The following is a 115,343-nucleotide window of genomic DNA, read 5'->3' on the forward strand; positions in this document are numbered from 1 at the left end:
ACCCTCGCAATTTAGCAGTAGGTTGTCAAAAGCTCTACGGCTCCAACAAGAAGTGGAAAAAGCGGTATGGCTATCACAAGCGCTCACTATCAGAGACAGCAATGTACCGAGTAAAACAGCTGCTAGGTGGGAAATTAAGCCTAAGAAATTACAATGCTCAGGTTGGCGAGACTTACGCAATGATCAAAGCGCTGAACAAGCTTACAGGACTTGGTATGCCTGAAACTCAGTATATTGCTTAAGAACTGAACAACTTTAGGCTGCCATGTCTTCCCACCGAATTAAGCAACAAAGCCCGCCAAGGAAGAAACTAACTAGGTAACTGGATGCTTATCGCTCGTAACATGGCTATCCCGTACAGAATGTGATGATTTTCACGCTTTCTTAATCAGCAATCGTTTTCTAGGAATTTTTCCTAGTCGATCTAAGCCCTCCTCTCATGTGGTTCAAAAGAGGACTCTCTACAATCGCCGACAGCTAAAAGAAAGCGAGCACGCAAGTGCATCACACTAATACAAGAGAGTTCACGATGTTAAAATTCCTTGAACAAGTCCGGAAGCCTACCCTCGATCTTCCTGTCGAAGTACGTAGAAAAATGTGGTTCAAACCATTTATCCAATCTTACCTAGTGGTGTTTATTGGCTACTTGACCATGTACCTGATCCGTAAAAACTTCAACGTCGCGCAAAACGACATGATTTCAACTTACGGTTTGTCGATGACCGATCTAGGTTTGATTGGTCTGGGTTTCTCGATTACATACGGCATCGGTAAGACCGTAGTTTCCTACTACGCCGATGGCAAAAACACCAAGCAGTTCCTTCCTTTCATGCTTATCCTTTCTGGTCTGGCAATGCTTGGTTTCAGTTTCAGCATGGGCGGTGGCAGCGCGAGCTTGTTCTTGATGGTGGCGTTCTATGCACTAAGTGGTTTCTTCCAAAGTACTGGTGGTCCTTCTAGTTACTCGACCATCACTAAGTGGACACCGCGTAACAAGCGTGGTTCTTACCTAGGTCTTTGGAACATGTCTCACAACGTAGGTGGCGCGGGTGCTGCAGGTGTGGCTCTGTTTGGTGCTAACTACTTGTTTGACGGTCACGTGATCGGCATGTTCGTGTTCCCTTCTATCATTGCGATCATCGTTGGTTTCATCGGTATGCGCTATGGTAACGACTCTCCTGAAGCCTACGGTCTAGGTAAAGTAGAAGAGCTATTTGATGAAGCAGTCAGCGAAGAAGACGAAGCGGCTGAAGGCAATCAAATGACTAAGAAAGAGATCTTTGTTGAGTACGTTCTGAAAAACAAAGTGATCTGGCTACTTTGCTTCGCAAACATCTTCCTTTACATCGTGCGCATCGGTATCGACCAGTGGTCAACGGTTTACGCATACCAAGAACTTGGTCTATCAAAAGAAGCAGCAATCTCTGGCTTTACCCTATTCGAAGTGGGTGCGCTTGTGGGTACTTTGATGTGGGGTTACCTGTCTGACCTTGCAAATGGTCGCCGTGCGCTAGTGGCTTGTGTTTCTTTGGGTTTGATCATCGTATCACTTGAGTTCTACCAACACGCAACCAGTGAGTTCATGTACCTAGCGTCGCTATTTGTTCTTGGCTTCCTAGTATTTGGTCCTCAACTGCTTATCGGTGTTGCCGCGGTTGGCTTTGTTCCTAAGAAGGCAATCAGTGTGGCAGACGGCGTAAAAGGCACATTCGCTTACCTAATTGGTGACAGCTTCGCGAAACTGGGTCTAGGTATGATTGCAGATGGCACACCAATCTTTGGTCTAACGGGTTGGAAAGGTACGTTCGCTGCCCTAGATACCTCAGCAATGATTTGTATTGTTTTGCTTGCTTTCGTTGCTATCGCAGAAGAGAAAAAGATTCGTCAAAACAAGAAGAAGCTTGAGCTCGCAGAAAACCAAGCTTAATCAAACAGCGCGCTTTGCCAGTCAAAGCGCGCTAGATCATTAAATAAACTTGGTCAATTTAGTATCATAGTAGGTTTTTATTGAGCTCTTTGAGAGCTCATTTTCGTTTGTGTATTGCTGAAGTTTGGTATTTAAGATGATTAACGTAGCGCTTGTTGATGACCATGTCATTGTTCGTTCTGGATTTGCTCAATTGTTGAGCCTTGAGACAGACATGAATGTTGTAGGTGAATTTAGCTCGGTAGCAGAAGCTCGAGTGGGATTACCTGCGTGCAAGCCAGATGTGGTTATCCTAGATATCTCGATGGCAGACGAAAGTGGGCTTACCCTACTCTCCGAAATCCCTTCTGGAATTGCTTGTGTCATGCTTAGCGTGCACGACTCTCCCGCAATGGTTGAAAAGTCACTTAAACTGGGCGCAAAAGGTTACCTAAGTAAACGTTGTAGCCCTGACGAGTTAATTCAAGCAGTCAGAACCAGTGCTTCAGGCGGTTGTTACCTAACGCCTGATATTGCATTGAAGCTCGCCACACCAAGTGACAAAGCGGCGACGCTGACTCAATTGACTCGCCGAGAAAACGAAGTCTGCCAATTGCTGGCTCGTGGCTTGGATGTGAAGTCTATCGCCACTGAGCTTGGCTTAAGCCATAAAACCGTTCACGTTCACCGTGCAAACGCCATGGATAAGCTTGGCGTAAAGAACAACGTTGAGCTCGCCAAACTGTTCTCGCAAGAGTCATTTTAATGCGTAGCTACACCATCACCTCTATTTGCGGTTTATTCATGACAGGATGCTCGTGGTTCTGTCTGTGGGTGATCGCTTATTACTTTGTGAATGATGCTGAACTGGCGATCTTGCTGTTTCCCTTCGCGTTGCGTTTGGGTCTAACACTGCACACGCGTACAAAGTATTGGGCAACGATTTATCTCGCTGAATGGGGATTGACCGTGGCTCTTGCTCTACTTCTTGAACAACCACAATGGCTGATGGCGTTGGTGGCTAGCGTATTGAGCATTCCGGTTGTTTACCTTGCTAAACGTTATTACAAAGGCGATCAGAACCAGCACTTAGCGGTGATGGCGGTCGTGTTGCTCGTGACGTCTTGCATTAACGTACTTGCGGTTGGTTATCACGTTCAATCTGTCTACATGGCGTGGTTAGCGAGCATTGCGGGCGGTTTGTTGGTTCTGCCAATGTGCTATTTGCTTTGGAACTATCTCTTCCAAAGCCCTTGGTCGCCGTTGACCTCAAACCTATTGGCGAATGAAGTTCAATTCAAAGTGCGTCATATTCTTTTGTATAGCGTGCTGTTGATTGCCAGCATTTTGGTTCAAACCAGCTTGCCAGACGAGCTAAAACGCTTTGCGCCTTTCTGCATGGCAATCCCAATCATTGTGCTTGCGTTACGCTATGGGTGGCAAGGTGCACTGCTCGCAACCATGTTAAACAGTATTGCCTTGATTGCTGCGCGAAGCGGTGTTTCGAATCTGGAAATCACTGACCTTCTGTTGTCCCTTTCGGCACAAACCTTAACGGGCATCATGCTCGGTTTAGCGGTGCAGAAACAAAAAGATCTTAACCAAAAGCTGCGTGGCGAATTGTCGAGAAACCAAACCTTGTCCCGACAACTCATTCAAGCAGAAGAGTCGGTGCGGCGAGACGTGGCAAGAGAACTGCACGACGAAATTGGTCAGAACATCACGGCGATTCGTACCCAAGCGAGCATCATTAAGCGCGTTGATAACGCAGAAATGAACACACGCTGTGCAGACATGATCGAAAACCTTTCACTCAATGTTTATGACACCACCAAGCACCTGCTGAGTAAACTGCGCCCGAAAATGCTCGATGATTTGGATTTGAAAGATTCCGTTCACCAGTTAACCCGTGAAATGGAGTTCGACAATCATGGCACTCACGTTGTGCTTGATTGGCAAGGTGACTATGAGTCTTTGGGCGACACGCTAAAAGTCACCCTTTTCCGTTTGTGCCAAGAAGCGTTAAACAACGCAGCCAAATATGCGAGTGCGACGTCGATCGTTATCGAGCTGTCTATTGACGAGAACATTTCGTTGAACATCGCAGACAACGGCATTGGTTTCAAAACCGAAGACTGCATGAAAGGCATGGGCGTTCGCGGCATGCAAGAACGTGTGCAAGCACTTGGCGGCAAAATGTATATCTACTCTTTGAACGATCATGTGGATGGCACACAAATCGCCATCACATTACCTAAGGTGTAACGAGCATGTTTGGATTATTTCAGTCTCCGAGCTACAACCAAGCTCCCCTTAGCAAAGACCAAGTGGATGAACGCTATCGCTATTGGCGTCTGCACATCATGCTGGGTATGTATCTTGGTTATGCGGGCTTTTACTTCACTCGTAAAACATTCAACTACGCTGCACCCGCGATGATTGCTGATTTAGGTTTAGATAAAGCCGATATCGGTATGATAGGTACGCTTTTCTACATCACCTATGGTTTATCGAAGTTTATCTCGGGCACCATTTCTGACCGTTCTAACCCTCGCTTTTTCATGGGTGTCGGTTTAATCGCGACGGGTCTTATCAATATCGCATTTGGCTTCTCTAGCTCTTTGGTTGCACTCGCAGCCCTGTGGGTTATGAACGCTTGGTTCCAAGGTTGGGGCTGGCCTTCGTGCTCTAAGTTACTTACCACTTGGTATTCGCGCTCAGAACGTGGCTTTTTGTGGGCAATTTGGAACACCGCTCATAACGTAGGTGGCGCGTTAATTCCCCTACTCGTTGGGTTTCTCACATTCCATTACAGCTGGCGAGAAGGCTTCATTGTACCGGGCGTAATCGGCGTGATTCTAGGTGTGATTGTTTGTTGGCGCTTGCGCGATAAACCGACCACTCAAGGACTGCCAACGGTTGGTCAATGGCGAGATGACAAGTTAGAACTCGCTCAAGAAAATCACGGACAAGGTCTGAGTTATAAAGAAATCCTCAAACAATACGTGTTCAACAACAAGTACATTTGGTTGCTCGCATTCAGCTATGTACTGGTTTATATCGTGCGCACCGCCATTAATGACTGGGGTAACTTGTACCTGACAGAACAACACCACTACAGTCTAATCAATGCTAACGCGGCATTATCGATGTTTGAAATCGGTGGCTTTGTTGGTTCTCTGGTGGCTGGTTGGGGCTCGGATAAACTGTTCGGTGGTAACCGAGGTCCAATGAACCTATTGTTTGCCGCAGGTATATTCCTATCTGTTGCTGCACTGTGGTTGATGCCGTTAACTAACTTTGCGTTCCAAGCTGCGGGGTTATTCTCAATTGGCTTCTTCGTATTTGGTCCACAAATGTTGATTGGCATGGCTGCAGCGGAATGTTCACACAAAGATTCCGCTGGTGCTGCAACGGGCTTTGTTGGTTTGTTTGCTTACATGGGGGCCGCACTTTCTGGCTACCCATTGGCATTGATTCTTGAAGAATACAGCTGGACTGGATTCTTTATCACCATCTCGGTATGCGCAGCCGTTATTGGCTTGCTGTTGTTACCGTTCTTGCAGGCTCAACCTTCAAGAAAGCCGCTCGCTCCCAAGCTTAGGTTGTAGACATCTGATTGTAGAAGCGACTTCTACACCTCTTAGGGTGAGTTAACCACTCACCCGTCCAATCTCCACTATTTTTTGCTTCCGATTCAGTTCGGAGGGTTTTCTACGGGTAAAATTCATGAATTCGAATACTATTTCATCAAAATGCTTCTTCAAAATGGACAATAAGATCCAAAACTACGACTGGGGAAGCCGCACTGCTATCCACGATTTGTTTGGCTTTGCTAACGAAGCTCAACAACCTCAAGCCGAGGTTTGGATGGGCACGCATCCGAATGGTTGCTCTATCGTTAAACAAGGAAGTAATACTGCTTCAAGTACAACTGTTTCGCTATCAGAATTGATCAAACAAGATCCGTCAGCGTTTCTATCGCAAAGCACGGCAGACGCCTTTGGTGACCTACCTTTCCTGTTCAAGATTCTTGCAGCGGATAAAGCCTTGTCTATCCAAGTGCACCCAAATAAGCAAGATGCGGAGATCGGTTATGCAAAAGAACAAGAGTTAGCTGTACCGCTGAGTGCATTCAATCGTAATTACAACGATGCCAACCACAAGCCAGAGCTGGTTTATGCCCTAACGGAATATCAAGCGATGAACGGCTTTCGTCCATTTGATGAAATCATCGCTGAGTTCCGCCTGTGTGACATTCCTGAAATCAACGGCTACCTAGAACAGTTTGAGCGCAATCCTAATCAAGACGGCTTGTGTCAGTTCTTCGTGGAGATTCTTTCTATGGAAGAAGCGCGCAAGATTAACGCCGTGGATCACTTATTAAGTTACGCAGCAGCTAACCAAGCACGCCCTGTATGCGAATTGATTTTAGACCTTGCTGCTCAGTACCCGAATGACGTAGGTTTGTTTGCCCCATTACTGCTGAATGTTATTACGCTTAAACCCGGTGAAGCCATGTTCTTAAGCGCGAGAACGCCTCATGCTTACATCAAAGGCACTGGTCTGGAAATCATGGCGAACTCAGACAACGTACTTCGCGCTGGTTTAACACCAAAACACATGGATGTGGAAGAACTGGTTAAGTGTACCGACTTCATTCCAAAACCGATGAACACGCTGCTAACCCAAGCAGAAATCAAAGGCTGTGAGCATCACTTCCCTGTTCCTGTGCAAGACTTCAAGTTCTCTGTCTTCCAAGAGCCAAAAGATCAACAAGTTGAGATGAGCAGTGCGGAAATCTTAATGCCGATCGATGCAGACGTAACGCTGTTTGCCGAAAGCGGCGAAACATTGGTGCTTGGCAAAGGGCAATCGGCTTTCATCCCTGCTTATGTAGGGAACTACACGCTCAGCTGTGAAGGTCGCGTCGCTCGTGCATTTAATGGCTAAGTTCATTTCCTCTTGAAACAAAAATGGCGGAGACTTTTCCGCTCCGCCATTCAAACCATTCATTTGTTTACTCACTCTGTGCTTGAGCCAAACGAATACTCACCAAACTTGCCACCATGATGGCTAAGTAAAAGCTCCCGACTATCGCTTCAAAGAAAACGAAGAACTGAGCCACTGGAACCGTTGGTGAAATGTCACCATAGCCCACCGTCGTCAACGTGATAAAGCTGAAGTACAAGGCATTAAACAAGTTCGACAGCCAAGGTTTTGCTTCTAATCCTGTGAAAGAGCTCGGGAAGAACTCCAACACCAACAAGTAGATCACCGCCCACGCCAGTCCTAAGAGCAGATAGATACAAATCGAACCGATGATGTGGTTTGTCGTCACCGACTTGGTTAGCACCACCTGCTTTAGCGCCGAGTATATGTGCGAAAACAAGAAAACCAGTAATGCACCTAGTGTCAAAATGGACAGATCTAAATGCTCTAAGAATGACATCCCATAGGAGATGACGGCCACAATCAGTAACACACCATACCATGTACGATTGGATTTGTTCTTCTTGTTGATGCCTGCAATCGAAGCGCCTAGCGTCACCACCAAAAGAGCAAGAACAAATTCCTGCCCATCTGGATAAAACTGATGCATCACGGCACAGCCAAAAAACAACGCAATAAGTGCAAAGAACAAAAAGTAAAAGTTATCTTCCCTGGTCATCGGTTTCATGATGCCACCTCTACTTTGTCTTCCTCCTTCGCTTTTTGGTCCATGTTCAGTGCTTTGTTTTCTTCAGTGTCCTCTTCATCTAACCAGTTCACCATTAATTGATAAGTCAGACTCAGTACCACGGCACCAACAAACAGACCAACGATACCAGACATTGCCATACCGCCCAGAGCACCTAGTAGCGTCACAAGCATTGGAGTGTCAGAACCACGGCTTAGAAGTACTGGTTTCAGTACCGCATCACTCGCGCTCACCAAAATACACCAAACGAGGAAGATGCCAGCAACCAGTGTTGATTCGACACTAAACACGTAAATGATCGCAGGAATCAATGCCAGAATCGGCGGCAACTGAACAATCGCAATCAGAATAACTGCAACCATCCAAAGCGCAGCAGCAGGAACGCCAACCGCGACCATACCAACACCCGCCATGACAGATTGAATCAGCGCAACGCCAATCACACCTTGAACGACACTGCGAACAGTCGACTTTGAAAGATCAATCAACGCTTCGCCTTTCTTGTTGGTGAGGCGATCAGCTAGCTTGGTAAAGCCTTTCTGGCACACTTCAGCATTGCTCATGAACGCACCAGCAATCATGGTAGAAATAATAAACTGAATAAAACCACCACTTACTGAACCAACAATAGATGCCGCTTGAGAAAGGAAACCTTTCACTTGCTCGCCATACTTGACTAAAAAGCCCTCCATGTTGGTCGATGCGTAGTTAATCGCAACGAACAGCTTGTCGCCCACGACAGGGATCTCTTTTAAGCTTTCTTGTGGCTTAGGTACAACTAAAGTGCCATCTTGCAACCCAGTGACGACCTCGGTGCCACTGGTATAAAGGCCAGATGAGAGCGCGATAAGTGGGATTAAAAGTAACAGCACACCGATAGTACTGAGGAGCGCACTCGCCTTACCTTTTGAGATACCTAAGCGATTGTGAAGGGACATCATGACTGGGTACAAAGCGATGGCAATAATGCCGCCCCACACGACCAACATAATGAATGGACTGAGGATAGAGAAACACCACCAGATCAGTAACGCTACGGCTCCGATCTTGATAGCGGCGTCTATCGCCTGTTTAGAGAAATCATTTGAAGCTTTCATAGCGTTACCTTTTCACTGTCTGTTAAGTGTTATGTTTGCAAAAACTTCCATTGTCGGGTTTCCAAAAAGAGTGATGCGAGGATCATGTACGTCCCGACCAACACTAATTGGAAAATTCGGATAAATGTATTGCTGTCGATATCGCCAGAGCTCATTAACGTGCTGCCGATTAAGACAAGCAAGGTACTGAACGCCGTGGCGAATATCGGTGCCTTCTCTGGCACGGTGTAAATCTTCTTCCCTATCAATACCGCCAATAACGCAATAAAGGCGGTGTAAAAGAATATGCTTGGCACAATCGCGAGAATCGAGAAAGCCAAGATGGCAAGTATCCCGCCGATACCGTTACTGATGATTAAGAACGCGCTTAATTTGACTGACTTCTCTGACGTAATCATCAAAGACAGCAACGCGACAAACATCATGGTGAGCAGCGCTTCTGAAATCTGAAAGATAAAGAAGAAGCACACCACAGGAAACGAAATCAACATGGCTCGAAATGACGCATGCCAACGTTGTTCTTTACCAATTGGTGGAGCCGCATAACCAGCGAACTCACTGTCTGGCTCTGGTAGATAAATATGAACCAGAGCAAAAATTGCCACCGATACCGCACCAGAAATTGCCAAGCCACTCGCGAGCACAACAGAAATTGCTGGGTTATTTATTGCCATAAATGGCAACATCAATACCGCAATCAACAAAATGGTCGCGAACAGATTCCATTTGGGGTCAGTAAACAAGTAGTAACCCCATGCCATCATCAAGCCGACAGCAATCAGTAGAACAATTGGGTACTGAGTAATGCCTCCTGAAAGAAGCAACCCCAACCCCATGGTGGCAATCAATGCCAGCAGCAACTCGTAAATCGTTTCTCTATGAAGGTTTGGCTTATCGACCAAGAACTTCGCAGTAAATACTGGCGCGACAAACGCCAGTTGCCAATTAATCCAAGCAGCGAGAAACACCGCCAGACCTACACCAATGGTGAAGCGCAGAATCCGGCGTTGAGTTGCGTTATCAATGCTCAGATTATCGGACATAAGACAGTACGCTCAGTAGACGAATCCAAAGTTTGCCGAGCGTGTTGAACACGAAGTTGTCACCACTGTAGACAATCACGTCTGCTTGACCGCCAACGCGTAGCATTCCCGTTACTTCTTCACGATCAAACTCGATAGCGATCGGTAACATTTGCGTTTGGCGTAACCAGCCTGTTTGTTGGTTGGCTTGCGCTAGCTTACCCGCTTGTTGGTTTTGTCCCCAATCGACACCCCAGTCGATGCTGCTGACTTTGCCTTTGATGACTTTGCCAGGAACAAAATCGAGGGCGATTTCTACTTCGTCACCAATGCTGACGTTGCCTAAACTGTTTTCACGGAAGTACGCTTCAATCCAGATGTCTTCTGTCGACACAAACGTCATGATTGGCTGACCTGCAGAAGCGTAGAAGCCTTCGGTCAAGCTGAAGTTCGAAACACCACCTTGAGTTGGCGCACGAATCACAGTACGTTCTAAGTTCAGTTGAGCTTGCTCAAGAGCCAGCAATGCTGCTTTGACTTGACTGTTTTCTTCACCTTCTGCGCCAAGTTGTTGTTTCGCTTTTTCAAGATCCGCTTCTGCATTCACTACGTTCGCTCTTGCGGTTGCCAGTGACGCTCTCGCTTTGTCTGCATCCGATTTCGACACTACGCCTTTCTCTGCCATGGCAAGAACACGGTTGGCTTGCGCTTCAGTGTTTTGGCGTTCCACAATCGCAGAAGTTAATCTTGCTTGAGCCGAAGCGATGGACGCGGTTTGCGCACCAACGTTCTGCCCAGCAATTTCCAGATTCTCTTCAGCTTGCTTTACTGCGATTTCATAATCTGATTTGTCGAGAACGGCGAGCTCGTCACCCTCTGCAACAAGTTGGTTCGGACGAACCTTAATATCTAAAACGTTGCCAGAAACCTGAGGTTTTATCGGAACGATGTAGCCTTTTACTCGTGCATTGTCAGTCACTGGAATGATGCGGTCTGACACAATGCTGAACCCGAGCATGACGACGATAAACAAAAGCAAATAGTTGGTGACCGTCTTTACTTTGTCTTTTTTATTCGTCTCTTTGTTTTCTGCCACTTCCGTTGGCTGTTTTTGTTTTTCGTTCTCGGACATGTTATCCCCTTGCCATTGAATAGATTGAACATTTTAAGAATATACCGTCCTGCTCAACCTTCAATTAATTGAATAATAAATAGCGAGCTATATCTAAAACCGTGCGTTATGCGCTAAGATAAAACAGTGATAAAGGAGTATCCGCCAAAATGCCAAATCAAACGTTTCATCTACCTGTCATTCAGACTAACTATGCTCGTATTCTGGTTGAAGTCTTTGCTGACTATGGCTTGGACAAGCATAAGCTACTTAGTGACGCTGGCTTACCTGCGGACTTATTCCAAACCGAGAGCGACTACATTCCGTCTGAATCGATAAAACGTTTAATTCATCTCACTTCTTCCCAACTTGGCGTAACGAAATTCACCGACTTATTGGTGTTAGTCTTTCGTCGCCGCGTTATACCCAATGTCTTGCATCAGTTTGTGCCATTTAAAACCATCGGCGATTCAATGCAGCACATTGATGAAATCTTCAGTTTAGACTCGCCTGGCAGTAACGTTTCTTTCGAAACCCATCATGGCCACGCTTGGTTCTGTCGATATTCGGAACAGAAAGACACTCAAATCGCTAACTGGTCTGAAGCATTTGCTGTGATTTACATCATTGAGCTCATTAGCATTTTGACCAAGACCGCTTGGTATCCAAGTAAGGTACGCCTGCAAGGCAGTAACAGCGATATCGTAAAAAGTGTTGTACCTAGCCAGTGTCAGATATTTGTGGGTCAAGAGAAGACCGGCGTTTATATTCCCGCGGACATTCTTAACGTACCAATCCAAATATCGGACTCACAGTTAGGCGCTGAACCGAGTCAGATCCAGTGGCATACAAGTTTTACCGATAGCGTGTTTGAACTCCTGCGCCCTTATGTGCGAGAGCGTAATTTGTCGATAGAAGAAGCGGCTCAGTTGCTGAGCTATTCTGTTCGAACCTTTCAAAGAAAGTTAAAGAATGAAGGCACTTCTTTTCGGCATATTAAAGAGTCATTGATGTTCTCTGTTTCTTGCGAATTGATGGAAGAAGGACACTCTCTCACTTATATATCCAATCAACTTGGCTACACCAGTATTTCGCACTTTTCGCGCGCCTTTAAAAGAGTGTCCGGGTTATCTCCTAAAGTGTATAAACAGTCTATTGCGCTGAACGCATCCAGCACTTCGTGACGTTATACTGCTCAGTCCATTTGAGGCTTGGAACTTGGTAATTGTTTGAGCTTGGCTTGCATCAGTGTTGCGAGGTCTATTTCATCACACAACACTTCTACGTCCTGAACTCGAAAGTAAACAATCATACGTTACCCTCAATTGAAAACGTGGGACTATTATGCCGTGGCGCAAACCAAGTTATTTACCATTTTACGCCACCCGACCACATTCCAATCTCAATATTTGAAGTCTAAAATTAGAGTAGTTCGCCCACTTTGCACAATTTTTACAATAAGAAGAAATTCGGTAGTTTGTACATAGCGTTTTACTTCTCAGTCTCCCTTCCATATTAGCTTTGGTCGAATTTTCAATAACCTACTGTATTGGTTAGCCCAAATATCAGTTTTATCAGCCAATGGATAACGGTCTATCTATTGGTCAAGCCGAATGTTCATCAGTTTGAAGCGGAGCAGCCTTTTGTTGCAAAACGTATACGCGGGATTGTAATCACGTTTTGTATCACTACAATTCCAAACCAAATGAATAAAGAAACGTTTGTATGCCGAAATTAAATTTAGACAGCGCAAGGAATAGCTCTGCACTCTCTGATAATGAAACCTGCGAAAAAGTACAATCGGCATTAGAACCGAAATACCACAAGCCAGAAAAGAAACTTTGCCTCAGTGCGGGTCTGACGGAAAAGCACATTGAACGCCGTTGGAAAGTACTCGAATCGATGACGGACAAAGATCTTCTTCTGGATCCTTTCACACAATCGCATTACGACCAATACGCCAACAACATTGAACACTTTATTGGTACTGTTAACGTCCCTGTCGGTGTTGCTGGGCCTCTACGTATTAACGGCTTGTTCGCGAATGACGACTACCTAGTACCACTCGCAACAACAGAAGCCGCGCTTGTTGCTTCTTATAACCGCGGCGCGAACTTGATTACCGCAGCTGGTGGTGCAAGTACACTTTTGATCAGCGAAGGCGTCAGTCGTACTCCGGTGTTTGGTTTCCAATCACTTGCAGAAGCAGCGCAGTTCGTAAGTTGGGTGGTCACTCAATATGATATCTTCCGTAAAGAAGCGGAATCCACCACCACGCACGGCAAGCTGAAAGACATCAACGTTAACATCGAAGGTAATCATGTTTACTTGGTGTTTGAATACGTGACGGGCGACGCATCTGGCCAGAACATGGTGACCATCGCGACACACAAAGTCTTCCATTACATTCTTGAACACAGTCCAGTCGCACCGATTGATGCTTACCTTGACGGTAACTTGTCTGGTGATAAGAAAGCCAACGCCCACACTTTACGCTCGGTTCGCGGTAAAAAAGTGTCAGCTGAAGTGGCGATTCCTGCAGCTTTGGTCGAGAAATACCTGCACACCACACCAGAGGCGATGGTGAAGTTTGGCAAAATGAATACTGTAGGTGGATTACTAAGCGGCACTATCGGTATCAATGCGCACTACGCCAATGCCCTCACCGCTTTGTACATCGCCTGCGGACAAGATGCAGCGTGCGTTGCAGAATCTGCGGTTGGTATTACTAGAATGGATGTAGATTCTCACGGTAACTTGTATACGTCAGTCACTTTACCAAACATTATGGTTGGTACTGTAGGCGGTGGTACTGGTCTACCAACTCAAAAAGCGTGTTTGGATATACTTGGCTTGCACGGCAATGGCAAAGCAAAAGCGTTAGCAGAAGTCGCTGCTGGCCTATGTTTGGCGGGCGAGCTTTCCATTGTTGGCGCATTCTGTGCCGATCATTTTTCTAGAGCGCATCATAAGCTAGCAAGAAAATAAGCTGTTGAGCCTAATTCGTTAAAACAAAAAGCCGCTCACTCGTGTTAATACAATGGGTGAGCGGCTTTTTAGTTTAAGCTCTTGTGCTTATTTCGTTATTGATGCTGCAAGCAACTTGGCTTTTTTACTCAGGTTGTGGTGGTATGTATAAATCCACAGTATCGACAAAATACGTACTCCACATCTCGTTCATACTTGTATCTGAGTACTCGTCAAAGATAATAACCGCAGCACCATATTCACCTTTGAAGTAAGGCGCAATCAAACGAACAAAATCGTCTCCTTTGCTTAACCTTAAGTATCCTTCTGAAGTGATACTCCAATCCCACCCGAGGTTTTCAGTATTGCCGTCGGCTTTCCAAGTCTCGCGATCGGCCATACCACCTTCATAGATATCCCAGAAACGAACTTCGACTCCGTTTCCTTTGCGTCTCGTCAGTCTTGAATCGACAACGTCATCCTCCGTTAATGGTTGTAAGCCACCACAGTTTGTCAGCTCTGTCGCAAACAACGCAGCATTGACTGATGCCCCAGTCGCATTGACCTCGCAGTAATCGTAACCTTCACTGCGACTCACGCCACGAATAGACTCACCAATCACTCGCAACCATATCGCTTGTTCAGACAACTCTTCTTCGATCCAACCATCGACCAGTTCAACTAAGTCTTCAATATAAGGACCGACGTACTCAGGATAACCGGTGTAATTGTCGTTGATCAGAGTACTGTATTTTTGTCCACCATCATTAAAGGTATAGTCATACCCTTCAATTGCAAAGTGTTGCCATTCAACATGAGTACGAATATCTATCTCTGACCAATAGGTTTTCACTTCGTCCCAACGGTTGAACATCATACCATCGCCATTCTCATCAACTTTCTTGACCGCGTTAGCGTCATCGAGAATATATTTGCCACCGACACTCGTTTCGATTTTCTGACCGTCGTCGTTGACACCCTTGGTATAGGTATATTCTTCCCAATAATTGACTTGGTATTCGAAGCTAACTGAACCATCCCAGTTCCAAACTGGGCCTGCTTTCGTATATGACTCGGAGCCATCGGCATTATTCATACTTGTTGTCGTTTCATTAACTGAACCGTCTGCATCCCAGTCATGCATGATGACTTCTTTGTTACCACCATCCACATAGTCCCATCGTTCACGAACTTGCGCATAGGTGGCCGCTTCTAGAGGAACTGCAGCATCTAGGTCGTACTCTTTAAATTCACGAGATTCGTAATCATAATCTGCCGTTGTTTCTTCTACCTCAACCATGGTTTGAAGTAAGTCCACACCAGACATATCGCCGGCCATGACCGCTTCTGCAAACAAATCCACCGTGCTGTAACTTAACTCGCGTTCTGGATCATTCGTAGTGACGCTGTCACCACCAGAATCGGCAGGGTTGGATTCATCAACGTAACGGGTAAATTCCCACTGACCGCGAGTCTCCCCTTCATCTGCAACACCGACATCATATACGTGGCTGGTGAAATCAAACTCGCCATCGAAGTTCAAGTCTGCTTTAAACGTTATCTTGGCCGTGAAGGTACCGTCATCGAGGTTCTGCACCGCTTCCTCTGTAAACGTACTGAACACCGTTTTTACGCCGGCTCGCTCATAATATTCCGTAGCCGTGGCTTGATAGGTCAATGTGTTCGAGGTTTCATCGACGATCTCCGTTTCACTGCCCTCTACCGTGAAGTCCAATGAGATGTCCATGTTGTCCGGCGTACCGTAGTAACTGTCTGTATACGAGTAATGGGTCACCTTACCATCGGGGTATTCATCTTCTAGCTCTTCGGCAACTCGCTCATCCGATACGCGTTCGTCGACTTTACTTTCAGCTAGTTCGAGAATTTCGCCTGTGTCGCCTTCAGCGATAAAATCCCCCATCAAACGGTCTTTAAGTTCTTCATCGGTCAAGGTGCTATCTTCGAGCTCTTCTTTTAACTCGTCGACTGCATCGTCAATTGCTTGGTTCACTAGGCTTCCAAGTGCAACAAGCAGCGCTCCTATTTCCTCATCACTCAACTCATCGAGGTTTTGATCTTCCAGAACGGCGCTTACTCGAGATGTCAGCTCTTCATGAACTTGGGTAGTAAAAGGGTTGATGACCTGACCATCGAGTTCACCGTCTTCAAGATCATCAAAGTCGGCTTGTGTTAAAGGTGGCATCCCAAGAACAATGGAGTGTCCATTTTCAGCATCTTCAAAGACCTTTTGTGCTTCATTAGCAGCTATTTTCTGCTCTAACTCTTCCATCGTGGTTGGGGGTTCAGTCCCCACATCGACAGAATCGTTCGTTAACTGAGCCAAAATCGGCACACCCACTAAGGCGTCCTTTTGTTGTTCTGAGATTTGAAATGAATATGTACCATCAAGGCCAGTGTTTGCCTGAGGTTCATCGGCGTCTGGCTCACCATCTCTATCGATGTCCATCCAGACTAAGGCGTTATAGATGTACCCATCCACGACGGTACCATTAAGTGTGTACGTTTGACTGGCGCTCTCATCATTGTCATCACTGCCACACGCAGCGACCGTAGATGCAATAACAATAGCGAGCATAGTTTTGCGAGCTTCCATGTGTGCTCTCCTATCCAACATTTATGGTGCAGCTATTACCTCTCCTCTTTACTAGCTGCGGATTGAACCGTGTCGAACTCATCGACCCGGTAAATGTTAGCTATTGATCGCATTTATTTGTGCGATTTATGTACAATCGTGAGCTTATTCACGCTTTATGCAACTTAAATAATAAATCGATCAGTAAAGTAATCACTCTGGCATACTTTTTTAGATCCAATTGTCTTAAAAGCTCAAAACCACCAAACTAACTGTTATATCATTATGAAGTCAGAAGTGATTTCTGACATGTTATCCCGTGCAATATTTCTACTTATTCAAAAAAGTTTCACATTTTATTTGAATTCGATCACAAGAGGTTGGCAGCAATACTATTCAGTCACTTATCTGTTTTTTCTTATCTTAAATTAAGTCCTGACCAGACTATTCTCTGCAATTAATAACTTTGACAGTGATTTTTACCGTCTATAATCCGTCTTGCAGCTGCTTGATTTCACTAAATTTATTAATTAGCTCATTTCGAGCTTCATGACTCCCGTTAAATGGATTTAAGTCGTTCCTTTGGGTAAGCGAGTTAACTATGAGACGTCAGAAACAAAACGAAATTTCTTGTTGGGTGCTAGGTTTTGTTGCCATGCTGTTGTTTTTTGTAGGACCAGTATCGGCGGACGAAGACGACCCAGATCTACCAACTGCACGCTTTCTATATCAAACCACATTTGGTCCCACTCCTGCTTTGATCGACCAAATAAACCAAACCAATTACGAGGATTGGATTACAGAACAAATACTTCTCCCTCCTACTTATCACAGTGATCTTTACTTCACGCCTTTTAGTAAAGGGGCACAAGCAAACCGAGAAAACGCTTGGTATCAAATTGTCCTCACTTCCGAAGATCAACTCAGACAAAGAATGGCCTTTGCTCTTAGCCAAGTTCTCGTTGTATCCCGATATGGCGGCCTACTCGGTAGCAAGCCGGAAAGTCTGGTCAATTATTATGACTTACTGGTCGAAAATGCCTTTGGCAACTATCGTGACTTGCTGCTAAAAACCGCTATGCACCCTGCCATGGGAAACTATTTGTCGATGATGGGAAGCGCAAAAGCAAACCCCGCGACAGGCGCACTTCCGGATGAAAACTTTGCTCGTGAATTGATGCAACTGTTCACCATCGGTTTGTATCAATTGAACTTAGACGGTAGCGTCAAATACGATTTAGAAACTGGGCATGCGCTCGCGACCTACACACAAACAGGCATACAAGAACTCGCTCGCGCGCTGACGGGTTGGAACAAGTCAGACACTGCGTTTGTGAAGCCTATGCGCGTGATTAAAAACCGTCATGACACTGGTGAAAAACACGTACTCGGTAGCAAGATCCCTGCGGGATTGACCGCCGAAGAGGAGTTGGAACGTGTCATTGATATTTTGATGAGTCACGACAATATCGGGCCGTTTGTCTCTAAACTGCTCATCCAACGCTTTGTGACCTCTAATCCAACACCAGAATACATTGCAAGAGTCGCAACCATCTTCAATAACAACGGCAATGATGTGAAGGGCGATTTGAATGCTGTCATCCGAGCGATCTTACTTGATGACGAGGCTCGCGGGAAAACACCCACTCGCCCAACAAAAGTAAAAGAGCCAATCTTGGTGCTCACCAATTTCCATCGTGCGGCGGGCTTTACACTCAACGCTGCACGATACGATGGCGCGGTATCCTTGATGAACATCGCCAATCAAGGACCATTACGGTCACCTTCTGTGTTTAACTTCTATTCGCCCGATTATCAGCCTTCAGCCGACTTTGTGTTTACAGGAATGGTTTCGCCTGAGTACGAACTATTGGATTGGTCGGTATATACAGAGTTGGTTAATTTCATGCTTTACAGCGTGCGTAAAGGTTCTGGTTCGACTTACTCATTGGATATGGCTGAATTGTACGAGTTACTTGATGATCATGAGGCATTAGTTGAGGCCATCGATGTGCGTTTCTTTGCGGGCACGGCTTCTCCGCAGCTAAAGCAAATCATGCATAACGCACTCAACAAATACCAAACCAACTATGTTCCTACCACCAAACTTGCCTTAGTGATTTTTACCGCGATTTCTGGCAGCGAATTCTACATTCAAAATTAGGAGCGAATTATGAAACTTTCACGACGCAATTTTATGAAAAGTACGGCTTCTTTGGGCGCAATGGCTTCCGTGGGTTTACCAGGTTATGCAATGGCTTCACCAACCAATGAGTTTCGTGCGCTTATCTGTGTGTATTTGTCTGGCGGTAATGATGCTATTAATACATTCCTGCCCTTGTCCGGCTTCCATTACGACCAATACGCCAATGTGAGAGGCAAACTCTCTGTTGCCAAAAACAGCATCATACCTATTGGGTTAAATGCCACAGACAACCAAGGCAATACCGTACCCTTGGGTATGCATCCAAAGTTAGCGCGACTGTCTGAAATGTTCGATAACGGTGATGCCACTGTCGTTCTTAACAGTGGTGTCCTTGAGCAACCCATGACGAAACAGATGATTGAATCTGGTGAGGTTGCTTTGCCTGATCAGCTCTTTTCTCACAACTCGCAAAGCAACACCTTAATGCGAGGCGGCATGAACACGTTCACAAACCTAGGCTGGGCAGGAAGAATGCTTGACGTCATGAGCTCACACTCAGAGATTACGCCGCTGTACAGTGTTCATGGTGACTCCTTGTGGCTACGCTCCCTTGAACACCGACAAACCGTGCTTAAGAAAGACCGAGCCGTGCAGCTGAGCGCGATTGGCAACCCACTTTACAAAGAGGTCTATGACCAACTCTTGGCGACTTCTCCTAATAATCCATTCAGTGGCCACTTTAATCTGATGGTTGATGAGTCTATGACCATGAGTGGCGTGTTGGCAGAGCAACTGCACAATGTAGAGGATGCACCGCTGTTTTCCTCTACCACGCTCGGTAAGCAAATGCAGACGGTCTACAAATTGATTGCGAGCCAGAGCCAGTTGAATCAACAGCAGCAAGTGTTCTTCGTTAAACATACTGGTTATGACGTTCATGATTCGCAACTGTCGAAACACCCTGCATTGTTGGGAGACTTAGCGACAAACCTGTTTGCTATGTATCGAGCAATCGATGCACTTGGAATGCGTGACAATGTCACTACATTTACTATGTCTGACTTTGGTCGCCGCATGACAAACAACGGTAACGGTACCGACCATGGTTGGGGCGGACATCAGTTTATTATGGGTGGCGCGGTTAACGGGTCGAAGCCAATTGGAACATGGCCTGACTTGGTATTGGATGGCGAAGATGATTACTCGAAAGGACGTTTGATTCCGAAAATCGGTACTGATCAAGTGGGCGCAACACTCGCACAATGGATGGGCATTACCGATGGCGCAGCGTTGGATTACGTGTTCCCCAACATCCGAAACTTCTCTTCATCAAATCTCGGTTTTATGTCTTAACACCTTTATGTCTTAACACGTGTGAGATAGGCACAAAAAAGGGAGCGTTAGGCTCCCTTTTGCTTGTTAGTTGTTTTGACCAGTTAGCCGCCAGCGCTAGTTATGCGTCTTCACCACGTGGACGTTCATTACAAAGCTTGATAGCACGCTCTAGTAGCTCAAGTGCAGACTTGTCACTCTCAGGTAATGCAGCGTCGCTTTCAGCAATTGGCGTTACGCGGTCACCCCATTTCAACACAGCTGCACCCCATGTTAGGCCAGCACCGAACGCTGCTAATAACATGTTGTCGCCTGGCTTAACACGACCTTGCTCTAGCGCTTCACACAATGCGATTGGCACCGTCGCTGCCGAAGTGTTGCCGTAGTTTTGGATGTTCACAAACGCTTTTTCTTGCGGGATACCAGAAAGGTCACACAGTGTTTGGATGATACGAATGTTTGCTTGGTGCGGGATTACCACGTCGATTTGATCTGTGGTTAGTTCTGAAGCTTTCAGAACCGTTCTCGCCGCTAGACCCATGCCTTTTACGGCGCGTTTGAAGATCTCTTGACCTACAAAGTTGAAGTCCCAGTAACCGTTGTCTTCCGCAAAGCGATCCATGCATGTACCAAACTTAGGTACAGAAAGGATATCGCGCCCTTTTGCATCACAACCAATTTGCGATTGCAGTAGACCAGTTTCTTGCTCCGTACGAGTCAGAACAACGGCCCCAGCACCATCGCCGAACAGTACAGCAGTGTCGCGCATTGCCCAGTCGATGTAGAAAGAAAGACGTTCAGCACCAATAATGATTGCGTTTCGGTAGTTGCCCGATTGAATCAAACGTGTGCCTGTTTCTAGGCCGTACACGAAGCCAGTACATGCCGCGTTTAAATCGAATGCAGCAGCAGAGCGAATACCAAGGTTTTGCTGAACCTTAGAAGCAATGTTTGGAATAAGAGAGTCAGGAGAGCATGTCGCAACAATGATTAGGTCGATGTCACTCGCTTCTACACCTGCACGAGCCATCGCGTGTTGCGCGGCTACCGTTGCCATGTCAGACGTGTTTACGTGGCTGATGCGACGGTTTTCAATACCAGTACGGGTGCGAATCCATTCATCTGAAGTTTCAAGGAAAGTGCTAAGGTCATCGTTAGAGAGCGTGGCTGGTGGAAGACATTTTCCCCAACCGGTAATTTCAGCGTAGTAATTTGTCATCGCAGACCTATTTATTGTTGTATTTTAATGAAATTTCTTAGAACCTGTTCGGGTCCAAATACAGACTTGCCGTCTTATAATTCGGCAGGCTAAAAAATAAGTATACAAATTATGAGGCTGACTGGTAAGTCATGTTTTCATCAAGTTGTCATAAAGGAAGAAGTCATGTCATCGTTTAAAACTCGTTGCCCGTCTTGTGGCGGTTTAAATCGTGTCCCTAATGAGCGAGTTGCAGAAGCTGCAAGTTGCGGTAAATGCAAAAACGCCCTGTTTGATGGTGCACCGATAGAAGGCACTGTCGATAACTTCTCGGCGCTGCTAGAAAGTAACACGCCAGTTGTGGTGGATTTTTGGGCACCGTGGTGCAATCCATGTGTTGGTTTTGCGCCTGTTTTCTCGGATGTGGCACAAGAACAGACCGGAAACGCTCGTTTTGTCAAGATTGATACCGAAGCGCAACAGCAGCTTGCCGCTCAATTTGGTATTCGTAGCATCCCAACCATTATGGTTTTCAAGAATGGCCAGCGCGTGGATATGATCAACGGCGCCCTACCGAAGACTCAATTCGATCAATGGTTAAATCAAGCACTTAGCAAATAAATCCTTCCGCCAGCCTCGCTTACAGGCTGGCGTTTTTATGCAGCATTTCCCCATAGAATTTCGATAAATTTCTTTTGTCGAAACGAATCAAATATATCGTTTTACTTGCCTATTAATTAGCCTCATATTCGCGCCGAATAACCCCGGATTTTTACTTAACTTATAGGCGCAAAACATTGGAAAACACAGCCATTCCTGCAGCATCACCACGAGTCACAGTTCCTGTCGTAGCACTGTCTCTTTATGCAGTGGCGTCAGGCTATTTGATGAGCTTGATCCCTCTTATGCTTGGTGAATACAACATCTCTGCTGATTACGCGAGTTGGTTGGCGAGTGTGTTCTATGGCGGTCTATTGATCGGCGCAATGTTCTTTGAACGTATTGTTCGCAACGTTGGCCACCGTAAAGCGTTTGTAGGTAGCTTAGCTGCATTCTCACTAACGATCATCGTACTGCCTATTATCCCTAACGGCATGGTATGGCTTGTCGCACGTTTTATCGCAGGTATTGCGGTCGCTGGCGTATTTGTCATTGTTGAATCATGGCTAATGTCTGGTGATGAAGCATCACGCGCTAAACGCTTAAGCCTGTACATGCTGTCACTATACGGTGGTTCTGCACTGGGCCAGTTTGGTATCGGTATCCTTGGTGTGAGCGGCGGTGTTCCTTTTATTGCCATCACAACACTGATCTTAATTGCAATGCTAGTGCTACTGTTCATCGATTGTGAACAACCAAACAGCCATGAATCAACTGCACTGTCGTTTAAACAAATTTCTAAACTAAGCCACGCTGCGATCATCGGTTGTGTAGTGTCTGGTCTTACTTTAGGTGCGATTTACGGCTTGATGCCTGTTGAACTTGCAAACCGCAAAATCAGCCACCAAGACATTGGCACTCTAATGGCACTTGTGATCCTTGGCGGCATGCTGGTTCAACCTATGGTGACAACCTTAAACAAGTACATGGCGCGTACAGTGCTAATGGCGTTCTTCTGTATCCTTGGTATTTTCTCTATCGGTCTGACCTTCGTTTCATCGTCAGCGGTAGTATTGGCAGCAGCACTGTTCCTATTGGGCATGGCAACATTCGCACTATACCCAATTGCAATTAACCTGGGTTGTGAAGGTTTGGACGAACGTTTCATCGTGTCTGCAACGCAAGTCATGTTGTTCAGCTACAGCGTAGGCTCGGTAGCAGGCCCGGTGGTCGCTGATAAGTTCATGGGTCAAATGCACGGCTTGTTGGGTTACCTGTTCGCAGCATTGCTTGCAACTTGCATTTACATGTTAATCGCTGCGACCAAGTCAAAGCATCAAATGGCAGCGGGTTTGTAATTCAAGCCTTTCCAAAAAGACAAACAAAAACGAGGGTCAATGCCCTCGTTTTTTTGTTTCTGAATTCTCTACTTTATCGATCATAAAAAATCAAAACGACTCATTGGTTTTGATTCTCCAGTAGCCTCTTGCGATAACGTGTTGGCGAAGTGCCGTAGAACTTTTTAAATCGATGAGTGAAGTTGTAAGGATCGCGATAACCCAATCGGTTGGCAATCATAGCGACTGACCAAGCTGGATACTGCAATAAGTCTGCGGCTTTGTGCATACGAAGCTCAATTAACTTGCTTCTCGGACTCATATTGAAAAGCTGTTTAGATAAACGATTGAACTGCTCTTCACTGATAAAACACTGCTTTGCCATTTCGGCAATGGTCCACGGCAAGTGTAACTGACCTTCAACTTCGTTAAAGAGGGTTTGAACGCGCGATAGCGACGTACTGATTGGGGTTTCAACACTTTTTACCAATCGTTGCACTTCACTGATCAACAACTGACGAAACCCCGTTCGTCCCCCAATTTCGTTATAGAGTAAGGTCATCAATGACCATACCTGCTCAGAGCCCCTAAACGGCACCACGGTTTGCCCCAAGTCAGAAAGATGCTGCCAAGCATCGGTATTTTGTGGCAGAAGCCAAACCATCTTCCAGAGTCCTTTGCTTGGATTCATTTCAAATCGAAAACACGTATCCACGGGCAAAATAGTCAGCGTATAAGGCTCAATTTCTTTAACGAAATCCGGTGTAATCAAAACACCGCCACCTTCAATGGTAAACAGCAAGGTATGAACGCCCACTTTGTCTCGCTCGACATGGTAACCATCGCGCAGTTCAGCAAGCCCCGCCATAAAGATATCTGCTCGTTTCCATTCAGGGATTTCAGTTAGGGTCAGGAATCGTTCTTTACATGCGGGTGCTAAATGTACATCGTCATGCCACTCTGTTTTGATGGCAAATTGTTCGATGACGGATTTGCACAGGTTTTGTGGTTTTTCGCACATGTATTTCTGTCCCTATTGGCTTTATATTCCTCACAAATTTCGAGGAGTAACTATGACGAACAACATTGGTATCAAAAACAGCGACAACTCTTTATCTAGCGGGCTACTGAAGCAGATCATCCGCTTGGGTTTCCCTGTCGCGATCCAGAGTGCGTTGGTGGCGATTCTCGCCTTGGCTGATGTTCTCATGGTTAGTGACTTTGGTAAAGAAGCAACCGCAGCTGTGGGAATTGCATCAAAATGGCATTTTGTCGCGATTATGATCATGGCAGGTTTAGCGTCTGCAAATGGTACGCTTGTAGCTCAATATTGGGGACGTGATGACGCAGTAAGCGCAAAAACCGTTACTGGTATAGCGATTCGATTTGGTTTAAAAGTCTTGATTCCTGTTACCCTGATAATCACAGTCGGTAGCGAACTGATCATGCGTCTACAAACCAACGATACGCAAGTCATCGAACTCGGCTCCACCTATCTTTGGTATGCGTTTCCTGTTCTGTTACTCACTCATATCATTATTGTTTTAGAAGCGAGCATGCGCTCTTCTGGTGACACCGTCACTCCTTTACTTTTGGGCGCAGTGACGATTGTTCTCAATATCGCACTGAACTTCTGGCTCATTAAAGGTGGTTTCGGTGTACCAGCAATGGGTGTTGCGGGTGCGGCTCTAGCAACAACAATTTCTCGCCTGTTCCAAGTGCTGGCTATGGTTGGTTACATGCGTTGGCGTAAGCATTGGTTATTGGAAGTGAAAGAAGGTTCTGAGCGTCCCTCTTTGTGGCTCTCTTACCGCCGCTTGGCGCTGCCAATGACCTTAGGTGCGCTACTATGGGCTATTGGCACCATGGTGTATCAAATGATTTTTGGTCACATGGGCACGACAGAGCTTGCGGTATTCAGCATGTTAGGCCCGTTTGAGTCGCTATGTTATTCCATCTTCTTCGGTATATCGGTCGCGTGTTCAGTGATGATTGGGCAGTCGTTAGGGCGTGATGCTTTTGAACAAGCTCAGCACATGGCAAGCTTCTTCATTAAAGCGGTGTTTGTGTTTGGTATTTCTGTTGGCGCGTTACTGCTACTAAACCGAGAATTAATCATTGCTGCTTTGAACTTAGACAACCCTGAACTTTACCCACTTGCAGCGCCTGCGGTGGTGATTTTATGCAGCGCGATTTGGCTTCGCATGCTTAACATGATCATCATCAACGGTATCATTCGTGCGGGTGGCGATAACGTCTTTTGCTTGCGCATGGACTTTATCGCGATGTGGATGACAGGCCTGCCTTTGTGTGCGGTTGCTGCGTTTGTATTAGGTTGGGAATTCAAATACGTTTACGCGCTCATGATCGCTGAAGAAGTCGTTAAATTGGCGTTGTGTTACCGCAGGTACACGCAAAAGTATTGGATTAAGAGCTTAACGGTCGTAACCACCTCTTAAGTCTTATGTTGGCTAGGATTTCTTAGCTTCGCGCTCTGCACTCATCCGTTTGTGGCGATTCGACGCATTGGCAGCAGGTTTATCAGGTACCTCGCGTTTCTCATGCATCAAGTGTCGAATTGCCAAGATTGGATGCTTAAGCAACATTCTCGGCCCTGAGTAACGCATCACTAAGCGCATTTGTTCTTTCGGCTCCGGCTTGTAACAGTGAATCGGACATTTGTTGCAAGTCGGCTTATCTTCTCCATAAGGGCAACGATCAAGCCGCACTTCCGCGTATTCTAATAGTTCACGACATTCCGCGCACAACTCACCTTTGGTGCCGTGGTGGTCTTTACAGTAAACCTCCACCATCGCTTTAACGGTTTTAAATTCTGTGGCGAGTTTGCCTAGTAAAATGTCGCTCATTCTTTCCTCAATCTAAAGCAGCTTTGGCTCAGAGACCTTGACTATAGGGCACTAACCAAAAAGCTTTAGTTACCTCTTATCGGGTCACAACTTCATGGTATAGAGTTGCAATGTACGGCCATTATCGTAAGTCTGCTCGACACGTTCAAACTGAAAACCCAATTTTTCTAGCAAACTTATACTACGAATATTGTCATTATTGGTGATGGCGACCAAGTTATCTATGTTCATCTCGTCACGAGCAAAATCGACCACGACACTCGCCGCTTCTTTTGCGTAACCTTTGCCATAAGCGCTAGGTAGATAACCGTAACCAATATCAAACGCCGTTAATGTGTCGCGTTTGACCAAACCACAAATGCCAATAGGTCGTTTATCATGATTGGTTTCTACCACCAGCAAACTGACGCCCTTGAGTTCTTGCATCCTTAACATGTTGTCTTGGATGTAACGTTTTGCTTCTTCTAAGGTGCGAATTTGCTTGTCACCGACGAAACGATAAAAGTCAGGCTGATTGTAGAGTTCTAAAATAAACGACGCATCTTCTACACTAACAAGACGAAGTGTCAGGCGTTCTGTAATAAGTGTTTTCATAAGGGATCCATTAGGCTTGTAACTTGGTGGAAAAATCACTATCCTGCCCCGCTAAATTAAAGGACCAACACCATGAACCGCAAGAAGAAAATCAATTCGATCTTAAAAGCGAAGTTGAAAAAACAAAATGCAAAGCTTCATAAGAGCAACAAGCCTCGCTATATCTCAAAAGCAGAGCGCGCGAAGATGGAAGCTGAAGAAAAAGCAGCTGAGCAAACTTCGCAAGTGAGTGAAGAAGCTCAAACAACTGACGAAGCATAAAAGAAAAGCCGCATAACGCGGCTTTTTTATTTTAACTAAGGTTAACTTGGCATTAAGTCACCTGAAAATCTAACGCCTATCGTTTAAATTATCATCTAGGCCAAAAAGCGCTCAAAACCACTGAAAATCCTTGCACCAAAATGGACCGCTGTAACCTTAGCTGACGACGATTCAAACATTCCTTCAACACCCTTTCAAACCACTATTAACACTGACACGGCTCAGCGTGAGTTATTCCCAATTATTGGACATTGCTGTTTCTTATAAAACGGAATGTGAACAAGGCTAAGTATTTTTTCCTTCAATATCGAAACAATAGAAGTCCCTGTTTCTAATAAGGAAATTAAACATGTTGTATCTTGAGTTTCTATTTTTGCTCGTGATGCTGTATATCGGCTCACGGTATGGCGGCATTGGTCTTGGTGTCGTTTCTGGTATTGGTTTGGTCATTGAGGTTTTCATTTTCAAGATGCCTCCAACGTCTCCACCAGTGACCGTAATGCTGATCATCCTAGCGGTGGTGACTTGTGCCTCCATTCTTGAAGCCGCAGGTGGCTTAAAATACATGTTGCAGGTGGCAGAACGCGTATTACGTAAGAATCCTAAACGCGTCACTCTTATTGCGCCGTTCGTGACTTACTTTATGACCTTCCTACTTGGTACTGGTCACGCGGTTTACTCTATCATGCCAATCATTGGCGACGTTGCGCTTAAAAACGGCATTCGTCCTGAGCGTCCAATGGCAGCAGCATCGGTTGCTTCTCAAATCGCCATTACTGCGTCACCAATTTCAGCGGCAGTGGTTTATTACCTTGCACAATTGTCTGATATCCAACACGAGATCACACTACTTTCTATTTTGCTCGTTACCGTGCCAGCAACCTTGTTTGGTACCTTGTTGATGTCTCTATACAGCCTAAAACGCGGTAAAGAGTTGGAAGACGATGAAGAGTACCAAGAGCGCCTAAAAGATCCGGTTTGGCGTGACAAGATCTTAAACACAACCGCGACATCATTGGATGAAGTGCTACCTTCGAGTGCACGTAACTCTGTTCTACTGTTCATCCTATCGATTCTTGTGATTGTCGTTATTGCGATGTGGCCAGAGGTTCGTACCATCGTTGAAGGTGCAAAACCAATCAGTATGGCCGTTGTGATTCAAATGATGATGCTCTGCTTCGGCGGTATCATTTTGCTAGCAACTAAGACCGATCCTCGCGATGTACCAAATGGCGTAGTGTTCAAATCAGGTATGGTGGCGGCGATTGCTATCTTCGGTATTGCATGGATGTCAGATACCTACTTCCAATACGCAATGCCTCAATTTAAATCCGGCATCGTAGAGATGGTAACCAACTACCCTTGGACGTTCGCGCTTGCGCTATTCATCGTATCTGTAGTGGTGAACTCTCAAGCAGCAACAGCGCGTATGATGTTGCCAGTCGGTTTAGGTCTAGGATTGGAGCCAGCACTGCTTATCGGCTTGATGCCAGCGGTTTACGGCTACTTCTTTATTCCAAACTACCCTTCAGATATCGCGACTGTAAACTTCGATACCTCAGGTACAACTAAGATTGGTAAGTGGTACTTCAACCACTCATTCATGTCTGTGGGTTTAATCGGCGTGATTGGTGCGTGTTGTTTGGGTTACTTACTAGGACAAATGATCATTCCTTCGTAAATCATCTAAATCAGAAATAAGGGGCGAGTCATTGTACGTTTGCGTACAGCCTGAAGTGACTCGCCCTTTTCTTTTATCTGTTTCTAGCGCAAGCAAAACTTAAAGAAGAAAGTCGTCATCGACAGCAACAAAATGGTCAGCGCAATCAATCAAGGTTTGGGAAGTTAGCCTTGGCACGCCATAGACGGTAACTTTCTTGTTGAAGCGTTGCTGAATGCGTTCCACCAACAAACTGAAATCACCATCGCCAGATACCAGAATCACTTCATCCACTTCCGGCGCAATCTCAATCGCATCTAGGGTGATACCCACATCCCAGTCACCTTTCGCACTACCGTCACGGCGTTGAATGTAAGGTTTCAACATCACCTCAAATCCGACACCCCGAAGAATATGGTGGAACTGACGCTGCTTAGGGTCGTTACTAGCAATAGCATAAGCTCGTGCGCTCACCACTTCTTTCCCTTGTGTCGCAACATACCAAAACTGGTTGTAATCAAAATTGCTGCCGTACGCTTCACGGCACGTGTAGTAAACGTTTTGTACATCGACCAAGATTGCGATCTTTTGTTTGTTGCTATCCGAATTCATCTTCTTAATACGCTTTATTTGTTTGTCGCATACCCTATGCCACTTTGGCTCAAAGCACAATGAGCTAATTCCACTAAACTTATCGTATAACTTGATATTCGAGTTTCAAGGAGTGAAGCCATGAACAAGACGACCATTGCCCTGTTGCTTTCATGCCTCATATCAAGTGCTGCATTTGGATATCCAGCGCACTCTCAGTATTGGCCGCACCGCAGCGTGCTGTATTTCGCCCCTGCAAATGACGACCACGTTAAGCAGTTTTTGCTTGAGGCACTGATGAATGAATGCGAACTAGAAGACCGTGACGTTATTACGCTCGTTATTGCCGAAGACGGTTACACGCAACCATCATGGCTAAAAGAAGAGTTTGATTTGAAAATGTTAGCCAAACTTTACGAAGTGAAACAAGGCCAACACACGGCGATTCTATTAGGTAAAGATGGTGAAGAGAAACACCGCTGGGGAGCGAAGACCGATTGGCAATTCATCAACAATCTGATTGATGAAATGCCAATGCGTAAAAGAGAGATGCAGCAGAAACGCAGTCCTTGCGCGATCTAATACTTAGGATTAGGTCTTCGGTTAATTGCCGAACCAATCCAATTTGTTGTGCAGCTGAGTAACGCTACCAACCACAATCAATGCTGGGCTCACGGCTTGCTCTGCCATGCTCGATAGCTCGTTCAACTTTCCTTGGAACACGCGCTGCTCTGGGCGCGTACCGTTTTCAATAATGGCGCATGACATCTCAGGATCTAACCCATGAGTGATCAGCTTATCCATAATGTGTCCGCTTTGCTTCAAACCCATGTAGAACACAAGCGTGTTGTTGGATTGCGCCAGTGAATGCCACTCAATCTCACGACCATCTTTTTGTACGTGACCAGTGATGAATTGAACGCTTTGCGCATGGTCGCGGTGTGTTAATGGAATACCAGCATAAGCCGTTGCACCCGCTGCTGCTGTGATACCCGGAACCACTTCGTATTTGATACCAAATTCCGCTAGTTCTTCTAGCTCTTCACCACCACGCCCAAAGATAAATGAGTCACCGCCCTTCAGACGCACAACACGCTTACCTTCTTGCGCTTTCTGCACCAAGATTTGGTTGATTTGATCTTGAGGCACACAGTGAAAGTCCAGTTTTTTGCCTACGTAGATCATCTCTGCTGATGCGTGAGCCAATTCAAGAATGTCTTTCGACACCAATCGGTCGTACACCACAACTTCAGCCGCTTGAATGGCTTTTAAGCCTTTTACTGTAAGCAAATCAGGATCACCTGGACCTGCACCAACAAGAGAAACAAAGCCGCTGTTTAAAGATGAGTGAGCAGTAGTCATATCAACGCCTATCGAAAAATTTAGATATAAAAAGTAACACTCGCGTTATGCACTTAGGGCTAAAACCACTCTAAGGAGTTATTACTTTTTATAGCTAAACCAATAAAATATGTCGCGAAAGTGAAAGTTAAAAATTGAAATCTAGTTAGAGAATAGTCCCGCCCATCCAGAAGCGGGACCATATTAAGCGAATTACCCGTTAATGGTTACTTAGCCATTGCAGGTTGTGCTTTTACTTCTTCTTCAGCATTGATAGAAGGCGCTGTTTTAGCGTGAGTTAGGTACAGTGGAATACAAGTCATTACTAGACCACCAACAATGTTACCTAGGATGGTTGGGATAAGGTTGAAGTTCAACCAAGTCGCGATACCAAAATCCGCACCTAGAATCATACCTAGTGGGAATAGGAACATGTTTACTACTGTGTGCTCAAATACTAGAGCGAAGAAGATGAAGATTGGGAACCACATCATTGCTACACGACCAGATACTGAACGTGCTGTCATGTTGCCGATAACGCCTAGACACACCATTAGGTTACAGAAGATGCCGCGTACGAAACACGTGATCCATCCGTCCATACCCATGTTTTCAAAACCAAGGCTACGCGCGGTAGAAACAGCGACAAACTTCTTCGCTACTGCGTTCAGTTCTAGAGAGAAGTTACCTGTTAGTGAGATAGCCACAAGGTAAGCAACGATTAGAGAACCGATAAGGTTACCCAAGCCTACAAGCCCCCAACAACGGAAGATACGACCCCAAGTGATACCAGGACGGTTTGCAAACTTAGCCAGAGGCGCTAGACCAAAAACACCGGTTACTAGGTCGTAACCCATCACACTTAGGATCACGAAACCAACTGGGAAGACAAGCGCACCCACGATGCCAATACCAGTTTGAACCATAGTGGTAATAGCAACAACAACCGCTAGCGACAGGATAATACCCGCCATAGTACCGCGAAGTAACAAATCGCGAGTGCTAGTGTTGGTTTTCGCTTCACCCACGTTGATCATGGTTTGAACGAATTCTGCAGGCTTATAATCAGTAGACATGAATGTGTCCTTATTCAAAAGTGAAAGTTAAAAATTTAAGATTGAATAGAGAAAGGCTTGCCGCTGAGTAACACCTAGCTTCCCTGTCCCCGCAGATGAACCACGGAAAGCCTTTACCTATTAAATCTAGATTTCGGTTAATTCCCTCCCCCTTAGAGGAGGGAATGGAAACCAAGCTTATGCAGAAATTTCTACTTCGCCGTTGGTTACGCGCGCTTTGTACGCTTTCACGCTAAAACGCTCGTCTTCCATGCACGCACCTGTTGTCAGGTTAAAGCGCTGCTTCTTAAGTGGGCTTGCCACCCAAAGCTCGCCTTGGTGCTCACAAATCAAACCGCGAGAAAGCACGTTTGATTTGAAGAACGGGTCAGTGTTGCTGATCGCCAGCACTTCTTCTGCTTGTGTTGGGCGGAATACCGCTACTTGCTGACCATCAACCAGTGCACAAACACCTGTGCCCGGTACGATGTCGCTGATTTGGCAAATCTTTTCAAATGACATAATCAACCTTCCCTTATGCTTCAGTGATCGCTACGTGTAGGATGTCGCCTTTCGCTTCAGGGTGTTTTTCCGTGAAGGTTGCTGGGCGGTGCTGTTCACGCTCTTGTACAAACACAACGTTGTCATCGCGCTTGTCAGAGTTGATGAAGTGCGCGAAACGAGTCAGTTGTGATTCGTCGTTGATGGTCGCAGTCCACTCACACTCGTACTCGTCTACAAGCTTCGCTACGTCAGCTTCTAGTTGAGCGTTGATGCCAAGCTTGTCGTTAACAATCACTTCGCGTAGGTAGTCAACGCCACCTTCCATGTTTTCCATCCAAACTGATGTGCGTTGTAGTGGCGCAGCAGTACGGATGTAGAACATCATGAAGCGGTCGATGTACTTGATTAGCGTTTCTTTATCTAGATCACTTGCAAGTAGGTCTGCGTGACGAGGTTTCATACCGCCGTTACCACATACGTACATGTTCCAGCCCGCGTCAGTCGCGATGATGCCAAGGTCTTTACCTTGTGCTTCCGCACACTCACGAGTACAGCCAGAAACACCGAACTTCATCTTATGAGGTGTACGAATGCCTTTGTAACGGTTCTCGATGTAAGAACCTAGACCAACAGAATCTTGAACACCGTAACGACACCAAGTTGAGCCCACACATGTCTTCGCCATACGAAGTGCTTTTGCGTATGCTTGACCTGTTTCGAAACCAGCGTCGATAAGCTTGCGCCAGATCTCTGGAAGATCGTCTTTTTGAGCACCAAACAGACCAATACGTTGAGCACCGGTTACTTTGGTGTATAGGTTGTATTCTGCAGCAACGTTCGCTAGCGCACCCAATGCTTGAGGTGTTACTTCACCACCCGCCATACGTGGGATAACAGAGTAAGTACCGTCTTTTTGGATGTTACCTAGGAAGTTATCGTTCGTGTCGTGCAGCTTAACCAGTTGTGGCTTAAGAATGTGCTCACCCCAGCAAGAAGCCAAGATAGAACCAGCCAGTGGTTTACAAACTTCACAGCCGTAACCTTTACCGTATTTCTCTAGAAGCTCATCAAACGTTTTGATCTCTTCAATGCGGATTAGGTGGAACAACTCTTGGCGTGAGTATGCAAAGTGCTCACACACGTCGTTCTTCACTTCGATACCAGATTTAGCAAGCTCAGCATTTAGAACAGACGTCACTAGAGGAATACAACCACCACAGCCTGTACCTGCGCCAGTCACGGCTTTGATGTCGCCCAATGTGTGGTGACCATCAGCAACCGCTTGTGCGATCTTGCCTTTTGTCACGTCGAAACATGAACAAATCACTGCGCTTTCTGGTAGAGCGTCTGCACCTAGTGCTGGTTTCTCAGCGCCTGCGTGTGCAGGAAGGATCAACGCATCTGGGTGCTCTGGTAGGTCGATTTCGTTCAACATAAGTTGAAGCAGGTCGCCGTAGTCAGACGTATCGCCAACCATAACCGCGCCAAGCAGTTTCTTGTTGTCTTCAGAAACGATAAGACGTTTGTAAACTTCTTGCTCTTCGTTTTGGTAAACGTAACTCTTACAGCCTTCAGTACGACCGTTCGCGTCACCTATTGAACCTACTTTCACGCCCAACAGTTTTAGCTTCGCAGACATGTCAGCGCCTTCGAATTTGCTTTCTGTGTTACCTAGTAGGTGATCAACAGCAACTGTCGCCATCTTGTAGCCAGGAGCAACAAGGCCGTAGAACATTTCGTTCCAAGACGCACATTCACCAATCGCGTAGATGTTCTCATCAGAAGTCTGACAATGGTCGTTGATAGCAACACCGCCACGAGGTGCCACTTCAAGCTCCATTTGGCGTGCTAGTTTGTCTTGTGGACGAATACCTGCAGAGAATACGATGAAGTCTGTTTCTAGCTCTGAACCATCAGCAAAACGCATAACGTTGCGTGCGTTTGTGCCTTCTGCCGCAATCTCAAGCGTATTTTTGCTGGTGTGAACGTTCACACCCATACGCTCGATCTTTTGACGAAGTTGGTTACCACCAGCAAGGTCAAGTTGCTCAGCCATTAGCTTTGGCGCGAACTCAACAACGTGTGTTTCTACACCCAGTGCTTTCAATGCGCCTGCTGCTTCAAGACCTAGCAGACCACCACCGACAACAACGCCTGATTTGCTTTTCTTCGCACACGCTTCGATCGCTTTAAGATCTTCGATAGTACGGTAAACAAAACAGTCTTTGCTTTCGTGACCTTTGATAGGTGGAACAAATGGGAATGAGCCAGTAGCAAGAATCAGCTTGTCGTATTGAACTTCGCGACCAGTGCTTGAGTAAACAATACGGTTTTCACGGTTGATGTTAATCGCGCGTTCGCCGATCAGCATGTTAATACCGTGTTTCTCGTAGAAACCTTCTTTCACTAAAGAAAGTTCATCTGCAGTATGGTGAGAAAAGTAAGAGGAAAGGTGCACACGGTCGTATGCGACACGAGGTTCTTCACAGAAAACCGTAATGTCCATATTAGACATATCAGCTTTCTCGACTAAGTCTTCAATGTAACGGTGGCCTACCATGCCGTTACCGATGACTACTAGCTTCAACTTGCTCATTGTACTTCCTAAGGGTTAGGTTCTTATCACTGAGCGCATTGTTAAATGTGAAAGAAAATTAATACATGATGTAAATCAATTACAGAATCAAACTACCCTAAAGGGGTAGGAGCAGTTTTTAACCAGCATTTAAACCTTTGCTTTCGTAATTCAAACAAAATTTCTGTAACCCAACTAATATCAACCCAATATAAATGTCATATTTCTTCATAACAAAGAAAAAGCAAACGACTAAACGCTTGCTTTTTAATCAGATTCAAGTGGGTTTTATAGGGTTGTGTTAAATAATTCCGCGAGATGTCCCTACTCTACGCCCTTCTTCCATTTCCCATTGAATGCCATATTTGTCTATCCAGTAGAAAAACGAGATCGGGAACCCGTCCAATTTTTCTGGGTGATAGTTATCTGAGTCATCAATCATGGTTACGCCCTCTTGCTCTTTCAAGTATCGGAACACCTCACTACAGTTTGAGACTTCGAGGGCAATATGACGTGGGCCACCTATATCGTAGGTTTTTGGTTGAGGTGGTATTTCGGTTGCCCCAACTGGCGTGTGATATTTCATCAATTCAAGATAGACTGATGCGTAAGGATGCTTTACAAATAACACATCAACAACGACATCTTGCCCACCTAACCCTGCATCTTGGTTAAACTCGGCCATACTCACACTGCGGTAATCCATCTTTTGACTTTGAGCATCGACTGCACGCTCAAATCCAAGCACGCGCTGATAGTAATCCGCTGCCAAATCAACATCATCAACAATGACATTGATGTGAGATAAGCCAAGCACGAAAGCACCAATGTCGCGTTCTGCAAGACGCTTGAGCATTTCTGGTTCTGCATCCGGTGACACTTCGACCACATATTCGAGCTCTCGCCCCTGCTCTATCGATTCGTTACAGATCAGATATGCTTTCTCTTCGTGTTTCTCTGTATCACTCTCAGCAAGCTCTACCTTTGATTTCCAATGGCGGGAAATAAACCATTCTGGATTCACAACGTAAGCGGCAGCCACCATATCAAAAGGAATAAAGCCATCTTTCGCACCAAAGATCACCTCCCACTCAGCGCACCATGCAATGGAATGGGACTCTAAGAAATGGCTAAGACTGCTCCCGTGGCTCATTTTATGAAGCTCTTTAAAGTTAATCCAAACTTGCGCGCAAGCTTCAAATGGAACAAGTGTTACTGGGATATCGCTATCGAGCAGTACTTGAAAAGCCGCTTGATCGACTTCAAAGTTTAAATCTCGAAATGGTCTCGGCTGGCGTTTGCTGGCAACAAAGTGCTGCTCTGCACTGCGTCTACCCGCGACACACACTACTTTTTCAATATTCTTAGCTTGTTCTGGGAAGTGACGAATGAGCAAAGCAATGTTGGTCAGTGCGCCAATTGCAAGAATGGTTAATGGCTCTTGTTCTAGTTGAGTGGCGAGATCGTTGACGGCTGGGGGAATATCTTTCGTAGAGTCTAAGTAAGTAGCACTCCCTTGCGACACTTCGAGGTAAGTCGGTCCAAACTTCTTAATGAAAGTGGTCGCAATACTTGTGGTCACTTCAATGTCGTCACAATTGCCTAGTGTCGAGCTTACTCCAACGATATCAACTTCTTGGCTTCTTAGTAGTAAACCTAACGCGTATCCATCATCGACATCACAAAGTTTAAAGCCATCGTGATGTCCGACCGTGATATCTGTGTCGACCCAGACTCGTGTTTGGGGGCGACAGTTATGCTTATCCTCTCCGATGTTATGCATCGAGACTCCTTTCTCTTCTTTGGTCTTAAATGGCCGAACGGCCGAATTAAATGGAATGAAACTAAAAACTACAGGCTGATAGGTTCTGCCATAATGACAACGTTTCGGCCTTTATCTTTTGCTGTGTACAAGTTCTTATCTGCAACTTCAAAGGCTTGCTCTAACGCTTTTTCACAGGCTTCTAAATCAAGGTGTGGCGTTGCTTTTGTAAGTGGAACCGCACCCACTGAAATCGTCACAACTTCAGATGGCAGGTTTTTGATATGTGGGATGGCAAGTGTTTCGACTGCTCGTCTTAAGTGCTCAACTTTGGAGTTCAACACGTCTAAAGTGTTGCCGTAGATAAGCAAAGCAAACTCCTCTCCGCCTAAGCGAAACGAAGGTTGATCTTTACCTAGCTGAGAACGAAAGACTTCAGCGACATCACACAAGGCGTTGTCCCCTTCAGTGTGCCCGTAAGTATCATTAAATTTTTTGAAATTATCGATATCACACAAAACGAAACAGGCGTACTTCATGTTGCTCAAGGTTTCATGAACAAAGACAGGCGCACTGCGCTTGTACAAATAGCGTGAGCCGATTCCGGTCAAGGTATCGGTATCTGTTTGCTGGCGAAGCACTCTTAGTTGGTTCTTAATTTTGGTGATTAAGCTTGAGTATGAACGAGCCAGTTCGCCGATTTCATCCGAGCGTTTGATCTCAGGAATGTGTGATTGATCGATCTTCTCAATGTCTTTTTTCATTGATTGAGAGAGACGTTTAAGCGGACTCACAATCCACATTGTCACCATGTAGATCAAGACCATTGAAATAAGCGCGGCAATCAAGGCTTCGTTGATCAGCTCTTTAATCAAGGTGACCTTAATAGTATCGAGGTCACTTGCATCTAGCACTGCCCAAATGTAACCGCCATTAATATTGCGTAGCGGTAAACAGACGTGAAGTACCGACAGTGTCGAATCGTAGTAAAAATCCGTTTGGCGTAGATAGTCCTTATTCCAAGGCAGTTCAGTATTACGATTGAGTAACTGACTCGCTTGCAACGCCTCTAAATCAACGTTGGTCTTGTTTATCAAATATTGCAGCTTATTACGCTTGATCTCGTCTTTTTCTGGCGTCATGGACAACATTCGAACTAAGTTGCCCTTTTGGTCTTTTAAAACATTCACTTCAAGATCGCTTACATCGATACGCCACACCTGATTGGACTCCGCCAAGTAACGTACAGCAACCGTCTGGGTTTTGTAATCGGAAACGCCGGAAATTTCGATAAAGAGCAGGTCGTCTATCGCACTCAAGTTAGCCTTAGTCGATGGCATCATTAAGTTAGCGTAATTGCGACCTGCTATCGATCCCGAAAGGAAAGTCATTTGAGAAGAGAGATGAGTTTTCGCCATAGTAGCGGCATGCTCAATACCCATGTTCCATTCGCTTTGAAAGCGCGTGAAAGACAGACCTAGAATGATGGACAGAACCAACACCAAATGCGAAACAAATAGCATCTGGTTAATCGTCAACCAGCCGAAAACTCGATTACTCACAATAAACTACTGCTTATCTTTATAAACGCCCAAAACTGGCTCAGCACAGGTACCATTAATACAAATGTCTTGATACGTAGTGTGGCAACTTTGGCAAAATGAAGGCTCTAATGAGGGATGTGTGTGGCTAATATCTTTGCCTTGACGATCGTAACTTCCATAAATCGCCATACCACCGATGTGTTCGGTCACCCAAACAATGCCATCGACCTCGGAAATCGCGACTGCCGTAGGACCATCTGTGTATGGACCATGGGTTTTGTACTGTTCAATCTTTTTTGGATTCACACGGATCGTAAGCGGTGATCCTTGTCCGTTATTAATCCAACTGTAAGCACGAACGGATTCTTGAATAAACAATGAGGTGTCTGGAGGCAGAATCGTGTCTGCAGGTAGGTTTTGTGACTCTTTAACAACTGGCCATTCCTGCCACCCTTCCGGATAGCTAGCCATAGATGCGGCAAAAGCAGTAAATGACGTAGCACCCAACAATAAGGCTACGAATCGCCTGCTTAAATGACATAACACGTGTACTTCTCCCTAAAACAAAATGGGCTCATCCTGAGCTAAAATCTAAATGTTATATATTAACAAAACGTTATATATGATGTTATCAATTAGATTCTAGCAATGCACTCAGTTTATAATTAACAACGTTCTGTTAATAGAGTTGAATGTGCATTTTGGGAACTAACGAGAGTGATGAGAAGTGTAAAATGAGGCTTATGTCGAATTTACGTCGGTAAATAGCGATGAAATGCACTTATTTTCGAAATTTGAAGAAGTTAGTTTTGCTGAAGTTCTTGAATGGTCAGAGGTCTGAATTGAAGCTTCGGGTTTAATTTAGGAACAAAGATGTTTGAGTTACGAGGAAAGATAATGGAGGCGCCTCCCGGAATCGAACCGAGGTCCACGGATTTGCAATCCGCTGCATAGCCACTCTGCCAAGGCGCCTCAACTGGAGCGACACACGAGGTTCGAACTCGTGACCTCAACCTTGGCAAGGTTGCGCTCTACCAACTGAGCTAGTGTCGCATAATTTGAGATAGTGCCCCGAGCCGGAATTGATGGTCCGACACTCGGCCGGTCAACTCGACGGCGGGATATTAAATTCACCCACTCAATTTTCGGATGGTGCCCCGGGCCGGACTTGAACCGGCACAACGCGAACGTCGAGGGATTTTAAATCCCTTGTGTCTACCAATTCCACCACCAGGGCAACGCAATCAATGCGATGGTAACACCACCTGCTCTAACGACCTTCGCCGTGAGAACGAGGCGTACTTTAACGGATTAAGATTCTAGGTCAACAACAAATTTTATCTTTTTTATTCATGCGGTTAAAAAGCAGACTCAGGCGAGCACTCTTCAGTCAATTCGATCAATCCCTAAACACATCAAACCATTCCAACCCTGCTCTTCACCTGCTGTTACTCAATCATCGCTTTTCTTTCTAGTTAATGTCAGAAAGATTAAAAAGAGAAATCTATCAACAACTTTATAAATTACCCCCGCAAGCAATCTCATTTATAGGAATTAAAATTATCATTATTGTACTCCGGTAACACTTCACTGATCGGATGTGTTGATCGTTATTATTCATCCCGTTAATCATACCTTTCGAGCAAAAGTGATTTTGATGTTTGTATTTTGCTTATTACCACTTCGCTATTTTTGGCGAAACTAAACATTCAAAGGTTGATAACATCATGAATAAAATGACAAAACTAGCCGCACTCGCAGTAGCAATGGCTTTACCTACCGCTTCCAATGCAGCTATTGGTGATTACAAAGTGGTCCTCATCCACGGATTCCAAGCCGATCAACTGCAAACTAAACCAGCGCCATCGCAAGTTGAAACAGAAGGTGCGGATTATTGGAAAGAACATTGGATGCAGTATGCCGATGCTCGCATTGATTGGCCCTCTCATGAACGAGTTGAAGGGAAAATAGCCAGTGATTATGTATGGCCGAAACTGCAAGAGCTCTCAAGAAACGGGACTTGTCAGCCGGGTTGCGTGTTGGTCACCCACTCAACCGGCGACCTAGTAGCAAGACATCTACTCGATAACCAAGAAAACTGGTTAACTAACGCAGGGCTCTCTCCACTCAACATTGTCGCGACTTTCGACTTTGCGGGCGCTGGTGGCGGATCAGAGCTAGGCGATATCGTTATTAACATCACTGAAGGTGGTGGCTGGACAAACAGTGCAATGCGTTATGCGATTTCACTCTGGCTTGGCGATATGCCATCAAAAAACAACACCGGTGTTTTAAATGATCTTAAAGTGTCAAACGCTCGCCAAATCGCGATGTTACCAGACCACCGTATCCCTCGAATTCGTTTTGTTGGTAACGGCAGCGACTACCTAAAAGCAACCGCCAGCTTCTTACCCGGAAAAGACGATGGCGTTGTAGCTGCGCATTCATCATGTGGCGCTTCAAGCTCAGGCAGTTTCGATAGCTGTTCTACTAGTCTTGCTATGGACGGAAAAATGGCTTCTCAAAGCAAGGGAGTGGCTAGCTTTATGCCAAACCACTACCCGTTCATCATGGGTAACGGTTATAGCCACAGCGAGGTCATTGGGTCGAAACACAAAGGTAAAGTCACCTCCAGTAATACGTCGATTGCCTTAGCAGATGGGAAATCGGTAAGCGTTGACAGCTACCAAGAAAACGGATGGTTTGGAAACAAATACATTTACGTTCAAGGTTCTCAAAATGACACCATGTCGGAAATCGCTGTCGGCCTGTAAAGCGTCGTAATAAGCAAACCAACGAGCCAAGTGTCATGCTTGGCTCGTCTCACCCAAAGCACGATGCAAGAGATGGATTATGAGTAACAAAAAGCCAATCGCCATTGCGGCTTTCGTTTTGATTGGGGCTACGGCGTTGTTTCTATCGCAACAAAATCAAGACGACGACTCCGCGAAGCAACAACCAGCCCAGCAAAATCAAACGGCTGCTTTACCCAAGCCAACACAGAGCGAAACCATCATTGTGGAGAACTCGTCATTTCCTCCCGAAGAAGAGAGCGTCGATGTGATTGAAGATATGGCTTCTTCCCATGACTTATCTTTGATTGCTGAACGTCACGAAGAGGTCTTACAGTATCCAGCCTACTCTACTCCCATTACAGATAAGAACAGCCCGTATCTCGACTGGAATCATTTTGAAGAGGTCCCTGTTCCAGTGTTGAATGGAGAAGCCAAAGCAGCATTAAGCTTGGACAAATATCGTCATTTTTATCCAGACAAGATTGATGTTCGCTTAAAATCATCGGCAAACCACGTGACCGCGTCACTCGACATTATTGACGTAGAAAGCCAGCAAACCCTCACGACTCTTCCTGTTCAAGAAAATGGTTGGCAAATAACACCAGAAGCAAACTGGCCACAAGAATTAAGATTGGTGGCACGGATTAGCTTTGAGCAAGGTGAAGATGTCATCAGCGCAGATTTACGCCTTTACCAATCTGTAGCCAGCATTATCGATGTAGACCAAGCATCATCGAATAATTCCGATATGGTGATTCCTATTACAGTTCAAGTGGACAGAGCGGGTATCTATCGAGTTCGTGGCAGTTTATATCAATCAAGCGGCTCGGCAGTCGCGTCTTTAGTACAAAAGAAACAACTGGCTGAAGGAGAACAAACCGTGGAGCTAAAAGCGTTCCACAATGTATTACCCAATGGCAGAACTGAGTATGAACTTCGTGACATCATGATAGAACGCATGTCTGGTTTCCCAGGTGAAAAAGCACAGTATGGCCAAAGTAAAGCAGAGTCTTATCCTATTGGGTCATTTGATTCGAATACCCTATCCGATGAACCTTATGAAATGAGCAATAAAGAAAGGCAACAGCTTGAATTTCTTCACCAAGCATCAAACTAACTTTGTCAGCACTTTATGTGTCTGTACTCAAGCGTTAAGCTCGCTTGAGTACAAACAAAGACCTTCACTTCACTTATCAAATTTCACCCTGAATTTTGTCCAGCTCATTTCATCGGTTTTTCATATTTGACGTCTAGAGTTTGAAATTAACTAAGACAAAGAACAACAACGTGAAGCCTCTAAAACGATACCAATACGAACGCTACGCCGTACTCTGCAACCTTGCCTACCCCAGAGTCTTTAAACAGACCCGCTATGGGTTCGATCCTAATGGACAGCGGATCATTAAAAACGAGTTTGGCAAAACCATGATCCGTGTTTTGTGGAGTAAAAAGCGCACAGAAGTCGTTGTTGTCATTAAGGGGTCCCACAGCATTAGCGATTGGCTTTTGAATTTTGCCATGTGGACTCGTAGCTGCAAGCGCCTTGGGCTTAACTATCGCATCCATGCAGGTTTCTACCATTTGTTATTTCAAGAAAGCCAACCTTCTCGAAATGAAGACCGTCTTGGTTTGAGCGTGATTGAGCGACTAGAAGCCACCGTCGTACCGTTGATTCTACAAGGCAAGCGCATCACCATTACTGGGCATTCATCGGGCGGCGCAATTGGTAGCGTGTTTGCCGATTATATCGAACGAAAGTACCCCAAAAGCATTAAGCGAGTTGTAACGTTTGGTCAGCCAGCAATTGGTGATTGGACATTCAAAAAACGATACAAGTTAGGACACAAAACCTATCGAATCTGTTGCGACATCGACATTGTTACCTTTATGCCTCCGGTACCTTTTCTCTACTGGCATGTGGGCAAAATGCTTTGGCTTTATAACGGTAGAATTTACGAAAACACACCAACTTTGATGAGGCTTGGACGCTCTTTGGTGAGCTGGTTGATCCGTCCTTTTTCTTATCACTTGATGAGTAAGTACATTCGAAACAAAGATTTCTTTGATGAGCGGTAATCCATTACTTCCCTTTCTTGTGATTCAGGGACAGATACAAAAAGAGCCAGTATTAAACTGGCTCTTTCTTCTAGGTTCAGAATTACAAAGACGCAATTTCTTTATCAAGTTGGTATTTGTTGTCAGTAACGATACGCTCTAATACTTCGACGCGCTGTTTCAGGTCTTCTATTTGTTTATTAAGACCATCTCGCTCTTCTTTATTCATCTGTTTACGCTCAGAAATTTCGAGCGCTCTCACTTCTTTTCGATGATTGAGAATCAGCTTAACGATACCACCACCAAATATTGCACCGAATACAATCGCAACAATCAAAACGTCAGCCATAGATTCCTTTCCTTAATCTGCCTACTGATAATGCTCAGGTATAAAGTTACGCATATGTTTCATGAATATCAAACAAGACATTGATTAAATGCGCACTATTTTCGAAATTGGTCACACCTGCAATTCTGCGAGCCTGATTATTTAACGCCGACCCAAACAGAAACCGAACCGCCGTTCACTGGGAACTCTGCCCAACCGTTGGCGTCAGTCCAGACTTCTTCGGTGCGAATACCTAACTTATCGACGTAACGCGTACTCGGTGAACCTGTGTACATCCATTTTGTTCCGCCAGGGCCATCACTCATGATAACCGCCATTGAGTTCGGGTGTTCTGCATCCCCTTCTCGTGTCCAACCAATCACATCCCAATGGTCGAGATAAGAATGTTGTTTACCATAAGCATAATCTTTACGCGCTTTCACCAACTGCTCAATGTACGGCACTTTCACCATGTTGATGTTGTGCCCTTTATCGCTGTATTGTGCGCCGTAGTAATCCGCGTAGAACACTGACGGATAACCTTCTTCACGAAGCAAAATGAACGCGTACGCAAGAGGCTTAAACCACCAATCCACAGGAGACTCTAGCGCTTGCAGTGGTTGCGTATCATGGTTCTCGACCAATGTTACCGCTTTCACTGGGTTGTCCTTCATCAAGGTGCCATCCATGATACGGCGCATATCGAAGTTGCCACCCGAGCGTGAAGCGTTATAAAAGTTCATGTGTAGTGGTGCATCAAACAATGACATGCTGCCAGAAGTCTTAGTGATAAAGTTGTGCAGATTGTTCACGTCGTAGTTCCAGTACTCACCCACAGTAAACAGCTCTTTGCCTGTCTTCCAACGCAAGTAATCGATCCACTCTTGTAGATACTGGTATTTGATGTGTTTAACCGCGTCCATTCGGAAACCATCCACACCCGTCATGTTTAGGTACCACTCGCCCCAGTCTTTCAGCTCTTGCTTCACTTCTGGGTGGTCCATGTCTAAATCTGCGTACATGAGGTAGTCGTAGTTGCCTTTTTCAGAGCTGACTTCCCAATCCCATGCTTTGCCGTCACCTTTGAATTTGAAGATCGCTTTTTCTTTACCTGCGTCGTCCCAGTCAACGCCATCAAAGTGATACCACGTCCAATGGAAATCTGAGTATTTGTCGTTACGCCCCGGGAAGCTAAATTCGACCCATGCTTCAATCCATTTGTCGCCGAGCTCAATATTTCGGTTGTTCCAATCGACTCGCTTGGTGTCGACCCACGATTTACCATCCGCACCGCCACGGTGGTTAAACACCACATCACCATAAATTTGAATGTTATTTGCGTGTGCCGCTTTGATAGCATCGAGGTATTGGTCTTTAGTACCGTATTTGGTTCGCACCGATCCTTTTTGATCAAACTCCCCCAAGTCATACATATCGTAAACACCATAACCTACGTCGTTGCTGCCACCAGCACCTTTATAGGCAGGCGGTAGCCATAACGCGGTAAAGCCATTGTCAGATAGTGCTGGCGCGTTGTTTTCAACTTGTGTCCAGAGTGCACCGTCATTTGGCACATACCAATGGAAATACTGCATCATGGTTCCATTTTGAGCCGCCATTACCGGCGAACTGAGCAGCAAAGTTAAAGGTAAAAGTGTGGGTTTAAGGTTGAATGTTTTCATTATTTTTCTCTCACGTTTTAGGACGAAGCCCGAACTTAGAGAGCCGCAAGACAGGTAGAAGAAATCCAACTAACCGTCTGTTGTACAACAAAAAGTTCGGACTACAATCGTGGAGAAATTATCACCAATCACCCTCTACAATTATTGAGATGTGTAACATTTATAAAATCAATAACTAATTGAGTGCAATTATTGAATCCCGATCAAATAATCAGGGAGGAGATAATAAGTAAACAGCAGAAAGAGGTATTAAAGCGCGTGGATTCCATTGCGCTAAAACGAAGAAAGCCCGTCATAATGACGAGCTTTCGAAAAGAATGGAGGCGCCTCCCGGAATCGAACCGAGGTCCACGGATTTGCAATCCGCTGCATAGCCACTCTGCCAAGGCGCCTCAACTGGAGCGACACACGAGGTTCGAACTCGTGACCTCAACCTTGGCAAGGTTGCGCTCTACCAACTGAGCTAGTGTCGCATAATTTGAGAAGGAGCCCCGAGCCGGAATTGATGGTCCGACACTCGGCCGGTCAACTCGACGGCGGGATATTAAATTCACCGACTCAATTTTCGGATGGTGCCCCGGGCCGGACTTGAACCGGCACAACGCGAACGTCGAGGGATTTTAAATCCCTTGTGTCTACCAATTCCACCACCAGGGCAACGCAATTAATGCGATGGTAACACCATCTGTTCTAACGACCTTCGCCGTGAGAACGAGGCGTACTTTAACGGATTAAGATTTCAGGTCAACAATAAATTTATTCTTTTTGATTCAGATGGTTAAAAACACAACTGAACGTATGGGAGTTGAGCGATTCGATTAAAACTCAAACGGCTTATTCCACTATTTCTTGATAAAAAAAGAGCCACTGTTTAAGCGACTCTCCACATCATATCGTTTTAGTGCTTAAGCACAGCAGTTACAGTTGCGCTTGTAGCGATCCATTTTACCTATGCCTGGGTTAAAGGTGTTGGTTGGATCAAGTTGATGGTAGAACTTTTGCAGCGAGTTTTCCGCTTCGTACAGATGCCCTACGTTGTGTTCCGCTGGGTATTTAGCGCCGCGACTGTTGAGGTGTTCCAACATTAGCTTCTTCATCAGCTTGGTGTCGGTACCCTTTTTGAAAACATAGTCTTGGTGGAATACATAACACATAAAGTGACCGTAATAGAGGGATTTAACGAGGTTCTTACTTACTTCCTCAGGTAATGTTTCTAACCACTCCTCATCGTTACGTCGTAACGCAATATCGAGAGCCACAATGTCTTCTACTTCCTTGCGGTGAATGGTTTCGTAACGAATTGCTGCACCTGCCGCCGCAAAACGGTGTAGATACGCTTTCTTACCCTCTTCTGGTGTGCATTCGAAGAAATCACTATCGTGCTCAGCCGCCCACACCTCTTTGAGGTATTTCTGCGCTTCGGCAATACCGCCGTCACTCATTTTAAGTACAAGATGGTGCTCGTACTTATCACGGTATTCCAACATGCGCTTAGGAAGATGCTGCGGGAACAACTTACTTGCGTAGTACAAAATAGTATCTGGCAGATATTTGCTGACCAACGGCACACGCTCTAAGAAGTTTTCAACCTTAGCTTTAAGCGAGAACATTTTAGGCAGATTGTCTGTGCCTAATAAATCGATAGAAAGGAACACGTCTTTACCGTATTTCTCTGCCATGTTAAAGATGTCACGGTGAAGGTACTCACCCATTTCTGGTAAGTTTTCGAATTGAGTAAGGAAATCTTTTCTCAGCTTGGTCAGTTTATCTGGATCGTTAGTACCTAGATAGAACACCTGCTCTTTTTCAGGGATTGGATAGCTATCGACTCGAACAGCGAACACGCCAAGCTTACCAGCACAACCGCTCGCCTCGTACAAACGGCGTTCGTCGGCATTAAAGCGCGATGGGATATCAGAAGTCACATCACGAACACGTTCGTCGTATTCCTTATCCGACGCCATGCGTTCATCATGAATCACTTTGTCTGGGTCGAAGTTACCATCTTGGATATTCTGTAAGATCTCTTCAGGCGTCGAGCCTAATCCTTCAATACCAAGGTGGTTAACAAGATTGAGCTTACCGTCTTTGTCCACCTGTGCGAATATGGCTAACTCTGTGTAAGCCGGACCACGTTTAACCAAAGCACCACCAGAATTGTTTGCAATGCCACCTACAACGGTTGCGCCAAGAGAGGAAGAACCAATCACTGAATGCGGCGCACGATTAACCGCTCGCAGCTCTTTTTCTAACGAATGTAAACTTGCTCCCGGAAGACAAACTGCTTGCTTACCGCCGTCTAACAGATAGATTTGCTTCATCTTGGTAATATTGATCACCACCACATCGCGGTCGTAATCACTACCACTTGGCGCAGAGCCTTCGGTCAGACCCGTCTTAGCCGCCTGCATGATGATGATGCAATTATTGTCGACACATTGTTGGATGACCTTCCACTGCTCTAGTAGTGTCTTGGGAAAAACCACCGCCAATGCCGTGCCGCTTCCTGAGCGAAAACCGCTGCGGTAATACTTGGTTTTGATTTGATCGGTAAGGACATTCTCTTCCCCGACAATGGTGACAAACGCGTCGATGAGCTGCTTCTGTTTCATATCCGTATCTCTAGTTATTATGCCCAGCCAATATAAGTAGTCCGAATCTGAACGTCCATGCCACCAAAGTCCGATAACAACGCCCAGATTAAGTTAACTACATTAATTACCCATATATTCAATTACTTAAAATTCTCAGAACTATAAAATCAACAAAGAAACTTATCGTTTCCAAAAAGAAACAATAACAAAGTACATTGTTAACAAATGTGCACGACATCGAAGAAAAAGAAAGTCGAAAGAGTCAACAAGGCCTTATATACCTGACCTTGAAAGAACATTCAGTCAAAACAAAACCACAACATGTGAACACCATGACGTTATAGCAGCGTTATATGGCTGTGACATTGTCGGTTAATGAAGAAAGTCGATAGATTGGAGAGTTTAAAATTTAGGGCGAATCCCTTCGTTCAAAGGAGAATCACTCCTTTGAGAAAAGTTGAACCGCTAGAATTGATGGTTACGACGTTGAAAACACTGATACAGGTGCTCGATAAAGATCTTAATCTTTTCTGGTTGCTGACGTGTGTATGGGTACACGGCATAAATGCCCAAGCACTTAGCCGTTTCGTCTTTAAACAACTGAATCAGCTTCCCTTGTTGCAAGTCTTCATAAACCAGCACCCGAGGCACATAAATGATACCTTGCCCTAGCAAAGCGACGTTGCGTAACGCAGATGAGTTATTAGTACATAGATTCCCGTCCACCTTAACCTGACACACCTCATCATCACGCTTGAAAGCCCACTCACGAGCCCCTGTCTCTTGATAGGCGTAAACCAAGCAGTTGTGCTTAGTGAGATCGTCCGGTGTTTTGGGTTTGCCATGTTTGACGACGTACTTAGGCGATGCACACACAATCCAGTTTGCATCGACCAGCTTACGCGCAATCAAGCTTGAGTCAGGCAAAACCCCAGTACGAATGGCAAGGTCAAAACCTTCGTTGACGATGTCGGCGAAGCGGTTATCCAGTTCCATATCAATGTTGATATCTGGATAGGCTTGGTTGAACTCAGAAATAACGGTAGGAAGGATAAGTTCACCTGAGATGGTCGGAACGGTAATCTTGATGTTGCCAGATAGGCTCTTACCCAAACCAACAATCGACTCCTCGGCGGTTGCGACGGCTTGATAGACACTACGAGCATGTTCGAAGAAGGATTGCCCTGCTTCTGTCAGTTTAAGCGTGCGTGTGGTTCGATAAAGCAGTTGAACACCTATCTCCTGCTCTAATTTGGCAATGCGCTTACTGACGACCGACTTAGTGAGTTCCATTTGTCTTGCAGCGGCGCTGAATGAACCTTGCTCAACCAAATGATAGAAAATAATGTAGTCGTCGGTATTTCTCATGTGTCTTCACTGCTTCCTTGTCGAAGAAGACATTCTAAAGAGATTTCACATAGATTGCCGCAAGAAAGTTCACACTTGGCTTTTAAAGGCTTCCTCAACGAGAAAGGCGAGCTAATAAGGCTCGCCTTGTTTCTACTTAATTGAGTAACGTTCCTAGACGGTCTGTTTACTTCGTGAAGTGAATATCACTGATTTCAAACTCTACGCCAGCTTGGGTATTTGCCCATGCGGGGAAGATAGTGAAAGTTTTAACGGTTTGAGCCCAGTACTTGTTATCAAACTTCTCGGCGAAGGTGGACATTGGCACGGTCACTTTAATATCCGTATTCAACGTAATATTCTCCCCAGCCAATTCAGTGACAAAAATGTCACCGGTATCCCCATCAGCATTCACCAGCTTCAACACCAATCCGGTTTGATCGTTGTCAGGCTTTTGTGTCCCCAACGTCGATACGTTCACCGTAAACACCAACGAACCCGTTTCAACAAAGTTTTCTAAGTTCTGCGCATCAAAGTTAAAATGCAACAGGCCTTTGTAAGCCTCTGGACTCGCGTTGTTATAAGTAACCGATGCACCATCAGCAGTTTGTGTTGCCGTCATGTGGGTTTCACCGTCAGGGATAGGTCCCCAACCTTCTGTCGTGTATTGGTCTGAGGTATTTATCTGCGCACCAAAGTCGGTAATGATGTTGTACATGTCCCCCGTCAATGGTGGTAGCGCTTCATCAAGCATGTCTTCACAGCTAACTGCATCCTCAGGTAATCCATCTGGGTTCGGAACATAACGAATCTTACCTAAATCAAACTCCACAGCTTCAGTTGAATACATCAAGAAAGACGTGTTCAACATTTGGAAACTCATCCCCGTATCTTTCAAGCATTGAAGCGGTACTTTGATCGTCGTCCAAGTACTATCTGACGGTTCCGGTAACACTTTGGTGATGTTTACCTCACCACGACAAGGATACTCACAGTGTGTCGACAGCACTAAGCTCTCTGGTGCTGTGGTTACCATGCGAATATCAAACTCCAAAGTCGAATCGGCATTCATGTAACTGTTGTAGTCGGAACCCTTTTCATCTGGCGTTTGCATGTAAATTTGCGCGGCTGAATTACCAACGAAGTCGCCAGTTTCTCCAGAGAATTTTACGTTGATTGCTGACTGCTGCATGCCATCGTAGTTAATGCCTTTCGTCGTTACTGAGCCAATTGTGGTGGTGTCTTTGCTGATTTCCACGCCAGCCCAACCATTCGCACTGCCAGACATTCTCGCAACAAACTCGCCTTTTGCGTCTTTACCGAAGATCTCTAACGGGAACTCAGCAATACCGTTGTCTGGCTCGTCCATACCACAACCATAATCACGTGGGTCGAGTGGAATGTCGTTTAAGTCTTCATACAGCGCTGGGACATCGGTATGGTTCGCGTAGTTCAAACCATAACCATATGGGAATAACGGCTTATGTTCGCCTTCAATATCCTGCTCAATCAACTCACCGTTTATGCCATCAATAGGTGTTGTGTAACTAGGGATATTAAGTGCTTTGCGGTTGATTGTGGTCGAACACTTCTTAGCGCCCCACGAGTAAGAGAGTTTGCCTTTGAAATCCGCGCCATCTTTTGCGAACAGCACATCAGTAATACCTAAACCTTCCGTTCCCGGCAGCCAAGCTGCAACGAATGCGTCAGAGTTGTTGATCTCTTCATTTACGTAAAGCGGACGCCCAGAGAAGAATACCGTAACCACTTTGTATCCCTGCTCTTTTAGCGCTTTGATCGCATCAAGATCCGCTTGATAAGAGGCTTTTAGCTTCGAGAATTCAAGCGTTTGTGCTTTGCTGATGTCACCAAACATTTCTGCATAAGGATCTTCACCGATAACCACAAGCGCAATAGCTTCTTCAGGCGTTGTTGCTGAAGCATCAGTAAAGACGTTTTCTTCACCGACTTCTTGCTGCATAGCCATAAGCACCGTTTGTGCGTTCGGGAAGTCTTTCTCTATCGTGTTGCCATCACCTTGCCAAGTAAGCGACCAACCACCAGTTTGTTTGGTGATATCGTTAGCAGCCGAACCCGTTACCAAGAATTTCGCATCTGATTTCAGAGGTAGAATTTGGTCTTGGTTCTTCAAAAGAACTAACGATTCTGAAACTGCTTGGCGCGCAATGGCAACGTGTTCTGGCGCACTAAGCACGGATTGGTCACCCGCTAACGAACGCTCAGATGGTTTAGATTTCTCCCAAAGGTTTGCACGCATTTTTACGCGGAGAATACGAGTTACGGCATCATCAATTCGAGACATTGGGATAATGCCTGCGTTTACTTGGTCAATCACATTTTGGTAGAACGCTTGCCAATCGTTACGCGAGGTCACCATAAACACATCATTACCTGCGATTACAGCTTGCGGGCAGTTTGCTGCTGTACAGCCGTTGATCTCACCTTGTCCGTTCCAGTCTGTGACGACTAAGCCGTCAAAGCCTAATTTGCCCTTCAAGACGTCAGTAATCAGGTATTGTGAGCCGTGAATTTTCTGGTTTTGCATGTAATCGCCACCATCCTCAGCACCGTCGATACCGACCATAGGATCGTAGTTCGCATCGTTCCACCATGAGTTAAACGAAGACATCACCACTTGTGCGCCTGCATTCAAGCCACCGATGTAGCCCATTGCATGAATGTTGCGTAGATACTCTTCTGTGTAACGGTTCTCACCATGGTCAACACCACCCAGCGTACCGCCGTCACCGACCCAGTGCTTCACGTTAGAGATTACGTTGGTATCCCCTTTTAAGCCTTCTTCACCGCCTTGAATGCCTTCCACCATGCGCTTCGCGTATTCATACACGATTTCTGGATCTTCCGAGTAGCCTTCGTATACACGTCCCCAGCGATAATCACGAGGTGTCGCAACGGTCGGTGCGAATGTCCAATCAAGACCGGTCGCAACAACCTCTCTTGCGGTCGCTTTTCCTATTTCTTCAATCAGATCAGGGTTACGAGCTGCACCCAAACCAATGTTATGAGGGAAAACCGTCGCCATAAAAACGTTGTTGTGGCCATGAACCGCATCGGTTGCCCACATAAAAGGAATTCGGAACCCTCTCTCTGCGTAAGCTTCTTCTAGTGCCAGCCAGAACTTATCCGCTTCGTCCGCCCAATCTTGCGCGGTTGAGTATTTATCATCATTCGGGAAGCCGCCTCCGCCGTTTAGAATAGAACCTAACTTATAGGTTTTCGCTTCTTCAGGAGTGACTTCGCGAAGGTCGGGCTGAATCATTTGCCCCACCTTTTCTTCCAGCGTCATTAACGCAAGGATGCGTTGGATTTCCGCTTCCATTGCATCGTCTTTCTTGATGGCACTGTCGACATCCGTCCATTCTGCAAAATAAGGAATTGGACTGGTTGAAATCGTGTCACTGTCTGAGTCATTGCAGCCTGAGATCATCGCCATTGAGACGAGAATACTGACGATTGTTTTCTTTGTTCGTAGCACGTTATTGCTCCTGAAATATCTTGTTATCCAACGGGACCACACGTCAGAAACGTGCTAGTCACGACTAATTTTTCACTACAGGGGTTTTATTTAGACTACTGAAATAAATGATAAATAATTCTGTATTAATCACAGAAATTAACCGATCGGATAACCACGTTAGTTCATGAAACAAATAAACAAATTGCTGGTCTTGATGAGGTGCGCGAAGCTCTATGGCAAAAGGCGCGTGGTACTTTTTAATGAGGTGAACGTTATTTCACAGATTCATAGAAATGTGATTTATTTTCAAATCTTGAAAAAACGCACTAGTGACGGCTCTTCCATATTCAACAAATTAAATTGGCATGAAGTTGCATAACTTTGAAGCATATTCACACAAATGACGTCGATTATTTTTTACTGCGTTTTAAGTTGGTTGCCGAGTTAACATCAAGAGAAATGAGATTGGATGATTGAGCTTACCGAGAGGAATTTGAGGTATAAAAAAAGACGCCATAAAGACGTCTCTTTTTAAGAATTTGGAGGCGCCTCCCGGAGTCGAACCGAGGTCCACGGATTTGCAATCCGCTGCATAGCCACTCTGCCAAGGCGCCAAATTGTTTACGCTTAAAGGCTCTGCCCCGTTGCGTTGGTTGCTACTTTACGGATTCAGGAAATATAGTCAAACAAAAATCCAAAATTTCTGTTTGTTTGCTTTGTTTTAAACCAATCCGATGTTAATTCGACCTAAACCGTCCAGATTTACTCACTTTGGTTAAGACAAATCAAAACAGATAGGCAAAAGAAAAGCGGCAATCAGTGCCGCTTTTGTATCTCTCTATTATCGCGATTAACCGTTGGCAACGCGTTTAAACAAGCGTCCCACTACGTTTGGATGGTAAGACCAAGTGTGGTCAAACATCGACATTAACGCTGGGTTGCCGTACTTCGACAAGCTAATGGCATGGAATCGGTTCTTCTTCGCTTTTAATGCATCGACTTTTGCAAGCAATTCATCCTGCTGTTTTGGCGCAATGAAGTCTGAAATCACAACCATGTCGGCGTTTTTGTATTTGTCGCTGTTCATCAAATCGATGGATTTAATCAACGTTGGCTCCAAATCCGTGCCACCATGGAAGCTGTAAGTTAAAAAGTCGGCAGCTTCACGTAAGCCATCCTGACGAGTTAGCTCGTAAGTAATGTGCTCCGTGGAGAAGATGATCACATAACAATCACGTTGCTCAGCCAGAGCGATTTGCATCAGTGCATAAGCCATAGCCTTAGCACATTGCTCTGGGAAGCCACTCATCGAGCCTGACGCATCAACACAAACGATAAACGGTCCTTTTTCAACGTCCACCGCTTTATGATCGGGTTTGTGCGCTTTCACTTTACGTAGTGTGCGAGACTTACCTTGCGTACGGTAGTTCATCAAGCGTTTATCAACCAAATGCTTGTAGAACACTACCTCAAGCTCTGGGTAAGCCAAAAACATGGTTTCATTTGGTAGCAGTTTGTTGAGATCGTCACTTTCATGAATACCGACGATATCGTCTGTCGCTTCGTCACTCTTTTCCTCAACCATTTGCAGCTCTTCTGCTGGTGCGCGGTTGAGGTCAGGATCATTCACTTGCCCAGCCATGCGACCAAGCTGTTCTGCGATTTCTTGCAAGCCTTTGTGCTTTTTAAGGAACTCTGCGTGGCGCTTCATCACGGTTAAGTCGGTTTTACTCAACTTAGCGGACGCCATATCCCACAAGCGCCCTACGCTTTCTTCATCACCAGACTCCGTCACTTTATCCATGTTACGCATGGTTTCCATACGTTGATAAAGGTCGTTGAGGACTTTTTCTTTGTTCTCTTCAAGCTCAGAGACTTGTGCTTGTTTGATTGCTTCTGCAAGGCTTTGATACCACTGGTCACAGAAGTAATGAGGGAACATTGGGTTATTCACGCCCTTGTTCTTCTCCATCATGCGACGCGCTTGCATGTAAAACGCTGAGTGCCATTCAAGCTTCTTGATCACGTCATCAATGCGCTCAAAGAACTCGTTCTCATCCCAATAAATCACTTCTTGGTAGAGTGCGAGCTCCTGTTGAAAACGTTCTGTCTCACAGACTTTCGTCATGCGCTTTTTCACGTTGCCACGCCATTTAAGCAGATGGTTTTTCACTGAGGATTTCATGCCTCGGTTTTCTGCCATCATCATGACTTGTGAACGCGCCATTAAGTCGTTAACAGCACTATCAATGATGCCTGAATCTGCCACCATGAGCGCTAAGTTGAGTCCGTCTGCACCTAACATGTCGTCTCCTTAAGAGAAAAACTGATGTAAGTTTTTGAAGCGTTGAATGATCTTCTCGCTTTCACCTTGGATAGACTCAAGTCTCTGGCTCACCTGTTGCAGACTCGACTCCATTAGACGTGGTAACTCTGGATCCACGAAACTGTGCGGCAATGCGCCATGGAAGTTGGCTTTAACCTTGCGCATATGATGTTCAGCTTCGCTCAATTGGCTGACTGCTTTTTCGCTTTCTGCCAACCATTTTTGGTAAAGCTCAACGTCTAAACCTTGTTGGGTAACCAAGCTCACCAACACGCCTCGGTTAGCAATGTCACGGATCACTAGGTTGTTGGCAGCATCGACATCAAAACGCAGACGACACATATTGGTGTTTTGGTTCACGTAACCATACACATCGCCATGACCTTCTTTGATCACTCGGTCAAGCTCATCTTTTGGCACGTATACCCAGCGGCTGTCGCCTTTCTCTGATTCAGACACCGACATGTTGCTTTGCAGAATAACCAGCTTAACCAGATTCACCGCCGCGCCTACTTTGTAAGTTTTCGCTTTGGATGTATCGAAGCTCATGGTTTCTTTGCGAAGCAGACCCGTTGCGGCTTCTGCGTTTAGCGTCATGCGATATTTGTCTTCAAGCTCATGCTGTACATCAACCAAAGATTCACGACAGTATTCGATCTCTTGTTCTGCTTCTTGCTGGTCGAAGGCATGCTTAAGAGCGAACTCTTGAATCACACCGCGAACGACATCGCGTGACTCAGGGCTGTTCCATAAACAATCTTGAAGTAGCAGAAGATCAAGTGGATTGATTTCGTCACGCCCATTAAAGAACGCGCTCGCTTTAAGCAGTTTGACCGCTTTCTTCCAACGGCGGTCAGATACGTACATGTCCGTTAATGAGGCGTCGCCAAACTCAGACTCAACTTTGGTTTCCAACATCGTTTTTAGTTGGAAAAGCTTTTCGAATGCGTTGTCGGTCAGAGTGAGTTTGTCGAGTTGCTGCTGCCAGCGGTGGTATTCTTCGTCTGTGATCGCCAAGCCCTCTGGAACTTGCGCTTCTTGAGACGTACCCACTGTCAGCATGGATTTGAAGTTTTGTTTATCCTGAATGCGGTTTACAAACACGCGCACCAACATACGGTCGTAAAGTGCGTCTAAGCCGCTGTCTTCATCTGGCAGCTCGTTTGATGCAGAAACCAAAAGACGCATCGGTACACGTTCGATATCGCTGCCGTTTTTAAATGTCTTTTCGTTCACAACAGTCAATAGCGTGTTCAGAATCGCAGGACCCGCCTTCCAAATCTCATCAAGGAAAACGACTTGCGCCGTTGGTAAGTAACCTTGGGTAAGACGGACATAACGACCGTTGTCTTTTAGCTCTTGAATGCTCAATGGACCAAACACTTCTTCGGGTGTTGAGAAGCGTGTCATGAGGTATTCAAAATAACTGCTATTATCAAAAGCTTGGATAAGTCGTTTTGCGATTAAGCTTTTTGCGATCCCTGGAGGACCAAGAAGGAAGACGCTTTCGCCGGCAAGAGCAGCAAGAAGACAAAGTTTGATGGTGTGTTCGCGTTCGTAAACGCCATCAGTTAACGCTTTCGCTAGCTTGTTGATACGCTCTGAAAGAAGCGCCTTTTCTGCATTAGATGCGAAAGATGGTTGAATCATAGAAGCTCCGGCTGTTGAACTGAGGCTGTATATATAATTTTATACATTTGTTATCACTTTGTTACAAGTGTATTTTTTAGTGAACCTCGTTTATACCAGATGCTCTTCGCGCGCGTGCGCGAGCAACCATAGTTTTCATTTATGAGACATAACTCACTGAATGTGCTGGTTTCGCAAGAGTATGAAACCATTTTCTTCTTTTGTTTCCGGTGGTTTGTGGTTAATGTGCAAAACACGTCAATGCGCGGTTACAGCTAGGATCCACAACTGCATGAGCAATACAATTCATAAATGGAAGCAGATTTCTCTGGTCGAAGAGGAAGTTAAACTACCAACTGGTCGGATGATCACACATACCACTATCCAACACCCCGGTGCTGCCGTTATCTTACCTATTACTTCAGATGGCAACATCGTTCTTGTTAATCAATTCCGTCCCTCTCTTAACAAATGGCTGCTTGAATTGCCTGCTGGCACACGTGAAGGCGATGAAGATCCATTGCACTGTGCTCAAAGAGAGTTGGAAGAAGAAACAGGATACAGCGCCGAAAAGTTCACATCGCTTGGTCAAGTTACCCCTCTTGCTGGTTTCTGTGATGAAATCCAGTACTTGTTTGTTGCCGAACAACTGAACAAAACCAATCGATACGAGTGTGACGACGACGAAGTTATTGAAGTAGTGACATTGTCACGAGAAGAACTCGAACAACAAATTATTCGAGGCATTATTACGGATGCCAAAACTATCGCTTGCCTAAGCAAAGCTCGTCTTTGCGGTTATATTTAGGTCTTTTCGACCGAGGAGAGAATTATGGACTTTCGATCAGATACCGTTACGCAACCTACACAAGCAATGCGTGAAGCAATGTTTACCGCTCCTGTCGGCGATGATGTGTACGGTGATGACCCAACCGTTAACGAGTTAGAGCAATTTGCGGCTGAGCTTGCGGGCTTTGAAGCGGCAATGTTCACGACCTCTGGTACACAAGCAAACTTACTTGGCTTAATGGCGCATTGTGAGCGCGGTGATGAATACCTATGTGGTCAGCAAGCGCATAACTACAAGTACGAAGCTGGCGGCGCGGCGGTACTGGGGTCTATTCAACCTCAACCGATTGAAAACAACCCAGACGGTACTTTGCCATTCGATAAGCTAGAAGCTGCTATCAAGCCAGATGACGCGCACTTTGCACGTACTCGCCTACTTAGCTTAGAGAACACCATCAACGGTAAAGTGATTCCTCTTTCCTACCTTGCAGAGGCTCGTGAGTTTGTGAACAAACATAACTTGCAGATGCACCTAGATGGCGCTCGCGTATTCAACGCAGCTGTAGCGCTTGATGTTCCAGTCAAAGAGATTGGTCAGTACTTTGATTCAATGACGATCTGTTTATCTAAAGGTTTGGCAGCCCCTGTTGGTTCGCTACTGCTTGGTAGCAAAGAGTACATCGCAAAAGCACGCCGCCTAAGAAAAATGGTCGGCGGTGGTATGCGCCAAGCGGGTATTCTTGCTGCAGCCGGTAAACTAGCCCTTACCGAGCAAGTAGAACAGCTAAAACAAGACCACATCAATGCAAAAACCTTGGCGGAAGGTTTAGCGGAATTGCCTGGTTTCTCTGTTAATCCAGAATTTGTTCAAACCAACATCGTCTTTGCCAAGCTTGACCCACAAGTGGATATTGCTGGGATTGCGGAAAAGATGAAGGAGCAAGGCATCACAATTACGCCAGGAAACCCAATCCGCTTTGTGACGCACAAAGATATTTCGGCACAAGACATCGATACCTTCCTATCTAGCCTTAAATCTCTGCTTTAACTTGATTTTGATCATTGAGCTTCCCCTAAGGGGAAGCTTTATTCTATGCGCTTTCAAGAACTACAATGAGTGCATTTCATGCTTAGATACGTGCTTCTAACGTCTCTTCTTCTCTCTTCCTCTGTTGTGGCGAAACCTTTTGGTGACGTTGATAAAGGCAAACTTAAATCGCCTAGCTGTGTTTACTGTCATGGTTCGAACGGCATGACGACAAACGACGCTTACCCCAACCTAGCCGGTCAGAATGCTCAGTACCTGTATGATTCTATGAAAGCCTATCAAGATGGGCTTCGCTTAGGTCCTTTGGCAGAAATGATGGCAGCCCAGTTACGCATGCTGAATGATGAAGATTTGCGCGATGTTGCCGCGTTTTATTCAGAACAAACACCTCATGCAGAAAAGTGAATAATTATGGGACTTGTGAATCACCACAAGTCCTAACTCCGTTTTCATTCGCACAACATATAACCAAAACAATTAACCATTAAATCATTGATAAGCAACTCAACCCTCTTGAGATCAAATTATTGATGAATTTATAGTTCATCAACTCAGTTAATATTGACTTTTTATTCTATTTTATCGATATTTCATGCTTTCTATAATTCGACGTGAAATAGGTTATGTCTCACACACACGCTCAGCCATCGGAATCGGCGGCAACCCCAAAATCATGGCAGATGCCTGATACCCTCATTTTGATCTTCATTGTTGGTATTCTTGCTGCGATTCTTACCTACTTAATTCCTGCTGGTCATTTCGATAGCCAACAGGTGAACTACATGGTCGACGGTGCAGAAAAAACTCGCACAGTTATCGATCCATCTTCTTTCTCTTATGCAACCGACGAAAACGGTGAATTGGTTTACAACATTGCAGGGCTTTTCTTTTTTGGTTTCTTCAACAGCTTCAGCTAAGTTTTGCGTGACAATGTCACCAATAAAACCAAAGCTGCACACGACATAAGAACAAATCCAAGGTTTTGAATCATTCCAGCTAAGCCTAGGCCTGAACCAATCATCAAGTAGTACATTAATCCTAGCAATGCCCCTGCACTGCCCGCTTGCTGCTTGTAATCAACTAAAGCGGTGCTCAGAACATTTGGAATAGCGATACCAAATGCCATCACAATGAATAACATGGGTGCCAAGAACCAAATCGATGTTTGCAGCATAAACACACCGAAGCCTCCGATGATCAAAAATGCTGATGCAATCCAAAGCAAATGCGTTTGTGAGCGACCTTTTGCTAGCAATGACTTGTTCATCAAACTGCCGATTAAGGTACCAACGCCTAAAATCACACCGCTGTATCCGAACTGCTCAGAACTCAGTCCGAGCTGCTCAAAAGTAAATGCGCCTAATTGGTAGTATGCGAATAAAGCAATGTTGTAGAGCGCAACTAACAAGGCAGATTGCCAAATTTGAGCGTCTTTCAACATTCGTCCAAGTAATGAACCTATGTTTAGCGGCTGCTTTTGAGTTTGTGTTTCAGGTAGATTAACCGCGTTGTAGCACAGCAACACAAGCGCCAAAATAAACAACGTAAAGAACACAACCTGATAGCCACCGAGTGCTGTTAACTGACCACCGAATAACATGCCAATCACTGGGCTAATGGAAATACCCATGCCCATAACGCTAAATACTTTGCTTAGCTCATCACCTGAAAAGCTGTCTCTTAGCATGGTTTGTGTCACGACCGACCCAACCGCAATACCAAAAGCACTGAACGCGCGAGCCATCATCATCACATCAAAGCTTTCTGTTTGCATAGCGACCAAAGCAGATACGCCGTAAACAAGCAACCCTGCCAGCATGGTCGGGCGTCTGCCCCACTTATCTGCCAAGATTCCCCAAACCACCACGCCAATAGCAAATGCAGAAAAGTAGATAGATAGGGTTTGCGCTGCTTGTGAATACGTCACAGCAAACGACTGAGCAATATTGCCAAGTGCTGGGCTGTATATGGTCTCCACAATTTGCGGAAACATCAGCATCACCACCATCAATCCAATAGAAGGTTTCGTTTTCATTTTTACCTCTCTGTCCCACTCCTACAGATGTTTAAGTGGGTAACGAACTTAACTTGGCGTGCAGTATAAAAGGCGTTATGCTTTACCCATTAACAACATTAAAACCAAAAACATCAAGATTCGGACAAATGGCAATTATTGAAGATAATACTCGATTTGATGCGGACGCGATTGCCGCGAGTGTGGTTGGCATTGCAGCGGATGTCGGCAAACATGATTCCGGTATGCACGAACACAAGAAAGGACAATTGCTTTATGCGCCACAAGGCTGCATGACGTTCGCACTCGATAACTCTATTTGCACCTTACCTCCAACCAAAGCGGTGTGGATTCCACCGCATACTTCTCACAGAGCCGTCATGACTAACGTTGTAGCTTACCGTTCACTCTATTTCGATTGCAGTAAATACACCTGCCCTGATGAAATAGTGATGATTGAGGTGAACGATCTTTTAAAAGCACTGATCGACAAAATGGCATTATGGGAATGGGAGATTGAAGAAACGAAAACCCAAGCGACGAGCAATTTGTTTTGGGAAGAGTTTTATCAAGCGAAGCAGTTTGAATTCTCTTTACCCTTGCCCTCTGATAGGCGTTTAACAGGGTTTCGTAAGGCAATGACCAAGAGTGATTTTATAGCACCTGAGTTAAACCAACTGTCACAAACCGTTGGCGCGAGCAGTAAAACCATTACGCGCCTATTCAAGGCTGAGACTGGCATGTCTTATCAAGATTGGCGTCAACAATGGCGGCTACTTAAGGCTATTGAGCTCTTATGTGAGGAAAGACAAGTCAGTGATGTTGCCCATTGTTTGGAGTTCTCATCAGACAGCGCATTTATTGCGTTCTTTAAGAAACAAACCGGACAGACACCACTGAGTTTTATGAAGCACAGATCGTTGTTATAAGGCGATCATTTCGTGTGTTATTTGGTTTGGTCTACGAGAATTAGCTCGTCCAACGCAAAGCCTTTCTCTTTTGCTACCTGTTTAAACCGCTCGACTGTTGCTTTATCGACAGTTGGTGTGCGTGACAGTAGCCATAGGTAGTCGTGATTGAAACCAGAGATAAACGCGTAGTCATAGTTCTCACCTAGTTCAAATACGATGTAAGACGAATAAAACGGACCGAAGAAAGACACTTTTAAATGCCCTCTGTTTTCACCATCAACAAAATACGCTTTGCCGTCAGCTTGCGTCCATTCTTTATCTTCTTCTGAATAGCCTCGGTTGATAACCGTTACGCCACCATCCTCACGGAGCTCGTATTCAGCCGTCACATTCGATAAACCACGTTCAAAGGAGTGATCAAGACGGGCAATTTCATACCACTTACCTAGATATGGTTGAAGTTCAAAGTTGTTGACGGGCTCCACGCCGTCCGGTTTAGACGTACAGCCAAACAACGTTGCAAGAGACAAAAGTAAAAGTGTTTTAAGAGATTTCATACAGCAACCTGAAATTAAATTAGTGTCTGATTTTACTATAGAAGATAAAAATTCGATCAGAAATTAATGTATCGAAATTCTCCACAGGACAGCCCTACGTCTTGGAAACCTTGTAGTGCTTCAAACACATTAAAGTGGCTCACGACAACAACCTTTCGATATTGGCGGTAACGATCCAGCACCAACTCAGCCCGTGCTTTTAGCTCATCAACATGTTCGTAGCGATTATCGGTCATTGGAATACCCGCTTTTAACAGCTCTCGGTATTTGAGCCAGCGCCGGTCTCTTTCATTCAATGTAATGTAGCCACCTTCTTTGTCCGCACGCCACTCTCTCAAGTCATGCTCAACAAACAAAGGCAAATCGCGATGACGATTCAGAATTTCTGCAGTTTGAAGGGCTCTTGTATAAGGAGAGCTGATGATGATTTCAGCATCATTGAAGACTGGATGATTGAGTTTTTCTTGCAGCACGAGCAAGTGCTCTCGGCAAAGCGGCGCATAGTCCTTCTCAAGCTGAGTCATCTGCCGCTCATCCGCTAACGTAAAATCTGGCACGCCATGCCTTACAAATACAATGTCCATATTGTGGTGCTCGTCCTTGTTAAATTGCTATTGAGAAATTGGAGTCAGTTTTAGATAGGAGTGCACTTCTCCATTTTTGTATTCAATCGCCGAGTGGATGGAAGGTTCACGGTTTCCCACAACAGAAAGTTCATAAGTGTTTTCACCTTTGTAGATCGTGATATGAAGTACGCCAGCCTCTAGCTCCCAATGCCCTTTGGTATGAAGGCGTCCAAACAAGGTGTATTCATCAAGTGAACCATCTGCATGTAAGTGCACCTCTGTTATGTAGCCACCCGTGCAGCTCTTGATCCAGCAACGATCACTGACTTCTTCGAAGCGTACTTCTCTTTTGCTTGCCTTCCATTTTGAGAAACGTTCCGACTCAGCAAAAGATGCTTCGATATCGGAATGTTCTTTTATGGGCGCCCCTTCAAGCTCGCGTAAGCAAAGCTGAATCCAACTAGTTATTTGCATGGAATGTCCTTAAGGTTTCAATTGCCCTTTTTACACCTAAACGTGGGCTGCTTAATACTGGAATGTCGACATCAACTAATAATGCAGCACCTGACATCGAAGCTTGTGCCAGTACGATTACGTCATAATCACGAGCCTTTTGTTCTATTACCGCTTTTATCTTGTCGTAATAGCCTTGGTTATCTTGGTCGAGAAAACGCTCCCAAGCACCTTCAACCACAAACGTATCTAACTGACGGATACAATTGCCCTCACTTGTCTCAAGTAACGCCAAGCTAGGTTCAATGGTTGTCGATAATGCCGCGAGTAACAACACTCGCTCATGAGTGACAGCTTGGTCACCCATCGCGCGGTCGATACGCTGAACGTTAACGCCCTGCTTTGTAAGCGATTCAGCAAAGCGACCAATTGAGGAGCAGGTACAAACCACCAAGTTTGCTTGTTCAGAAAGCTCGCGTACTTTGTCTTGCACGGATTGCTCCACCTTAAATTCGTCCTCTCCAGCAACCAAACGCTCCAACAAGTCAGCATCGGCAAAGTCTGCGACTTTTAAATCAGGTGCGAGCTCTGTCATCAGTTCGGAGAAAGGTGGAATGTGTACGGGTGAAGTATGAAGAAAATATAGGTCGTATGGCTTCATGCTAAGTTGTCGATTTTTAGTTCAATTTCGACAACTTAGCACAAGGCGATGGGAATTAATGCGATCAGAGTTACTGTTGTGCTTCCCAAAGACCAAGAAAGTACTTGCCGTAAACCACTTCAGTTTGCATATGCATAATCAGTAAAAATGCAATCAAAACTAATATAAAGCGATTGAAATAACGGCTGACTTTGGTACGGATTTTTATATCGAATACACCGATATGGATACCAACATAGGCAAAGGGGTAAACCAACAAAACAGCGAGTAACCAACCTAGGTAACCGGATATCGCCATTTCTTCGTAGCCGATCATAATACCTCCACAATGAATACGACAGGAACATGGTTAGTATTCATCATCTAACGGAGGCTGAATGTCAGGATTTACACAGCTGCGAGCCGTTGCCAAAAAGTTACTTAAATAAGTTACTTATCTATTTATAAAATTTTGAGAACCAAGAAAATCTTGTGCCATTTTTGGCGAAGTGATGTGGATGAACTCGATGGGTGAACCTTTTAAGTCCTCTTTCAGTTTTAGATAACGCTTCCGATTCTTTCGGTAGTTCTTAACCGACCACCAAATAATCGAGTCTGTACTCAAAAACGCTTTTCTAAAGCTTTCTCTATTGCCAGTTCCTTCCCAGAACTCTTCTTTAGTCCATGCCCTTTTGATAGCACGAGTTACGGAGCGATAAGTGGTGATAGAACGTGAATAATCGAGCCAGATGATGGTATCCACCCTTTGCCATTTGTACGGTTGTGTTCGGCTGTAGTTCCCGTCGAGTACCCAAGCGTCTTGTTGAGTTACGTCCACGACTTTATCGAAGAACGTCTCATCATCGAGTTCTTTCCAATCGGGAAGCCAGAACAACCTGTCCATTTCTATGTACGTGACACCTAATTTCATTGCGAGCTGCTTTGAAAACGTCGATTTACCGCTTCCGCTGCTGCCTACTACATTGATCCTTTTCATTAAATCCTCCTAGGTGACCGTACCAAATTGACAAAGAGCGACGCATTCCAACTATAGGTAAGTCTGGAAAATGCGGAGGCGGGATACTAATGATTCCGCTTTAAAGTTCTAGCGTTGATTCAATGAGATGTGAAGTCACGCGCATAAAAAAGCCTCCAATGAAGGAGGCTTGCAATAATTCATGAGCTAATTACAACTTATCCCATGCGTCTGACCAGTAAACGGTTTCACCAGGTGCATAAGAAGGGTTTGAACACCAGCCCGTGTATGGCCACGGTTTGCACTGATACAAGTTGCCATCTGAACCTGTGACAATGTCACCTGCCTCATACGTTTTTCCAGATTCATACGGAGGGTAACTGCTGCCATCAGAAACAATCACAGAGCGCTGAGCTGTCGTAGTCTGATTTGCACTATCCGTTACTCGGTAAACCAAGTCGTAGACACCTAGCACGTTAACATCTACGCTGCCCTCTACACGAACTTGATCAGTCAAATCACCGTCTTCTGCATCCGTCGCTTTTACGCCTGCCATTGGGTCAAATGCGTCACCAAGCTGTATGGTCGCATCCGTTACACCTTCAAACTCAGGCACTAGGCTGTAAACAACAACTGTTCTGCTTTGCTTGGTTTCATTGTTGTCGCTGTCTTTTACACTGTAAACCAAAACATATGTGCCAACGGTGTTCACATCAACTGAACCTTCAACAGTAATGCTGTTAGTTAGGTCTCCATCTTCTTTATCAGACGCGGTAACACCTGCATACGGATCAAATGAACTACCGTGATGAACGCGAACATCACTGATGCCACTGAACACCGGTTCGCCTTCACTCGGCGGTGGTGGAGTCTGGCCATGGATAAACGGACCGTAATCCTTCACGAACTTTTCACCGTACGCCTGACCATTCTTGTCTGTGCCCATATCCCAGTTCACCGACCATGTCATTACGCCACGAAGTGCCTGCCCTTGCGCTTTAAGTTGGTCAAACGCATCGTAAAGATCTTGAGGGTCTTGCACAAAGCCCGTTGCCGCTGCATCAATGTTAGATGGAATACCAAACACCAATTTGTCATGCGGAATTTTGTGGAAACCACGTGTACCGTTCGATAGAGAGTCTGAAATGTAGTAAATGAACTCTTGTTTTAGCGCATCATTGTTTTGTGCAATCCAACCCACACCTTCAACCCAAATACCATCACCGCCTTGGTTGTAAAACTGAGGGTTGATCCAATCATAGTACCCTTCTAACCCAGTAATATAAGGAACGTATTTGCCACCTTCTGTTAAGTATGGAAACTCAGGTGCCATCGTAATTAGGAAGTTTTTACCCTGCTGTTGGTAGTGTTCTTTTACAAGGCGAAGTGCTGCTGGGATTACGGTTTGGTTGTCTGACGCGGTTACTGCAGATTGCTCTAAGTCGATATCCAGACCATCAAAGCCGAACTTATCAGTCAGGCGGATGATCTCTTGTGCGAATGCTTGCTCATCGCCAGTTTTCAGCTCAACGTGTGCATCTGCACCACCAAGCGCAATAAGAACGGCGCGTCCTTGCTGGTTTAGTGCGCCAATTTGATCAATAAATTGTTGTTCTGAAAGACCAATATTTGGATCGAGCTTAAAGGTTGGAATACGGCCTTCACTGGTATTGAACACCTTCATAAAGGAGACGTTAACCACATTGTACATAGGATCAACTTCATCCAGCGTCACACACGGTGCATTTCCGCCCTTGTAACCAGCCCCATCGCACCAGTTATGCCAATAACCGACTACGACACCACCATCCGGATTCACCATCTCATTAGCGGATGCTACGTTTGAAAGACCACTCAAACCCAATGCTACTGCTAGATATAGCGCTTTTTGCTTCATCGTGTTACCTCTCATCCATTTTGCTTCATCACAACAATCATTCAGCACTTTCTATTGGTGCCTAATGAATTTTGATTGGATTATATGGCCGTATTGAGAAAACAGATACACGTGCAAGGTTATGTTTTCCATGTCTATTTTATAATTGTGATCCTAATTCACGACGCGAAATGAATAGAAAATTAGCGTTCGCTCTCAAGCGTGACTTACTATCAAAATCAGGCAAAAAGTTAACCAAAATCTATTTTTTGGAGGTCACTCGCAACGATTTAATCAGGATTTAACCCTGTTCATATAAAAAGTTTGCACAACGTAGACATTGGGCTGGAATGCCAACCTATATAATGCGGGCTTACATAAATAGAGGTTATTTTTATGAAATTAAAAACAGTGTCAGCTTGCGCAATCTTGGTTTTGCTTGTCGGATGTCAGCAAAAAACTCAAGATGAAGCGACACAGCCAACAACCTCGGCAGATGTATGTAGTACACAAGGAAATATGCCAGGTGGGTGGAACGAATTCGATGCTACCCCAGACGCTCAAAAGGCAATGGCCTTTGTCCTAAACAAAATGGAAACTCTCTCTTCGTTTAAACAGATCTTGTCCGTTCATGCACAAATTGTGAGTGGTGTGAACTACGCGATAGAGTTTGAATTGAATGACGGCTCAGTTTGGAACACGGTTGTTTACCGCAACCTTGATGGTGAGTATGCGATTACGCAGTCACCGAAAGAAGGTCGCTTCTGCGAACAGTAAGTGCTTCGAGACAGAGAAACAAAAAGCCCCGCTACTTTACACCGTAATCTAGCGGGGCTTTTGTTTATTTACGTTTGCAGGTATTGATTAAGAATCAAATGCCATCTGAGATTTCACAGAAACTGTAGAACCAAGTCGCGATGGTTCAACATCAATACGCTGTGCCATTTGCTCTTTCAGTTCAGATACGTGAGAAATCACGCCAATCATGCGACCCGTTTGCTGTAAGTCGACCAAGGTTTGAATCGCAAGATCTAAAGATTCCGGATCTAAGCTGCCAAAACCTTCATCAATAAACAGTGTATCTAAACGAATACCACCACTGTAAGACTGCACAACATCAGATAGACCGAGCGCTAATGCCAACGCTGCCATGAAAGATTCACCACCTGATAACGTCGCAACATCGCGCGTTTTCCCTGTGTAGCTGTCCTCTACTACCAAATCCAAGCCTCGTCCTGCCGAACCTTTAAAGCCTTCAGTTTTACGAGCCAAGATATAACGACCTTTACTCATCAGACTTAAACGCTGTGACGCTTGAATCAACACGTCGTCTAATAACACACCAAGGACAAATCGGTGCAGACTGATACGACTACCCGTATTACCGCTAGCAACGTAATACAAGGTACCAAACACTTTGTACTCGTCTTCTAACTTAGTGTTCTTATCATGCAACGTCGCGATGTCATTGCGGACTTTCTCTAAACGTTCAAACAGCGAACGCGTGCTATCAAGCTGATTGCGCGCTTCAACATAACCTTGCTGAATGCTGTTTAACTTAACGTTAAGCTCTGCTAAATCAGGCAACACCAAGTCTTTCAACGTTGAACTCAAATCTGCCAATGTTTGTTCTAGCTTGATTTGAGTCTGTTTGAACGCATCAATTTCTTGCTGCCAAATCTGCATCTCGGCTTCATCAACTTTACATGCTAGGAATTGTGCTTCACCCTCGAATGCGCTCGCCTGCAACGCTTGCTCCCAATCAGCTTTGGCTGTGTTCAAACGATCGAGTGCTTCATTCAACCACTGTTGATTGGTTGTCAGTTGGCTTTCAATGTTTGTCTTCGTCAGCACCGCTTGTTGCAAATGATTTTGTGCAGTCTCTAATGATGTATTCAAATCCATAATCTGCTTTTGAATCGCAACAATGTCTTGCTCAAGAACTTCAAGAGAAGAGTACTTAGCATCTAACGAAGCAGACAGTTTAACCAGTTGCTCTTGGTTCACTTTTATCGTCGATTCATTCGCTGCCATCTGGTTTTGCAGATCATTGATCTTACCTTCCCCAGTGACACAACGTTGGTTTAACTCATTGACGCTTTGTTCCAACTGGACCAAGTTAATCGATGACAATTGCTGTAAACGTTCGTTGAACTGCTGCATAGACACTTGTAACGCGCCAAAATCCATTAAGGCGTTTTGACCAAGCTCAACGGATAGTTGCTCAATCTGCTGCTTGTATTGTCCGATTGCGATATTGTGCTGCTCCAACTGATTGTTCAATTGGTTAAGCGCAACTTGCCCTTCTCGCTCTATATTTCGAGCGTTTTGAACTTGAACCTTAGTGACCTCTTCACCAACAAATTGAGCGGGTTGAGGGTGCTCTACACTACCGCACACCGGACACATTTCACCTGCTTGTAAGCGCTGAGCCAATACTGCGGCTTGAGCATTGTGCCAGCTCAATTCAAGTGTATCTGCTGAGCGTTGAAGTTCTTTGTATCGCGCTTTTGCTTGGTCAACCGAAGCTTGTTTGCTAGGCGTCAATGCATCCAATTTCGCTAGCTCTTGGTTTAAGCCAGTGAGCTTCTGTAGGTCTTGTATCAAACGTTGTTGCTGTTTTATCTCAGCCTCTACGCTGCCAATACTTGCAACATCGACTCGAGCTTGATCCAGTGACTTCTGACCTTGTTGCGCCTCTAGCGTTAGCTTCTCTTTCAGAGCGATATATTTCTTAAGCGTTGCCTCAAACTCGGATTTTTGCGTCAAACCTGCATTAATGGCTTTCTCTAGCTCTGACTTTTCAACCAACTTTCCTTTCATGCCTTCAAGTTGGTATTGCTGTTCTGTCAGTTTTGGCAATTGTGCCGCTTGTTCTTTCGCGGTTTGCAATGCGCCTTCTTTGGATTTTACCGCGTCATTTGTCACAGTAAGATCTTGAGACAGCTTAGCCACCTTTTGCTCAAGTTCTTGCGTTTGCTTTGAGGCGTTTTGTAACGTGACATAAGGCAACTCAACCTTGCTTGCCTTCTTCGCATTGTCTAACTGCAATTGACGTGATGAGACAGCATCGCTCTGTTCCAGGTGTTGCTTCAATGCAATTTCGGCTTGCTCGCGCTTTTTAAACTCATTGCTCAGCGCTTCTGCTTTTTGCAGTTCCGTTTTTACCGCATTTAATTGAACCAGAGATTCTTGCTCTTGCTTTTGTACAGATTCAAATTGAACAGATAACGCTTCGTGCTGCTCTGTTAACTCCACTTCGGAAGAAACACCAGCTACCTGCAGTGCGCCTCGAATTTGGTTATCAAACTCTTCTTTGGCTTTGCTAATGGCACTCGCTTTTTCTTTCAGTGCGTATTCAATCTTCTTGTAGATGTCCGTTTGGAATAGCTGACCAAATATCTCTTCACGCTCTTTGGACGTCGCAAGTAACAACTCTCGGAACTTACCTTGTGGCAGCACCATCACTTGGCGGAACTGAGTTTCGTTCAAGCCAATAATATTGGTCACTTCTGTCTTTACTTGCGTTGTTTTGCTAGTGATGAGCTTTTCTTCGTCCGTACTCTCATACAAAGCTGCGGTATGCTTACGCACCGTCATGCCCTCACCACGCGCCTTTGGTGCTTCTTGTTCTGGTGAGCGAATCACTCGATAAGACTTACCGTGTAAAAAGAACTCTAGCGTCACTTCAGTTAGTAACGTTGGCGCTGCCATATCGCAACGCATTTGAATACCTTGGCGCTCATTACCCGTCGTTTCACCATAAAGAGCAAAACAAATCGCATCGAGGATTGAGGTTTTACCCGAACCAGTAGGACCGTTGATGAGAAACAGAGGGTTAGTACCCAGCTTGTCGAATTCAATCGTTTCTGTTTGAGCAAACGGACCAAAAGCCTGCATTGTCAGTTTAATGGGTTTCATGTTTGGTCCTTACTAAGCCTGCTGGGAAAGTTGTTTGATGATGTCACTGATCGCTTGATCTTGTTCTTGCGATAATTGGCTGTCTTGTGCTTCCGAAAAGAAGTCTCGGAACATGTCTATCTCACTTCTCGCCAATTTCGCTTGCGCCATTTCCTGCTCGACACCAATTAACATGCCCGGTTTTTCTAGGTGTAAAACATTCGGGTAAACAGTACGTAGCTTTTCCATTGGGTTCAAGATTGCGTGCTTATCCATCAAACGCACCAACAAGTAGTCTTCGTTTTTTGGATCAGTTTTGCCCTGTTCTATTACTTGTTCAAGTTCACCTTCAATGATTCGCATCTCATGAGGTGCAGCAAGGTTAACGTGCTCTGCCGAGACAAACCCGTTTTGGTCAATTTCCACCAGCGTGAAACCTTTCTTTTGGTTTTGTTCACCAAAGCTGTATTTCATCAGTGAACCAGAATAACGAATGTATTCTTCGCCTTTTTTCTGTGGCTGATGCAAGTGCCCCAACGCTACATAGTCAAAGTTGAGGAAATGCTCGTGACTGACGCGGTCGGAACCACCAATCGAAAGTGGACGCTCAGATTCAGACCCAATGGCTCCATCGACAAAGCAGTGGCTGACTAACACCTTGCGTTGCTCTGGTTGGAACTGCTCAGTGATTTTCTCGGCAAGTAACTTGTGCGCTTGATCGTGGGTCGAAACGGGTTCTTGGTAGGCAAAACGGACTTGCTCAGGGTCGTTATAAGGCATGCCATAAAAAGCAACTTGCCCTGCGCTTTTGGTTTCAATAACAACAGGGGTAAGCATGTCTTCGAAGTTACTGATAATGTGAAGACCCGCATTTTTCATCTGTTCTGAGCCAAAACCTAGGCGCTCAGCACCGTCATGGTTACCAGAAATCAGAATCATCGGCGTGTTTAGCTCACCACAGATTCGCTTCACTACTTTGTTAAGTAGTTCAATCGCAATGGTTGGTGGGACAGAACGGTCGTAAATATCACCAGCAACAACCACTGCATCAACAGGGTTGTTTTCAATGTATTGGATTAACTGATCAAGAACGGCTTGCTGATCGTCAAGCAAAGAGACGTTATGAAACTGTCGGCCAAGGTGCCAATCTGAGGTATGGATAAACTTCATTCGAATTCACTTTCTGCCATCTACATGGCGCTATCTTATTATCCCCCTAGGATATCGTGAGTTCGTAAGCTTTTCATGTGGTTTGTGTGACCAGCTACTGTAACGAATCAATTTTTCTGTCTAACCACGTGTCTGGCCAATTACTCTTCATTGTTTCATGCCTTGCCAGCCAACAAGACATGAAAACCGCCAAAGTTAGAGTCTTTTTATCTTTTCCAGTAAAGGATCGTTATCTCCGGTAACTTCAACTTTGAAATCAGCATAAGCTTCTTCTAAATCTTTATACTTTCCTAAAGCCCCTTCCAAAAATAAGTAACCACAGGGAACATCACTCCATCGAAGCGGAGATGTTATTTCACCTGACATAGCACTCTCTAATAGTTTCCTTAAGCTACTTTGCGCTTTTGCTGCCGTAGTATCTGACTCAGAATATCGTTTGAGCAGGAACCACAGTCTCTTAGCTTTTCTTCTTAAGAGCAAAAGCTTCATAAAGGTCCCCGAATTAAAGTTGATTCAAATGAGTAGAGAGTTAACAAAAACAAAAGGGTTATTTAAGAAAGAGAGCTCCTACATGCCTTCTCAATTGACTTTCTTCATGTATTGTTTTTAATTCTTACGATAATAACTCTGAATAAATCTATGCTTTGGCCCAAATCCCTCTATACGGAGGATCTGGTCTAACTAACCGCCACATAACACTACTAGTCCCGTTCAAGTACCAATATTCCTCTAAACCCACCGGAGAGTATGGATTTTGAACCTCGACCTGTACGAAATCGTCAGACAGGTCTAAAGCTGATTTTAAAAGGTCAAATTCAACTAAGTCATTAAATACAACCAATTCTGAAGGAATTCTGTTCATTGCAGTACGAGTCTAGATAAATGAAACTCTATCCGGAACGCGTTATCACAAATAGCGTGGAAAGAGCGCTTGGGACTACTCAATAGTACAACGATAATTTCCTGGGGCGGTCCAACTAATCTTTGTGTACGCCCCTTTTAATAGTTCTAATTGTCTCAAATATTCAAATACGTCTGATGGGCACCATTCTCTACCACCAGAAAAAGCTACTCCCAAGTCTCTGAGTTTGCGAAACAACTCAGCCTTGGCGTCATTTCCAGAAGTCAGAAAAGTGTACTCATCGTAGTCATTATCAAAAGAAAACCCAAGTCCAATAAGTTCTTTTTTGAATGAGTCATCCAGCAAACTAACGCGAACCAGTTTACCGTCAGCCTTTGTAACAAATGCCATTATTGAATCACTCATCATTTACAAATACCTCTAATAACGTTTTAACGTTCTCATTATCAACCGTAGGGATAGAATTAATTACCATTTCAGGAGCCCCCCCTGGCAGGTGATTACCTGGACCAAGAAAATACTGATTGCCTTCCAAGGGACTTCTCGTCATTTGTTCAACGATACCATCTACTTGTCTTATCTTAAAACCTTCTTGAAGTGCTCCTTTCTCAAGACCAAACGCTTTCTCTAAATCGAATATCTTTGACTTTTCAATAGCCACACTAGAATGACCAGAGAAATCACCAATGACATCAGTAATACCTTTGCGATCAGAAATGAAAGTGCCGTTTAAGCCTATGCTAGGATACTCATCCCATGATGTAGGGCTTATATTGAAGCCAATGTTGTCTTCTAACATTGAGTGCTGACGTTGTCTGGCCTGTAAAATTTGAGCCGACATACCACCGTCTTGTGTTTCAGGGATTCTTTTAACAGCACCAAATACTTTTCCAATATCCTCTGCATATCTACCGGGTATTACAGAGATGGCTATATTTGTTGCGCCGGCAACCGAAGGATTATTAATAAACGCTTCACCAGCATCTATCATATCTTCTATACCTTCGACCATCATCGACATTGGATCTATATTGACTGGTTTAAGTCCCTGTAATGTCGGATCTGCGATGAGCTCCTCAATCGTAGGTCCAGTAATATTAGTTACTGATCTCTCATACACTGCTCTCTCAGGCGAGTTATCATTGTGTCCAGCAAGAAGTGTCGGCGTATCTTCTTTTGCACACAAACCTAAGGGGTCAACCCAAGAAACTGGATTTGGTGCAAATTGATAGTGGTTTGTTCCGCCAAGCAGCCCTAGGGGATCGGGTTGGATAAATCGACCTATTTGAGGGTCGTAGTAGCGTGCTAAGTTGTAGTGCAGACCAGTCTCAATATCGAAGTACTGCCCCTGTAAGCGAAGGTTGTTTTTAACCGTCTCGATTTCAACGTTCGCAAATCCAAATGTATCGTATGTTGCTTGCCAAATTACCTGCCCATTCGAGTCCACCAAACGTTCTGGAGTTCCGATTTGATTGCATTGGAAGAAATAACACTCGCCGTTTTCAATAAGAGCAAGCGGAACAAAACTGTTGGGTTGATATAAATACCACCGATAACCCGAACGAGAATACTCGCCGACCAAATGACTTCCTTGCCAAATAAATTCGGTGGTTCCGTTTTCGCTGATTTTCTTAGTTCTTCGGCCTAGCGCATCGTATTCAAATTGGCATAAATGCCCTTCGCTTTCGACACCAATCAATTGCCCTTTTGCATCGTAAGTGCAGTACTGCTCTCGTCCATGTCCTTGACTGCTAGTTCTGTTTCCTAGTTCATCGTAGTCGTATCTGATGCCTTGGTATTCAATAAGACGGTCATGTTTTCGCTGCACACTTTCGTCATTAAAGTTGCCAAAACTGTCATAGACGTATGACTCTTCAGAAGTTTCCGTCTTTACTCTTTCTAAGTGGCCGAGATCATCATATTGATAATGTTGAGATCCCTTTTCACTGTCGATGATAAGTGACAGATAATGCTGTGCGTTGAAATGGTATTTACGCTCGAAACCAGTCCATATTTGGTGCTTCAAGCGACCTATTCCATCGAACTCCTTTCGCTCTTTGCCCCCGCTATAGGTGATTATCGATATACGTTGTAATTCATCGTATTCAAACTTAATTGAATCTTCTCTTTCAGAGCCGTTTGAATGAATCGTTAACCCACATACCTTGCCAAATTGGTCATGCTCATATAGCACCTCTGTTCCGTCGTCATAGCGTTGAGAGCGAAGTAAACCGTTATCTTGGTATTGATTGACGAAAGAAAAACGTCCCTGCTCTTCACTTACCAATTTTGTACCTAAATACGTATAGGAGATGTTTGAAAAACGGTTGTGCGCACGGATTAACTTGCCACCTAAGGTGTGTTGGTAATGGTCCTCAACACCGCGATTTTTACCATGGGCTTTCACCCTAGCGATGTAACCAACTTCGTCATACTCAAAAGAGGTGCGACCATTGCAATGCAAGATTTCACTTAATCTTTCAGCGCGGTCATAGGTGAAGTTTATTTGCACTTGATCGAAACTAATTGTCTGACTGATCTGGCCATCTGGAGTGTATGCAAACTTGTATTGGCAACCGTCAGAGCGCTCGATAGATATCAATTTCCTTTCCGCATCGTACGTGAAGGAAAAAGAGCTTTGATCTGATTTAACGATTTGCGTTGGTTGAGCAAAGTTCCCCCAAACAATTTGAGTTGTCCCTCTTGGCGTATGAACCTGTTTAACTCGCCCAACTTCGTCATATTGGTAGCGATGCTCTCGAGACGTGTCATCTTCCGAGCTTTGGAAGTATAGGCGTGTGAGTAAGTTGCTTTCGTTGCGCTCAAATCCACTTATAAGCCCATATGGGTAAGCAACTCCGTTCACTCGATCGCGCTCGTCATAGCTATAGCGAATCAAGCTTTGATCGACTTTTTTTGCTAACAGCTGATGCGACTCATTCCACCACCATTGTGTACGAGATCCATTATCAGCACTCCTTTCTACTTGTCTGCCATATTTATCAAATACGGCGCGTTCTTGAAGCCCGTTACTGTGTTGGTGCCTTACGAGCTGACCAAGTGCATTGAACTCTTTAAACTCGATTTCACCGTCAGGAAATTGATGCTTAATGCATTGACCAAATTCATTGTACTCAAAACCCTCTGTAGCCCCAGACGAGTGTGTCTGTTTCTCGAGCAAACCAAATGGGTTGTAGCTATGATGGGTGTATGTCTGATCTGCATTGATAGTACAAACTAATCTACCGAGTGGGTCGTACTCAAATGCCCTACATCTCGATTCAGGGCTTATACTCTCAAGCAGCTTGCCTTGTTCATTGTGTTTATAGTGCCAACAGTGTCCAAGTGAATTTCGGTATTTGGATTCGCTCCCATCAAACTCAAACGAGTAATCATAAACACTTTCATCCGCCCAATTTTTTATGCATTGCGCATCAGGCCCTCGCCCAGACCATGTAAAGTAGTGAGAAAGTCCGCTAGCTCTCGTTCGTTTAACAATTAAGTTTGTGTCATCGTATTGGTATTGTTCGATTAAACCATTTTCATTTTGAGCAGCGATCAATCGCCCATCAACATCGAAATCATACTTGGCTTGCAAATGTTGAATCTTTGGGTTTCTAATCTCTATTAATTGGCCTTGATGATTGTATTGGAGCTCAAGCTGGTTTTGTCGGTTGACGCATATATGGGTGATACGGTGGTTTCGAGAGTATTCGAGGTTTACCGTTTTCATATGACCTAGACGGATTTCAGTGGCAACCCATTGCTCATTCTTTAAGAAAAACTTGATTTGAGCTTCATTACTTAACGTAACTAATCGATAACCGCTGTGATGATACTGACAACTTGCACCTACATAAGTTTGGTAACTAATTCCGCCTTTGGCGACATTAGGAAATAGGATTGTGTCCCCCATCTCGTCGATGAACAGCCACCCCGTCACATTGGATTTTTCATCCAATACGTCTGTTAGCTCGTATTGAAAAATATGTCTCCAACCAAAGCCAAGAGTGGTAGCAGAATCGCACAACGATGAGCGATACGTTCGTGACCAAACCAATCCGTTAGGCAGTCCGACATCAGACAATGAGAGATTTTCTTCCCCTGTGACCATGGAAACAGGATCGCCTGCTTTTACATGCCTTTTGCTACTTTCTTCTTGAGGAGCACTATTACTTGCGACAGTGTTGGTACCTGAATGAGTAGCTTTCGAGTTATTACGCTCAACCTTCGCCACTTGGTTTATGACTTGGGAAGGTATGTTGGCCGATGGATAAAATGTGCTTGGTGCAGTCTTAGGCAACTCAATAGCAAAAAGGATTTTTTCTTGTAATCCTTGAGCAATAATTTGAAGAAGTTCAGACTTAGTCTTTGTCTGGAATTCATGTGAAAAAGTCGCACTCATGCTTGTCCATGACGCAATTTCACTGAGCTCCTCTAAATCGGAAAAATGAAATTGCTCAATAAACGCTTCTGCACTTCGAGCGGTTGCAAAGCTTTGTTCCGATCCGGTACTAAGTCGCTGCGTGGAAAAGTAAAACGTGATTCCGTTTAAAGATGTGAGTTTGACAATCCTTTGTATATTCATTTTGTAAGTTACTCACTACCCCAGCGGTAAGTAGCGCCGACAGCATACCCACCACGCTCAATATCAAGCTGAATACCTGAATAATTTTTATCGTGTGTTTCTTTCGGTTGCAGGCAAGCACAAATCGCCTTCAATACCCCTCCATTCGCCCCTAAAGGGCCAGTCGTAGTACCTATTAGCCGATAGGAGGTGTCTCTATTAACCCAAGGAGAAAGGAATTGAATTGAGTCCAGCCACACAGGCTCATCGCCTTCGGTTGACAACATTAATTCATCCAACTCCTGTACACACGACTTTCCGAGTTGCTTAACGACATGTGAAACCGCGGTGTTATTACTATCGAGTTGAAGATCAATTGCGATCTTATTGAAGATAAGTCCGTGCTCTTGCTCGAAGCAACGCGCAACAACTAATGAGTCATGCTCCTCTCTAGCCCCTGCGACATGTAAAGCGACAATCCATAATGGTTTAGTTTGTTTTACTGCTCGTTGGATGCGACTCAGCGCGATCAGAAAAGACGCGTTCCCATACGGATATAACGCCAAATGTTGTGGTTCTACTCGTTGAAACACCGAAAGAAGCAGCGTTGTAATACGTTGAAGCTCAACCTTGTCCGATGGCTTTGGTAACAGAAGATAAACTTGCCCTTCGACACCGCATTCAGACAGTGCTTTTGAATAGTGAGTTAATCTGTCATAGGCAGGCAGGACTGAGCTTTCCCTGGCTTGTGGAATCAGTTCGTTTTTTTCTGATGGCCTTAGCGTATTGTTTGCCAATTGCTCTATAGAAAACGCTTGATCGCCCAGCATACAAAGGTGGGATTGAAAAAATAGCGCCATTTACCCACCAATTAATATTGCTGAGTTACCGGCAACAATTTTACCGCCATGCGCAGTGGAGTCTCCCAGCCTAGCCGCAGGTTTTCCGTTGATTTTGACGCTCGAAGACCCGGATGAAATAGTGTCTGGAGGCCCCACACAAGAAAGCTTGTCTCCCTGACGCGCAGCCGGAATACCTGAAATCTTCACGTTTGGAGAACCGACAACGACAGGACCACCTACATGAGGGACTTTGTTTGTTTTTTTGGGGCACACATGGTGACTTCCCAATACCGCGGCTGGTTTACCCATATCTGCTCACCTTTAGTTAAGAGAAATTTGACCAGCTTTAAGTGCTATGGCTGAACCATTAATAGAGATCTTGTTGCCTTTAATGTTGATCTCCCCAGAACTAGACATTTGTATGGACGCCCCTCCTACCTTTATTTCAATGCTCTTACCCGCTTTAACGACAAGAGCTTCACCGATATCAACCCCTTGGTTCTTGCCTACTTTCTGACTCGCGTTATTACCAACCTCTTGCATGAAATCATTGGTAATCCTTTCACTTTTATTGTTCTCTACAGCAATCTCGGCATTGTCTTCCACCACCATTTGAAAGAGTTTCTCAGCATGCAAATACACATGTTCTTCGCCGGGTTTGTCTTCAAAACGTATCTCGTTGAACTTATCGCTACCTTTTTGTACTGAACGGGACTTATAGCCGCTTTGGGAAGCTTGAGCAGGTAATTGATAAGGTGTTAGCTGGGTACCGTTATAAAGAGCCCCAGTTACGATTGGCTGATCTGGGTCTCCATTTACAAAATCGACGATAACTTCTTGTCCGACTCTTGGATGGAATACACTCCCCCAGCCATTGCCAGCACTCGCTTGAGCGACTCGAATCCAACATGAACTGTTCGCATCATATTGACCTTCACGATCCCAGTGGAACTGTACTTTGATTCGGCCAAATTTATCGACGTAGATTTCGCCATCTTTGTTTCCTGTCACAATTGCGGTTTGCAAACCTCTAATCTGCGGTTTAAGCCTTTGAATTTTTGGGCGCAGAATGGTGTTTGAGTCAACGCAATGAAACGAAACTCTCACACCTTGTGACGACGTACCGCCCTGTCCCGTTTGGTTAAATACCGCAGCAGAAAGCGCGACAGAAGAAAGCACATACTCTTTTCCTACTCGAGTCTTATCCTCATGCTTTTTAAATTTAAAAAGTTTGCCGACAGCAAATGTTCTGCAGCTCGATTCACCACTGCATTGATAAACGTCTTGCTGAAGTGATTCGATCGCGTGTGTATTTCGCAACACAAACTCATCGTCAGTTTCTGCTTCAGCTAAGTATTCGTAGTGCTCACTATTTGGCACCGAAAACAGTTGTGCAGATCCACTAGTTAGATTCTGTGGAGGTGATAAAGGCTTGAGCATATTAAAGCCGGACTTGTGTGCGGCTTTTGTCGTCAGTATTTGCGTTTCATTCCAAGAGTAAATGTGGCTTGCTTGACCTGTTCCCGTCGTATGTTCGACAAGAAACTCTGAGCCAGGTATGTAAAAGTTAAGATCATCAAACAATTCCAGTATGTGTGCTGAATTTGTATGTGAGAAGCAGTAAGCAATCCCTTCTTCAGACAGAAGTCGTTCAACAAATGCCAGATCAGATTCTTCATATTGAACTTTATAAATATATTTAGAGTACGACTTGGTAAGCTTTAGGCTAAAGCTTACGTCATGCTCAGATAATACTTCCGACACAATTTCTTTAATGTCTTTGTTTTGAAAAATACGGGAGTGGACTCGATAATCGGCAAAGCGAACTTTAGGCTCAATAAGTAAATCGATATTTCGATAGTTTTCACCTTGATGAGCGGTGGTCACCCGAGAGCCTGTTAACTTAGCTCGTGAGACGACACCATGAAAGTAACGGGGTTGAAAGCTAACACTTGGATCATTGTCCATAGTGATAACAACCTCTTGCCCAATAATATTATTGAGCTCTTCATGTTGCCCGTTGAAATAAGCTTGTGCATGTAATGAAAAAAGATCTGATACTTTTTCCTTATATTCAAATGAATTTAGAATAATGGCATCTGTACCAAATGGTGTAGAAATACGAATAAAGTTATTTTTCTGTGTCGCTTTTTTCATTAGATACTTCTTTATAAAATAGCGGGAAGCGTTGACTTCCCGCAATTCAATTACATTTGTTGACCTTTCACACCGCTGTAGCCATATACTAATGGTGCAGATGTGTTGTTCTTATCGTCAGTTGGTGTCACTGTCATCATCATTTCAGTGTATGAAATAGTGATAGTTTCAATTGGGCGGTCATCTTGAATTGACACTGAGTAGTTTGAAATCATTGCATCTGTAAGCTCGATTTTCATGATTTCTTCCACTTTCTCACCTTGCTTGGTGATGTGGAATACAGCTGGTTTACCTTTACCAATGGTCGCTTCTTTAAAAAGATCCGGTGACGCGCGGTCTTGAAGCTTAGTGATTGTCAGGTCGTATAGACGTGTTGCACTTGCTTCACGGTCCATAGCAGTACCAGTGAATGATGAAATTTCACGACCAACACTCCAATCTACAGATAGTAGTGTAATTAGATCCTTGTACTGCTCAGCAGTTGCTTCACCTTTAATATCTGCATATTTAAGGTACGTGTTAGACTGCATGCTAATCTCCTATAGCATTATTAATGACATATTGCTTAATGTTTTAATTATCTATTCTATTTTGATAATTAATGATTGATGTATCAAAAATTTATTTTAAATACGCTCTTTTATATCTTTAATTACGAATTTAATTAAGCGCTATTTCTGATCAAAAATGTTTATTATGAAGCGACTCTCAAATAATTTTTACTTTAGAAAAACTGTTAAACAAGTGAGACACTCAATGATTTAACTGAACCTTCGATATTAATTATTTTAAATGTCTTACCATTAAGAATAGCGTTCAATATTTCATGAGAAATTTTCGGTAATAACCTATTTTCAATGGTTGTTTGCACGACTCTTGCCCCACTCCCAGACTCGTTACTGCTATCCACTATGTCGGTTACAAGGGCGTCACCGAAATGAAGTTCAGCCGAATAATGTTTTTCAATTCTGTCTGACACCTTTTTCAGCTTGAGGCGTGTAATTTGGGTCAGTACTTCCTTACCCAAAGGCACATACGGAAGCACATTCACTCTTCCCAAAAAGGCGGGCTTAAAGTCGTTTAGTAAGTCATCGTGTAGTGCGTCTTTTAGCGCACTTGGATCAGGGACTAGCTCTGGGTCATCGAACAGTGACATGGTGGTATCCGTCCCTGTATTCGCTGTCATGATGATAATCGTATTTTTGAAATCGATGTCTCTGCCTTCCCCGTCCTTAATTACCCCTTTATCAAAAACTTGGTAGAAAATGTCTTGAACTCCTGGGTGTGCTTTTTCCATTTCATCCAACAGTATTACACTATATGGCTTACGTCTGACGGCTTCAGTTAATACACCACCTTCACCATAACCCACGTACCCCGGAGGGGAGCCTAACAACAATGAGACCTTGTGTTCTTCTTTGAACTCCGACATGTTGATTGTCGTAACGTTGTCCTCACTACCATACACTTTTTCCGCAATCGCTAGCGCAGATTCCGTTTTACCCACACCACTTGGACCAGTTAATAGGAACACACCGTTTGGCTTGGATTCATCAGTCAATTGTGCACTCGCCGTTTTGATCACCTCAGCCATGATTTCTAGCGCGTGGTCTTGGCCAACAACCCTCTCGATTAAACTCTCTTTTAGGTTTAGAACAGCTTTTATTTCATCATCTTGCAGTTTGCCTAGTGGAATCCCAGTCCAGTCTGATATCACTTCAGCAATCAAAGCCTCGCTAACATGGGAAAACACTAAAGGCTGCGCACTCGCGTTTAAGTCGCTTTCGATTTCCATTAATTTTTTCTTATCTTCACTTAATGGTTCTAGAGCAATTTTTTCGCGTAACGCTATCGCTTGTTCAACCCACGCTTGTTCTTTGTTCCATTGCAACTCCAAGTCAGAGACCTGAGTAGATAACTCATCAATATCTCGTCTTATGCGCTGGACTGATTCAGTATTCTCCGAGCCAAATTGAAACTCTTTCTCAAGCTGCTTTAACTCGTCTTGTTTAAGTTGAACAGATTTCCTTTTGCTATCGAGCAACCCCGGAATGGCATTTTGGCTCAAGGCTACGCGGGAACATGCGGTATCTAAAACGGACACGGCTTTGTCTGGCAACTGCCTTCCATTTATGTAACGCGAGGAGAGCTGTACAGCGGCTTCTAAAGCATCGCTGGTGATGTAAACACCATGGTGTTCAGCCATAACACTCAATAGTCCACGTAACATGTTTACGGCAACCGCTGGCGTTGGCTCTTCCACTTTGACGACTTGAAATCGTCTTGTCAGGGCAGCATCTTTCTCGAAGTATTTTTTGTATTCCGCCCAGGTCGTTGCTGCTATCGTTCGCAGCTCACCTCTTGCCAGAGCGGGTTTGAGAATGTTCGCAGCGTCACCTTGACCGGCTTGCCCGCCACCACCAATCAAACCATGCGCTTCATCAATGAAAAGGATGATTGGCGTGGAAGACTCGTTAACTTCTTTGATCACGTTTTTTAATCGATTTTCGAATTCGCCTTTCATGCCAGCTCCAGCTTGAAGCAGAGCCATATCAAGAGACTTAATTGAAACGCCTTCTAACGCTGGAGGGACATCTCCGTCGACGATCTTTTGAGCCAGTCCTTCGACAACCGCTGTTTTACCTACCCCTGCTTCGCCCGTTAGTATTGGGTTGTTTTGACGCCTTCTAAGCAAAATATCAATCATTAGACGGATTTCATTCTCTCGTCCAACGACTGGATCAATCTTCCCTGCCTTTGCTTGTTCAGTAAGATCCACGGTGAACTGATCCAACGCCGCGTTCGACCCTTTAGTTCCAGTAACGCCAGCTTGATGTGGCGAATTCGCCTCTGATAATCCAAGGAGTGCACTTGCCTCTACTTTGTCTAGTTCTGTGCTGACTTGGTTCATCACGTTCGCCAAGCTTTCATCTGACAAATAAGCACTTAGCAGATGGATACAATCAAGATCCGTTGCTTGAAACTCAATCGTCGAGACCATCATGGCGTTTTGCATCACCGAAACGGTATGTGCTGAAAGTCCCGGAACTGACTCACAACCTGTTTTATACTTTTCTAATTGAGATAGTAGCTGTGATTCAACTACCTGCGCGTCGACATTAAATTTATCGAAAACTTCAGCATAGATTTGATTGGGATTTTGGACAATGGTGAGTAACCAATGCGTCATTTCAATACTATGGTGAGTACGCGAACTGGCCATAGCGGCTGCTTGCTCAAGTGTTTCTCGTGCAACAGGTGATAACCTTTCGACCAACGCTGAAAGTGAGAGTAAAGCCATTTTGATTCCCTTAAATGGTAATTGTTATTTTTCGATCTTTGGTTCGTTTATGTTTTGCCAAAACGGTTCCTATCCCTAATTGACCAGAACCTTTAACAAGACGAACTTGAGGTAAATGTTTATGACGTGTCGTGAGCTTCCAATTAATGCGCTTATGCTTACCAACATAGTCCTGCACAACTGACTTTATGGTTGCTAAGCTCGATTTATTTGGCAGTAATTGCTCAACCTGTAATGTGTTCGTCGGAAACAGCTCAATCGTAATTCCTGCATTGATATTCCATGCCTTAGCACCGATAGAAGCTCCTCGCCCTAATTGAGCAAACTGCCCTTCAGGCGATGATCCTCCAGCTAGCTTAGTTTGCTCATCTTGCGATACACTCATCCACTGCCCCTGAAGCTCGTGTAACTTAGCTTCACAGTCTGTGAGGTGCTCAATTAAATCTTTTAGCGCACCTTTACCGCGACCTTTCTGCGCAAACAATCCTGCATAGTAATTGTTCAGCCGCTTTTCATGCCCAGTTACCGCTTCAAGACTGCTCAACAGCGGCGCTCGGTTGCCCTTATTGCGCTCGCGTGCCTGCACCGCAAATTGACTCAACTGCCAACTTCGGTAGTACAGTGACAGCAAGCGATGATTGAAAATGTTATAAAAATCAACCATTGCACCATCACCGGCCTTTTCACGACCGATAGCCAATTCACTGTAGTAACTTGGTAAAACACCTTGCTCACCCGTTAAGCCAAGCAAGTTCGTTTCTAGGAAAACTTTATGCTCAGACAGTGTCGCATTGGCCAGTTGCGCATTCTCATAACCCAATGAGGCATTTACTTTTAACTCAAGCTTCTCTTTCTTGGGTAATTCATCCGAGCCTAGTTGCGTTTGCGAACGAAGCAACGCTTGCTCGATTAAGTGGATAGCTTCGAACAACGGCCGCTTTTTCAACTGAATCAAGAACTCTTCTGGTTTCATAACAAAGCTTTGTTTCCGATCAGTGCTGGCCACCGATGAAATAACTGGCCTGTCGATTTAAGTTTTACTTCTAACTGCGTAAAAATGTTTACTTCCGCAAACTGAGAGAAGTACACCGACAAGACGCAACCTAAAAGGAAGACTTGCTCTTTAGATATCATTTGATCAGAGACGGTCAATATGAGCTTAACACCATGAGCAAATCCAACTTTACCCTTTTCGTTGACCCTTCCCGTTGTTTGCTGATACTCGAAATTTACCAGAGCATCGATCAGCGATTTCGTTTCCGCAGTACCTGTAAACGCATACAAGTTGAGTAATTGCTTGAGCGTAGAGAGTCCGTCCTCATCGGTAAAGTGAGTCAGGGTAAGCAGTTTGGTTAGTTGCCAACGCGTGCTCTCATCCATTTCCGGCCTCACCGTCTCAGACAAAGAAACAAGGCATCGAAGCTTAGCAAAATTGTCATTGACACTCGGTAGCGAGACCTCTGGCAGGCCGCCACCAAAAGGCAGTTTCTGCGGTAAGTTTCGATTGCAACATTCCGCCTGTACGTACATCAGCCAGTTTTCACGACTTTCAGGAGCAAATAGGCGGTGCTTTTTATCCACGAATGAAATGTAGCTTTCTCGGCCCGGTTCATCGAACCCACCTGCCCAATTCTTATCCTCTCGCCTCATGACCCAAAAAATCTCGCTTTTGTTCATGTAATGGGTGTGTTCACCGGCAAAATAACTGGGCAAGTTCTCGTATGTTTTATTCCAATTTCTAAGCGTGACGTTCGAAATAGACACCACTTCGTTGCTCTCTGCTTCTTGGTATTGTGGAGACAGTTGGTATTCGTACTCGGCTGGCTCTAGTCGCTTTGGCTCCATTGTGGTTTTGAACAGATTGATGATGGGAACACAACCTAATAACACACTGTCTTTGTCAACTTGCTTTGGGAGCCAGTCATCATTGCAGTCAAAGTAGAAGTTGAGTTCCAACTCCTCGTTAATACCTAGCTTTTCGAGATTTAAGTCAACGACATCAAAGAACATAAACTTCTCGGGGAAGTGTAAATATTCCACCAACATCCTCGAAGAAGAAAAGCTTCTCTTGCTATAGGGCACGACTTGTTGACTATCGATAAAACCGACAGCTTGGCGGTGACATGGAGTGTACGAAGCCTGCTCACAACCATTCACCGAGACAGAGATCCCGATTAGGCTTTGGAACAATAGCTGATATAACCGTTGAGTAAGCTGTGCTTGGCCATTGAGGTAGAATCTGAGCGTCTCGACTCCCACCTCACTTAATGCAGACTCACCGTCATTAGCATTAATCTTTACCTTAAGTACAGATTTAGACGAACGCTCCCAAGGAGAACCAATCGGCTGTATCGGGGCATTTTCAAAAGTTCCTGCCGATATATCGAAGGGATACATTCTTGTCTCATAACACGTTCTGAATTCACATTCTTTGTAACCCGGCGCGCCAACCATCACCTTTTCCCCCTTAGAAACATCAAAGGGAGCAGAGGTCGACTCATTACATTTCATTTTAATGATCGACATTGAAGGGATTGGCGCATGAAAATCCGGATGCAACTGCCCCATCAAAGATTCCGTAAACTGCGGATAACTGTTATCGAGACTTTGACGTATACGAGCTGTCATGAAAGCGCAACCTTCAAGAAGCCTCTCCACATGAGGGTCATCGACTTGCTCTTCACTGATCCCCAATCGAGAAGCAATTTTGGGGTACTGCTCGCCAAACTCTTGCCCTTTATGGCGCAGGTAAGCTAACTCTCGGTTGTAATACTTAAGGAACTCGTCACTCATTTCATTCTGCTCAACTTCATGCCTAAACTTACGGGTTCTACTTCTGAGTTAAATGTCACTTCGTGTGTGTTATTGCCAATCAGACAAGTCGCGCTGATCTTTAGTCTCAAGGTCCTGTCTACTGCGCTCTTTTCATCTAAAATGCTAACGTTCGGGCTTTCTAGGCGAGGCTCAAACTCTAAAATCGCATCACGAACGATCTCACACAGTTGATCTTGCCCCTGCTTGCTGCTGTATGGCATAGACGAAAACTCAGGTAATCCATAATTTAAAATTGAGGACTTTACTTCTCTGAGATCATCCGAAATTTCCGTCCAACCGATACGGCTGTTCAGCATGGACTCCAAATCTCTTAGAAGATTGTCGACCAATGCTTGCTGACCCAACGGAAAATCCTTGTCTTCTCTAATATGTGGATCGTTATCGATAAGCTTGTCGAGTAAAGAAGCGACCAATGGCATAAAAACCTCTATGCCAATGCCTTGCTTTCTGACAAGGTGCCCAGCTCAAAGATAGGCAGTGCTTTATCACCGACAAGCCAACATTTTTGACCTAGGCCGACAAACAGTTCACTTTCACCTAATTGCCTCCAATCTGTTTCTCGGCCAAGTTTTTGCGCGTCGGTAACAGAATCAATGTAAGTCAGTGGCATATGACCCTCACCTTCACCCAAGCCGTCAATGTCAAACTCAACAGGTCGCCAGACGTGTTCAAGCATCGAGCTCGCTTGTTTTATGTCTAACTGCTTAATGTTTTTGATCGGCACCAGAAAGTAGTTACCTGCCGTCGAGAAAAGTTCGATATATCCGGATAAACGATCGTCAATATCTCTCACATCCTCAAACTCTCGAGTTCCTTGTAGGAAACGCTTTTGCTCTCGCATATTTTCCAGTGACTGAGCGAGTTCATAGCCATGATCAAACTCTTCATTTTTGATGGCTAAATTAAGGTCTACAACAAGCTTATTGCCCTGCTGATCAAATTCAATAAACTGTGCAGTGGCAGCCCCACCAGTAAAGTCTTTTCGTGCTTGTGCCGCTTTCACCATATGGCGTAACTGACTCGCACCAGATAAATATTCAGGGAACAATTTAATCGACTGTATGAGCTGATCGTCAGCACGTTCAAAATCCCCGTCAATACACAACAGTTCAATAAAAGAACTGCGTAACCCTGCATCTTTTGGTGAAGCTTTAATGTCTTCGATAATCAGTATTATAGCCTGTTGTAAGTTGCCCTCAGAAAGCGCATTTTTCCATGTTTTCATTGTCTTCCCTTACACCACTTGTTCTGGTGATAATTCCGTAATAAGTTTGACTGCCGATACCATCTGGTCGAGTTGAAAATGAGGCCGTAGATGAACCACCGAATAATAGTGTCCGGGGGAGTCACGTTTTTCTTTAACGCTGATGTTTGCCTCATTTAAAGGGTATTTTGCCCTCAGTTCATCCGAAGCTTCGTCAGAGGCTGTTGTGTATTGATGAAGCCACTTTTGGAAGTCTCGTTGGATTGAATGTGCATCTTGATAACCACCGATTTTGTCTCGTCCCATGACCTTTATGTAATGGGCGATTCGTGAAACACAAAGCGTGTATTGCAGCATCGAGGTCAGCTTGGCGTTCATAGTGATATGCTGCTCTTCGAACTGTCTTGGCTTATAAATGGACACGCTGGAAGTCATCCCCACCATGTAGGTTTCTGCAACTGGTGACATGGTGATAAATCCACAATCCGATATTTCTTTTTCCTTGCGCTCTGAAACCTTTAAGTTCAAAGGACTTCTATCGCGGGTATTTTTGCTAGTGAAATGCACTGAACTTCGCGTGGGCGCTAAAATTGTTCCTTGTGTGTAATCGCCTTGCTTAACGCCCCTCATGTGAGTAAACCAGCCATGTTCTTGATACGTTCGAATTGCAATCGCAGCGAAACAAAACGCGGCACTTCCCCACTGCAATTCGCTCTCAGAATTATTGATAGCTTCTTCGAAATCAAACCCTTCTATACGAGAACCGTCTCTGGTATAAGGCAAGCGAAACAACACGTTTGGTGCAGCAATACCGATGAATTTCGCATCTTCCGATTCTCGTAACTTTTGCCATTTTATGTACTCAACTTGTTCAAACTGAGCGCCGATATCTGTGGTCGATGACAACTCTGAAAATCGATTAACACCGAACACACTTGGCTGTGCAGACAGAATGAATGGACTGAATGCCGCTGCCGCAGTTTGCGCAACCTTACTTAACACCGTTAAATCTCGATCAAAGTGATTTTTCGCTGGATCATGTCTTAGTTCATAATCACCGATCACCACCCCAAAAGGCTCACCACCCGGCATGCCATATTCATTCTGATACAACAATTTAAACAGTGCAGATTGATCAAACTCGATGGCTTTCAGTGCATCTTTGCTGACCTCATCCCATGTTGCCGAAAGCACTTTTATCTTCACAGGCTCACTGGATTGGCTAGCAGTTTGCTCACATAGATAGCGAACACCTAACCATGATTTTTCCAATGCCTGAAATGCTTGATGATGAATAATCTCATTCAATTGCTCTTCCAATATTTGGTCAATCTGATCGATGGCCATCAACACGCTATATCGAAAATCATCAACAGTTGAACTTTTTGTTCCTTCTAGCCAAATTTTTGCCGAATGTATTGAATCTACTGACTCGCCAAACTGAGTAATCCAGTGGCTATCAAGTTCCGCACACCCAAGTGGACTGAACTCATGTTTCAGTTCACTTGGGTCTAAGAAATTCAATGTCATATCGTTAGCCATTCCAAATCGTCATTTTTAATACTCAATCTCTATTCCAAAGTGTGGAAGGAGTGGTTGACCCAAAGGCCAACCACCTATTATTTAACCACCCGATTGAGGGATCTTTGCGACCAAGCGTAGTGACGTGGTCAACTCTTCCATTTGCAGCCAAGGCTTCAACCATGCCACAGCATTGTAGGAACCTGGCGCACCCGGAATTTCTTTCACCTGAACACGAGCATCGGCAAGTGGGTATTTCGCACGGATTTCTTGACCACCACCTTCTGAGGCATTCACGTAGCTTAAGATCCAGCGGTTTAGCCACGACTCCACGTCTTCCGCTTCCATAAAGCTACCAATCTTATCGCGCGCCATGACCTTCAAGTAATGAGCAAAACGTGACGTTGCCATCATGTAAGGTAAGCGTGCTGAAATGGCCGCATTTGCAGTCGCATCAGGAGAATCGTGATTGGCTGGTTTTTGACAGGTTTGTGCACCAAAGAAAACCGCGTAGTTGGTGTTCTTATAGTGGCACAAAGGAAGGAAACCAAGTTTACCTAGTTCCGCTTCACGTCGGTCTGTAATGCCAATTTCTGTCGGGCATTTCATATCTGGGTCGCCGTCATCGCTCATGAAGAAGTGCGTCGGTAGGTTATCTACTCGGCCACCGCCTTCTGCGCCACGAATAGCGGTACAGAAGCCATATTTCGAGAATGCATCGGTAAGCTTAGCGCCCAGCACATAAGAAGAGTTCATCCAACAGTAATCATTATGTTCAGCATTCGTTGCAATACCCGACACTGAGTCAACGTCAAATTCTTCAAAGCCAAACTCTTCCACCGGCGAAGTTGCTTGCCCATAAGGCAAACGCGCCAGTACTTTAGGCATGGTCAAGCTTACAAAACGAGAATCTGCGCTTTCACGGAAAGAACGCCATTGAGCATATTCCAGTGATTCGAAAACTTTGTCCAAATCGCGAGGTTTAGAAAGCTCTGTCCACTCATCAAAACCAAACAATGCAGGTGAAGCCGCAGATAAGAATGGAGAGAAACCAGACGCGGCCACATTCGACATTAAGCGAAGTGATTCAATGTCTTCTGGGTGGTTGGTAAATTCGTAATCACCAATCAGTGCACCATAGGGCTCACCACCAGCACTGCCAAATTCCGACTCATATACTTTCTTGAAGATCTGACTTTGGTCAAACTCCACCGCTTTGCTCAAATCTTTATGAAGCTCTTTCTTCGTCATGCTGATCATGCGAATTTTCAGTGTCGAACTGGTATCTGAGTTCATGACTAAGTAGTTCAAACCACGCCAAGATCCTTCAAGCTTTTGCAGTTCTGGGTGGTGCATGACTTCAGACAATTGTTCAGAAATCTGGCGATCGAGTAAGTTGATCGCTTCACGGAAAGTCACGGTTAGGTTCTTATTCCATGAGACCGTGCCTTTCATTGCTTCTTCAGTTAACGTCTTAATCAGCTCTTCAGCACGTGAAGCTTCTGTTTGCTTTGTTGCGCCAATCGCTTGCTCTAGAAAAGAGGAAGTCTGCTCACCAACGGTAGGATCAAGCTGCTTTTCAATTTGCGTTGTCATCACTTCAGCCCCTCTGGATTGTCCGTCGGGTGAGCGTCACCTAGTTTCAGCTCGCCTGCTAGCTTGGTTAAGTTATCCGTGTTGTTTAAGACATCTTCTAGAATATTTTCCAACTCTTCTGAACGATCCACCTTTGTCATTAGGTCACGTAGCTTATTGCGTGTTTCCATTAACTGGCGCAGTGGGTCTACTTGATTCACGATCGCTGCTGGCTCAAAGTCCTGCATCGATTTGAAGCTCAGATCAACTTCAAATTGTGAGTCATCTTTCGCGAGTTTGTTGGCAACCTTAAACTTCACTGACGGGTTCATTTTCTTAAGAACGTCATCGAAGTTATCTCTGTCGATCTGAATAAAGCGACGGTCTTTGAGTGGCTTCAGCGCTTCCGTATTTTGTCCTGCGAAATCGCCCATTACACCAACAACAAAAGGAAGCTCTTTTTTCAGCGTTGTTCCTTCAGTTTCAACATCATAGGTAATGTGAACACGAGGCTTCCTTACTCGTGACAGTTTCGAGTGGATACTCGTCATACCGTTCTCCCTTTCTTAATTTTCATTTTGTTCTGCTATGCCAACTAAACGGAAATAGCTTCTCTTTGCATCTCCGTCGGAGATCAATTCCGCCAGTAATTCCGGCAGAGGCATTCCACACCAACGAATGATTTGTTCGATGGAGTAAGAAACTGGTGAATGAGGCTCACTTTCTCTAAAGAAGTCTGCCACCTTTTGTAACTGCTCAATCGCTTGCTCACGCGATTGCATGTTTGTCATCAATAAAGCGCCGTTTTGCTCCTGTACCGTTGGTGCTTCCTGCTCCTCAGTCGGATCAAGCTGAATAACTTCATTTACCTCTGATGGAGTTTGAAAACGAACGCCCAATAGATGCTTTAATGCCGAATGTATTGAATCTAGTTTTTTGGAAATGTATGAGCTTGGGGTAACATCCCCAACCGCATCATCAAGCTTTTGGCTAAATTGGCCAAACGCAGCCATCGCAAACTCAAGGTCAGAGATAAGTTCACGATAAAACTCGTCAGATGTAGATTTCACCGTGTCGTTAATCTTGGACATTTCAACAGCACCCTGCTCAACCTTGTAGCGGCGCTTGTCTTCATCAAGTCTCTCTAACTCAATCGCTTGCTGATATTCCCAAAAGACGTACGATTGCTCTACCCCCATGTCAGTCAGGGGAATGGATGCTAAAGGAAAAATTAACGTACCCTCACTATCGATGCCATTTAGGCCAATAATGGAAGAGATACGCGTCTCCATCCCGTCTTCATCAGGCATTGGATACAGTTGTTCCCAAAAATTGTCGATGAAGTTTGAGGCAATTTCATAGCCAACCCCCATGCCACGAAATCCATAAAGACGCGTGAGGGCTTCAATTAACCATGCAACAAATTCTAAGTCTTTTGATTGGCGAGAAAGAATATCCGGAACTTCGTCAATAAAGACACGCCATAAATTAATGTGCGTTAGTATGCTCTCTTCTTCGATAATCGCATTGCGCTCAGCATTGCGTGCCGCCATTCGACTGTCTTTTAAACGGTAGTATGCCGACTGAGGTGACACGTCTTCACGCGGGTCTACACCTGTTGGGCGCTCTTCTGATACTGGCAATAGAACCGGTGCCAACCAATCGAATACCCTGCTAGAGTCAGAGACACTTTTTGAATCAACCATTCGCCTTGCTCCTCAAGAATACTGGGATAGTGGCATCGTCTTGTGTTCGTCCGTCTAGCTCGCTTCTCTCACAGCAAGCTTTGATCAAAGCACACGTGACATTGTCACTCGCACCTCTCACTAATGCAGAATGCATCAAAGCTAAGCCCGCCTGATTAACCGAGTCTGCATAAAGTGTCTTGTGCATCTCATCGTTGGTTAGTTCTTTTGATAGTCCATCACTGCACAAAAGAAATTGGTCACCGTCTGCAAGCTGGCCTGATACTTGGTCTATCGTGACTATTTCGTCCACACCAATCGCTCGAGTAATGACATTAGCCAATGGATGTGACTCTGCATCCTCAAAAGCCAATAGACCTTGCTCAACCAAATCCATGACTTGGCTGTGATCTCTAGTTTTTTGGGAGAAGCGACCTTCTCTGAGTTGATAGATGCGGCTGTCTCCTACCCATAAACAATGGAAGTAGCCATCTTGCATAAACAATAAAACGAGAGTGGTTCCCATGGTTTTGCCCTCTAAGTGGGCTTGTGCGTAATCAAAAATCTCTTTGTTTGCTTGCCGGACAACCGTTCTTAGTTCATCGATATTCGTCGTTTTATTGTCTTTGATATGACGAGCGATACGAGCCACTAACATCTGACTCGCAATATCCCCCGCACTGTGTCCACCCATTCCATCCGCTACAACCCAAAGCCCAGTTTCAGACATATCAAGTAAGGCGTCTTCGTTATAAGGTCGTACTTTTCCTGGGTGCGTCTTAGCAAAAGTAAAGTAATTCCAATTCATTCTTCGCTTCCTACCAATTCCACTTTTGCCAATTGCCGTCTAGCATTGCGGAATATTGTCCTATCGATGGCAAGCCAGATGTCACCAACATGCACGGTTCGATGTTGCCCGAGCCGTCTGTCCACCAAAAGCAAGGCGTTTTGTAAGCCTTACCAATCATTCGATTCAAAAGGCTATTCACTGATAGCTGCGACGAACGCTGATAAATGACGGACAGTTCACTTTCATAAGCTATCGTTGGAACTTGGCTTACGCCCGCTTCTTCGCTTGGTAGATTGTTAGAGTCTGTCAGACCTTGTGCCCATGCATCGAAAACAAATTCATCACTCAATACGGCAACTGCAAGGTTTTGGCTATGCTGTGTCCAGTCACTCTGTTGCCAGTAGTTCACCGCAGGTCCCTGTACTGCGCGCGCCACCGTAAAAAAGAAATAACGACCCGACGAATCCACGCTCGGAATGACACTGCCGATATAAGTGGCGTCTTCCATGTAAGAAACATCAAGCGCAAAATGCCAGATAGGAGCAGTCAAAAAATACTCGCTCCAATTTTCCCCCAGTTGCTCACGGCTAACGGCGATCACTGCTTGCTGCCAGTCGTGCCAACGACCAGTAAATTCTTGGGACAAACCGTCTTTAACAAAATCCCCTTTAGCCGGCATTTTCCCTATGTAACCCCAAGAAGAAGTTAAAGCGTTTGTGGACATCGAAACCTCTCCATTTCATTTGACCAGAATGGGTTTACTGTGCTCGAAGGGATCAGCTCCAGTTGAACTTTATTACCATTGAGATCAATCATCACGATGTTGTCTTTTCGTGACTCCGGACGCGCTTTAAGCGATTGGTCTAGCAATCTAAAGATGCCCCATTCACCTTCATATGTATGGGCAATTTCGCGCTTTGATTCCGGCGGCGTAAATACGATTCGGGTTTGATCTTGACCTGCTGGCCAACTCAACGATTTAGCACGTGCTGGACCATGTTTATAAACGAGGTCTTGTTCACCTAGCTCCAATACAAAACGAGTGATATGTTGGTCTAGATAGACTGGCTTCATTCCAAACTCGACTCTCAGCGAGTTATCAGATTCAAAGAAGGTTTGCCTAATGCGCTTTGCTTGTTGAAACACCGCTAATGTTTCAGGCCTCACACCGATTTCTTTCTCAAGTTTCCAGCGTCTAGAGGAGGTGTCCACAAATGGTTCGAGATACTCTTTAAAGAAAGAGTCCATTGTTCCGCCATAGCCGAAGAAACGTTTAAAATCTTTAAGTCGCACTTCCTTGGACGCATTTGAAACAAAGGGATAACGTCCCGCGATAGAACGACGATACGGTTTTACTACTTGCGTTTGCCACAGCTGGTTTAGGTGATCTTTAGAACCACTCTCAGCAAATTTCACTGACTCTTGAGACAACTCACCTAACCATTGATTAAATGGCTTTGGTAGCAACTCTCGCGCCCGCTCAAAAGAGGCAGCTACATCTTGGGTAACCGTTCCATCTAGAATGCTCTTGTAAGCAATTTTTTGATTGTTCCCTGAGCTTGATAGATCAGACAAGTAAGAACGCAGATTAACCATTGCTTGCTGAATGTCGTCAAAATCTTGCTCATCCAAACGTAGAATTTCAGTAAAGTGTTGCTCCACTTCGTTCCCGGGCAAGGCTACGTTAAACGCATTTTCCTCAGGTAAATACAGATCGAGCTTGTCAGCCGTATTTGAAAACTTCACCTTCGCGACATTTCCCGCAACTTCAGAGGCGGCTTTTTGGTTTTCTGACAAAACCACTTTCGTTAAGCCCACTTCTTTTTGAATCGCACGCAGTAGTGATTCAATTGGCCTTTCGACACCAGAGAGCACCCTCGCCTGAGCGGAAGCCAACTCTAAACTTGGCGCCTGTTTAAGCTGGATGTCTTCAATCAGGTTTTTCCACTCATTGATATAATCTTGGTAATAACGCTCTTTTACACCTCGAGTAGCGCTTGCATGGTCAATTTCATGCGCTTTTAAATCGTCCCCATAGACCCAGTTTTCCTCCATCAAACTTTTTACCGTGCGGTTAATTTGAATTTGAAAAATGCTATGGAATCCGTTGTAAGTGTAAAAACCGGAAATACCTTGCGATAGTGGCTTACCACTGTTTCGTTCGAACTGATCTAAACCTTTCGGTCCTAGAACGTCAGTCAACCTAAATGAAGGCACATGGCTTTTCGCAAACTGCAACTTCATACGTTGGTAAGCACGTTCCGGCAAAGACATTTGTGTTAAAACTTCTCGAGCCTCCGCTACCGATGATTCGTCGTAAGAAAGCCCTCGCTCGTTGCTGTCCAGCAAGTTTCGAGTGTGCGTCATTAAGCGCTCTCTTAGCACCTCATTAAGTACACCTGGGTAATGACGTTCATAGTAGAAACCAAACCAACTCAGAACTTCCTCTTGCTTATATTTATTTGGGTTAAACAGCATCAAATAAGTTTTGAGTGTTTCGTATAGATATTGACGATGCTCTTGGTTTCCTTCCATTTCTGAGACAAGACTCTGAAGCACCATTGGGGCAAAGTGCTTATTTAACGCAGAGGTATAAGCACTGTTCGCCGCTTGAGAGACCTTATCCCCTTGATACAGGCCAAACTTTTTGATCGCCGTTTCGTCTTCATGATCGCTTTGTTTACCGAGCGGTAACATCATGATGCGATCAAGCGTTTCTATTGCACTGATAATATCTGAATCAAAGTCCAAACTATCCGCGCCTATCATTGCGTTGATATGGTCAGTCTGCTTATTGGTTTGATTAATAAGGTTCACGTTCCACTGGTAACTGGTGAACCAAACGCCCGTAGCACCGGCCAGTGCTACTGCACATCCGATATAAACGCCTCGATGAAGCCAACTAGACTGTTTTTGATAATGACGATTCACCGTACCAAGCAATTGCTCTTTGAAAATCACTCGATCAAATAGGTTTTTGACAAAGTAACTATCAGAACTTCGACTGTTCATTGATAGCCCAAGCTTGCCAAGCCCCAATCCACTTGTGGCTTCATTCATTAAACGGCTAACAGGGGTTCCTTCTTGAACTGAACTCACCATAAACACACCACGGATGAGAGTCGCTTCTTCAAAGCTGTTTTGAGCAAAAATATCGGTTAGAAACTCGTCTAAGTTTGCCTGTAGTACACGCAGCTGTTTTGGAAACTCGAAGATTAGCGCACGCTTATCAAGATCATCTTCAGTTTCAAGGATCCTCAACATTCGAGCATCAAGACATTCTAATAGGTGATGAAACTCTTTATTAAAAAGAGAAATAACGCCTTTCTCATCCTCACAATCTTGAGGGAACATAAAACCAAAGAGATCGTCTCGCTCTTCTTTACTCAAGTCAGAAAAAAATTCATTAAACCCCGCGACGAGATCCATCTTAGTAAGCAGTACGTAGATTGGAAATTGCATACCCAATTGATTTTTCAACTCTTGTAAACGTGCCTTAATTGCTCTTGCGTGCAAGCTGCGCTCAGTGCGAGTCTGCGACATCATGCTGGCCAAACTCACCGTCACGATAGCGCCATTGATTGGTCTCTGGGTTCGGTATTTTTTAAGTAGCCCAAGGAACCCATGCCAAGCCTTTGAGTCGACCTTTTCCTGACTGTCTTGCGTGGTGTAACGCCCTGCAGTATCAATTAACACCGCTTTGTTGGCGAACCACCAATCGCAATGTCGAGTACCACCAACCCCAGCGACCGAACCTGTACCCATTGACTCAGCCAAAGGAAATTCCAAACCAGACTGCTTGAGAACCGTTGTTTTACCCGTACCAGGAGGGCCAATCAAAACGTACCAAGGCAATTCATAAAGGCTGCGTTTTCCTTTATGTGTTTTAGTCACGACTTTAATTGCCTGTTCAATCCTATCTTGCAAGACATTGATTTCAGAAGCGGCTTCTTTATCCGATTGAGAGTCAACTTCTAACAAAGTCTGAATACTCTCGTCTTCTTTTACTTTTTGCTTGTGTTGTTTCGTAAGATTGAAGATCCCCCAAACGAAAACCAACACCAAAATACTGACGAGACGTTGAAAATCCGTCTTTAAAGGTTCATAACCTGCAACGGTAATTAGTGGCCCAACAGCCCATATAAAGATTGAACAAGCTGCGACACCAACTAAGCCGATAAACCAGCGTTGAGTAAAGATTTTGCCTACTTCTCGGATACTCATTTATCTCACTTTCCTTAGTTCGCAACCATTAGATCAATTTCGATTCGGCGATTAAGCGCTCGGTTCTCGTCGCTAGTGTTCTCGACCAACGGCCTCGCATCTCCTAACCCCTCAGGCAACACACGTCCCTTTAAAGCACTATTCGCGATTAACTGCTCAGACATCGCGGTAGCTCTTGCCAGAGACAGGTGCCAGTTGGAAGGATATTTGCTGGTAAAAATTGGTTTGTCGTCGGTATGCCCTGCGACCAAGATTTTCCCTTCTGTAGCTTCTAAGGTTCGAGCCAATTTGGATATCACGGGTTGAATGTACTCAACAACCTCGGCACTTCCAGACTCAAAGAGATCTTGAGCTTTGATGGAGATTCGAACTCGGTCAGGAAGCACGTCGACCGTGACTAAACCTTTACTGATTTCTGTTGCGAGATACATAGAAATGCGTCCAGCGATATCGGTCACTTGAGAATCAGTTTGAACTGTTGATTCAACTTGTACCGGAGCGATCAAGTTGATCAAGTTGGTAAAGGTTTGGTTGGAGGCTTTGTTAAGGTCATAACTAAAGTACATAAAAATACACACCAACAAAGCAAGTGTGACCGAGCAAACAACCCACAAAGGCGCTCGTTCAGAGATTTGCGCACCATTAAGAAGACGGGCTTCAACATTATCATTCAAGCCTTGTTGCAGACCTCGGCCATGATTCTTGAGCGTCGCCATCACCTGCTTTCGCACACGACGATGTGCTTCGAGTCCATTCTTCTGTAGTCGATATTGACCGACAAAGCCCAGGGACAAGCAAACATACATTAATTCAAGAAGATCTAAATGAAACTCAGGAGAAGACATACACTTCTCAAGGTGTTGATAAAATGCCTCACCACCTTGGCTGCTCGAATAAAACGACGTTAATAATGAATCATGGCTCCAAGCAGATTGGCTACCCCAATTTGTATTCAATACCGCTTCATCAATTGCACAACACAAACAGTAACGTGCCGTATCTATCGTTTCTAAGTTAATATTTTTCTGACGTAGTCGATTCTCGTAATCTCTTAATTTCTGAGCCAATGCTTCTTTTAAAAAGAACACATCAGAGTGCGTGGCCGTTGCTCTTATCTGGCCAATGATAGAAAGGATGCCATTGGCTTCCGCCAGTATTGGGTTAGTGCCAAATGCGACTACCGTGTCATTGTTCACAACCTCAGTGCTTTTTGAAATCACCACTGTACTGTCTGCCGATTGTGGCTGAGATACTTTGGCGCTTACTGGCCTTCCACCTGGTGTTGGCTTAATAATTGTCTGTTCCATAGTGACGTCACCCGTTATTGGTTAATGCTCCAAAGCTCAATATCCGCATTTGGAAATTGGCCAGATAACTGTAGAGCGATGCCACCACTCTCTTTTAGCCGGTTCCAGAAAGGTCCTTTTTTGATTACTTCAAAATAGACGTACCCGGTTTGATAAGGAATCTGCCTCGGGACGACATTGAGTGGCGCAACATTGATGCCATTGATCTGGTTGTTAATGAGGTCACGAATTTGTTCTGCTGGCCCAAACTTAAGTTGCGCTGGTACCAATCGTCTAATCTCTTCGGTGCTCGTATCAGCTTTAACAGCCAATACGAACTGACTGGAATCAAGTAGTCGCTTGTCTGGTAATGGTGTGACGTGTATACCGAGTTGGCGAGCTTCTAGCGGTAACTTGTTGGCAGTCTGGTCGAGTACAACGCTTAAATATTGGCTTAACACTTGGTTAAGTTCCTGAACAACAGGAGTCAGGTTTATATGATCATAATCAGACAACGCAGGGATACGTTTCGTCTTGCTAGAAAATGTCGAGAGTTCGCCGGCGTAGCCCTTCAATAAAGTAATAAGCTCGAGCGGATGAATCTGCTCTAATTTACCTAGGTGCTTAAGAATCGTCTCGTATCGGTTTAGCATTTGTAGCATGATGAAATCCACCGCTGATGCAGAAGCCATCTTTCCTTGAAGCAGACGTTGAGAGACAACATCAGCACGAATCTTAGTCATTGCGGAGACGTTTTTTAGACAGCTCATCATGGCTTGATCATTAAGCGCATTTAGGTTCGGTGGCGTGAATTCATCATCCAAGATAACGACGCCTTCATTTGTTACCTCTTTAATTTTTAGAATTGGCAATTCAACAAAACCAGAAAGCTTTTCATTGTTCGCTTTCAACGCCATGTTCAAGGATGCGACTTGAATACACTCTTCGTCTTGACCTGTCTGAACATCAATAACATCAATATCTTTCAACAAATATCGCGACACCAAGCCTTCGCTAACATCAGCGACCATTTTCTCTTTCAAACTCTTCGCTGGCACGGTTAGCTTAACAAGCGTGTCTTGCGTACCTTTTTCAATGCTCAAAGGGCTGAGCTCATCGCTCGCATTCTGTAGTTGGACGGCCGTCATATCAGGCAGAATTGCGTCTATACTCTCAACTTCTACCAGCCCTTCTTTAAGGCTGTTTGAGTTAACACGGACTTTGTAAACGCCCCAATTATAGGGTTGTTGAAAGCGATTTAGCCCCTTGAATTCTTGTTCAATCGCACGTTCGCTTTGCTGAAAATGTTGAGGACGTAAAAACATCCCCTCACACCATGCTGTGCGGGAGTAATGTGTCATGGTTTTATCGCCAATCAAGATTAGTTAACAAACAAAGACAAATCGTCTAATTGAATTTGGTAGGTGTTGTACCCGGTTTGATCAACCTTAATCACCTGTCGCCAATTGGAGTTTTCTATATCTCGAAAAGCCGCAACCAAGCCGAGATATTTCGTCTTAGCAGACATACTTGCGTGATAAACCTCTTCTTGGCCAGGTGTTAGCGATATCTCATACTTGTTCACTAAATCTGGCCCCAAAACCGTGTCGTAGTTTTCATATATTGAAAAGAAATCTTGGCTTTCAAACACCGTCGAAGAAGTGAGTTCAAACACATAAATCACGACTGGGGAAGGTCTGCCATTTGAATCAGGGTTGATGTTGTGTTTTGCAGCTAGCTCTAAATCAGCGTAAGGGGCAACCACAAGGTTTGCAGCGGAGCAGCCCGTAAGCAGTGCGGCAAAAAATAGAACTAGAGTTTTCATTATCGCTTTCATCATCATCCCTTAAATTTTAGTTTTTAACGCGCTTTCATAATGCTTTGCAAAATCTTCTAAATAAAATGGTGATTCTTTATTTATAACTTCATCGGTCAATTGATGATGAATACCTTCAAATCTTTTCCAACTGCACGCATATTTTCTTGCCGGAATTAATTTATTTAAGACACTATCATTGGACATCGAATCAGAATAAATCGTTGCTGGCTCTACTAATGACATAACACTTGATACAGTACCTTCGACACCTTTCATTAAGGCACGCTCATGATTTTCAATATCAAAGAACGCCTCTTTTATCGCAATATCAACCCGCATAAAGCTTGCCGATTGACGATTATATAAATTATGAATTGCGTCTTCTAAATTAGCAGAGAACTTTAACGGGTTATTTTCAGATTTTCTAAACGCCGTATGATTCAAACGATTATTTTGTTTAAACTCGGCACGATTGTGTAATGTTTCCATTAAGCCTAATAGCATCAGGGAAAACGATTGACCTAACTGCTCAAACCATTGCTCACTGCCTTCATCTGGGACCATATTAGGATTGATACCCAAACCTCTAATAAAAGCCTGTGCATTTTTCTCATCGAGCTCATGTGAGATTGGAGTATGAGAAGGCAGCTTTTCTTCTTCTCGGTCATTTTGAGAGTGAGATGTAGGAGCATCTAAAAAGTCATCCATGAGACCGATATCTAGTTGAAACTCGGAAGAAACGTTCTCTTTTAATAGATCCGAGGCATTCAAACCAAAGTTGTCATGAGCCAAGTTCCCAAGAGCAACTTTATCACCTAAATTATTGACTTTAATGAACTTATTTAAAGGTTCATCTATAGAGCGCTCTTCAAGATTGACTTGAATTTGATAGTCGCCGAGGGTCACTACATCACCATTATTCAGTGCTAATTCATTTCCTTGACCGACAGGGCTGACTGCGTTGTTTACAAAAGTCCCATTAGTAGAGAGGTCTTTAATCAAGTATTTGTCACCAAACTTGATCAACTCTCCATGCTTACCTGAAATAACTCTTTCAGGATCTGGCAACGTCCAATCGCACTGTTCTGAGCGACCAAAACTGACTTTCTCATGCTCGCCTGTCGCGTCAAAAACAAATTCATTGTCTATCTCTGGTGTGAACTTATGAAAGCTCGTAATGGTTAAAACCAAAGTCATGTAAACCTCGCCAAAGGAACTGCTTAATATATAAATTTAGTTCTTAATAGTTAGGTGACACCTTATTAACGCCAAGGTTAATAATGCCTAATCAAATAATAATTAGATTTCACGAACGGAATAATGAATTAAATTTTCAGCAAAGCAATCGAGGATTATTACTCAGAACAAAATATACAACGAGGTTCAAATTTTTTACGCCAATTTTTTCATTCGTCAAAAAACCGATGTTAGCTTTACCGAGAAATCAACATTTAACTATTTTTCATTAGTTGATCAGTTATATATTCACACCATCATTTTATATGGAGTCTCGTGATGGAAGACCAAAGTAAAAATAATTATATAAATAAAGATTCGAATGGCGATAAAACAAAAGTTGTAAATACTCAAAAAAGAGAAAATACAAACGACAAGATGGGCAATATAAATAATGAAGGCTCCGCCCAAAATAACAATGAGACAAATACAAAAGTGTCTCATAATCAAAACATCATCCTGCCAGCGGGTAATCCCGACTCTGACTTCGAGAATAACACTCACAAAAAGCGTTCTGACTCTTTACTCGGAGAGACAATCAAAAATCGGTATGAAATCGAGTCTTTAATTGGTCATGGTGGTTTGTGTGACGTCTTTTTGGCGAAAGACAAGATCCTTGAAGCATCCGGTTCCGATACTCCATATGTCGCACTTAAAGTTCTCCAGAATGAGTATGCATCGCAGCCTGAGACCGCACGCATGCTGATTCGCGAAGCACAACAAACTCAGAAGTTAAGCCACCCGAATATTATCCGCGTTTACGACTTCGGTGTTGATGGCGACATTTATTTCCTTGTTATGGAGTACGTTAATGGTGAAACATTAGAAAGCTTAATTCAACGATCTCGACCGGACGGGTTAAGATACAACGCCGCCCTATCGATTCTTAATCAAACCTTGGACGCATTGTCGTATGCGCATTCACTCGGCGTCGTTCATGCCGATTTAAAACCTGCCAACGTCATTCTAACGTCAGAGGGAAAGGTGAAACTGTTAGATTTTGGTGTATCGAAAACTCAGCAATTAAAGCATGACCAATACACCGCTAAGCGCAAGTCCCAAGATACCGATACACTTGGCTATACGCCAAATTATGCGTCACTAGACATTTTGTTAGGCAAAGAGCCTAAATTCAGTGACGACCTTTTTGCCTTCTTCTGTATCACTTTTGAACTTTTAAGCTGCAAACATCCTTATGGCCGTACCCCTGTCGACGAAGCGTTAAAGAAAGGTATTAAAGTGAGGAAGCCAACTAATTTACCTTTCTCAATGTGGGGGCTATTCGCTAATGCGTTTGCGACAGGAACCTTACCTCAAGGCTTGAACTGTGTTGACATAAAAGCGCGACTCAATAAAAACCGTTGGCCTTTGTACTCTGGTATTGCTGCTAGTGTCGCTTTATTGGCAGCACTTGGCATATTCTATCAACAGCAACAAGGTACAATCTCCAAACTAAACCTAGCACTGGCAGAGAAAGAGCAAACGATCGAGTTGGCCGAACAGTTACTCAATACATTGCCAGAAGACACAAAAGCGTTAATAGATGACAAACAAGGGCTACACCCTGTGATTGAAGCGGGTTTTTTACGTTTGTATAAGCCTCATCTATTGGGCGAGTTTGAATCGAAAATCGATGATGTACTGAATTCCGATGTCACCACTTACCCAAATTACGATCAAATTGAATCCATCTTGCAACAGGCAAAAGTTTACTACCCGGACTCACATAAGATTGAAGTGTTGGCACTGGATATTCAATCAAGTAAGCATTCAACGCTTCTTTCAATTGCACGGCAGATAAATAGCCACTTAGAAAAGTCCGTTTATGCTCAGGTTGAAGGTGAGAAATCGATCTATGATCTCAAGAAAGAGCTGCAAGAGATCCACCAAGAATACCCTTTCACACCTAGCTCTCTAGCAAGTGAAGTCTTTGGGCAGCATTTGAATGACGCACTTCAACTAAGAGATGCAGCCGCTTTGGTTACCTTGATTAAGGTTGGAAATACGTTCTTTTCTGAATCTGAAGAACACCAAGAAAACTTGGCTTTCAGCAATGCGATGAAAGATGCTGTACTCCAAATGAAGCTGTATGAAACAACAAAAGACAGCGCTAGCCCACTTGCTTTCCCATCGGATGCAGCAAGGCTTCTCTATCAACAAGAGTTTGAAGGCTTACATTATCGATTGAAACAAGCTCGCACAACGGTAAATCTAGATAAGCTGGTAAAAGACATCGACACGCTCGCGAAAAGCTTTCCACCTGGCTTTCAAGATATCAATGACCTCCGGTTTCAAACTGCAGATAAATACCTTCAGTTTTCCGATATTTTGTTAAATAAAAGAAAATCTAAGAGTGCGAGACGCGCAATAAAAAAGGCCAACGAACTATTAAAACGATTAGAAAATGGTTTAGAGCAAAGTTAATAACTATAAAAATTAATATAGAGCGTATCATCTATTGTTTGTCAAAAAACACTTGCCATTATGCAAGCAGGTGACTAGCCTTATTTTAGAGTGTACTAATTAGAGTAAATGGGTAGAAGCTTGACCATAGGGAAAATTGAAGTCGACAGCATCAACATTTTAGTCATTGACGACTGCACCACATCTGCTACGTTGATCAAGCACCAATTGGTTTCTCTCGGTGCAAAATTGTCGAATATCACTTGTGTAAATAGTGCTCAAGAAGCATTAGATGCAGTAAAGACTCGATTTTACTTATTTATCGTAATGGATTATCACCTATCGGCCAAATTTACTGGGCTTGATTTGATCAATTTAATGGGACGGGCTAAGTTAATCTCAGATACAACAGCAGTTTTGATGATATCTGGTGACGCAACACAGGAGACCGTATTAACTGCTCTTTCTGGTAGAGTGAGACACCTTCTTACTAAGCCACTTCAAACCAAAGCGTTGAAAAGCAAGATGCTTACCGCGCTAGAGCAGCAATATAACCTTGCTGAAGTACGTCGATTACTTGAAAAGTGTGAAACTATCACTCTTACTGATGTCATGCATTTACATAAAAAGTATGCGACGAGCGTTTGTGTCGAGTCACTATTGATTGACACGTTAGTCGAAACCCAACAATTTGATGTACTCGAAAAATTCCTTCCTTTCTGTAGTAACAAAGAACACGCCAGCCTTATATGCGCAGAAGCTTTCTTACTCCATAGGCAAGGACAAATTAAGGAAGCGCTAGATGTACTTGCAAACTATGTCACGCATAATCCGCTGTGCTTAAGAGCCATTGATAATCTCATCGGTTTATATGAAACTCTTGGTCAATATAATAATGCGTCCATTTTAGCTAATCGTGCATTCAAGCTCACACCAAGCAATAGTGCACGCATGATGACTGTTTCTCGGATATTATCCAAACTTGGTCAAATAGATAAATTGTATGACGTGGGTTACTTGTACACATCGAACTTATCTTCAACCGATACAGTTTGGCTATCGACAATGAATTCATATGTTGATTTGATTAGCGAGCATTTCAAGATGCTTCCTGATGCCAATGAGAAAAAGAAAGTATTTATAAAACTGAACCAACTTTGCTTGATCGCCGAAAAGCAATTAAGCCGAAGCCAACAAGTCGATCTAGCGGCCTTCAAGCAAATGATGCAATGCAAGTTACTGCTAGAAGCACGACCTGAATACGCACATAGAAAGCTTATGAAAGCTCTCAGCTATTACTATGCAGCACCAAACAAGACACCACTCCCACTGTTAAAGCAGGCTATTCCACTAATGGACTATTTTGGGGAGTTCGCAATTAAACATTCTTTGTTGGCACTGCTAACTGTACAGCCTGGTATGTCAATTGAGGAAAACTTCCAGATAAATAATGCTGATCAAGAGTTAAGAGATAAATACCCTTTTTCAATTGAGATATGTCTGAAACAACTCTCTGATAATACAACTAAAATAACAAGTATTGCCATGAATGAGAATATCGACTTTCTTTCTCGTCGACCTTTGCCACCCAATTGGTCTAATTGGTTTCAAAACTACCTTTCAGGCTCCTACTCGTCCTCTTTACCAAAACCCTTTAACCTGCAAGCCACATTGTGGAGATGAGCAATGATAAATTTCGAAGTACTTAATACTTACATGGACAACGATGTCGATATTATCTTTGCTGTTTTCTCAACCTATATGGAAGACTACGAAGATGGATTGAACCGTATTAATCAGCTTAACCAAGACCAAAATTGGCCTGAGTTGTTCCTACTGTCACACAGTTTAAAAGGCATCCTTTCAAGCTTTGGAGAGGAGTCGGCAGTATCAGCACTTAACAATATGGAGGAGCACACAAGAGATAATATCGCACCAAATAGCGGGGATCTGGCTATAGTTAATAAAGAGTTGGTTGCAATAAACCAGCAGATAACAGATTACTTATCCAACATGGATTAGTGACAAAACAATAAAAAATATTACGTTAATTGGAAATGCTAGGCTATGAACAACACAAATTTTAAAGAGTTGATAGATTCGCTTAAGGATCTGACGCCAACTCAAAAAAAATACTTAATAAGCCAGACGCGGCTTTCTTTAGAAGAAAGTGAAGTCCTGAAAAACAAAGACTTACTGACACCTGAAGAGCTCGAATTATTGCTTGCTGTAACAAACGCAAAATGAAAGACCGATAGAGGGAGCTAGACGCAACCATTACGGTTTTTCAAATTCTGAATCAGAGGGGTTAGCTGTGCTGACCCCTTTTTCATAGCAACTGCGTTAGAGTTCGATGATTGCCAACATATCTTCACCATCCTCATCCATACCAACTTCTTCAAAATCAAACTGACTGTAGAAAGGCTTGGCGACTGGATTAGTCGGGTTGTAACAGATCTCTATTTGTTTGAGGTTGGGCGCTTGTTTGATTTCTTCTATTGCCAGTTTTAATGCAACGCGCCCTATTCCTTTGTTTTGGTGTTTGGCATCAACCATAAAACGCCAAATAGAAACTTTATCACTTGTTTCATGAACCCACATGAAAAAACCAACGGCTTCCTCGTCTAGATAGATTGAACGAACTACATGGCCTTCGTTGTAGAAAGACTCCACCAGTGACCACATGTTGCATGCTACAAATTCTTCTTGTGGTTTCGTTACGTCCAAGTCACAGACGAGTTCATAGTTTTGTTTCGTAATCTCTCTCAAAGAGACATTCATGGCATCCTTTCCTTAATCATGTCTAATTCGATATTTTCTATGATGGTTAGTACATATACCCCAACCAATCGAGTGCACCCTTTGTCACTATCTGACCACGCAATGGTTTCACATAAAGGTCATTGAGCCTTTCTTCTGCGGCGCCATAATTTCTGTGTTCGTGCACTCTCATCCAAGTCGCCTCTACCTCTAAACACTGAAATCCGTTTTTTAGATAAAGCGAAGGATCGTCAGCCACAAGAATGATGAAATCAACGTCTTTGTCTTGGGCATACTCTGTAACACGAGTAAGCATTGTTGAAGCGACCCCTTTCCCTTGGAAATCAGTATCAACGCATAAATCGATGATCCCCAAGACTTTGATTGGCTCTTCATTCAAGTTCATAACTCGATAGTCCAGCCCCATATAACCAATCAGCTTTGTACCTTGAAACTCAAGAGCACGATAATGAGGTAACTGCTTGTAATAAGATCGGTCTGACTGATGCTCGGGAAATGCGGCATTTCGCAAATGCTTGATGGCTAGATGCTCGGCTGGACTTAAATCTAGCTCTGGAACGATGTTCATTGGTACGTTCGACCGTTATGTTTCAACCAACCACCTTCGTGGCGTCCTTGTGGATCGTGGTGCGTCCAGTGCAAGACACCACCTTTTGAATTCCACTCATATTCACCATTAAATTCAATACGGTCGCCAACGTTCAGATTCGCAACTCTTGGAGCCAAGTCAATATTGTGAGCAACCAAAAGCGTTTGGCGAGATTCTAGCTTAAGGATGAATTTTTGATGTCTCGAACCAACGTTGTCATCTCGTAACACACGAATGACCGCACCTGAACCTCGAACTTGTACATCACTTTGCTGCGACTGATAAGCTTGCTTCAATACTTGGTCATTCGCCATTGATACACTCGGTATTACAGCCAAACTGCCGAGTATTAATGCCAATAGAAACTTACTTTTCTTCATAGTTTGTTGCCTTGTATTTCTCTAAATTCTGGTTTGAGTCATTGATTGAGCACTATCCGCTTGTTGGATTTCTTCTAGCTCTTTGATATCGATTTGATCGACTTCTCGATTGAGGATTCGTTTATACTCAACAAGAGAGCTTGCATTGATGACCGGCAAAGTTAGCCCATGAAAATCGCGCTGTACGGATTCGGCCAAATTAATATCAAGCAATACCCATTGTTGGTTTGAGGTGCTGAAAATCTTCGTCCCCGGAGTCAATCCAATTTCGATTTTCTGGTTTTCATAAATCAGCTGAAGGTATTCTAAGTCCCACCCTTCTTCACAATAGTGTTTAAGCGGTTTACTTACAAAAGGTTGAAAAAAAGGTAGAAGCGTATGTACATCCTCTTTTTCAATATAGAGGTCAATGTCAGCAATAGGCCGAGAACCACCATGAAGGTGGGCGGCGAACCCCCCGACAATCTGGTAACGAATATCTTGCTTATCCAGTATTCCTTTCAGCCAAGACATTGCACGATACACTGATTCATTCATCCGCTGTCCTTTTGTTTCCATGAGTACACATTCAACCCAACAATCAATTACTGTAAGTAATTTATATTAAAAATAAAAGGTTAAAGTGCCTCGCGCTTTTACTTCGATTAATGAGCCACCAAAATGATCAAATACCCCACGATTTTGATAACAGAATATTATACAAACAATAATCAATGATAATTTCATGTTTGCATGCAATGCCTTTATCTTTAGCTTCAACAACGTTGCTTGTTGAAATGCCTTTGTCACTCCGACATCGCCTCACAAGCCGAGATAAGAAGGTTAAATATGAAATTTCTTCACACTATGATCCGCGTGGCTGACCTAGAGAAGTCCATCGAGTTTTACACCAAAGTTCTTGGTATGAGCGAGCTAGATCGCTTCGAAAACACAGAATACCGCTACACACTCGTGTTTGTCGGTAACGCAGACCAACCAGGCAGCGCGACGATTGAACTGACTTACAACTGGGACACAGACAGCTATGACCTAGGTAATGCGTTCGGTCACATGGCATTGGGTTGTGAAGATATTTACGCTGCATGCGACAAAATCAAAGCACTTGGTGGCAATGTCACTCGTGAACCTGGTCCAATGAAAGGCGGTGAAACGCATATCGCATTCATCAAAGACCCTGACGGTTACCAAATCGAATTGATTCAAACAAGCAAATAACGAGGTTAGTCATGAAAGATACATTATTTCAACCTGTACAACTTGGTTCTCTAACGCTTCAGAACCGTATCGTTATGCCACCAATGACTCGCTCTCGTGCAAGCCAGCCTGGCAACGTCGCAAACGACATGATGGCTGAGTATTACGCACAGCGCGCATCTGCGGGTTTGATTGTTGCAGAAGGCACACAGATTTCACCTATGGGGCAAGGTTACGCTTGGACTCCGGGTATTTACAGCCAAGAACAAATCGTAGGCTGGAAAAAAGTCACTGACGCTGTACACGCAAAAGGCGGTGCGATCTTCGCTCAGCTTTGGCACGTAGGCCGTGTAACTCACCCTGACAACATCGGTGGTGAGCAGCCAATTTCTTCTTCTGCACTAAAAGCAGAAAACGTGAAAGTGTTTATCGATAACGGCACAGATGAGCCTGGTTTCGTTGACGTAGTAGAACCACGTGAGATGACTACAGAAGACATCAAAGTGGTTATCGAAGAGTACCGTCAAGCGGCATTGAATGCGATTGAAGCGGGCTTTGATGGCATCGAACTACACGCAGCAAACGGCTACCTTGTTAACCAGTTCATCGATTCTGAAGCAAACAACCGTACAGATGAATACGGTGGTTCAGTTGAAAACCGTCTACGCTTCTTGGGTGAAGTGGTTGAAGCGATGACTCAAGCGATTGGTGCTGATCGCGTTGGTGTTCGTCTTGCTCCGTTTACGTCACTAAACGGTACTGTAGATAAAACACCAGTAGAAACTTACACAGCTGCTGCGGCACTGCTTGATAAGCTAAACGTTGTTTACATGCACATTGCAGAAGTAGACTGGGATGACGCACCAGATACGCCAGCTGAGTTCAAAACAGCCGTTCGTGAAGCTTACAAAGGCACCATCATTTATGCTGGTCGCTACAACACAGAGAAAGCGGCTGAAGCTCTAGAAAGTGGCTTGGCAGATATGGTTGGCTTTGGTCGTCCGTTCATCGCGAACCCTGACCTACCGAACCGTATCAAGAACGATTACCCGCTAACAGCTCACGATCCTGCGACGCTGTTTGGTGGTAACGAAAAAGGTCTGTTGGATTACCCGACTTACCAAGCAAACTAAACCGTTGAGCTTGCCTAGTTCAGCCGACTTATTTGAATAGGCAAGTTGAATAGACAAAACCCCGCAGATGAGTTTGAATGCATCTGCGGGGTTTCTCTTTTTTTGCGCCCAGTGTTGTCTGACATTATGGCTTGGGTATTGAAATTGGTTCTAACGACGCTGACAAGAAGTGCAACCACGACAAGCCGAGCGTGTGGTTTTATCCAACAAACTTCGCTGCACTTTGCAGTATGCGTTCTTTAATGCACGGCGAGCCGCAAACCAATCTTCAGGCTTAGTCAGAATCAAATAGCCATTGAAGCGCTTTACTAACTCCACTCTGTGTTTATCAATAAAGCGGCTGTCAAAACCAATATCGAAGTAATCCAAAGCTTCTTCGATACAAGTAAAGCTGGCAATCTTGGCTTGAATATCGTTTTGGCTCATAGCCTCGTTTCTGAGTTTGTTCACTTAGCTCCGAGTATAAAAACTCCCGTTCAACCGTTCTTTGATTTACATCCGTAGCACGTCATTTTGCTAGAAACCGCTGAGTTTTAAATTTTCAAAATGAAAATCAATATAAGAAGTCATCCTGCAAAACTCTTCTCATCTTCAGAATGCTTTTTAACTCACTGATTTTATGAGCCTAATTTTTGGTGCGCATTTTGCGTTAGTGAGTTTGTTGACTAGGGAGAGATGATGATGACTTACCGAGCAGAAATAGATGGATTAAGAGCGATTGCCGTCATATTGGTGATCTTCTTCCACGCAGACATCGAAGCGTTCGCTGGTGGCTTTATTGGCGTAGACGTGTTCTTCGTGATCAGTGGCTATTTAATTACCACAATTGTGATAAACGATTTGGATAAGAACCAATTCAGCCTTGCTGATTTCTACGAGCGCCGTATTCGTAGGATTCTGCCCTTACTGCTGCTGGTTATTGCAGTATGTTACCTACTCTCTTGGTGGTTGTTCCTTCCACATGCACACAAAGAGGTGGGCGAGTTTTCTGTGTCTTCCATTCTGTCCGCTTCTAATGTTTTGCTTTACCTCAAAGGGCACAATTATTTTGGGCTGGAAGAACAAGCCAATCCGCTCTTTCATACTTGGAGCTTAGGTGTGGAGGAACAATACTACATTGTCATCCCTCTTCTGCTCATGCTTCTGGCACGAGGCAAGCTCATGTCTTATCTCACCTTCTTCATTGCGGTGTTTGCATTAAGCCTGATGACTATTTGGTACGCCAGTGGTGATCCTGATTTCGCCTTTTACATGATTTTCTCTCGTGCGTGGGAACTGGCGGCGGGCTCTCTGATTGCTCTAGTGATGCGCAAAACCGTCATCAAACCCAACAACACCCTTGCCATGATTGGCTTAACACTGGTGCTTGCCTCCGCCTTGTTGTTCGATAAATCAAAAGATGGCGCCGGGCTCATGCTGTTAATCCCTGTGATTGGCACCGCGCTTATTATCTTGTTCTCATCCAAAGACAACACGCTGGGTAAAGCTTTAAGTCTCAAATCGGTGGTTTTTGTTGGGTTGATCAGCTACAGCCTTTATTTGTGGCACATTCCTTTGTTGGTTTTTTATCGCTACGTACTTACTGCCGGACAAGAATTCAGCCTCGCGTTTTATCTAGTGGCTCTATTTGCCTTTTCTTACCTTACTTGGCGCTTTGTTGAAAAGCCTTTCCGTAGCCGCAAGAAAATCGGCATTAGCACACTGGCTGCTTCACTTGTGTTAGTCACCCTGCCGCTGCTTGCTTTTGGTGTCGTCGGTCATAAAAATGGAGGCTTTCCAGACCGTAGCGCATTTTTTGAAGCTATGCGCGTAAACAATGGCTACGGAATTGCATGTAATGGTAATACAACCATCAACGACACTTGTTCATCATCTTCAGAGCCTACTGTCGCAGTATTGGGTAACAGCCACAGCATGGTCTTTGTTCAGCAGCTCGCCAATGACACACCTACGGGAGTTGTCCAACTTACGCAAGATTCTTGTGCGGTGGGTTATGTAGATATGATTACAGGAGTCAATAATCTATCGTGTCGAAGCTTCTTCACCGATGCAGTCGAAACTATTCGGGATACGCCTTCGATTCGACGTGTGGTGATTTCTTCTAACTTCAATAAAGAGTTCTCTAAGCAAGATTACCAAGCGTCGCTCACCCATCTATTGAACGAGTTAGAAGACAGAGAGATCGTTGTCTTTGGTCCAACACCTTCTGCACCGCATGCTATTGGCGAATGCTTATGGAAAGCGCAATTGTTTGGTGATAACACAGGCAATGAATGTGACTTTTCGCCGAAGCAGTCACACCCGCATCATGTAGCGACGCTGGTAGCGTACTTTGAACAATTTGAACATGTGGAGTTTGTCGACCTTACTAACTACATCTGCCAACAGGGCAAATGCGCAATGAAAGTGGGCAGCAACAATGCCATGTACACCGATGCAAGCCACCTCTCTTACAAAGGCGCAGAAATTGTATTGAGTAGCTATCAAAAGGAGTTGAGTGACAATCAACAACTCACTGCTCAACATTAACCCAATGACAAAAGGAAGAGAGCTCAGCGCTAACCCAAACGCAGAGCTTTTTTATTTAAAGATTCTTGGGTCGAAAGCAAAATCAAGCTTCTCTGCTTTCTTCAGGATGTCTTTCATCTTGGGGTGATTTGGATTGACGACGTAGTTGTTATCACGAGGAGAAATTGTCGAAGGCACTTGCAGTGCAGCAAATTCAGGATGTGGATCGTTGAGAAATTGGTCACCGATGTATTGTGTGGATTCACTAGCAGGAATAGAGCGCCAAGTGACCGGCAAGTCTTCTTCATCCAGTGCGGCAATTAAGTATTCCGGCATCTCGATACGATACAAATCGTAAAGCTTGGTGATAGCAGGATCGTTGTTTACATGCACGAAAACTTCTAACGAGCAGAGAGATTCGGATTGAGAAAAGTACAGTGCTTCGGTTCCTTTCGAGTTCCATCGCCCGCCGTACAGCTTGGCACCGATTGGGCTAAATGGAGACTCGGAGAACTTCTTTTGAGTCAGTCGATAGAGCTTCATATTACGAGAATACCCCGTGCTCTAGTCGTCCAATCAAATCTTTGACGATTTCAAAATCAACCGTGGTAGAAACCATGTCTAGTGGGCGTTTTCCACCCAAACCATAAACATTCTCTCTCATCCAACCTAGTGCGCGTTCTTCATCATCAAACAGTTCTGTTGCTAGCTTAAGTAGCATCGCTAAACGATAGATGGCATCACTCTCTTGCGTGTTGAAGCGCTCTTCGTTTTTGAGTCGACGTTTGATGGTGCTCACCGGGATCAATGTGACGTGTTGGAATTCGCTTTGAGAAAGCTTCACACGCTCGACGATATTACGGTATACCTTTGGCTCAAAGCCTTTATGAACCGCATCGGTACGACCGGTTTCGGCATCTTCAATGCCCAGCATAAACCAGAAGTTTGCCTTATGAGGCTGCTTGGGTTTAAAGCTTTTTAATGTTGCCGTTGCCATACTGAGCTCCTATAGACCAAATGGTCTTAATATTATGGTCCATATGAGCCCAATTATCAATCGTACAAATTGCAGCCACAGTAAAACAGGCGCTAATCAGAGCAAGAGAAACGTTAAGGCTTGTCTACGCCTGCGTATTTCACCCCAGAAAGCAACGCCATATCGCGATTCCAAGTGGCGAGGTCGCGTTGATTAAACTTGCTGAGATCATCGTGGCCACACGCCCTTGCCATCACTTGCATCAACTCAACCGAGGCTTCAAAGAAGTTCTTCAATTGAACCGAGGCTTTATCCACATTCAACCGCTGTCTTAAGTCGGCTTTTTGCGTTGCAATGCCTGCTGGACAATTGTTGGTATTGCACATTCTCGCGGCTACACAACCTATCGACTGCATCGCACTGTTAGAAATCGCAACGCCATCTGCACCGAGCGCCATCGCTTTTACAAAGTCCATTGGAACACGCAGTCCACCCGTAACAATTAACGTGACACGGTCACTCACACCTTGTGCATCCAGATAGCGTCTTGCTCTAGCGAGAGCGGGAATAGTTGGTACGCTGATGTGATCACGAAACATCGCAGGCGCTGCGCCCGTGCCTCCTCCACGACCATCCAAAATGATGTAGTCCGCACTGGCATCAAGTGCGAACTGAATATCTTCTTCGATATGGTTTGCACTGAGCTTGAAGCCTATCGGGATACCACCTGTCACTTCCCGTACCCGATCTGCAAACTTTTTAAAATCTTCTGGGGTATGCAGATCTTTAAACGTCGGTGGTGAAATCGCAGATTGCCCTTCGGGAATGCCACGTACTTGCGATATTTTACCCACATTTTTATTGGCTGGAAGATGACCACCAGTCCCTGTTTTTGCTCCCTGCCCACCTTTAAAGTGGAAGGCTTGAACATTGAGCAACTTAGATTCGTCGTAACCAAATTGCGCACTCGCCAGTTCATAGAAATAACGCGAGTTCGCCGCTTGTTCTTCTGGCAACATGCCACCTTCTCCGGAGCAGATTCCGGTTCCGGCTAACTCCGCACCTTTCGCGAGTGAGATTTTGGCTTCTTCTGATAACGCGCCAAAGCTCATGTCAGAGACAAACAACGGGATTTTGAGCACTAACGGCTTCTTCGCTTTTGGACCAATTACCAATTCGGTTTTGACTGGCACATCCTCCATCAGAGGTTTGGTTGCCATTTGTGCGACCATCATTTGCAGTTCATCCCAATGTGGCAATTGGTCTCTCGGCACTCCCATCGCCGTCATCGGTCCATGATGCCCTAACTTTGATAGCCCTTCTCTTGCCAATTGGTGAATAAACTCAACTGTGGGTTCTTCTTGCGTCGCCACTGCAGTTGGGATCTCGTTATGTCCTGCTTGGATTCCCGGACCTTCTTGCCCTACTTGCTCAGAGGTAAACTGCTTATGCGTCCCATCGCAGAAAGGCGCGTTTGCGGTGTGCTTACACTGACACAGATACGCATCTTCATCCTTTTCAGCGACAAAGCTCATGGGTTTAAAATCGGTTCCGGCGTGGGAGCCATCACAATAAGGTTGGTTCTTAGATCGCCCGCATCGACAAAAGTAATATTCTTGCCCTTGCACAAGCTCAACTTTGATCGGTTTGTTATCCGCTATTACTGGTTTGCTCATTTTGCTTCCCTTTTTCAATGCCATACTCTGTGGTTGGCTTTCAGTAAGCGTAGAACAGCTCAAGTAAAGCGTCAGGGGAATAGAGATTTACCTATACTTTATGTGGGTCTCAACACTCAGGAGGCTAACATGACCATGTCAACCCGGCTCGACCACTATTTGACTGAGCACCATATTCACTTTCAAACCGTGAATCACAGTCATAGTAATAGTTCGCTGCAAAGCGGTGTTGCAGCGGGTATCCCTCTCAATAACTTGGCAAAAGGCGTGATTTTGGAAGATCACCAAGGTCGTCATATGATGGCTGTCTTGCCTGCGAATAATAAAATCAGCTTGTCTCGATTGAATGACGAGCTCAACGCCTCTTTCCGTTTAATCAAAGAAAGAGAAGTCTATCGTTTGTTTACCGATTGCGATAACGGCGCGATACCTCCGGTGGGTAGCGCTTATCACATGGCAACCATTTGCGATGAAATGCTCGCCAATTTAGAGCATGTATATTTGGAAGCAGGCGATCACGAAACCTTGATTAAGTTGGATAAAGAAGCGTTCCGTGAACTGATGGGAGAAAGTCGTTTTCTACGCTTTAGTAGTCAGGTATTTCATTAGTCTTAAGCTGCAATGAATGCGGTATCTAGAACATATTGGCTCTTGTTGTGACGATTTCATTTTGAATTGCTTTCGCGACAAGAGCCTTTATTCGTCCTTATCCTTGGTGTCTTTAATCTCCTCAACCAAACCCGACCTGTCAATTCGATAATGTGCGAGATCGTGAGCAAGAAAGAGATGACCAGAGTAAGCGGTTTGAGCTTCTTGCCGAATCTGCTCGATCGACACATCCGCTTCAGGGCTGAATTGATAGCGAGGACTAAAGTGAGTG

97 protein-coding genes, 7 tRNA genes and 2 pseudogenes (1 of these 106 running past the window's edge) are annotated in these 115,343 nt (G+C 44.5%); 33 read left to right on the forward strand and 73 right to left on the reverse strand.

Annotation, left to right across the window (positions count from 1 at the left end; translation table 11 throughout):
• From ATB78_RS21920 to manA, 6 genes and pseudogenes are all read left to right on the forward strand, one after another.
• Positions 1-242: pseudogene (locus ATB78_RS21920) on the forward strand (IS5/IS1182 family transposase); the annotation flags it as partial.
• A 287-nt stretch (positions 243-529) separates the two neighbouring features.
• Positions 530-1,927, forward strand: a complete 1,398-nt coding sequence (uhpT, locus tag ATB78_RS21925) for a hexose-6-phosphate:phosphate antiporter (RefSeq protein ID WP_032802392.1) — start codon at positions 530-532, stop codon at positions 1,925-1,927.
• A 136-nt stretch (positions 1,928-2,063) separates the two neighbouring features.
• Positions 2,064-2,672 carry a transcriptional regulator UhpA gene (gene uhpA / locus ATB78_RS21930; protein WP_045367819.1) on the forward strand — a complete coding sequence of 203 codons (609 nt, stop codon included), beginning with the start codon at positions 2,064-2,066 and terminating at the stop codon, positions 2,670-2,672.
• Positions 2,672-4,171 carry a signal transduction histidine-protein kinase/phosphatase UhpB gene (uhpB, locus tag ATB78_RS21935; protein WP_061010494.1) on the forward strand — a complete coding sequence of 500 codons (1,500 nt, stop codon included), beginning with the start codon at positions 2,672-2,674 and terminating at the stop codon, positions 4,169-4,171. The genes uhpA and uhpB overlap by 1 nt, the downstream gene beginning before the upstream one ends.
• A 5-nt stretch (positions 4,172-4,176) precedes the next feature.
• A complete protein-coding gene (locus ATB78_RS21940) occupies positions 4,177-5,517 on the forward strand; it encodes an MFS transporter (protein ID WP_005435249.1) in 1,341 nt (446 codons plus the stop codon).
• 118 nt (positions 5,518-5,635) lie between these two features.
• A complete protein-coding gene (gene manA, locus ATB78_RS21945; RefSeq protein WP_061010495.1) occupies positions 5,636-6,859 on the forward strand; it encodes a mannose-6-phosphate isomerase, class I in 1,224 nt (407 codons plus the stop codon).
• Between the two features lie 67 nt (positions 6,860-6,926).
• On the opposite strand, the gene ATB78_RS21950 is transcribed toward manA, so the two are convergent.
• Genes ATB78_RS21950 through ATB78_RS21965 form a run of 4 tightly spaced genes read right to left on the reverse strand, consistent with a single transcriptional unit; the run spans position 6,927 to position 10,858 of the window.
• Positions 6,927-7,586, reverse strand: coding sequence for an ion channel (locus tag ATB78_RS21950; RefSeq protein ID WP_045401733.1), 660 nt, complete (start codon positions 7,584-7,586; stop codon positions 6,927-6,929).
• Positions 7,583-8,704 (reverse strand): AI-2E family transporter, encoded by a 1,122-nt coding sequence (locus ATB78_RS21955; protein WP_061010496.1) that lies wholly within the window; start codon positions 8,702-8,704, stop codon positions 7,583-7,585. Before ATB78_RS21955 ends, ATB78_RS21950 begins: the two co-directional genes overlap by 4 nt.
• A 29-nt stretch (positions 8,705-8,733) precedes the next feature.
• Positions 8,734-9,747: a DUF2955 domain-containing protein gene (locus ATB78_RS21960; protein ID WP_061010497.1), complete on the reverse strand. Its 1,014-nt coding sequence runs from the start codon at positions 9,745-9,747 to the stop codon at positions 8,734-8,736.
• Positions 9,737-10,858 carry an HlyD family secretion protein gene (locus ATB78_RS21965; RefSeq protein ID WP_045414194.1) on the reverse strand — a complete coding sequence of 374 codons (1,122 nt, stop codon included), beginning with the start codon at positions 10,856-10,858 and terminating at the stop codon, positions 9,737-9,739. The genes ATB78_RS21960 and ATB78_RS21965 overlap by 11 nt, the downstream gene beginning before the upstream one ends.
• A 149-nt stretch (positions 10,859-11,007) precedes the next feature.
• Between ATB78_RS21965 and ATB78_RS21970 the strand changes: the two genes are divergently transcribed.
• Together ATB78_RS21970 and ATB78_RS21975 are read left to right on the forward strand one after the other, a co-directional pair.
• Positions 11,008-12,021: an AraC family transcriptional regulator gene (locus ATB78_RS21970; protein ID WP_020196855.1), complete on the forward strand. Its 1,014-nt coding sequence runs from the start codon at positions 11,008-11,010 to the stop codon at positions 12,019-12,021.
• A 541-nt stretch (positions 12,022-12,562) separates the two neighbouring features.
• Positions 12,563-13,825 carry a hydroxymethylglutaryl-CoA reductase gene (locus tag ATB78_RS21975; protein ID WP_061010498.1) on the forward strand — a complete coding sequence of 421 codons (1,263 nt, stop codon included), beginning with the start codon at positions 12,563-12,565 and terminating at the stop codon, positions 13,823-13,825.
• Between the two features lie 124 nt (positions 13,826-13,949).
• On the opposite strand, the gene ATB78_RS21980 is transcribed toward ATB78_RS21975, so the two are convergent.
• Positions 13,950-16,418, reverse strand: a complete 2,469-nt coding sequence (locus ATB78_RS21980; protein WP_061010499.1) for a hypothetical protein — start codon at positions 16,416-16,418, stop codon at positions 13,950-13,952.
• A 580-nt stretch (positions 16,419-16,998) separates the two neighbouring features.
• Between ATB78_RS21980 and ATB78_RS21985 the strand changes: the two genes are divergently transcribed.
• Together ATB78_RS21985 and ATB78_RS21990 are read left to right on the forward strand one after the other, a co-directional pair.
• Positions 16,999-18,561, forward strand: a complete 1,563-nt coding sequence (locus ATB78_RS21985) for a DUF1800 domain-containing protein (RefSeq protein WP_061010501.1) — start codon at positions 16,999-17,001, stop codon at positions 18,559-18,561.
• Between the two features lie 9 nt (positions 18,562-18,570).
• A complete protein-coding gene (locus ATB78_RS21990; protein WP_061010502.1) occupies positions 18,571-19,896 on the forward strand; it encodes a DUF1501 domain-containing protein in 1,326 nt (441 codons plus the stop codon).
• Between the two features lie 100 nt (positions 19,897-19,996).
• On the opposite strand, the gene ATB78_RS21995 is transcribed toward ATB78_RS21990, so the two are convergent.
• Positions 19,997-21,094, reverse strand: coding sequence for a ketoacyl-ACP synthase III (locus ATB78_RS21995; protein WP_061010503.1), 1,098 nt, complete (start codon positions 21,092-21,094; stop codon positions 19,997-19,999).
• A 165-nt stretch (positions 21,095-21,259) separates the two neighbouring features.
• Between ATB78_RS21995 and trxC the strand changes: the two genes are divergently transcribed.
• Both trxC and ATB78_RS22005 read left to right on the forward strand, forming a co-directional pair.
• Entirely contained in the window at positions 21,260-21,694 is a 435-nt protein-coding gene (trxC, locus tag ATB78_RS22000; RefSeq protein WP_005443913.1) for a thioredoxin TrxC, read from the forward strand.
• A gap of 176 nt (positions 21,695-21,870) precedes the next feature.
• Positions 21,871-23,031, forward strand: coding sequence for an MFS transporter (locus tag ATB78_RS22005; RefSeq protein ID WP_061010505.1), 1,161 nt, complete (start codon positions 21,871-21,873; stop codon positions 23,029-23,031).
• A 100-nt stretch (positions 23,032-23,131) separates the two neighbouring features.
• Here the strand turns inward: ATB78_RS22005 and ATB78_RS22010 are convergent, their stop codons facing one another.
• Positions 23,132-24,031 carry an AraC family transcriptional regulator gene (locus tag ATB78_RS22010; protein ID WP_061010507.1) on the reverse strand — a complete coding sequence of 300 codons (900 nt, stop codon included), beginning with the start codon at positions 24,029-24,031 and terminating at the stop codon, positions 23,132-23,134.
• Between the two features lie 52 nt (positions 24,032-24,083).
• Here ATB78_RS22010 and ATB78_RS22015 point away from each other — a divergent pair, with 52 nt between their 5' ends.
• Entirely contained in the window at positions 24,084-25,469 is a 1,386-nt protein-coding gene (locus ATB78_RS22015) for an MATE family efflux transporter (protein ID WP_061010509.1), read from the forward strand.
• Positions 25,470-25,481: 12 nt separating this feature from the next.
• Here ATB78_RS22015 and ATB78_RS22020 read toward each other — a convergent pair whose 3' ends face one another.
• Positions 25,482-25,877, reverse strand: a complete 396-nt coding sequence (locus ATB78_RS22020; RefSeq protein WP_045478125.1) for a nitrous oxide-stimulated promoter family protein — start codon at positions 25,875-25,877, stop codon at positions 25,482-25,484.
• An 84-nt stretch (positions 25,878-25,961) separates the two neighbouring features.
• Positions 25,962-26,471: a GNAT family N-acetyltransferase gene (locus ATB78_RS22025; protein ID WP_061010511.1), complete on the reverse strand. Its 510-nt coding sequence runs from the start codon at positions 26,469-26,471 to the stop codon at positions 25,962-25,964.
• Between the two features lie 72 nt (positions 26,472-26,543).
• Here ATB78_RS22025 and ATB78_RS22030 point away from each other — a divergent pair, with 72 nt between their 5' ends.
• The gene (locus ATB78_RS22030; RefSeq protein WP_020196844.1) at positions 26,544-26,732 is read left to right on the forward strand and encodes a DUF2986 domain-containing protein; all 189 of its coding nucleotides are present in this window, start codon (positions 26,544-26,546) and stop codon (positions 26,730-26,732) included.
• Between the two features lie 349 nt (positions 26,733-27,081).
• Positions 27,082-28,413: an anaerobic C4-dicarboxylate transporter gene (locus ATB78_RS22035; RefSeq protein ID WP_009705346.1), complete on the forward strand. Its 1,332-nt coding sequence runs from the start codon at positions 27,082-27,084 to the stop codon at positions 28,411-28,413.
• Between the two features lie 99 nt (positions 28,414-28,512).
• On the opposite strand, the gene ATB78_RS22040 is transcribed toward ATB78_RS22035, so the two are convergent.
• Complete coding sequence (locus ATB78_RS22040; RefSeq protein ID WP_061010513.1) at positions 28,513-29,004, reverse strand: NYN domain-containing protein; 492 nt, start codon at positions 29,002-29,004, stop codon at positions 28,513-28,515.
• Positions 29,005-29,124: 120 nt separating this feature from the next.
• Between ATB78_RS22040 and ATB78_RS22045 the strand changes: the two genes are divergently transcribed.
• On the forward strand, positions 29,125-29,565 hold the full coding sequence (locus ATB78_RS22045) for a DUF4174 domain-containing protein (RefSeq protein WP_005440978.1): 441 nt from the start codon (positions 29,125-29,127) through the stop codon (positions 29,563-29,565).
• 21 nt (positions 29,566-29,586) lie between these two features.
• Here the strand turns inward: ATB78_RS22045 and cobA are convergent, their stop codons facing one another.
• From cobA to ATB78_RS22095, 10 genes are all read right to left on the reverse strand, one after another.
• Positions 29,587-30,345 carry a uroporphyrinogen-III C-methyltransferase gene (gene cobA / locus ATB78_RS22050; protein ID WP_061010514.1) on the reverse strand — a complete coding sequence of 253 codons (759 nt, stop codon included), beginning with the start codon at positions 30,343-30,345 and terminating at the stop codon, positions 29,587-29,589.
• Between the two features lie 206 nt (positions 30,346-30,551).
• Positions 30,552-31,400, reverse strand: a complete 849-nt coding sequence (locus ATB78_RS22055; protein ID WP_005427050.1) for a formate/nitrite transporter family protein — start codon at positions 31,398-31,400, stop codon at positions 30,552-30,554.
• A gap of 177 nt (positions 31,401-31,577) precedes the next feature.
• Entirely contained in the window at positions 31,578-31,901 is a 324-nt protein-coding gene (nirD, locus tag ATB78_RS22060; RefSeq protein ID WP_061010517.1) for a nitrite reductase small subunit NirD, read from the reverse strand.
• Between the two features lie 13 nt (positions 31,902-31,914).
• The gene (gene nirB, locus ATB78_RS22065; RefSeq protein WP_009705342.1) at positions 31,915-34,479 is read right to left on the reverse strand and encodes a nitrite reductase large subunit NirB; all 2,565 of its coding nucleotides are present in this window, start codon (positions 34,477-34,479) and stop codon (positions 31,915-31,917) included.
• 280 nt (positions 34,480-34,759) lie between these two features.
• On the reverse strand, positions 34,760-36,241 hold the full coding sequence (locus tag ATB78_RS22070) for a nucleoside hydrolase (RefSeq protein ID WP_061010519.1): 1,482 nt from the start codon (positions 36,239-36,241) through the stop codon (positions 34,760-34,762).
• Positions 36,242-36,309: 68 nt separating this feature from the next.
• Complete coding sequence (locus tag ATB78_RS22075) at positions 36,310-37,662, reverse strand: sensor domain-containing diguanylate cyclase (protein ID WP_061010620.1); 1,353 nt, start codon at positions 37,660-37,662, stop codon at positions 36,310-36,312.
• Positions 37,663-37,788: 126 nt separating this feature from the next.
• Positions 37,789-38,310 carry a hypothetical protein gene (locus ATB78_RS22080; protein ID WP_027726757.1) on the reverse strand — a complete coding sequence of 174 codons (522 nt, stop codon included), beginning with the start codon at positions 38,308-38,310 and terminating at the stop codon, positions 37,789-37,791.
• A 352-nt stretch (positions 38,311-38,662) separates the two neighbouring features.
• Positions 38,663-38,736 (reverse strand) — tRNA-Cys (locus ATB78_RS22085).
• A gap of 5 nt (positions 38,737-38,741) precedes the next feature.
• A tRNA-Gly gene (locus ATB78_RS22090) sits at positions 38,742-38,817 on the reverse strand.
• Positions 38,818-38,914: 97 nt separating this feature from the next.
• Positions 38,915-39,001: transfer RNA gene (locus ATB78_RS22095), tRNA-Leu, on the reverse strand.
• A gap of 490 nt (positions 39,002-39,491) precedes the next feature.
• Here ATB78_RS22095 and ATB78_RS22100 point away from each other — a divergent pair.
• From ATB78_RS22100 to ATB78_RS22110, 3 genes are all read left to right on the forward strand, one after another.
• Positions 39,492-40,538 (forward strand): hypothetical protein, encoded by a 1,047-nt coding sequence (locus ATB78_RS22100; RefSeq protein WP_061010520.1) that lies wholly within the window; start codon positions 39,492-39,494, stop codon positions 40,536-40,538.
• A 79-nt stretch (positions 40,539-40,617) separates the two neighbouring features.
• Entirely contained in the window at positions 40,618-41,676 is a 1,059-nt protein-coding gene (locus ATB78_RS22105; RefSeq protein WP_061010522.1) for a hypothetical protein, read from the forward strand.
• 170 nt (positions 41,677-41,846) lie between these two features.
• Positions 41,847-42,635, forward strand: a complete 789-nt coding sequence (locus tag ATB78_RS22110) for a lipase (protein ID WP_005440995.1) — start codon at positions 41,847-41,849, stop codon at positions 42,633-42,635.
• Positions 42,636-42,717: 82 nt separating this feature from the next.
• Here the strand turns inward: ATB78_RS22110 and ATB78_RS22115 are convergent, their stop codons facing one another.
• From ATB78_RS22115 to ATB78_RS22165, 11 genes are all read right to left on the reverse strand, one after another.
• A complete protein-coding gene (locus ATB78_RS22115; RefSeq protein ID WP_005440998.1) occupies positions 42,718-42,963 on the reverse strand; it encodes a hypothetical protein in 246 nt (81 codons plus the stop codon).
• A gap of 137 nt (positions 42,964-43,100) precedes the next feature.
• Positions 43,101-44,624, reverse strand: coding sequence for an alpha-amylase (gene amyS / locus ATB78_RS22120; RefSeq protein ID WP_061010524.1), 1,524 nt, complete (start codon positions 44,622-44,624; stop codon positions 43,101-43,103).
• A 318-nt stretch (positions 44,625-44,942) separates the two neighbouring features.
• Positions 44,943-45,016: transfer RNA gene (locus tag ATB78_RS22125), tRNA-Cys, on the reverse strand.
• A gap of 5 nt (positions 45,017-45,021) precedes the next feature.
• Positions 45,022-45,097 (reverse strand) — tRNA-Gly (locus ATB78_RS22130).
• A gap of 97 nt (positions 45,098-45,194) precedes the next feature.
• A tRNA-Leu gene (locus ATB78_RS22135) sits at positions 45,195-45,281 on the reverse strand.
• Between the two features lie 248 nt (positions 45,282-45,529).
• On the reverse strand, positions 45,530-47,236 hold the full coding sequence (dld, locus tag ATB78_RS22140) for a D-lactate dehydrogenase (RefSeq protein WP_061010526.1): 1,707 nt from the start codon (positions 47,234-47,236) through the stop codon (positions 45,530-45,532).
• A gap of 447 nt (positions 47,237-47,683) precedes the next feature.
• Positions 47,684-48,586 (reverse strand): LysR family transcriptional regulator, encoded by a 903-nt coding sequence (locus tag ATB78_RS22145; RefSeq protein ID WP_061010528.1) that lies wholly within the window; start codon positions 48,584-48,586, stop codon positions 47,684-47,686.
• Positions 48,587-48,752: 166 nt separating this feature from the next.
• Positions 48,753-52,040: a glycoside hydrolase family 3 protein gene (locus tag ATB78_RS22150; protein ID WP_061010530.1), complete on the reverse strand. Its 3,288-nt coding sequence runs from the start codon at positions 52,038-52,040 to the stop codon at positions 48,753-48,755.
• Between the two features lie 564 nt (positions 52,041-52,604).
• Positions 52,605-52,678, reverse strand: a tRNA-Cys gene (locus ATB78_RS22155).
• A gap of 236 nt (positions 52,679-52,914) precedes the next feature.
• On the reverse strand, positions 52,915-54,369 hold the full coding sequence (gene viaA / locus ATB78_RS22160) for an ATPase RavA stimulator ViaA (RefSeq protein WP_005443815.1): 1,455 nt from the start codon (positions 54,367-54,369) through the stop codon (positions 52,915-52,917).
• A 9-nt stretch (positions 54,370-54,378) separates the two neighbouring features.
• On the reverse strand, positions 54,379-56,040 hold the full coding sequence (locus ATB78_RS22165; RefSeq protein ID WP_009696114.1) for an ATPase RavA domain-containing protein: 1,662 nt from the start codon (positions 56,038-56,040) through the stop codon (positions 54,379-54,381).
• A gap of 271 nt (positions 56,041-56,311) precedes the next feature.
• On the opposite strand from ATB78_RS22165, the gene ATB78_RS22170 reads away from it, so the two are divergent.
• The 4 genes and pseudogenes from ATB78_RS22170 to ATB78_RS22185 form a co-directional block, all read left to right on the forward strand.
• Positions 56,312-56,827, forward strand: a complete 516-nt coding sequence (locus ATB78_RS22170; protein ID WP_033007037.1) for an NUDIX hydrolase — start codon at positions 56,312-56,314, stop codon at positions 56,825-56,827.
• A gap of 24 nt (positions 56,828-56,851) precedes the next feature.
• Positions 56,852-57,856, forward strand: a complete 1,005-nt coding sequence (gene ltaE / locus ATB78_RS22175) for a low-specificity L-threonine aldolase (protein ID WP_009696116.1) — start codon at positions 56,852-56,854, stop codon at positions 57,854-57,856.
• Positions 57,857-57,934: 78 nt separating this feature from the next.
• Positions 57,935-58,261 (forward strand): cytochrome c, encoded by a 327-nt coding sequence (locus tag ATB78_RS22180; protein WP_017190809.1) that lies wholly within the window; start codon positions 57,935-57,937, stop codon positions 58,259-58,261.
• Positions 58,262-58,479: 218 nt separating this feature from the next.
• Positions 58,480-58,728 (forward strand): annotated as a pseudogene (locus ATB78_RS22185) (hypothetical protein); the annotation flags it as partial.
• Positions 58,729-58,769: 41 nt separating this feature from the next.
• On the opposite strand, the gene ATB78_RS22190 reads toward ATB78_RS22185, so the two are convergent.
• Positions 58,770-59,891: a multidrug effflux MFS transporter gene (locus ATB78_RS22190; RefSeq protein ID WP_061010532.1), complete on the reverse strand. Its 1,122-nt coding sequence runs from the start codon at positions 59,889-59,891 to the stop codon at positions 58,770-58,772.
• Between the two features lie 128 nt (positions 59,892-60,019).
• On the opposite strand from ATB78_RS22190, the gene ATB78_RS22195 reads away from it, so the two are divergent.
• A complete protein-coding gene (locus tag ATB78_RS22195) occupies positions 60,020-60,799 on the forward strand; it encodes a helix-turn-helix transcriptional regulator (protein WP_061010534.1) in 780 nt (259 codons plus the stop codon).
• 17 nt (positions 60,800-60,816) lie between these two features.
• On the opposite strand, the gene ATB78_RS22200 is transcribed toward ATB78_RS22195, so the two are convergent.
• The 7 genes from ATB78_RS22200 to ATB78_RS22230 form a co-directional block, all read right to left on the reverse strand.
• Positions 60,817-61,338: a lipocalin family protein gene (locus ATB78_RS22200; RefSeq protein WP_061010536.1), complete on the reverse strand. Its 522-nt coding sequence runs from the start codon at positions 61,336-61,338 to the stop codon at positions 60,817-60,819.
• A 56-nt stretch (positions 61,339-61,394) separates the two neighbouring features.
• The gene (locus ATB78_RS22205) at positions 61,395-61,922 is read right to left on the reverse strand and encodes a histidine phosphatase family protein (RefSeq protein ID WP_061010538.1); all 528 of its coding nucleotides are present in this window, start codon (positions 61,920-61,922) and stop codon (positions 61,395-61,397) included.
• 27 nt (positions 61,923-61,949) lie between these two features.
• The gene (locus ATB78_RS22210) at positions 61,950-62,378 is read right to left on the reverse strand and encodes a hypothetical protein (protein ID WP_042606073.1); all 429 of its coding nucleotides are present in this window, start codon (positions 62,376-62,378) and stop codon (positions 61,950-61,952) included.
• Positions 62,365-63,018: a hypothetical protein gene (locus tag ATB78_RS22215; protein ID WP_061010540.1), complete on the reverse strand. Its 654-nt coding sequence runs from the start codon at positions 63,016-63,018 to the stop codon at positions 62,365-62,367. Before ATB78_RS22215 ends, ATB78_RS22210 begins: the two co-directional genes overlap by 14 nt.
• Before the next feature lie 70 nt (positions 63,019-63,088).
• Complete coding sequence (locus ATB78_RS22220) at positions 63,089-63,334, reverse strand: hypothetical protein (protein WP_061010542.1); 246 nt, start codon at positions 63,332-63,334, stop codon at positions 63,089-63,091.
• Positions 63,335-63,451: 117 nt separating this feature from the next.
• Complete coding sequence (locus ATB78_RS22225; protein ID WP_039976585.1) at positions 63,452-63,994, reverse strand: (d)CMP kinase; 543 nt, start codon at positions 63,992-63,994, stop codon at positions 63,452-63,454.
• 190 nt (positions 63,995-64,184) lie between these two features.
• The gene (locus tag ATB78_RS22230) at positions 64,185-65,870 is read right to left on the reverse strand and encodes an immunoglobulin-like domain-containing protein (RefSeq protein WP_061010624.1); all 1,686 of its coding nucleotides are present in this window, start codon (positions 65,868-65,870) and stop codon (positions 64,185-64,187) included.
• Between the two features lie 375 nt (positions 65,871-66,245).
• On the opposite strand from ATB78_RS22230, the gene ATB78_RS22235 reads away from it, so the two are divergent.
• Positions 66,246-66,626, forward strand: coding sequence for a cystatin domain-containing protein (locus ATB78_RS22235; RefSeq protein ID WP_032802381.1), 381 nt, complete (start codon positions 66,246-66,248; stop codon positions 66,624-66,626).
• A gap of 87 nt (positions 66,627-66,713) precedes the next feature.
• Here ATB78_RS22235 and ATB78_RS22240 read toward each other — a convergent pair whose 3' ends face one another.
• The 25 genes from ATB78_RS22240 to tagH form a co-directional block, all read right to left on the reverse strand.
• Positions 66,714-69,770: an SMC family ATPase gene (locus ATB78_RS22240; protein WP_061010544.1), complete on the reverse strand. Its 3,057-nt coding sequence runs from the start codon at positions 69,768-69,770 to the stop codon at positions 66,714-66,716.
• Positions 69,771-69,782: 12 nt separating this feature from the next.
• Positions 69,783-70,919, reverse strand: a complete 1,137-nt coding sequence (locus ATB78_RS22245; RefSeq protein ID WP_061010546.1) for an exonuclease SbcCD subunit D — start codon at positions 70,917-70,919, stop codon at positions 69,783-69,785.
• 195 nt (positions 70,920-71,114) lie between these two features.
• Positions 71,115-71,408, reverse strand: coding sequence for a hypothetical protein (locus ATB78_RS22250; protein WP_061010548.1), 294 nt, complete (start codon positions 71,406-71,408; stop codon positions 71,115-71,117).
• 448 nt (positions 71,409-71,856) lie between these two features.
• Positions 71,857-72,189 carry a hypothetical protein gene (locus tag ATB78_RS22260; protein ID WP_061010552.1) on the reverse strand — a complete coding sequence of 111 codons (333 nt, stop codon included), beginning with the start codon at positions 72,187-72,189 and terminating at the stop codon, positions 71,857-71,859.
• Complete coding sequence (locus ATB78_RS22265; protein ID WP_061010554.1) at positions 72,179-76,369, reverse strand: RHS repeat-associated core domain-containing protein; 4,191 nt, start codon at positions 76,367-76,369, stop codon at positions 72,179-72,181. The genes ATB78_RS22260 and ATB78_RS22265 overlap by 11 nt, the downstream gene beginning before the upstream one ends.
• An 8-nt stretch (positions 76,370-76,377) precedes the next feature.
• On the reverse strand, positions 76,378-77,208 hold the full coding sequence (locus tag ATB78_RS22270; RefSeq protein ID WP_061010556.1) for a hypothetical protein: 831 nt from the start codon (positions 77,206-77,208) through the stop codon (positions 76,378-76,380).
• Positions 77,209-77,499: a PAAR domain-containing protein gene (locus ATB78_RS22275; protein ID WP_020196276.1), complete on the reverse strand. Its 291-nt coding sequence runs from the start codon at positions 77,497-77,499 to the stop codon at positions 77,209-77,211.
• Between the two features lie 12 nt (positions 77,500-77,511).
• A complete protein-coding gene (gene tssI, locus ATB78_RS22280; protein WP_061010558.1) occupies positions 77,512-79,347 on the reverse strand; it encodes a type VI secretion system tip protein TssI/VgrG in 1,836 nt (611 codons plus the stop codon).
• A gap of 50 nt (positions 79,348-79,397) precedes the next feature.
• A complete protein-coding gene (locus ATB78_RS22285) occupies positions 79,398-79,877 on the reverse strand; it encodes a type VI secretion system tube protein Hcp (protein ID WP_005426862.1) in 480 nt (159 codons plus the stop codon).
• 206 nt (positions 79,878-80,083) lie between these two features.
• Entirely contained in the window at positions 80,084-82,648 is a 2,565-nt protein-coding gene (gene tssH / locus ATB78_RS22290; protein WP_061010560.1) for a type VI secretion system ATPase TssH, read from the reverse strand.
• A 10-nt stretch (positions 82,649-82,658) separates the two neighbouring features.
• Entirely contained in the window at positions 82,659-83,621 is a 963-nt protein-coding gene (gene tssG, locus ATB78_RS22295) for a type VI secretion system baseplate subunit TssG (RefSeq protein ID WP_061010563.1), read from the reverse strand.
• Complete coding sequence (gene tssF, locus ATB78_RS22300; RefSeq protein ID WP_061010565.1) at positions 83,618-85,441, reverse strand: type VI secretion system baseplate subunit TssF; 1,824 nt, start codon at positions 85,439-85,441, stop codon at positions 83,618-83,620. Before tssF ends, tssG begins: the two co-directional genes overlap by 4 nt.
• Entirely contained in the window at positions 85,438-85,902 is a 465-nt protein-coding gene (tssE, locus tag ATB78_RS22305; RefSeq protein ID WP_061010567.1) for a type VI secretion system baseplate subunit TssE, read from the reverse strand. The genes tssF and tssE overlap by 4 nt, the downstream gene beginning before the upstream one ends.
• 8 nt (positions 85,903-85,910) lie before the next feature.
• Positions 85,911-86,708: a type VI secretion system accessory protein TagJ gene (locus ATB78_RS22310; RefSeq protein WP_061010569.1), complete on the reverse strand. Its 798-nt coding sequence runs from the start codon at positions 86,706-86,708 to the stop codon at positions 85,911-85,913.
• A 9-nt stretch (positions 86,709-86,717) separates the two neighbouring features.
• Positions 86,718-88,229 (reverse strand): type VI secretion system contractile sheath large subunit, encoded by a 1,512-nt coding sequence (gene tssC / locus ATB78_RS22315; RefSeq protein ID WP_061010571.1) that lies wholly within the window; start codon positions 88,227-88,229, stop codon positions 86,718-86,720.
• A gap of 81 nt (positions 88,230-88,310) precedes the next feature.
• Positions 88,311-89,804, reverse strand: coding sequence for a type VI secretion system contractile sheath large subunit (gene tssC, locus ATB78_RS22320; RefSeq protein ID WP_005426776.1), 1,494 nt, complete (start codon positions 89,802-89,804; stop codon positions 88,311-88,313).
• A complete protein-coding gene (gene tssB / locus ATB78_RS22325; RefSeq protein ID WP_061010573.1) occupies positions 89,804-90,334 on the reverse strand; it encodes a type VI secretion system contractile sheath small subunit in 531 nt (176 codons plus the stop codon). The genes tssC (ATB78_RS22320) and tssB overlap by 1 nt, the downstream gene beginning before the upstream one ends.
• 15 nt (positions 90,335-90,349) lie before the next feature.
• Positions 90,350-91,489: a type VI secretion system protein TssA gene (gene tssA, locus ATB78_RS22330; protein ID WP_061010575.1), complete on the reverse strand. Its 1,140-nt coding sequence runs from the start codon at positions 91,487-91,489 to the stop codon at positions 90,350-90,352.
• Positions 91,482-92,276 carry a protein phosphatase 2C domain-containing protein gene (locus ATB78_RS22335; protein ID WP_061010577.1) on the reverse strand — a complete coding sequence of 265 codons (795 nt, stop codon included), beginning with the start codon at positions 92,274-92,276 and terminating at the stop codon, positions 91,482-91,484. The genes tssA and ATB78_RS22335 overlap by 8 nt, the downstream gene beginning before the upstream one ends.
• Before the next feature lie 10 nt (positions 92,277-92,286).
• Positions 92,287-92,982 (reverse strand): type VI secretion system-associated protein TagF, encoded by a 696-nt coding sequence (gene tagF, locus ATB78_RS22340; RefSeq protein ID WP_061010579.1) that lies wholly within the window; start codon positions 92,980-92,982, stop codon positions 92,287-92,289.
• Entirely contained in the window at positions 92,964-96,482 is a 3,519-nt protein-coding gene (gene tssM, locus ATB78_RS22345) for a type VI secretion system membrane subunit TssM (RefSeq protein WP_061010581.1), read from the reverse strand. The genes tagF and tssM overlap by 19 nt, the downstream gene beginning before the upstream one ends.
• Positions 96,483-96,496: 14 nt before the next feature.
• Positions 96,497-97,789, reverse strand: a complete 1,293-nt coding sequence (tssL, locus tag ATB78_RS22350) for a type VI secretion system protein TssL, long form (protein ID WP_061010585.1) — start codon at positions 97,787-97,789, stop codon at positions 96,497-96,499.
• Between the two features lie 14 nt (positions 97,790-97,803).
• Complete coding sequence (gene tssK, locus ATB78_RS22355; RefSeq protein ID WP_081096648.1) at positions 97,804-99,129, reverse strand: type VI secretion system baseplate subunit TssK; 1,326 nt, start codon at positions 99,127-99,129, stop codon at positions 97,804-97,806.
• 20 nt (positions 99,130-99,149) lie between these two features.
• Positions 99,150-99,605 (reverse strand): type VI secretion system lipoprotein TssJ, encoded by a 456-nt coding sequence (gene tssJ, locus ATB78_RS22360; protein WP_045458958.1) that lies wholly within the window; start codon positions 99,603-99,605, stop codon positions 99,150-99,152.
• Positions 99,606-99,614: 9 nt separating this feature from the next.
• The gene (gene tagH / locus ATB78_RS22365) at positions 99,615-100,784 is read right to left on the reverse strand and encodes a type VI secretion system-associated FHA domain protein TagH (protein ID WP_061010590.1); all 1,170 of its coding nucleotides are present in this window, start codon (positions 100,782-100,784) and stop codon (positions 99,615-99,617) included.
• Between the two features lie 318 nt (positions 100,785-101,102).
• On the opposite strand from tagH, the gene ATB78_RS22370 reads away from it, so the two are divergent.
• The 4 genes from ATB78_RS22370 (at position 101,103) to ATB78_RS22385 (ending at position 105,473) form a co-directional block, all read left to right on the forward strand.
• On the forward strand, positions 101,103-103,247 hold the full coding sequence (locus ATB78_RS22370) for a serine/threonine-protein kinase (RefSeq protein WP_061010591.1): 2,145 nt from the start codon (positions 101,103-101,105) through the stop codon (positions 103,245-103,247).
• A gap of 120 nt (positions 103,248-103,367) precedes the next feature.
• On the forward strand, positions 103,368-104,909 hold the full coding sequence (locus ATB78_RS22375; protein ID WP_061010630.1) for a response regulator: 1,542 nt from the start codon (positions 103,368-103,370) through the stop codon (positions 104,907-104,909).
• Positions 104,910-104,912: 3 nt separating this feature from the next.
• Positions 104,913-105,248 (forward strand): Hpt domain-containing protein, encoded by a 336-nt coding sequence (locus ATB78_RS22380; RefSeq protein WP_061010594.1) that lies wholly within the window; start codon positions 104,913-104,915, stop codon positions 105,246-105,248.
• Between the two features lie 45 nt (positions 105,249-105,293).
• Entirely contained in the window at positions 105,294-105,473 is a 180-nt protein-coding gene (locus tag ATB78_RS22385; protein WP_009705290.1) for a hypothetical protein, read from the forward strand.
• A gap of 96 nt (positions 105,474-105,569) precedes the next feature.
• Here ATB78_RS22385 and ATB78_RS22390 read toward each other — a convergent pair whose 3' ends face one another.
• The 4 genes from ATB78_RS22390 to ATB78_RS22405 all read right to left on the reverse strand — a co-directional run bounded on the left by ATB78_RS22390 (position 105,570) and on the right by ATB78_RS22405 (position 107,513).
• Positions 105,570-106,007, reverse strand: a complete 438-nt coding sequence (locus ATB78_RS22390) for a GNAT family N-acetyltransferase (RefSeq protein ID WP_061010596.1) — start codon at positions 106,005-106,007, stop codon at positions 105,570-105,572.
• Between the two features lie 46 nt (positions 106,008-106,053).
• Positions 106,054-106,575 (reverse strand): GNAT family N-acetyltransferase, encoded by a 522-nt coding sequence (locus tag ATB78_RS22395; protein WP_061010598.1) that lies wholly within the window; start codon positions 106,573-106,575, stop codon positions 106,054-106,056.
• Positions 106,572-106,910, reverse strand: coding sequence for a DUF3465 domain-containing protein (locus tag ATB78_RS22400; protein ID WP_155647857.1), 339 nt, complete (start codon positions 106,908-106,910; stop codon positions 106,572-106,574). Before ATB78_RS22400 ends, ATB78_RS22395 begins: the two co-directional genes overlap by 4 nt.
• Positions 106,911-106,997: 87 nt before the next feature.
• A complete protein-coding gene (locus ATB78_RS22405) occupies positions 106,998-107,513 on the reverse strand; it encodes a hypothetical protein (RefSeq protein WP_061010632.1) in 516 nt (171 codons plus the stop codon).
• Positions 107,514-107,804: 291 nt separating this feature from the next.
• Between ATB78_RS22405 and gloA the strand changes: the two genes are divergently transcribed.
• On the forward strand, positions 107,805-108,191 hold the full coding sequence (gloA, locus tag ATB78_RS22410) for a lactoylglutathione lyase (protein ID WP_017818768.1): 387 nt from the start codon (positions 107,805-107,807) through the stop codon (positions 108,189-108,191).
• An 11-nt stretch (positions 108,192-108,202) separates the two neighbouring features.
• Entirely contained in the window at positions 108,203-109,303 is a 1,101-nt protein-coding gene (locus tag ATB78_RS22415) for an alkene reductase (RefSeq protein ID WP_061010602.1), read from the forward strand.
• A 150-nt stretch (positions 109,304-109,453) separates the two neighbouring features.
• Here the strand turns inward: ATB78_RS22415 and ATB78_RS22420 are convergent, their stop codons facing one another.
• Complete coding sequence (locus ATB78_RS22420) at positions 109,454-109,729, reverse strand: nitrogenase-stabilizing/protective protein NifW (RefSeq protein WP_005441361.1); 276 nt, start codon at positions 109,727-109,729, stop codon at positions 109,454-109,456.
• Positions 109,730-109,984: 255 nt separating this feature from the next.
• On the opposite strand from ATB78_RS22420, the gene ATB78_RS22425 reads away from it, so the two are divergent.
• The gene (locus ATB78_RS22425) at positions 109,985-111,832 is read left to right on the forward strand and encodes an acyltransferase family protein (protein ID WP_061010634.1); all 1,848 of its coding nucleotides are present in this window, start codon (positions 109,985-109,987) and stop codon (positions 111,830-111,832) included.
• 51 nt (positions 111,833-111,883) lie between these two features.
• Here ATB78_RS22425 and ATB78_RS22430 read toward each other — a convergent pair whose 3' ends face one another.
• The 3 genes from ATB78_RS22430 to ATB78_RS22440 all read right to left on the reverse strand — a co-directional run bounded on the left by ATB78_RS22430 (position 111,884) and on the right by ATB78_RS22440 (position 114,463).
• Positions 111,884-112,354, reverse strand: coding sequence for an RES family NAD+ phosphorylase (locus tag ATB78_RS22430; protein ID WP_005447071.1), 471 nt, complete (start codon positions 112,352-112,354; stop codon positions 111,884-111,886).
• 1 nt (position 112,355) lies between these two features.
• Positions 112,356-112,808, reverse strand: a complete 453-nt coding sequence (locus ATB78_RS22435) for an antitoxin Xre/MbcA/ParS toxin-binding domain-containing protein (RefSeq protein WP_061010604.1) — start codon at positions 112,806-112,808, stop codon at positions 112,356-112,358.
• Between the two features lie 113 nt (positions 112,809-112,921).
• Positions 112,922-114,463 carry a glutamate synthase-related protein gene (locus tag ATB78_RS22440; protein ID WP_061010606.1) on the reverse strand — a complete coding sequence of 514 codons (1,542 nt, stop codon included), beginning with the start codon at positions 114,461-114,463 and terminating at the stop codon, positions 112,922-112,924.
• 129 nt (positions 114,464-114,592) lie between these two features.
• Between ATB78_RS22440 and ATB78_RS22445 the strand changes: the two genes are divergently transcribed.
• Positions 114,593-115,072 (forward strand): YbaK/EbsC family protein, encoded by a 480-nt coding sequence (locus ATB78_RS22445; protein ID WP_039985841.1) that lies wholly within the window; start codon positions 114,593-114,595, stop codon positions 115,070-115,072.
• 87 nt (positions 115,073-115,159) lie between these two features.
• Here the strand turns inward: ATB78_RS22445 and ATB78_RS22450 are convergent, their stop codons facing one another.
• Positions 115,160-115,343, reverse strand: the final stretch of a protein-coding gene (locus ATB78_RS22450; RefSeq protein WP_061010608.1) for a ribonuclease Z. It continues 794 nt past the right edge of the window; 184 of the gene's 978 nt are visible here — the last part of the coding sequence; its start codon lies off the right edge, out of view — the gene reads right to left on this strand; the stop codon is at positions 115,160-115,162.

Origin of the sequence: Vibrio sp. CUB2 (genome assembly GCF_001557945.1) — a bacterium.
GTDB lineage: Bacteria > Pseudomonadota > Gammaproteobacteria > Enterobacterales > Vibrionaceae > Vibrio > Vibrio owensii.

Bases quoted from the DNA above. Each gene is read 5' to 3' on its own strand.
- uhpT (WP_032802392.1), top strand. From the start codon at position 530: ATGTTAAAATTCCTTGAACAAGTCCGGAAGCCTACCCTCGATCTTCCT.
- ATB78_RS21995 (WP_061010503.1), bottom strand. From the start codon at position 21,094: ATGACAAATTACTACGCTGAAATTACCGGTTGGGGAAAATGTCTTCCA.
- ATB78_RS22210 (WP_042606073.1), bottom strand. From the start codon at position 62,378: ATGCAAATAACTAGTTGGATTCAGCTTTGCTTACGCGAGCTTGAAGGG.
- ATB78_RS22165 (WP_009696114.1), bottom strand. From the start codon at position 56,040: ATGATTCAACCATCTTTCGCATCTAATGCAGAAAAGGCGCTTCTTTCA.
- ATB78_RS21990 (WP_061010502.1), top strand. From the start codon at position 18,571: ATGAAACTTTCACGACGCAATTTTATGAAAAGTACGGCTTCTTTGGGC.
- ATB78_RS21950 (WP_045401733.1), bottom strand. From the start codon at position 7,586: ATGAAACCGATGACCAGGGAAGATAACTTTTACTTTTTGTTCTTTGCA.
- ATB78_RS22435 (WP_061010604.1), bottom strand. From the start codon at position 112,808: ATGGCAACGGCAACATTAAAAAGCTTTAAACCCAAGCAGCCTCATAAG.
- ATB78_RS22200 (WP_061010536.1), bottom strand. From the start codon at position 61,338: ATGAAATCTCTTAAAACACTTTTACTTTTGTCTCTTGCAACGTTGTTT.
- ATB78_RS22415 (WP_061010602.1), top strand. From the start codon at position 108,203: ATGAAAGATACATTATTTCAACCTGTACAACTTGGTTCTCTAACGCTT.
- ATB78_RS22015 (WP_061010509.1), top strand. From the start codon at position 24,084: ATGACGAACAACATTGGTATCAAAAACAGCGACAACTCTTTATCTAGC.
- ATB78_RS22405 (WP_061010632.1), bottom strand. From the start codon at position 107,513: ATGAATGAATCAGTGTATCGTGCAATGTCTTGGCTGAAAGGAATACTG.
- cobA (WP_061010514.1), bottom strand. From the start codon at position 30,345: ATGACTACTGCTCACTCATCTTTAAACAGCGGCTTTGTTTCTCTTGTT.
- ATB78_RS22025 (WP_061010511.1), bottom strand. From the start codon at position 26,471: ATGAAAACACTTATTACAGAACGCCTGACACTTCGTCTTGTTAGTGTA.
- tssB (WP_061010573.1), bottom strand. From the start codon at position 90,334: ATGACGAGTATCCACTCGAAACTGTCACGAGTAAGGAAGCCTCGTGTT.
- ltaE (WP_009696116.1), top strand. From the start codon at position 56,852: ATGGACTTTCGATCAGATACCGTTACGCAACCTACACAAGCAATGCGT.
- ATB78_RS22230 (WP_061010624.1), bottom strand. From the start codon at position 65,870: ATGAAGCAAAAAGCGCTATATCTAGCAGTAGCATTGGGTTTGAGTGGT.
- gloA (WP_017818768.1), top strand. From the start codon at position 107,805: ATGAAATTTCTTCACACTATGATCCGCGTGGCTGACCTAGAGAAGTCC.
- tssH (WP_061010560.1), bottom strand. From the start codon at position 82,648: ATGGCTTTACTCTCACTTTCAGCGTTGGTCGAAAGGTTATCACCTGTT.
- ATB78_RS22105 (WP_061010522.1), top strand. From the start codon at position 40,618: ATGAGTAACAAAAAGCCAATCGCCATTGCGGCTTTCGTTTTGATTGGG.
- ATB78_RS22390 (WP_061010596.1), bottom strand. From the start codon at position 106,007: ATGAATGTCTCTTTGAGAGAGATTACGAAACAAAACTATGAACTCGTC.
- ATB78_RS22275 (WP_020196276.1), bottom strand. From the start codon at position 77,499: ATGGGTAAACCAGCCGCGGTATTGGGAAGTCACCATGTGTGCCCCAAA.
- ATB78_RS22445 (WP_039985841.1), top strand. From the start codon at position 114,593: ATGACCATGTCAACCCGGCTCGACCACTATTTGACTGAGCACCATATT.
- ATB78_RS22265 (WP_061010554.1), bottom strand. From the start codon at position 76,369: ATGAATATACAAAGGATTGTCAAACTCACATCTTTAAACGGAATCACG.
- trxC (WP_005443913.1), top strand. From the start codon at position 21,260: ATGTCATCGTTTAAAACTCGTTGCCCGTCTTGTGGCGGTTTAAATCGT.
- ATB78_RS22395 (WP_061010598.1), bottom strand. From the start codon at position 106,575: ATGAACATCGTTCCAGAGCTAGATTTAAGTCCAGCCGAGCATCTAGCC.
- ATB78_RS21960 (WP_061010497.1), bottom strand. From the start codon at position 9,747: ATGTCCGATAATCTGAGCATTGATAACGCAACTCAACGCCGGATTCTG.
- ATB78_RS22055 (WP_005427050.1), bottom strand. From the start codon at position 31,400: ATGTCTACTGATTATAAGCCTGCAGAATTCGTTCAAACCATGATCAAC.
- tssM (WP_061010581.1), bottom strand. From the start codon at position 96,482: ATGAGTATCCGAGAAGTAGGCAAAATCTTTACTCAACGCTGGTTTATC.
- ATB78_RS22335 (WP_061010577.1), bottom strand. From the start codon at position 92,276: ATGAATTGGAATTACTTTACTTTTGCTAAGACGCACCCAGGAAAAGTA.
- ATB78_RS22260 (WP_061010552.1), bottom strand. From the start codon at position 72,189: ATGATGAGTGATTCAATAATGGCATTTGTTACAAAGGCTGACGGTAAA.
- amyS (WP_061010524.1), bottom strand. From the start codon at position 44,624: ATGAAAACATTCAACCTTAAACCCACACTTTTACCTTTAACTTTGCTG.
- ATB78_RS22070 (WP_061010519.1), bottom strand. From the start codon at position 36,241: ATGCATAACATCGGAGAGGATAAGCATAACTGTCGCCCCCAAACACGA.
- ATB78_RS22030 (WP_020196844.1), top strand. From the start codon at position 26,544: ATGAACCGCAAGAAGAAAATCAATTCGATCTTAAAAGCGAAGTTGAAA.
- ATB78_RS22150 (WP_061010530.1), bottom strand. From the start codon at position 52,040: ATGGCGATGATCTCAGGCTGCAATGACTCAGACAGTGACACGATTTCA.
- ATB78_RS21985 (WP_061010501.1), top strand. From the start codon at position 16,999: ATGAGACGTCAGAAACAAAACGAAATTTCTTGTTGGGTGCTAGGTTTT.
- tssC (WP_061010571.1), bottom strand. From the start codon at position 88,229: ATGGCTAACGATATGACATTGAATTTCTTAGACCCAAGTGAACTGAAA.
- ATB78_RS22075 (WP_061010620.1), bottom strand. From the start codon at position 37,662: ATGGGTATTGAGCATGCCGCTACTATGGCGAAAACTCATCTCTCTTCT.
- ATB78_RS22145 (WP_061010528.1), bottom strand. From the start codon at position 48,586: ATGAGAAATACCGACGACTACATTATTTTCTATCATTTGGTTGAGCAA.
- tagF (WP_061010579.1), bottom strand. From the start codon at position 92,982: ATGTCCACAAACGCTTTAACTTCTTCTTGGGGTTACATAGGGAAAATG.
- manA (WP_061010495.1), top strand. From the start codon at position 5,636: ATGAATTCGAATACTATTTCATCAAAATGCTTCTTCAAAATGGACAAT.
- ATB78_RS22170 (WP_033007037.1), top strand. From the start codon at position 56,312: ATGAGCAATACAATTCATAAATGGAAGCAGATTTCTCTGGTCGAAGAG.
- ATB78_RS22220 (WP_061010542.1), bottom strand. From the start codon at position 63,334: ATGATCGGCTACGAAGAAATGGCGATATCCGGTTACCTAGGTTGGTTA.
- tssA (WP_061010575.1), bottom strand. From the start codon at position 91,489: ATGGTTGATTCAAAAAGTGTCTCTGACTCTAGCAGGGTATTCGATTGG.
- ATB78_RS22380 (WP_061010594.1), top strand. From the start codon at position 104,913: ATGATAAATTTCGAAGTACTTAATACTTACATGGACAACGATGTCGAT.
- ATB78_RS22420 (WP_005441361.1), bottom strand. From the start codon at position 109,729: ATGAGCCAAAACGATATTCAAGCCAAGATTGCCAGCTTTACTTGTATC.
- ATB78_RS22400 (WP_155647857.1), bottom strand. From the start codon at position 106,910: ATGGCGAATGACCAAGTATTGAAGCAAGCTTATCAGTCGCAGCAAAGT.
- ATB78_RS22245 (WP_061010546.1), bottom strand. From the start codon at position 70,919: ATGAAGTTTATCCATACCTCAGATTGGCACCTTGGCCGACAGTTTCAT.
- ATB78_RS22225 (WP_039976585.1), bottom strand. From the start codon at position 63,994: ATGAAAAGGATCAATGTAGTAGGCAGCAGCGGAAGCGGTAAATCGACG.
- ATB78_RS22425 (WP_061010634.1), top strand. From the start codon at position 109,985: ATGACTTACCGAGCAGAAATAGATGGATTAAGAGCGATTGCCGTCATA.
- ATB78_RS22270 (WP_061010556.1), bottom strand. From the start codon at position 77,208: ATGGCGCTATTTTTTCAATCCCACCTTTGTATGCTGGGCGATCAAGCG.
- tssL (WP_061010585.1), bottom strand. From the start codon at position 97,789: ATGGAACAGACAATTATTAAGCCAACACCAGGTGGAAGGCCAGTAAGC.
- ATB78_RS22020 (WP_045478125.1), bottom strand. From the start codon at position 25,877: ATGAGCGACATTTTACTAGGCAAACTCGCCACAGAATTTAAAACCGTT.
- nirD (WP_061010517.1), bottom strand. From the start codon at position 31,901: ATGTCATTTGAAAAGATTTGCCAAATCAGCGACATCGTACCGGGCACA.
- uhpB (WP_061010494.1), top strand. From the start codon at position 2,672: ATGCGTAGCTACACCATCACCTCTATTTGCGGTTTATTCATGACAGGA.
- ATB78_RS22310 (WP_061010569.1), bottom strand. From the start codon at position 86,708: ATGAAAACATGGAAAAATGCGCTTTCTGAGGGCAACTTACAACAGGCT.
- ATB78_RS21980 (WP_061010499.1), bottom strand. From the start codon at position 16,418: ATGGAAGCTCGCAAAACTATGCTCGCTATTGTTATTGCATCTACGGTC.
- ATB78_RS22385 (WP_009705290.1), top strand. From the start codon at position 105,294: ATGAACAACACAAATTTTAAAGAGTTGATAGATTCGCTTAAGGATCTG.
- uhpA (WP_045367819.1), top strand. From the start codon at position 2,064: ATGATTAACGTAGCGCTTGTTGATGACCATGTCATTGTTCGTTCTGGA.
- ATB78_RS22040 (WP_061010513.1), bottom strand. From the start codon at position 29,004: ATGAATTCGGATAGCAACAAACAAAAGATCGCAATCTTGGTCGATGTA.
- ATB78_RS22115 (WP_005440998.1), bottom strand. From the start codon at position 42,963: ATGGCTGACGTTTTGATTGTTGCGATTGTATTCGGTGCAATATTTGGT.
- ATB78_RS22010 (WP_061010507.1), bottom strand. From the start codon at position 24,031: ATGTGCGAAAAACCACAAAACCTGTGCAAATCCGTCATCGAACAATTT.
- ATB78_RS22285 (WP_005426862.1), bottom strand. From the start codon at position 79,877: ATGCAGTCTAACACGTACCTTAAATATGCAGATATTAAAGGTGAAGCA.
- ATB78_RS22430 (WP_005447071.1), bottom strand. From the start codon at position 112,354: ATGAAGCTCTATCGACTGACTCAAAAGAAGTTCTCCGAGTCTCCATTT.
- ATB78_RS22195 (WP_061010534.1), top strand. From the start codon at position 60,020: ATGGCAATTATTGAAGATAATACTCGATTTGATGCGGACGCGATTGCC.
- tssJ (WP_045458958.1), bottom strand. From the start codon at position 99,605: ATGAAAGCGATAATGAAAACTCTAGTTCTATTTTTTGCCGCACTGCTT.
- ATB78_RS21965 (WP_045414194.1), bottom strand. From the start codon at position 10,858: ATGTCCGAGAACGAAAAACAAAAACAGCCAACGGAAGTGGCAGAAAAC.
- tssE (WP_061010567.1), bottom strand. From the start codon at position 85,902: ATGCCATTGGTCGCTTCTTTACTCGACAAGCTTATCGATAACGATCCA.
- tssC (WP_005426776.1), bottom strand. From the start codon at position 89,804: ATGACAACGCAAATTGAAAAGCAGCTTGATCCTACCGTTGGTGAGCAG.
- ATB78_RS22180 (WP_017190809.1), top strand. From the start codon at position 57,935: ATGCTTAGATACGTGCTTCTAACGTCTCTTCTTCTCTCTTCCTCTGTT.
- tssK (WP_081096648.1), bottom strand. From the start codon at position 99,129: ATGACACATTACTCCCGCACAGCATGGTGTGAGGGGATGTTTTTACGT.
- tssF (WP_061010565.1), bottom strand. From the start codon at position 85,441: ATGAGTGACGAGTTCCTTAAGTATTACAACCGAGAGTTAGCTTACCTG.
- tagH (WP_061010590.1), bottom strand. From the start codon at position 100,784: ATGACTTTGGTTTTAACCATTACGAGCTTTCATAAGTTCACACCAGAG.
- ATB78_RS22215 (WP_061010540.1), bottom strand. From the start codon at position 63,018: ATGAAGCCATACGACCTATATTTTCTTCATACTTCACCCGTACACATT.
- ATB78_RS22100 (WP_061010520.1), top strand. From the start codon at position 39,492: ATGAATAAAATGACAAAACTAGCCGCACTCGCAGTAGCAATGGCTTTA.
- ATB78_RS21955 (WP_061010496.1), bottom strand. From the start codon at position 8,704: ATGAAAGCTTCAAATGATTTCTCTAAACAGGCGATAGACGCCGCTATC.
- tssI (WP_061010558.1), bottom strand. From the start codon at position 79,347: ATGAAAAAAGCGACACAGAAAAATAACTTTATTCGTATTTCTACACCA.
- ATB78_RS21975 (WP_061010498.1), top strand. From the start codon at position 12,563: ATGCCGAAATTAAATTTAGACAGCGCAAGGAATAGCTCTGCACTCTCT.
- ATB78_RS21940 (WP_005435249.1), top strand. From the start codon at position 4,177: ATGTTTGGATTATTTCAGTCTCCGAGCTACAACCAAGCTCCCCTTAGC.
- ATB78_RS21970 (WP_020196855.1), top strand. From the start codon at position 11,008: ATGCCAAATCAAACGTTTCATCTACCTGTCATTCAGACTAACTATGCT.
- ATB78_RS22440 (WP_061010606.1), bottom strand. From the start codon at position 114,463: ATGAGCAAACCAGTAATAGCGGATAACAAACCGATCAAAGTTGAGCTT.
- ATB78_RS22240 (WP_061010544.1), bottom strand. From the start codon at position 69,770: ATGAAACCCATTAAACTGACAATGCAGGCTTTTGGTCCGTTTGCTCAA.
- nirB (WP_009705342.1), bottom strand. From the start codon at position 34,479: ATGAGCAAGTTGAAGCTAGTAGTCATCGGTAACGGCATGGTAGGCCAC.
- tssG (WP_061010563.1), bottom strand. From the start codon at position 83,621: ATGAAACCAGAAGAGTTCTTGATTCAGTTGAAAAAGCGGCCGTTGTTC.
- ATB78_RS22190 (WP_061010532.1), bottom strand. From the start codon at position 59,891: ATGAAAACGAAACCTTCTATTGGATTGATGGTGGTGATGCTGATGTTT.
- ATB78_RS22045 (WP_005440978.1), top strand. From the start codon at position 29,125: ATGAACAAGACGACCATTGCCCTGTTGCTTTCATGCCTCATATCAAGT.
- ATB78_RS22035 (WP_009705346.1), top strand. From the start codon at position 27,082: ATGTTGTATCTTGAGTTTCTATTTTTGCTCGTGATGCTGTATATCGGC.
- dld (WP_061010526.1), bottom strand. From the start codon at position 47,236: ATGAAACAGAAGCAGCTCATCGACGCGTTTGTCACCATTGTCGGGGAA.
- viaA (WP_005443815.1), bottom strand. From the start codon at position 54,369: ATGTTAGGTGCAGACGGACTCAACTTAGCGCTCATGGTGGCAGATTCA.
- ATB78_RS22370 (WP_061010591.1), top strand. From the start codon at position 101,103: ATGGAAGACCAAAGTAAAAATAATTATATAAATAAAGATTCGAATGGC.
- ATB78_RS22250 (WP_061010548.1), bottom strand. From the start codon at position 71,408: ATGAAGCTTTTGCTCTTAAGAAGAAAAGCTAAGAGACTGTGGTTCCTG.
- ATB78_RS22205 (WP_061010538.1), bottom strand. From the start codon at position 61,922: ATGGACATTGTATTTGTAAGGCATGGCGTGCCAGATTTTACGTTAGCG.
- ATB78_RS22235 (WP_032802381.1), top strand. From the start codon at position 66,246: ATGAAATTAAAAACAGTGTCAGCTTGCGCAATCTTGGTTTTGCTTGTC.